This window comes from Shimia aestuarii, assembly GCF_900114635.1.
GTDB classification, from domain to species: Bacteria; Pseudomonadota; Alphaproteobacteria; order Rhodobacterales; family Rhodobacteraceae; genus Shimia; species Shimia aestuarii.
The window spans coordinates 7501-103114 of sequence record NZ_FOTQ01000010.1 but is presented as its reverse complement, the minus strand read 5'-3'; the positions used below and the strand labels follow the sequence as shown (position 1 = coordinate 103114).

Annotated in this window: 90 protein-coding genes and 1 tRNA gene (1 of these 91 cut by a window edge); 54 read left to right on the top strand and 37 right to left on the bottom strand. The window is 60.1% G+C overall.

Annotation, left to right across the window (positions count from 1 at the left end; all coding sequences use genetic code 11):
* The first annotated feature begins 15 nt into the window (after positions 1-15).
* From BMZ35_RS18305 to BMZ35_RS18295, 3 genes are read left to right on the top strand one after another with little or no spacing between them, the layout of a single operon-like run.
* Positions 16-774 carry an electron transfer flavoprotein subunit beta/FixA family protein gene (locus tag BMZ35_RS18305; protein ID WP_093096174.1) on the top strand — a complete coding sequence of 253 codons (759 nt, stop codon included), beginning with the start codon at positions 16-18 and terminating at the stop codon, positions 772-774.
* Complete coding sequence (locus BMZ35_RS18300) at positions 774-1700, top strand: electron transfer flavoprotein subunit alpha/FixB family protein (RefSeq protein ID WP_093096169.1); 927 nt, start codon at positions 774-776, stop codon at positions 1698-1700. Before BMZ35_RS18305 ends, BMZ35_RS18300 begins: the two co-directional genes overlap by 1 nt.
* Positions 1701-1707: 7 nt before the next feature.
* Positions 1708-3156, top strand: coding sequence for a Glu/Leu/Phe/Val family dehydrogenase (locus BMZ35_RS18295; protein ID WP_093096166.1), 1449 nt, complete (start codon positions 1708-1710; stop codon positions 3154-3156).
* 50 nt (positions 3157-3206) lie between these two features.
* On the opposite strand, the gene BMZ35_RS18290 is transcribed toward BMZ35_RS18295, so the two are convergent.
* Positions 3207-4160 carry an AraC-like ligand-binding domain-containing protein gene (locus BMZ35_RS18290; RefSeq protein ID WP_093096162.1) on the bottom strand — a complete coding sequence of 318 codons (954 nt, stop codon included), beginning with the start codon at positions 4158-4160 and terminating at the stop codon, positions 3207-3209.
* A 273-nt stretch (positions 4161-4433) separates the two neighbouring features.
* On the opposite strand from BMZ35_RS18290, the gene capB reads away from it, so the two are divergent.
* The 7 genes from capB to BMZ35_RS18255 are packed head-to-tail and all read left to right on the top strand — an operon-like array spanning position 4434 to position 13008.
* Positions 4434-6185: a caprolactamase subunit beta gene (gene capB, locus BMZ35_RS18285; RefSeq protein ID WP_093096159.1), complete on the top strand. Its 1752-nt coding sequence runs from the start codon at positions 4434-4436 to the stop codon at positions 6183-6185.
* 26 nt (positions 6186-6211) lie between these two features.
* Entirely contained in the window at positions 6212-8338 is a 2127-nt protein-coding gene (gene capA / locus BMZ35_RS18280; RefSeq protein ID WP_093096155.1) for a caprolactamase subunit alpha, read from the top strand.
* Between the two features lie 48 nt (positions 8339-8386).
* Entirely contained in the window at positions 8387-9091 is a 705-nt protein-coding gene (locus BMZ35_RS18275) for an ABC transporter ATP-binding protein (RefSeq protein WP_242654851.1), read from the top strand.
* Positions 9088-9837, top strand: a complete 750-nt coding sequence (locus tag BMZ35_RS18270) for an ABC transporter ATP-binding protein (protein ID WP_242654850.1) — start codon at positions 9088-9090, stop codon at positions 9835-9837. Before BMZ35_RS18275 ends, BMZ35_RS18270 begins: the two co-directional genes overlap by 4 nt.
* Positions 9834-10748, top strand: coding sequence for a branched-chain amino acid ABC transporter permease (locus BMZ35_RS18265; protein ID WP_093096148.1), 915 nt, complete (start codon positions 9834-9836; stop codon positions 10746-10748). Before BMZ35_RS18270 ends, BMZ35_RS18265 begins: the two co-directional genes overlap by 4 nt.
* 3 nt (positions 10749-10751) lie before the next feature.
* A complete protein-coding gene (locus tag BMZ35_RS18260; protein WP_093096145.1) occupies positions 10752-11810 on the top strand; it encodes a branched-chain amino acid ABC transporter permease in 1059 nt (352 codons plus the stop codon).
* 25 nt (positions 11811-11835) lie between these two features.
* Positions 11836-13008: an ABC transporter substrate-binding protein gene (locus tag BMZ35_RS18255; protein ID WP_093096141.1), complete on the top strand. Its 1173-nt coding sequence runs from the start codon at positions 11836-11838 to the stop codon at positions 13006-13008.
* Positions 13009-13101: 93 nt separating this feature from the next.
* Here BMZ35_RS18255 and BMZ35_RS18250 read toward each other — a convergent pair whose 3' ends face one another.
* Both BMZ35_RS18250 and BMZ35_RS18245 read right to left on the bottom strand, forming a co-directional pair.
* Positions 13102-13800, bottom strand: a complete 699-nt coding sequence (locus BMZ35_RS18250) for a GntR family transcriptional regulator (protein ID WP_093096137.1) — start codon at positions 13798-13800, stop codon at positions 13102-13104.
* Positions 13797-15161: a formimidoylglutamate deiminase gene (locus tag BMZ35_RS18245; RefSeq protein WP_093096133.1), complete on the bottom strand. Its 1365-nt coding sequence runs from the start codon at positions 15159-15161 to the stop codon at positions 13797-13799. Before BMZ35_RS18245 ends, BMZ35_RS18250 begins: the two co-directional genes overlap by 4 nt.
* Positions 15162-15231: 70 nt before the next feature.
* Here BMZ35_RS18245 and hutI point away from each other — a divergent pair, with 70 nt between their 5' ends.
* From hutI to hutU, 4 genes are read left to right on the top strand one after another with little or no spacing between them, the layout of a single operon-like run.
* The gene (gene hutI, locus BMZ35_RS18240; RefSeq protein WP_093096130.1) at positions 15232-16440 is read left to right on the top strand and encodes an imidazolonepropionase; all 1209 of its coding nucleotides are present in this window, start codon (positions 15232-15234) and stop codon (positions 16438-16440) included.
* The gene (hutH, locus tag BMZ35_RS18235) at positions 16437-17975 is read left to right on the top strand and encodes a histidine ammonia-lyase (protein WP_093096126.1); all 1539 of its coding nucleotides are present in this window, start codon (positions 16437-16439) and stop codon (positions 17973-17975) included. The genes hutI and hutH overlap by 4 nt, the downstream gene beginning before the upstream one ends.
* Positions 17972-18787: an N-formylglutamate deformylase gene (hutG, locus tag BMZ35_RS18230; RefSeq protein ID WP_093096122.1), complete on the top strand. Its 816-nt coding sequence runs from the start codon at positions 17972-17974 to the stop codon at positions 18785-18787. The genes hutH and hutG overlap by 4 nt, the downstream gene beginning before the upstream one ends.
* Positions 18784-20454 (top strand): urocanate hydratase, encoded by a 1671-nt coding sequence (hutU, locus tag BMZ35_RS18225; RefSeq protein ID WP_093096119.1) that lies wholly within the window; start codon positions 18784-18786, stop codon positions 20452-20454. The genes hutG and hutU overlap by 4 nt, the downstream gene beginning before the upstream one ends.
* 176 nt (positions 20455-20630) lie before the next feature.
* On the opposite strand, the gene gyrB is transcribed toward hutU, so the two are convergent.
* From gyrB to mutM, 7 genes are all read right to left on the bottom strand, one after another.
* Entirely contained in the window at positions 20631-23048 is a 2418-nt protein-coding gene (gyrB, locus tag BMZ35_RS18220; RefSeq protein ID WP_093096114.1) for a DNA topoisomerase (ATP-hydrolyzing) subunit B, read from the bottom strand.
* 94 nt (positions 23049-23142) lie between these two features.
* Positions 23143-24249 carry a DNA replication/repair protein RecF gene (gene recF / locus BMZ35_RS18215; RefSeq protein ID WP_093096110.1) on the bottom strand — a complete coding sequence of 369 codons (1107 nt, stop codon included), beginning with the start codon at positions 24247-24249 and terminating at the stop codon, positions 23143-23145.
* 52 nt (positions 24250-24301) lie between these two features.
* Entirely contained in the window at positions 24302-25420 is a 1119-nt protein-coding gene (dnaN, locus tag BMZ35_RS18210; protein ID WP_093096107.1) for a DNA polymerase III subunit beta, read from the bottom strand.
* A 237-nt stretch (positions 25421-25657) separates the two neighbouring features.
* Positions 25658-27016, bottom strand: coding sequence for a chromosomal replication initiator protein DnaA (dnaA, locus tag BMZ35_RS18205; RefSeq protein ID WP_093096104.1), 1359 nt, complete (start codon positions 27014-27016; stop codon positions 25658-25660).
* A gap of 475 nt (positions 27017-27491) precedes the next feature.
* Positions 27492-27755 (bottom strand): 30S ribosomal protein S20, encoded by a 264-nt coding sequence (gene rpsT / locus BMZ35_RS18200; protein ID WP_093096102.1) that lies wholly within the window; start codon positions 27753-27755, stop codon positions 27492-27494.
* Positions 27756-28129: 374 nt separating this feature from the next.
* Positions 28130-28906, bottom strand: coding sequence for an enoyl-CoA hydratase (locus BMZ35_RS18195; protein WP_093096097.1), 777 nt, complete (start codon positions 28904-28906; stop codon positions 28130-28132).
* A 65-nt stretch (positions 28907-28971) separates the two neighbouring features.
* Entirely contained in the window at positions 28972-29823 is an 852-nt protein-coding gene (gene mutM, locus BMZ35_RS18190; RefSeq protein ID WP_093096094.1) for a bifunctional DNA-formamidopyrimidine glycosylase/DNA-(apurinic or apyrimidinic site) lyase, read from the bottom strand.
* A gap of 235 nt (positions 29824-30058) precedes the next feature.
* Here mutM and ubiE point away from each other — a divergent pair, with 235 nt between their 5' ends.
* The 4 genes from ubiE (at position 30059) to BMZ35_RS18170 (ending at position 35500) form a co-directional block, all read left to right on the top strand.
* Positions 30059-30811, top strand: coding sequence for a bifunctional demethylmenaquinone methyltransferase/2-methoxy-6-polyprenyl-1,4-benzoquinol methylase UbiE (ubiE, locus tag BMZ35_RS18185; RefSeq protein WP_093096091.1), 753 nt, complete (start codon positions 30059-30061; stop codon positions 30809-30811).
* A complete protein-coding gene (gene ubiB, locus BMZ35_RS18180; protein WP_093096088.1) occupies positions 30808-32340 on the top strand; it encodes a 2-polyprenylphenol 6-hydroxylase in 1533 nt (510 codons plus the stop codon). The genes ubiE and ubiB overlap by 4 nt, the downstream gene beginning before the upstream one ends.
* 132 nt (positions 32341-32472) lie before the next feature.
* Positions 32473-33459, top strand: a complete 987-nt coding sequence (locus BMZ35_RS18175) for a 4Fe-4S dicluster domain-containing protein (RefSeq protein ID WP_093096086.1) — start codon at positions 32473-32475, stop codon at positions 33457-33459.
* A gap of 106 nt (positions 33460-33565) precedes the next feature.
* On the top strand, positions 33566-35500 hold the full coding sequence (locus BMZ35_RS18170; protein ID WP_093096083.1) for a DUF3604 domain-containing protein: 1935 nt from the start codon (positions 33566-33568) through the stop codon (positions 35498-35500).
* Between the two features lie 66 nt (positions 35501-35566).
* Here BMZ35_RS18170 and dapA read toward each other — a convergent pair whose 3' ends face one another.
* Positions 35567-36439, bottom strand: a complete 873-nt coding sequence (gene dapA / locus BMZ35_RS18165; RefSeq protein WP_093096081.1) for a 4-hydroxy-tetrahydrodipicolinate synthase — start codon at positions 36437-36439, stop codon at positions 35567-35569.
* Positions 36440-36602: 163 nt separating this feature from the next.
* Here dapA and BMZ35_RS18160 point away from each other — a divergent pair, with 163 nt between their 5' ends.
* Positions 36603-38555 carry a lytic transglycosylase domain-containing protein gene (locus tag BMZ35_RS18160; RefSeq protein ID WP_207503011.1) on the top strand — a complete coding sequence of 651 codons (1953 nt, stop codon included), beginning with the start codon at positions 36603-36605 and terminating at the stop codon, positions 38553-38555.
* A gap of 84 nt (positions 38556-38639) precedes the next feature.
* Entirely contained in the window at positions 38640-38933 is a 294-nt protein-coding gene (locus tag BMZ35_RS18155) for a putative quinol monooxygenase (protein WP_093096078.1), read from the top strand.
* 26 nt (positions 38934-38959) lie between these two features.
* On the opposite strand, the gene BMZ35_RS18150 is transcribed toward BMZ35_RS18155, so the two are convergent.
* Positions 38960-39835 carry a DMT family transporter gene (locus BMZ35_RS18150; RefSeq protein WP_093096074.1) on the bottom strand — a complete coding sequence of 292 codons (876 nt, stop codon included), beginning with the start codon at positions 39833-39835 and terminating at the stop codon, positions 38960-38962.
* Positions 39832-40509, bottom strand: coding sequence for a tRNA (5-methylaminomethyl-2-thiouridine)(34)-methyltransferase MnmC2 (mnmC2, locus tag BMZ35_RS18145; RefSeq protein WP_093096071.1), 678 nt, complete (start codon positions 40507-40509; stop codon positions 39832-39834). Before mnmC2 ends, BMZ35_RS18150 begins: the two co-directional genes overlap by 4 nt.
* Before the next feature lie 60 nt (positions 40510-40569).
* On the opposite strand from mnmC2, the gene BMZ35_RS18140 reads away from it, so the two are divergent.
* A complete protein-coding gene (locus BMZ35_RS18140) occupies positions 40570-41610 on the top strand; it encodes an NAD(P)/FAD-dependent oxidoreductase (RefSeq protein ID WP_093096068.1) in 1041 nt (346 codons plus the stop codon).
* Positions 41611-41614: 4 nt separating this feature from the next.
* Here the strand turns inward: BMZ35_RS18140 and BMZ35_RS18135 are convergent, their stop codons facing one another.
* On the bottom strand, positions 41615-42421 hold the full coding sequence (locus tag BMZ35_RS18135; RefSeq protein ID WP_093096065.1) for an HTD2 family dehydratase: 807 nt from the start codon (positions 42419-42421) through the stop codon (positions 41615-41617).
* 43 nt (positions 42422-42464) lie between these two features.
* Here BMZ35_RS18135 and BMZ35_RS18130 point away from each other — a divergent pair, with 43 nt between their 5' ends.
* Positions 42465-42869 carry a VOC family protein gene (locus tag BMZ35_RS18130; RefSeq protein WP_093096063.1) on the top strand — a complete coding sequence of 135 codons (405 nt, stop codon included), beginning with the start codon at positions 42465-42467 and terminating at the stop codon, positions 42867-42869.
* 114 nt (positions 42870-42983) lie between these two features.
* Here BMZ35_RS18130 and BMZ35_RS18125 read toward each other — a convergent pair whose 3' ends face one another.
* The 4 genes from BMZ35_RS18125 to BMZ35_RS18110 form a co-directional block, all read right to left on the bottom strand.
* Positions 42984-43523 (bottom strand): NADPH-dependent FMN reductase, encoded by a 540-nt coding sequence (locus BMZ35_RS18125; protein ID WP_093096061.1) that lies wholly within the window; start codon positions 43521-43523, stop codon positions 42984-42986.
* 86 nt (positions 43524-43609) lie between these two features.
* Positions 43610-44263, bottom strand: coding sequence for a YiaD family glycine zipper/OmpA-like lipoprotein (locus tag BMZ35_RS18120; RefSeq protein WP_093096059.1), 654 nt, complete (start codon positions 44261-44263; stop codon positions 43610-43612).
* A gap of 124 nt (positions 44264-44387) precedes the next feature.
* A complete protein-coding gene (locus tag BMZ35_RS18115) occupies positions 44388-45233 on the bottom strand; it encodes a bifunctional helix-turn-helix domain-containing protein/methylated-DNA--[protein]-cysteine S-methyltransferase (protein ID WP_093096056.1) in 846 nt (281 codons plus the stop codon).
* Positions 45234-45319: 86 nt separating this feature from the next.
* Complete coding sequence (locus BMZ35_RS18110; RefSeq protein ID WP_093096052.1) at positions 45320-46378, bottom strand: hypothetical protein; 1059 nt, start codon at positions 46376-46378, stop codon at positions 45320-45322.
* A 206-nt stretch (positions 46379-46584) separates the two neighbouring features.
* On the opposite strand from BMZ35_RS18110, the gene BMZ35_RS18105 reads away from it, so the two are divergent.
* From BMZ35_RS18105 to BMZ35_RS18090, 4 genes are all read left to right on the top strand, one after another.
* Positions 46585-47373: an ion transporter gene (locus BMZ35_RS18105; protein WP_093096049.1), complete on the top strand. Its 789-nt coding sequence runs from the start codon at positions 46585-46587 to the stop codon at positions 47371-47373.
* Positions 47374-47728: 355 nt separating this feature from the next.
* Positions 47729-48016 carry a hypothetical protein gene (locus tag BMZ35_RS18100; RefSeq protein WP_093096047.1) on the top strand — a complete coding sequence of 96 codons (288 nt, stop codon included), beginning with the start codon at positions 47729-47731 and terminating at the stop codon, positions 48014-48016.
* A 146-nt stretch (positions 48017-48162) separates the two neighbouring features.
* A complete protein-coding gene (nth, locus tag BMZ35_RS18095; protein WP_093096043.1) occupies positions 48163-48807 on the top strand; it encodes an endonuclease III in 645 nt (214 codons plus the stop codon).
* Positions 48804-49793, top strand: a complete 990-nt coding sequence (locus tag BMZ35_RS18090) for an adenosine kinase (RefSeq protein WP_242654848.1) — start codon at positions 48804-48806, stop codon at positions 49791-49793. Before nth ends, BMZ35_RS18090 begins: the two co-directional genes overlap by 4 nt.
* A 323-nt stretch (positions 49794-50116) precedes the next feature.
* Here BMZ35_RS18090 and BMZ35_RS18085 read toward each other — a convergent pair whose 3' ends face one another.
* Positions 50117-50737 carry a TetR/AcrR family transcriptional regulator gene (locus tag BMZ35_RS18085; RefSeq protein ID WP_093096039.1) on the bottom strand — a complete coding sequence of 207 codons (621 nt, stop codon included), beginning with the start codon at positions 50735-50737 and terminating at the stop codon, positions 50117-50119.
* Positions 50738-50895: 158 nt separating this feature from the next.
* On the opposite strand from BMZ35_RS18085, the gene BMZ35_RS18080 reads away from it, so the two are divergent.
* The 8 genes from BMZ35_RS18080 (at position 50896) to BMZ35_RS18045 (ending at position 59927) form a co-directional block, all read left to right on the top strand.
* Positions 50896-52077 carry an acyl-CoA dehydrogenase family protein gene (locus BMZ35_RS18080; RefSeq protein ID WP_093096036.1) on the top strand — a complete coding sequence of 394 codons (1182 nt, stop codon included), beginning with the start codon at positions 50896-50898 and terminating at the stop codon, positions 52075-52077.
* 9 nt (positions 52078-52086) lie between these two features.
* Entirely contained in the window at positions 52087-53202 is a 1116-nt protein-coding gene (locus BMZ35_RS18075; protein WP_093096032.1) for an acyl-CoA dehydrogenase family protein, read from the top strand.
* Positions 53203-53325: 123 nt separating this feature from the next.
* On the top strand, positions 53326-54201 hold the full coding sequence (locus BMZ35_RS18070) for a branched-chain amino acid ABC transporter permease (protein ID WP_093096029.1): 876 nt from the start codon (positions 53326-53328) through the stop codon (positions 54199-54201).
* 4 nt (positions 54202-54205) lie between these two features.
* Positions 54206-55291 carry a branched-chain amino acid ABC transporter permease gene (locus tag BMZ35_RS18065; protein WP_093096025.1) on the top strand — a complete coding sequence of 362 codons (1086 nt, stop codon included), beginning with the start codon at positions 54206-54208 and terminating at the stop codon, positions 55289-55291.
* Positions 55288-56058, top strand: coding sequence for an ABC transporter ATP-binding protein (locus BMZ35_RS18060; RefSeq protein ID WP_093096021.1), 771 nt, complete (start codon positions 55288-55290; stop codon positions 56056-56058). The genes BMZ35_RS18065 and BMZ35_RS18060 overlap by 4 nt, the downstream gene beginning before the upstream one ends.
* Positions 56058-56831: an ABC transporter ATP-binding protein gene (locus BMZ35_RS18055; RefSeq protein WP_093096017.1), complete on the top strand. Its 774-nt coding sequence runs from the start codon at positions 56058-56060 to the stop codon at positions 56829-56831. The genes BMZ35_RS18060 and BMZ35_RS18055 overlap by 1 nt, the downstream gene beginning before the upstream one ends.
* 13 nt (positions 56832-56844) lie before the next feature.
* Entirely contained in the window at positions 56845-58725 is a 1881-nt protein-coding gene (locus BMZ35_RS18050) for an AMP-dependent synthetase/ligase (protein ID WP_093095976.1), read from the top strand.
* 47 nt (positions 58726-58772) lie between these two features.
* Positions 58773-59927: an ABC transporter substrate-binding protein gene (locus tag BMZ35_RS18045; RefSeq protein ID WP_093095973.1), complete on the top strand. Its 1155-nt coding sequence runs from the start codon at positions 58773-58775 to the stop codon at positions 59925-59927.
* A gap of 110 nt (positions 59928-60037) precedes the next feature.
* On the opposite strand, the gene BMZ35_RS18040 is transcribed toward BMZ35_RS18045, so the two are convergent.
* On the bottom strand, positions 60038-60856 hold the full coding sequence (locus BMZ35_RS18040; RefSeq protein WP_093095970.1) for a sulfotransferase family protein: 819 nt from the start codon (positions 60854-60856) through the stop codon (positions 60038-60040).
* 143 nt (positions 60857-60999) lie between these two features.
* Between BMZ35_RS18040 and BMZ35_RS18035 the strand changes: the two genes are divergently transcribed.
* Positions 61000-62577 carry a DUF5928 domain-containing protein gene (locus BMZ35_RS18035; RefSeq protein ID WP_093095965.1) on the top strand — a complete coding sequence of 526 codons (1578 nt, stop codon included), beginning with the start codon at positions 61000-61002 and terminating at the stop codon, positions 62575-62577.
* Positions 62578-62666: 89 nt separating this feature from the next.
* Here BMZ35_RS18035 and BMZ35_RS18030 read toward each other — a convergent pair whose 3' ends face one another.
* Entirely contained in the window at positions 62667-63599 is a 933-nt protein-coding gene (locus BMZ35_RS18030; protein ID WP_093095962.1) for an ABC transporter ATP-binding protein, read from the bottom strand.
* A 107-nt stretch (positions 63600-63706) separates the two neighbouring features.
* On the opposite strand from BMZ35_RS18030, the gene BMZ35_RS18025 reads away from it, so the two are divergent.
* On the top strand, positions 63707-63889 hold the full coding sequence (locus BMZ35_RS18025) for a zinc-finger domain-containing protein (protein ID WP_093096187.1): 183 nt from the start codon (positions 63707-63709) through the stop codon (positions 63887-63889).
* 51 nt (positions 63890-63940) lie between these two features.
* Here the strand turns inward: BMZ35_RS18025 and BMZ35_RS18020 are convergent, their stop codons facing one another.
* Complete coding sequence (locus BMZ35_RS18020) at positions 63941-64600, bottom strand: histidine phosphatase family protein (RefSeq protein ID WP_093095959.1); 660 nt, start codon at positions 64598-64600, stop codon at positions 63941-63943.
* Between the two features lie 125 nt (positions 64601-64725).
* Here BMZ35_RS18020 and BMZ35_RS18015 point away from each other — a divergent pair, with 125 nt between their 5' ends.
* A complete protein-coding gene (locus BMZ35_RS18015) occupies positions 64726-65922 on the top strand; it encodes a Zn-dependent hydrolase (RefSeq protein WP_093095956.1) in 1197 nt (398 codons plus the stop codon).
* Here the strand turns inward: BMZ35_RS18015 and BMZ35_RS18010 are convergent.
* Positions 65919-66146 carry a WGR domain-containing protein gene (locus BMZ35_RS18010; RefSeq protein WP_093095953.1) on the bottom strand — a complete coding sequence of 76 codons (228 nt, stop codon included), beginning with the start codon at positions 66144-66146 and terminating at the stop codon, positions 65919-65921. The genes BMZ35_RS18015 and BMZ35_RS18010 overlap by 4 nt on opposite strands.
* 70 nt (positions 66147-66216) lie before the next feature.
* Complete coding sequence (locus tag BMZ35_RS18005; protein ID WP_093095950.1) at positions 66217-66498, bottom strand: DUF1330 domain-containing protein; 282 nt, start codon at positions 66496-66498, stop codon at positions 66217-66219.
* Between the two features lie 99 nt (positions 66499-66597).
* Between BMZ35_RS18005 and BMZ35_RS18000 the strand changes: the two genes are divergently transcribed.
* A complete protein-coding gene (locus tag BMZ35_RS18000) occupies positions 66598-67470 on the top strand; it encodes a LysR family transcriptional regulator (protein ID WP_093096184.1) in 873 nt (290 codons plus the stop codon).
* Positions 67471-67683: 213 nt separating this feature from the next.
* Here BMZ35_RS18000 and BMZ35_RS17995 read toward each other — a convergent pair whose 3' ends face one another.
* The 5 genes from BMZ35_RS17995 to BMZ35_RS17975 all read right to left on the bottom strand — a co-directional run bounded on the left by BMZ35_RS17995 (position 67684) and on the right by BMZ35_RS17975 (position 71806).
* Positions 67684-68178, bottom strand: coding sequence for a helix-turn-helix transcriptional regulator (locus BMZ35_RS17995; protein WP_093095946.1), 495 nt, complete (start codon positions 68176-68178; stop codon positions 67684-67686).
* Between the two features lie 18 nt (positions 68179-68196).
* Positions 68197-68721: a cytochrome b/b6 domain-containing protein gene (locus BMZ35_RS17990; RefSeq protein ID WP_093095943.1), complete on the bottom strand. Its 525-nt coding sequence runs from the start codon at positions 68719-68721 to the stop codon at positions 68197-68199.
* 55 nt (positions 68722-68776) lie between these two features.
* Positions 68777-69037 (bottom strand): PepSY domain-containing protein, encoded by a 261-nt coding sequence (locus BMZ35_RS17985; protein WP_093095939.1) that lies wholly within the window; start codon positions 69035-69037, stop codon positions 68777-68779.
* A 142-nt stretch (positions 69038-69179) separates the two neighbouring features.
* Positions 69180-69884, bottom strand: a complete 705-nt coding sequence (locus BMZ35_RS17980) for a response regulator transcription factor (RefSeq protein WP_093095937.1) — start codon at positions 69882-69884, stop codon at positions 69180-69182.
* A 5-nt stretch (positions 69885-69889) separates the two neighbouring features.
* Entirely contained in the window at positions 69890-71806 is a 1917-nt protein-coding gene (locus BMZ35_RS17975; RefSeq protein WP_242654847.1) for a PAS-domain containing protein, read from the bottom strand.
* 195 nt (positions 71807-72001) lie between these two features.
* On the opposite strand from BMZ35_RS17975, the gene BMZ35_RS17970 reads away from it, so the two are divergent.
* From BMZ35_RS17970 to BMZ35_RS17940, 7 genes are all read left to right on the top strand, one after another.
* Positions 72002-73972, top strand: a complete 1971-nt coding sequence (locus BMZ35_RS17970) for an AMP-binding protein (RefSeq protein ID WP_093095934.1) — start codon at positions 72002-72004, stop codon at positions 73970-73972.
* Positions 73969-74787 (top strand): ABC transporter ATP-binding protein, encoded by an 819-nt coding sequence (locus tag BMZ35_RS17965; RefSeq protein WP_093095930.1) that lies wholly within the window; start codon positions 73969-73971, stop codon positions 74785-74787. The genes BMZ35_RS17970 and BMZ35_RS17965 overlap by 4 nt, the downstream gene beginning before the upstream one ends.
* Before the next feature lie 41 nt (positions 74788-74828).
* Positions 74829-75833 (top strand): branched-chain amino acid ABC transporter permease, encoded by a 1005-nt coding sequence (locus tag BMZ35_RS17960; RefSeq protein WP_093095927.1) that lies wholly within the window; start codon positions 74829-74831, stop codon positions 75831-75833.
* Between the two features lie 6 nt (positions 75834-75839).
* Complete coding sequence (locus BMZ35_RS17955) at positions 75840-76094, top strand: hypothetical protein (RefSeq protein WP_093095923.1); 255 nt, start codon at positions 75840-75842, stop codon at positions 76092-76094.
* Positions 76094-77170 (top strand): branched-chain amino acid ABC transporter permease, encoded by a 1077-nt coding sequence (locus BMZ35_RS17950; protein WP_093095919.1) that lies wholly within the window; start codon positions 76094-76096, stop codon positions 77168-77170. Before BMZ35_RS17955 ends, BMZ35_RS17950 begins: the two co-directional genes overlap by 1 nt.
* An 84-nt stretch (positions 77171-77254) precedes the next feature.
* A complete protein-coding gene (locus tag BMZ35_RS17945) occupies positions 77255-78535 on the top strand; it encodes an ABC transporter substrate-binding protein (RefSeq protein WP_093095917.1) in 1281 nt (426 codons plus the stop codon).
* A gap of 71 nt (positions 78536-78606) precedes the next feature.
* The gene (locus BMZ35_RS17940; protein ID WP_093095914.1) at positions 78607-79428 is read left to right on the top strand and encodes an ABC transporter ATP-binding protein; all 822 of its coding nucleotides are present in this window, start codon (positions 78607-78609) and stop codon (positions 79426-79428) included.
* A 6-nt stretch (positions 79429-79434) separates the two neighbouring features.
* Here the strand turns inward: BMZ35_RS17940 and BMZ35_RS17935 are convergent, their stop codons facing one another.
* Entirely contained in the window at positions 79435-80292 is an 858-nt protein-coding gene (locus BMZ35_RS17935; RefSeq protein WP_093095913.1) for a hypothetical protein, read from the bottom strand.
* A 122-nt stretch (positions 80293-80414) separates the two neighbouring features.
* Between BMZ35_RS17935 and BMZ35_RS17930 the strand changes: the two genes are divergently transcribed.
* A complete protein-coding gene (locus tag BMZ35_RS17930; RefSeq protein ID WP_093095910.1) occupies positions 80415-81635 on the top strand; it encodes a phenylacetate--CoA ligase family protein in 1221 nt (406 codons plus the stop codon).
* A 123-nt stretch (positions 81636-81758) separates the two neighbouring features.
* Positions 81759-83375: a peptidoglycan-binding protein gene (locus BMZ35_RS17925; RefSeq protein WP_093095907.1), complete on the top strand. Its 1617-nt coding sequence runs from the start codon at positions 81759-81761 to the stop codon at positions 83373-83375.
* 84 nt (positions 83376-83459) lie between these two features.
* Here the strand turns inward: BMZ35_RS17925 and ykgO are convergent, their stop codons facing one another.
* Positions 83460-83585 carry a type B 50S ribosomal protein L36 gene (gene ykgO, locus BMZ35_RS17920; protein ID WP_008562923.1) on the bottom strand — a complete coding sequence of 42 codons (126 nt, stop codon included), beginning with the start codon at positions 83583-83585 and terminating at the stop codon, positions 83460-83462.
* A 78-nt stretch (positions 83586-83663) separates the two neighbouring features.
* Positions 83664-83738: transfer RNA gene (locus BMZ35_RS17915), tRNA-Val, on the bottom strand.
* Positions 83739-83887: 149 nt separating this feature from the next.
* On the opposite strand from BMZ35_RS17915, the gene BMZ35_RS17910 reads away from it, so the two are divergent.
* Positions 83888-84751, top strand: coding sequence for an N-formylglutamate amidohydrolase (locus tag BMZ35_RS17910; RefSeq protein WP_093095905.1), 864 nt, complete (start codon positions 83888-83890; stop codon positions 84749-84751).
* A gap of 3 nt (positions 84752-84754) precedes the next feature.
* Here the strand turns inward: BMZ35_RS17910 and BMZ35_RS17905 are convergent, their stop codons facing one another.
* Positions 84755-86008 carry a DNA polymerase IV gene (locus BMZ35_RS17905; protein ID WP_093095900.1) on the bottom strand — a complete coding sequence of 418 codons (1254 nt, stop codon included), beginning with the start codon at positions 86006-86008 and terminating at the stop codon, positions 84755-84757.
* 31 nt (positions 86009-86039) lie between these two features.
* Here BMZ35_RS17905 and BMZ35_RS17900 point away from each other — a divergent pair, with 31 nt between their 5' ends.
* Entirely contained in the window at positions 86040-86474 is a 435-nt protein-coding gene (locus BMZ35_RS17900) for an NUDIX hydrolase (protein ID WP_242654846.1), read from the top strand.
* A 72-nt stretch (positions 86475-86546) separates the two neighbouring features.
* Here BMZ35_RS17900 and pyrF read toward each other — a convergent pair whose 3' ends face one another.
* Together pyrF and BMZ35_RS17890 are read right to left on the bottom strand one after the other, a co-directional pair.
* The gene (gene pyrF, locus BMZ35_RS17895; protein WP_093095893.1) at positions 86547-87242 is read right to left on the bottom strand and encodes an orotidine-5'-phosphate decarboxylase; all 696 of its coding nucleotides are present in this window, start codon (positions 87240-87242) and stop codon (positions 86547-86549) included.
* A 65-nt stretch (positions 87243-87307) separates the two neighbouring features.
* Positions 87308-87568: a hypothetical protein gene (locus tag BMZ35_RS17890; protein WP_093095892.1), complete on the bottom strand. Its 261-nt coding sequence runs from the start codon at positions 87566-87568 to the stop codon at positions 87308-87310.
* A gap of 237 nt (positions 87569-87805) precedes the next feature.
* On the opposite strand from BMZ35_RS17890, the gene clpB reads away from it, so the two are divergent.
* Both clpB and BMZ35_RS17880 read left to right on the top strand, forming a co-directional pair.
* Positions 87806-90421, top strand: coding sequence for an ATP-dependent chaperone ClpB (gene clpB, locus BMZ35_RS17885; protein ID WP_093095887.1), 2616 nt, complete (start codon positions 87806-87808; stop codon positions 90419-90421).
* Positions 90422-90647: 226 nt separating this feature from the next.
* On the top strand, positions 90648-91961 hold the full coding sequence (locus BMZ35_RS17880; RefSeq protein WP_093095884.1) for an MFS transporter: 1314 nt from the start codon (positions 90648-90650) through the stop codon (positions 91959-91961).
* Positions 91962-92115: 154 nt separating this feature from the next.
* On the opposite strand, the gene BMZ35_RS17875 is transcribed toward BMZ35_RS17880, so the two are convergent.
* The gene (locus tag BMZ35_RS17875) at positions 92116-92553 is read right to left on the bottom strand and encodes a DUF302 domain-containing protein (RefSeq protein WP_093095881.1); all 438 of its coding nucleotides are present in this window, start codon (positions 92551-92553) and stop codon (positions 92116-92118) included.
* Between the two features lie 113 nt (positions 92554-92666).
* On the opposite strand from BMZ35_RS17875, the gene BMZ35_RS17870 reads away from it, so the two are divergent.
* The 3 genes from BMZ35_RS17870 to BMZ35_RS21220 all read left to right on the top strand — a co-directional run bounded on the left by BMZ35_RS17870 (position 92667) and on the right by BMZ35_RS21220 (position 95351).
* On the top strand, positions 92667-94172 hold the full coding sequence (locus tag BMZ35_RS17870; RefSeq protein WP_423227766.1) for an FMN-binding glutamate synthase family protein: 1506 nt from the start codon (positions 92667-92669) through the stop codon (positions 94170-94172).
* Between the two features lie 70 nt (positions 94173-94242).
* A complete protein-coding gene (gene msrP, locus BMZ35_RS17865) occupies positions 94243-95145 on the top strand; it encodes a protein-methionine-sulfoxide reductase catalytic subunit MsrP (protein ID WP_093096176.1) in 903 nt (300 codons plus the stop codon).
* The gene (locus tag BMZ35_RS21220; RefSeq protein ID WP_093095872.1) at positions 95142-95351 is read left to right on the top strand and encodes a GDCCVxC domain-containing (seleno)protein; all 210 of its coding nucleotides are present in this window, start codon (positions 95142-95144) and stop codon (positions 95349-95351) included. Before msrP ends, BMZ35_RS21220 begins: the two co-directional genes overlap by 4 nt.
* A 13-nt stretch (positions 95352-95364) precedes the next feature.
* Here BMZ35_RS21220 and BMZ35_RS17855 read toward each other — a convergent pair whose 3' ends face one another.
* Positions 95365-95614 carry the final stretch of a hypothetical protein gene (locus tag BMZ35_RS17855; RefSeq protein ID WP_093095869.1) on the bottom strand. 407 nt of this gene lie beyond the right edge of the window, so 250 of the gene's 657 nt are visible here — the last part of the coding sequence; its start codon lies beyond the right edge, outside the window; its stop codon occupies positions 95365-95367.

Here is a 95614-nt window from a genome sequence, read left to right as displayed (position 1 = left end):
AGGAGTCTACCGCCGATGAAGGTACTTGTGCCTGTGAAGCGCGTGATTGACTACAACGTGAAGGTTCGTGTTAAGGCGGACGGGAGCGGAGTTGATCTCGCCAACGTGAAGATGTCGATGAACCCGTTCGACGAGATTGCCGTTGAAGAGGCGATCCGCCTGAAAGAGGCCGGCAAGGCCGAAGAAGTTGTGGCCGTGTCGATCGGCGTCAAGCAGGCCCAGGAAACGCTGCGCACGGCGCTGGCGATGGGCGCGGACCGTGCGATCCTGGTGGTTGCTGCGGATGACGTGCACACCGATGTTGAGCCGCTGGCGGTTGCCAAGATCCTTGCCAAGATCGTCGAGGAAGAGGCCCCCGGTCTGGTGCTCTGCGGCAAGCAGGCGATCGACAACGACATGAACGCCACCGGCCAGATGCTGTCGGCGCTCTTGGGCTGGTCGCAAGCGACCTTTGCCTCGGACGTGGACATCGACGGCGACACCGCCGTCGTGACCCGCGAAGTGGATGGCGGTCTGCAGACCATCAAGGTGTCGACCCCGACCATCATCACCGTCGACCTGCGCCTGAACGAGCCGCGCTATGCGTCGCTGCCGAACATCATGAAGGCCAAGAAAAAGCCGCTGGATGAGAAAACCGCTGCCGATTACGGCGTCGACGTCTCCCCGCGTCTTGAAATCGTGAAAACCGAGGAACCGGCCGAGCGTGCCGCCGGGATCGTGGTGGGTTCGGTCGACGAACTGGTTGCAAAACTCAAAGAAGCGGGGGCTGTGTAATGGCTGTTCTTCTTCTCGCAGAAGTCAACAATGGCGAACTGGCGCTGGACGCCACCGCCAAGGCTGTCACCGCGTCCAAGGCGCTGGGTGACGTGACCGTTCTGGCCGCGGGCGCCTCTGCCGCAGCGGCGGGCGAAGCCGCTGCCAAGATCGACGGCGTGGCCAAGGTTCTGGTCGCCGAAGACGCCTCGCTGGGTCATCGCCTCGCGGAATCCACCGCCGCGCTGATCGTGTCGCTGGCCGGCGATTACGAGCACATCGTGGCCCCCGCCACCACCGACGCCAAGAACGTGATGCCCCGCGTGGCCGCGTTGTTGGACGTGATGGTGATCTCGGAAGCCACCGACGTGGTCGACGCCAACACCTTCGTGCGCCCGATCTATGCCGGCAACGCGATGCAGACGGTCAAGTCGAACGACGCCAAGAAGGTCATCACCTTCCGGACCTCGACCTTTGACGCGGCCGGTGAAGGCGGATCCGCTTCGGTCGAAACCGTTGGTGCGGCCGCAAATCCGGGTCTGTCGGAATGGGTCGAAGACAAGGTTGCCGAAAGCGACCGCCCCGAACTGACCTCGGCCGGCGTTGTCGTGTCGGGTGGCCGTGGCGTGGGTTCGGAAGAGGACTTTGCCCTGATCGAGAAACTGGCCGACAAGCTGGGCGCCGCCGTTGGCGCGTCGCGCGCTGCCGTGGATTCGGGCTACGCTCCGAACGACTGGCAGGTGGGTCAGACCGGCAAGGTCGTCGCCCCCGAGCTCTACATCGCCGTGGGCATCTCGGGCGCCATCCAGCACCTCGCGGGCATGAAGGATTCGAAGATCATCGTCGCGATCAACAAGGACGAAGAAGCCCCGATCTTCCAGGTCGCAGACTTCGGCCTCGTCGCAGACCTCTTCGCAGCCGTACCAGAACTCACCGACAAACTGTGAGGGTGTCATGGAACACGTACAGATTCCCGATCCGCTCGTGGAACATGGCTTCAGCGCCTCTGTCGATCACATGTTCGACAGGGCGGTCCAGTTCCTGAACCTTTCGCCGGGTCTTGAGCAGAAGATTCGCGTCTGCAACGCCACCTATACCGTGCGCTTTGGTGTCCGGCTGCGAGGCGGGATTGAAACCTTTACCGGCTACCGTTCGGTACATTCCGAACATATGGAGCCGGTGAAGGGGGGAATCCGCTATTCGCTGGATGTGAACCGGGACGAAGTCGAAGCGCTGGCGTCGCTGATGACCTACAAATGTGCGTTGGTTGAGGCGCCCTTTGGTGGCTCAAAAGGCGGCCTTTGCATCGATCCGCGTCAATACAGCGAGGAAGAGCTTGAGCGCATCACGCGCAGGTTTGCCTATGAACTCGCAAAGCGAGACCTGATCCATCCGTCACAGAATGTGCCCGCCCCCGACATGGGGACGGGTGAACGAGAAATGGCGTGGATTGCCGACCAGTATGCGCGCATGAACACGACCGACATCAACGCCCAAGCCTGTGTGACAGGAAAACCGGTTTCTGCGGGCGGAATCGAAGGCCGGGTCGAAGCGACGGGGCGTGGCGTGCAATATGGCCTGCGTGAGTTCTTCCGACATCCTGAAGACGTGGCACGCGCCGGTTTGCAAGGATCGCTCGACGGAAAACGGGTGATTGTTCAAGGGTTGGGTAACGTGGGTTATCACGCGGCCAAGTTCCTGTCCGAAGAAGATGGCGCCAAGATCATTGCCATTCTAGAGCATGATGGCGGTCTGTTCAGCGAGAGCGGGCTGGATGTCGAGGCTGTGCGTCAGTGGATCCTGCAACATGGCGGAGTGACCGGGTTTCCCGATGCCCTCTACGTCGAGAATGCTCCGGTCCTGCTTGAAGAGGACTGCGAAATCCTCATCCCGGCAGCCCTTGAAGGTGTGATCAATCAGCACAACGCAGCGCGTATCAAGGCGCCCCTGATCATCGAGGCAGCCAACGGGCCGATCACATTCCACGCCAATGAAGTTCTGCGGGCGAAAGGCACGGTGATCATTCCGGACCTCTATGCCAATGCCGGGGGTGTGACCGTCAGCTATTTTGAATGGGTCAAGAACTTGAGCCATATCAAGTTCGGACGCATGCAGAGGCGCCAGGAAGAAGCCCGACATCAGCTTGTTGTGGACGAACTGGAGCGATTGTCCAAAGCGATTGGAACGCCCTGGGAATTGTCGGCGGATTTCAAGTCGCGGTACCTGCGCGGCGCTGATGAGCTTGAGCTTGTGCGTTCCGGTCTCGATGACACGATGCGGAGCGCCTATCAATCCATCCGCGCGTTGTGGCATGTGCGGCCCGATATCGGGGACCTGAGAACGGCAGCCTATTGCGTGTCGATCGAAAGGATTGCCGACAGCTACCGCTCCAAGGGGCTTTGATACGGAGTTGAAAATGGGCCTTCGCCCTGTCCGGGGCGAAGGCCGTCGCGCTATCCGCTGATTTCGGATTTGAATGCAGACGGTGTGATCCCGAACTTGTTCTTGAACAAGCGCGAGAATTGCGCCTGATCTGAGAAACCGAAACGATAGGACACTTCCGCAATCGGTAGGCCCGGTGCCGAGGCCAGGCGATCGCGCGCCGCAATCAACCGTTGATCGCGGATTTGCTGGCTGACCGTGCCGTTCACGTCCTTGAAAAGGTCGTGCAGGTAGCGTTTCGAGATACCGCATCTTTCTGAGATCAGATCTGGCGACAGGTCTGGGTTTTTCAGGTTCTCCCGAATGAATTTCTCAACCCGCGCGATGTGTGCTGAGCGAACCGCTGAAAGGTTGCTGGTGCTGGCGTCGGCGGTTTCATCAAGCGCCAAGCCGAGCAGTTCCAAAAGCTGGCGACCCACGGTTTCGCTTGCTGCGGGTCCAAGGTCTGCGAGTCTTGAATGAGCTTGGTCCACCATCGAGGCAAACAAGCCCGCCGTGCCCGTTGTGGCGTTGAACACCTGGGCGCAAAACCGGTCGGGTTGCCGCACGCGTTCTTCAAGCGCCTTACGTCCAACCTTCAGAACAAACAGATCATTGGGCTTTTCATAAAGGAACCGGTACGGCTCGTCGCCACGTTCAAGGATGAAGCCGCCCGGATCACAACGCACCTCGCGCCCCATTTGGCGGAATTCGACCGAGGTCGCCCGGGGTAGGGTGATCAGGTATTCGCCCTCGTGCGTGTCACGAATATGCGCGCGCCGACGCTCGTAGCTCAAAGGGTCCGATGTCAGGCGGGACATTGCGACATGGCCCATGGACATGCGGCTGAGTTGGCCGTTGAAATGGATCGGATCACGAAACTGAAGCTCGAGAGGAAAGTACGAGTCATTGACCACCGCGTTCCATTTGCTGGAGCGGTGCTGCGGCTCAGTCGTGGCCGTCGAGAATGTGAGCTCGGCGGTCATATGCGTTCCTCCCGTCGGAAAGCATAGTCCAAAGGATCAATAAAACAAAGGAAATTGGCCACTCTGCGCTCAGCGGCAAACAGTTCTGCGCTGTGTGACAAATTGTTCTGCGCAAATCTGCAAACGCTCTTGCGCTGATCGTCAAGACCGCCGCGACGCGCTGAGACAAGCTGGTTGCATGTGATCGACGTGCAGGAGGAGCACGCCGGATCGGGGAAAAACAACCACACCCGTCAGGCGGCTTTTCTGCACCCATGCAGAGGACCAGAACGAATGGCTAAGAGACAAGTTGACCCCATCACACTTTCCGTGGTGCGGGGCGTATTGGAAACAACACAGCGCGAGATGACGCTGGCCCTGGAAAAGACCGCGCGCAGCTCTGTCTTCAACCTGGCGCATGATTATTCGACGGCGTTGTTCAACCACACGCCCGAAATGATCCTGCAGGGTCAGGACATTCCTATTCACCTTGGGTCGCTGATCCCAGCCATGAAATCGGTTGCGGGTTTCTTTGAGGGCGATATCCACGAAGGCGATCTCATCCTTCATAACGATCCGGCTTATGGCGGCAGCCACATCATCGACACCTGCATGTACTACCCGGTGTTTTATGAAGGCGAGCTGGTTTTCTGGACGGTCTGCAAGGGCCACCTGACGGATATCGGCGGTCCTGTGCCTGCGGGCTATAACCCCGAAGCTAAAGAGATCTTTGCCGAAGGTCTGCGGATTCCGCCGATCAAGTTGTGGGACAAGGGTGTTCCGCGCAACGACATCATGAACATGCTTCTCACCAACATGCGCGCGCGTCGCGACCAGGAAGGTGATTTCAACGCACTCATTGGGGCGTGCCAAGTGGGGGCGCGCAACCTGATCGCGCTGATGGACAAGTACGGCAAAGATACTGTTCAGGAGTGCATTGCCGAACTGCTCGACATGGCGAATGCGCACATGAACGGTCTGATCGCGCAAGTACCGGACGGGACCTATTCCGGTACGGCCGTTCTGGAAGATGCAGGTCACGGTTTTGGGGATTTCGACATCACGGCGACTGTCACCATCAAGGGCGACAGCTGCCACATCGAGATCGAAAGCCCACCGCAGGTGCCCTATTTCATCAACTCTTACGAGGGCAACTCCTATTCCGGAGTCTATCTGGGCCTGATGATGTTCGCCCAACTGCCACCGCCTTATAACGAGGGGCTTTATCGGAACGTGACTGTGGACATGGGCAAAAAGGGCACGTTGTGCAACGCCCAATCGCCCGCGCCGCATATGAACTGCACCACCACGCCGATGGAAACGCTGACTGATGCCGTGCGCCTCGCCTTTGAACAGGCCGCGCCCGACAAGGTGTCTGCCAGCTGGGGCCATGCCAATGGCTGCAACATTGCCGGGTGGGACAGCCGCCATGACGAAGAATACGTCACCATGGTGCTGGCCTCGATCATTTCGGGGGCAGGGGCCACGGCCAGCCAGGACGGCTGGCACGCCTGCGGGCCCGAGTGCTGTTTCGGAGCGCTGACCTCGGGCGACATCGAGATGCTCGAGCACAGCTATCCGATCATCATCCACGAATATGGGTTGATGGAAGACAGCGGCGGCGCAGGCAAGTTCCGTGGAGGTTCGGGCACACGCTGGGCAGTCGAGCCGCTGGACACAGACATGACGCTGGTGACCTTCGGGGAAGGCCGCCGCATTCCGGCCATGGGCGCCGCCGGGGCAAAATCCGAAATGGTGCACAAAAAGGTTGGCCGTCTTGAAATCACCCGCGACGGGGAAACCCAGATCATTACCGACAACGTGATCGAAACCATCAAACCCGGCGAGATCGCAGCCAACCTCAATCCCGGCGGCGGCGGCTTTGGCAACCCGTTTGAGCGTGACCCCCTGAAGGTGGTCGAGGATGTCCGCAATGGCCTTGTGTCGATCGAGGGCGCGCGGCTGGACTACGGCGTGGTGATTGCTGACGCCGACACGCTTTCCATCGACGAAGACGCCACTGCCAAAGCCCGCGCGGCGGCCTGAAGCTCCTGACAGAAAGGAATATTACTATGCGTACCCAATATCGTCTGGGCATCGACGCCGGCGGCACATTCACTGACTTCATCCTTGCCGACAAAAAAGGTGGAACCCGGATTTTCAAGGTGCTGTCGACCCCAACAGAACCGACCAAGGCCATCAAAAACGGCCTAGCACTGATCACCGAGGAAACCGGGTTGACGGCGCAAGAGATCGTGTCCAACTCGGACCTGTGTATCAACGGCACCACAGTCGGCCTGAACGCGCTGATCACCCATACCGGGGCCAAGACCGGCCTGATTGCCACCAAGGGGCACGAGGACTCCATCGAGATCCGCTTGGGTCACAAGGAAGACGGTTATCGCTATGACCCGGACTACCCCCCCGCGACTATGCTGGTTCCGCGTCACCTGCGTAAGGGGGTCAGCGAGCGGGTGATCTCGGACGGGTCGGTGAAGACACCGATCAACGAGGAAGATGTGCGCGACGCCTGCCGTTACTTCATCGCGGAAGGTGTTGAATCGGTTGCGATCAGCTTTGTCTGGTCGGTGCTGCACCCCGAGCATGAAAACCGCGCCGCCGAGATCGTGCGCGAAATGATGCCCGATGTGCGTTTGACCGTGGGCAGCCAACTTTATCCGCAGGTGCGCGAATACACCCGCACCTCGACCGCAATCGTGAATGCTTATCTGGCGCCGATCCTGCAGCGCTATGTCGAAGCGATTGATGCCTATTTCCGTGAATTGGGCAGCCAGCATCCTGTGCGCTACTTCCAGTCGAACGGCGGTCTGGCGCTTGGCAAGGTGGTCAGTGACCAGTCGGTTTATGCGATCAACTCGGGTCCGGCCTCGGCACCTCAGGCAGCATTGGATGTGGCGGAACCATGGGGTGACAAGAACATCATTACCTGTGACATGGGCGGGACATCGTTCGACATCACGCTGACCAAGGACGGCCAGGCCAACGTCAACAAGAACATCGACTTCCTGCGCTATCGTATCGGCATCCCGATGATCCAGGTAGAGACGCTTGGCGCGGGCGGCGGGTCGATCGGCTGGATCGACTCCATGGGCCTGATGCAGATGGGGCCGCAGTCGGCAGGGTCCGAACCCGGACCGGCCTGTTACGGACAGGGCGGTGAAAACCCGACCACGACCGACGCCAACCTTGTGCTGGGTTATCTGAATGCCGATGGTCTTGTTGGTGGGCGTCTGCCGCTGGACGTCGACAAAGCCCGCGGTGCGATCAAGACGAAACTCGCCGACCCGTTGGGTATCTCGGTCGAAAAAGCCGCGTATGGCATGTTCACCATCGTCAACAACAACATGGTCAACGCCATCCGCCGGGTGTCGGTCGAACGTGGCTATGACCCGCGCGACTTCGTGCTGATGGGTGCCGGTGGCGCGACCGGTGCGCACATAACGGCGCTGGCGCGTGAAATGGGCATTTCCAAAGTGCTGATCTCCAAGCTGGCCTCGGGTCTGTGCGCTTATGGACAGATCATTTCGGACGTCAAATACAACTACATGGCGCCTGCACCGATCCGTTTGGAAGGGGCCGAAGCAGCCAAGAAGCTGGACAACCTTTTCAACTCGCTTGAAGCGCGCGGCAAGGTCGACCTTGCAGGTGATGGATTCTCGGAAGAGCGAATTTCAATCCGCCGCTCGCTTGATATGCGTTATGTGGGCCAGGTGCACGAATGTACGGTCGAGATTGATCCGTTCGAAGTGACCGAGGCCACGATCGAGGACATCAAGGCCGCGTTCCACGCGCGTCACAAAGAGCTTTACACCTATGACGAACCGCACAACGCGGTCGAAATCGTCAACGTGGAAAGCACGATTGCGGGTCACGTGGACAAGCCGGAACGCATGAAGATTGGTGCGGGTAAAGGGGCGCATGAAACCCTGAAGGGCACGCGCCCCATGGTGTTCAACGCCGACGGCATCGCCCAGGACACGCCGGTTTATGACGGCTCGCTCATGGGGGCCGGTGACACGTTGCACGGACCCGCCGTGATCGAAGAGGTCACGACCACCATCGTGGTCGAGCCTGGCTGGACCGTCAATCTGCATGACAGCGGCGTTTATGTTCTCACCGCAGATGCGGCGACAGAGCAGGGTCAGGCCGAGTCTCGCAAAGAACTGGCCGAGGCCTGAACGATGGTGCGGCGGAAAGATAAGGGTTCCTCCCTGGCGGCGTCCGGTGTGACGGTGGCCTTCGGGGGGTTCAAGGCCCTGACGGATGTCACGATGACGATCACTCCGGGTGCCGTGCATGGGCTGATTGGTCCCAACGGTGCAGGCAAGACCACGATGGTCAACACGTTGACCGGGTTTCAGGCTCCGACGACCGGGACAGTCACGCTTGGGGACAGCAATGTAGGAACCTTGCCGCCGCACGAAATGCGCCGGGCCGGTGTGGCTCGGACCTTCCAGGCCGGACGGTTGTTCCCGGGTCTGGATGTGCTGGACAACCTCGCTGTTACAGGCGTGGGTCTGGGGCACTCCCGGTCGACCTCCGAGGCCGAAGCACTGCGGCTGCTTGACTGGATGGGCGTGCCCCATCTGGCCGAGCAGCCTGCGGCCGGGCTTCCCTATACGGATGAACGACGTGTGGGTATCGCGCGCGCGCTGATGTTTGCGCCGGACTTCCTTCTGTTGGATGAACCGGCGGCGGGCATGTCGGAAGCTGAGGCAGCCGACCTTGCTTCCCTTATCAAACGTGTGGCCGAGGAACTTGGCACCGGGGTTCTGCTGATCGAACACAATGTCGGGCTAGTCCTGTCGGTTTCCCACCATGTCTACGTGCTGGATGCCGGCCAGATCATCGAGGAAGGCGACGTCGACGCCATCCTATCGAGCCAGGCCGTACGCGATGCCTATCTCGGCTCAGATCAGGAGGCCGCATGATGTCCAAGCTTGGTGTTTTTGATGTGTCCGTACGCTATGGAAAGGTGCCGGCGCTGACCGATGTGACCCTTCATCTGGAAGAGGGGGAACGGGTATTCATCTCGGGTCCGAACGGGGCCGGAAAATCCTCTTTGCTCGGGGCCATCAGCGGTGCGGTCGCCACCACCCATGGCCGGATAGAAATGGATGGTCACCTCCTGACGGGCAGAGCACCCGAGGCCATCGCCCGGCTGGGCCTGTCGATGGTGCCCGAAGGGCGCGAGATTTTCGGCAGTCTTACCGTTTCTGAGAACCTGCGGGTTGGAACCGGCCTGCGCCGCGACCGAGGCGCGGTTGAAGGCGATATCGAAGAAATCTTCGAGGCCTTTCCGATACTTGGCGAACGTCGCCATGCCAGCGCTGGGGCCTTGTCCGGGGGGCAACAGCAGATGCTGGCCATTGGTCGCGCGCTCATGACCAACCCGAAACTGATGATGGTCGATGAACCATCCTTGGGCCTTGCCCCAAAGATCGTGGATCAAGTCTATGACACGCTCGTGCAGCTTCAGGAAGAGCGCGGTCTGACGCTCTTGATCGTGGAGCAAAGTTCCACGCGTGCCGCTCGTGTCGGCGGCCGGATGATCCTGTTGCGCGGCGGGTCTGTCGTGGGTGACGGCGATGCCGCCGCTTTTGCCGAAAAGGACCTGCTGAGCGAGGCCTACTTCGGACAATCCAAGGCACAACCCAAGAAGGAGGCCGCACAATGACCTCTCTGGCTCAACTCTTTTTCGATGCAGCGTCTCTTGGAGGCATCTATGCGATGGCCGCCCTCGGGATCGCGCTGATTTTCGGGGTGATGAACCTCGTCAATTTTGCCCATGGTGAATACATCGCCTTTTGCGTCTTTGCCCTGATCGTCCCCTCGACCGAGGCTGTCGCGGTGATGTTCCTGGGCAAGGCCCCGGCCTTCCTCTTGATCCCTGTCCTCCTGGGTTTGGGGGCCGGGGCCGCAGTTGCCAGCGAATACGTGGTGTTCCGCCATATGCGCAAAGCAACGCCTGTGGCGATGATGATTTCCTCTTTCGCACTGGGTTTCGTGATCCAGAATGCCCTGCTCGCAGTCTACGGTGGGCGGCCAAAGGCGATCAGCCTGTGGCCTGATCTGAATACCCCAGTGGGTGTTCTCGGGGCACAGGTGCCTTTGTTGCAGTTGATCGTGGTTCTGACAACGCTCCTGGTGGTTTGTGCGCTGGCGCTCTTGCTGAAGAAGACCCGGCTGGGGTTGGAAATGCGGGCGGCTGCCGAGAATTTCACCATGGCCCGGTTGTTGGGCGTGCGTGCGAACGTGGTCATTACCGGAGCGTTTGCATTGTCTGGTGCTCTTGCCGCCGCTGTGGCGTTGATCATGGCGACCCAGACCGGTGTGGCTGACGTGCGCATGGGTGGGCAAATCATGCTGGTGGCCTTCATCGCCACCGTCATTGGAGGGCTTGGCTCTTTGCCCGGTGCAGTCGCTGCCGGTTTCCTGATCGGCGGGGCATCGGTGTTGTTGCAGGCTTTCCTGCCGCTCGAGGTTCGGCCCTTCCGTGACGCCTTTCTCTACACGCTTGTCATCGCCTGCCTTCTGCTTCGTCCGCAAGGCCTGTTCGCGGCCAGCTCTGCCAAACCGAGGATTTGAAACATGATGGGTAAACACGCTCAAAACCGGATTTTAGCCTATTCCACCCCCCTGGTACTGATCGGTATCCTGCTGGTGTTCGTCGCCGCCATCACTCTGACCGGAGACAAGGCGCTTGGCCGCATGGCCGCCGAAACCCTGATCCGTGTGGTTCTGGTGGTTGGTCTCTGGATCTTCGTGGGCAACTCGGGAGTCGTAAGCTTCGGTCACGCGGGATACATGGCCATTGGAGCCTATTGCTCGGCATGGCTGACGCTCAAGCCGCAGATGAAGTCACTGTTTCTGCCGGATTTGCCGTCTTGGCTCGCACAGGCGGAATGGCCGGTGCTGCCTGCGGCTGTCGCGTCGGGTCTTCTGGCGGCTTTTGTCGCACTTGTTTCCGGTGCCACGATCCTGCGTCTTTCCGGTATCGCGGCTTCGATCGCGACCTTTGCCTTCCTGGCGATCGTCAATACCGTCTACTCCAATTGGGAAGGTGTGACCGGGGCAACGTCGTCGCTGGTCGGGCTGGCCCGGTATGTCGATCAATGGGTCGCGCTGGGCTGGGCCGCCGCCGCGATCATCGCCGCGAACCTTTATGCGAATTCCGCCAGCGGCCTTGCGCTGCGCGCCACCCGCGAAGACGAAGCCGCCGCAAGCGCATCCGGCATCAACATGTATCGTCATCGTCTGTTGTCGCTTGTAGTCAGCGGCTTTTTCACCGGCGTCTCCGGCGCGCTTCTGGGGCATTCCATCGGTGTGCTCAATCCCGACAGCTTCTATCTCGGCATCACGTTCATCTCGCTCGCCATGTTGGTTGTTGGCGGCATCGGAAGCCTGTCGGGCGCAGTTGTCGGTGTCCTCAGCCTGTCGATGATGATCGAAGCGTTGGTGCGCTTTGAACAAGGCATTTCGATTGGCGAGACCCAGCTGGCCCTGCCAAGCGGCGCACAGGAGATCCTGATCGGCATTGTCATGATCCTTGTCCTGATCCTGCGCCCGAGCGGCCTCATGGCGGGCAAGGAACTGCGTATGCCGCGCTTTGCGCCGCGCTCACCTGATTACAAAACCTCCAACAACTAACCAATCCAACTGAGGAGACCTTCCAATGAAACACACGCTTATTGCTTCTGCATTAACCCTGGCGATCGCGGCGCCCGCGTTCGCTGAGGATATCACCGTCGGTTTTGCCATCGCCAAGTCTGGCTGGATGGAAGCCTATGACACGCCTGCCGCGACCGCCGCCAAGATCCGCATTGACGAGATCAACGCCAATGGCGGCCTTCTGGGACAACAAGTGAAGTGGATCGAGGCGGACACCAAAACGGACCGCGCGCAATCTGCCAAGGCTGGCCTTCAGGTGCTTGATGATGGTGCCGACATGATGGTCGTCAGCTGCGACTACGACTTTGGGGCGCCGGCGGCGTTGGCTGCCGAGGCAGAAGGCAAGAATTCGTTCTTCCTCTGTGCCGAGGACGTAAAGGCCGGTATCCAGGGTGTCGGCCCCAACAGCTTCTCCGGTTCGGTCCTTGCGGCCGTTCAGGGTGCGACCATGGCCGAATGGTCCAAGGCCAAGCGCGACGCCAAGACCGGTTACGTGCTGCTTGATACTACTATCGAATACAACAAGGGTATCTGCACCGGCTTTGACTGGATGTTCCCCAAAGCGGGCGGAGAGATTGTCGGGCGCGACACGTTCAAGAACAATGATGCTTCGATCGCCAGCCAGATCAGCCGTATCAAGGCGCTTCCGCAGGAACCGGATGTCATCATGCTGTGTTCGTACATCCCGGGTGCCGTCGCCGCAGTGCGTCAAATCCGGGCGGCTGGTATCAATTCGCTGATCCTCAACGGCTCGGCGGTAGACGGGTCTTATTGGCTTAATGCGACGCCGAACCTGTCCGGCTTTGTGGTGCCAGTGCAGGGCTCGATCTATGGAGACGACCCACGCGCGGCAGTGGAAGCCTTCAATGTTGCTTATGAAGCAGCTGCAGGCGCGCGCCCGGCCAGCCAGTACGCCTATCCCGGTTACATCCTGATTGACCTGTGGGCCAAGGCTGTGGAACGTGCAGGAACCGTTGACGGGGCGGCTGTGACTGCAGCTTTGGAGCAGATGAATGGCGAGCCCACCGCGTTCGGTCCGCGTACGTTTACGGGCGAACTGCACCATCAAAATTCGGCGGAAATGCAAATCATCGAGATCACGGAAGGGACCCCTGCTGCCGTGGACAGCTGGACGATCAGCGAGGCCGTTCCGTTGGGCGTTTTGCTGAAAAAGTGACCTGACGCATTTTCGAATGTGAAGGACCCGAGGCGCCTCTTGTTGGAAACAAGGGGCGCCTTTTGAAACAGAGGGCGGCGACCTTGATACTCCTCAGTTGCTGGCAAGCAATTGATATCCGGGAACGGTGAAGGAACGGACTGATGTAATCGTCGCTGTGCCGATCCATGTGGTTCGATCAATCACCAATAAGGCGCTGCCGGGCTCGGTTGCCAGCATTTTGGCGATCTTTTCATCCGCGGATATTGCATAGATCCGCAGGTCAAAACGTGTGTAGGGCTTGTTGCGTACCAACCATTCATTTGCACTGTAACGCGTCAAATCAACATCAAGAATTTCCGGCGCGGTTTCCAGGCTCACCCAGCGGTCTTCAAAAATGTGTGGATTGTGGTCTGCCAGATGCAGCGCCTGTACTCGCAACATCGGGATTGGCTCAACCTGCTCAAGCTTGGCCGCGATGTCCCGAGGCATGGGCAGTTTCCGCCGATCTATCAACTGGTATCCGTAAGTAGCGCCGCTTTTTTCAACTTCCAGCCGGGTAATCGGGATGTCGAGCGTCGCCCTCGAAACCGGATCTGTGCGGACATGGGTGCCGCCCTTGCGCTTGCGTTCGATCAGTCCGGTGTCGGAAAGGTCCTGCATGGCGCGTTGCACCGTTGTGCGTGCGCAGCCGAATTGTTCGGCAATGTCCGCGTCACGCGGCAACTTGTCTCCGGGAGCGTAGGTGCGATCAAGAATTTGGTCACGAATCCGGTCCCTCACTTCTTTCCAGGACTGGCGTTCTGCATTCATATTTCCTGCTCCAGCTCTCCCATGACCTTGATGAAATCCATTGTTATACGGTCGCGGGCAACGTGACGACCGTCTTTCACGACGTGGCGCCCTGCACTCCAGATATCTGTGATGCAGTCCTGACCGTGACCGCCGAAAATCAGCGTGTCCAACGCAATGTCGTCGCGCCGGTTGACCCCCCATTCGTTATCGAGATCAAGCGCGATGATGTCCGCAAACATTCCGGGTGCAAGTTTGCCACTTTGCCGCCCGCCGGCTTGGGCGCCTCCTGCATTTGCTGCATCGAACAGCACGCGGCCGGTGGAACGAGCCGGAGTTGCCAGAGAGGCGCGGCTGCGATCCCGCAGACGCTGCGAATACTCAAGCGTCTTAAGCTCGTCGAACAAGTCAATGTGCACGTTTGAATCAGAGCCAAAGCCAATGCGCCCACCTTCGGCCAGAAACTGCGTGCCGTTGAAGATACCGTCTCCAAGGTTGGATTCCGTGATTGGGCAAAGCCCGGCAACTGCGCCGGATCTTGCCAAGCTCCGGGTCTCTGTTTCGATCATCTGGGTGGAGTGGATCAGGCACCAGCGATCATCAACATCCTGATTGTTCAAGAGCCACTCCGTCGGCCGTGCGCCCATATGGGCAACCACTTCTTCGACCTCTGCAACCTGTTCGGCCAGGTGCATGTGGATCGGACCGCCTGAGGACAAGGCGATTGACCGGGCAAGACCTTCGGCATCCACTGCGCGCAAGGAGTGGGGCGCCGCACCAATTGTGAAATCCGCAGGCCCCGCAGTCAGGGCGCGCGCGGCACTTTCGTGCAAGCGTTGAAACTGATCCGGATCATTTCCAAAACGCTTCTGGCCGCCGTGCAGTGGTCGGGCGTCACACCCGCCGTGCTGGTATAACACCGGTAGAAGGGTGAGACCGATGCCGACATCCATGGCTGCCTGCACAATGCGTTCAGACATTTCGGCAAGATTTGAATAGCTTTTCCCGCCATGATCGTGGTGCAGATAATGAAACTCGGCCACGCTGGCAAAACCGGCCTCCAGCATTTCCAGAAACACTTGCGCGGCGATTGACTGCACCTGCTTGGGCGTCAGTTGATCGAGGAACTTGTACATCAGGCGCCGCCAGCTCCAAAAGCTGTCACTCGCATTCGGCCCCCTTGCTTCGGTCAGCCCCGACATGGCACGCTGGAAAGTATGGCTGTGCAGGTTCAGGGGGGCGGGCAGCAGCAAACTTACGGTCGAATTTGCGCCCGTTGGCGTCGTCTCTATGTAAGCGATTCTTCCGTTCTCGATCCCGATCTCAACATCGTTTTGCCAGCCGGTTTCGGTAAGGGCCTGTTTTGCGATGATTTTCTTCACAGCGGGAGTCCATTGACTTAATATGTAGCGTCATATTATTTTTATGTAGCTACATAATCAAGGATAAACAATGTCCGCGCCTCTCCTGTTGACGAACCTGACCGTTGCAACCATGGCTCCTGATGCGGTTGATTACGGTTTGTTGGGTGACGCTTCGATCGTCATCGAGGATGGTCGGATCGCCTGGTCTGGGCGAGCGGAGGAGCGACCATCCGGATTTGCTGGTCTTCCACCGCAATCCCTTGCGGGGCGTTTGGTGACGCCAGCGCTGATCGACTGCCACACCCATATCGTGCACGGTGGCAACCGAGCGCGTGAGTTCGAAATGCGTCTGAAAGGCGCCTCTTATGAAGAGATTGCGCGCGCTGGAGGCGGTATTGTCTCGACTGTGACAGCCACCCGAGAGGCGTCGGAAGAGGAGCTTTTGAAGTCTGCCTTGCGATTGGCGGACAGCCTGATCGCAGAGGGAGCAACCTGCATCGAGGTCAAGTCCGGCTATGGGCTCGATCAGGATACGGAGCTGAAAATGCTGCGCACCGCGCGCAGGATCGCTGACATGCGCCCCTTGCGCGTGGTGACAACGTTCCTCGGTGCCCATGCGGTTCCGCCCGAATATTCAGGGCGAGACGGAGCCTATATTGACGAAGTGTGTATTCCAGCATTGCGTGCGGCCCATGCGGAAGGGCTGGTCGATGCCGTGGACGGGTTCTGCGAGGGGATTGCGTTTCAGCCCGACCAGATTGCACGCGTGTTCGATGTCGCCAAGGAACTTGGTCTGCCGGTCAAGTTGCATGCCGAGCAGTTGTCGAACCTTGGTGGAGCGAAACTTGCCGCCAGCTACGGGGCGCTGTCGGCGGATCACATTGAGTATCTGGACGAAGACGGAGTTGCGGCCATGGCCAATGCCGGTACCACGGCCGTTATCTTGCCCGGCGCCTACTATACATTGCGGGAAACCCAAAAGCCGCCCCTTGCGGCTCTGCGCGAAATGGGTGTCCCCATGGCGTTGGCAACTGACGCCAATCCGGGCTCGTCGCCTCTGACCTCGCTACTTCTGACAATGAACATGGGATGCACGCTCTTTCGGATGACCCCGGAAGAGGCATTGGCCGGCGTGACGCGCAATGCCGCACGCGCCCTTGGGTTGAGCGACTGTGGCACAATCGAAGTAGGCAAACGTGCGGATCTCGCTGTGTGGGATGTCGCCCATCCTTCAGAGCTGGCTTATCGCATCGGGTTCAACCCTCTTTTTAAACGCTTTTTCGGAGGACACGCATGAGCGTGCTGAATCTCACTCCCGGTGCGGCCACTTTGGCGCAGCTGGCGGATGTCTATTGGAATGAGACTTCGGTCGCCTTGGACCTATCATGCAAACCCGCCGTGGAAGAGGCAGCCTCGCGGATTGCTGCCGCCGCCGCTGGAGAGGTCGCCGTTTATGGCGTCAATACCGGTTTTGGTAAACTGGCAAGCCTGAAAATCGCCCCCGAAGACACTGAAACACTGCAACGCAACCTGATCCTGTCGCATTGCTGCGGGGTCGGGGAACCAATCGCGCGCCGCCTGGCCCGGTTGGTGATGACCTTGAAGCTGTTGAGCTTTGGGCGGGGTGCCTCGGGTGTGCGCTGGGCGCATGTCGAACTGTTGCAAAGCATGCTGGCGCGTGGCGTCACCCCCGTGATCCCGGCACAGGGGTCCGTCGGGGCATCAGGTGATCTGGCTCCCCTGGCCCACATGACGGCGGTTGTGATTGGAGAGGGCGAGGCCGAATACCAAGGAGAAGTAATGTCCGGGGCAGTAGCGTTGGAAAGGGCAGGGTTGCGCCCGATCCCGCTCGGCCCAAAGGAAGGGCTTGCGTATATCAACGGCACCCAGTTTTCCACTGCTTTTGCGTTGGCCGGATTGTTTGAAGCGTGGCGCGCTTCTCAGAATGCTCTGGTGATTTCGGCCATGTCAACTGACGCCATCATGGGGTCGACCGCACCGCTGCAAACGGAAATACACGCACTTCGCGGCCAGCCCGGCCAGATTGCGGCTGCCGCTGCGATGCGCGCTGTTCTGTCGGGAAGTGAAATCCGCGAAAGCCACCGCGAAGGCGACACCCGCGTACAGGATCCCTATTGTATCCGGTGTCAACCGCAGGTCACTGGCGCCGCGATGGACCTGTTGCGGCAGGCGTCCTTCACACTGGAAATCGAGGCAAACGCCGCCACGGACAATCCTCTGGTGCTGGCAGAAGCCGGGATGATTGTCTCTGGTGGGAATTTCCACGCCGAACCCGTGGGTTTTGCCGCGGACATGATCGCCTTGGCGGTATCGGAAATTGGCGCAATTGCGCAGCGCCGTATTGCTCTGATGGTAGACCCGACCCTGAGTCATGACCTGCCGCCATTCCTGACACCGAAACCCGGCCTTAATTCCGGGCTGATGATTGCGGAAGTCACGACTGCGGCCCTGATGAGTGAAAACAAACACTTGGCCAACCCCTGTGTAACCGACTCGACGCCGACCTCTGCCAATCAGGAGGACCATGTGTCGATGGCGGCCCACGGGGCGCGACGGTTGGGGCAGATGTGCGAAAACCTCAACCACATTCTTGGTGTCGAGATCTTGTGCGCTGCTCAGGGGATCGAATTCCGCACGCCGCTGACGACAAGCCCGATTTTGCGAAGGGCGATGAAGCGCCTGCGCGAAGAAATCCCGGCGCTTCAGGAGGATCGCTACATGGCCCCTGATCTTACAATGGCCAAGAACCTGGTCGCATCTGGGGCAATTCTAAACGCTCTGGACATTGACCTGCCGGAGCTTGGCCGGTGAACGTGTACGACGTTAGCAACGGAGATGGTCCGATTGTTTTGGGGCAGCCACATGGCGGCACCTTTGTGCCACCCGATATTGCGGATCGCCTGAATGACACCGGCAAGACGCTGGCCGATACCGACTGGCACATATCGCGACTTTTTGAGGGGTTGCTACCTGATGTCACCGTGGTGCGCTCAAATGTGCACCGTTATGTGATCGATGCCAATCGCGACCCGGCAGGCGCGTCGCTTTATCCGGGGCAGAATACAACGACGCTGGTGCCCCTGACCGATTTCGATGGTCGGTCGATCTGGAGTGCCGGGCAGGAGCCAACGGAGGATGAGATCGCCGCCCGCCGGGCGTCCTATCACACACCCTATCATGATGCATTGCGGGGGGCGATCGACCGTGTGCGGGCCAAACATGGCGTGGCGATACTATTTGACTGCCACTCGATCCGCTCCAACATACCGTTTCTATTTGAAGGCGAATTGCCTGTCTTCAATACTGGCACAAATTTGGGTGTGACCTGCGCGCCCGAAATCGAGGTCGCGGTTGACGATGCGGCGCAAGCGTCGGGCATGGATGCGGTTCTCAATGGTCGTTTCAGAGGGGGGTGGACAACGCGCCACTACGGCAAGCCGCGCTCCGGGATTCATGCTATCCAGATGGAGCTTGCGCAACGTGCCTATATGGATGAGGCCGCCCCCTGGACCTATCGCCCCGACCGGGCTGCACAACTGCGGCCCCATCTGAAAACCATGCTGCGAAAGTTGTCCGATATCGCCCGATCAGGCGTTTTGACCCGACAAGGAGACCCGAGATGACCGATCCCCGAAAGAACACCCGGGATGTCTATCCGCCAACCGGACCCGACTTGAATACCAAAAGTTGGCTGACCGAGGCCCCCCTGCGGATGCTGATGAACAACCTGCACCCGGACGTCGCGGAAAACCCGCATGAGCTGGTGGTCTATGGTGGGATAGGCCGGGCGGCCCGCACCTGGAGGGACTTCGACCTTATTGTCGAAAGCCTTAAGGAGCTGGAGGCGGACGAAACTCTCGTGGTTCAGTCGGGCAAGCCTGTTGCCATCGTGAAAACTCACAAGGACGCGCCTCGGGTTCTGATCGCGAATTCCAACCTTGTGCCGCACTGGGCCAACTGGGATCACTTTAACGAGCTCGATAAAAAGGGTCTGATGATGTACGGTCAGATGACGGCTGGGTCCTGGATCTATATCGGGTCGCAGGGCATCGTTCAGGGCACCTATGAAACATTCATGGAAGCGGGTCGTCAGCACTATGGAGGCGATCTCACCGGGCGTTGGATTCTGACCGGTGGTCTTGGTGGCATGGGAGGCGCGCAACCTCTTGCTGCAGTTATGGCTGGCGCCTGCTGCCTTGCGGTGGAATGCGACGAGAAAAGTGCCGACTTCCGCCTGCGCACCCGCTATGTCGATGAGAAGACGCATTCTCTGGATGAAGCGCTAGAGATGATCGCCCGCTGGACCAAGGCGGGCGAAGCCAAGTCAGTGGCGCTGATCGGCAATGCAGCCGACATTTTCCCGGAAATCTACAAGCGTGGAATCCGCCCTGACATCGTAACCGATCAGACCTCGGCGCATGATCCGGTGAACGGTTACTTGCCGCAGGGCTGGAGTGTGGGCGAATGGCGCGCCAAAGCCGAAACTGCGCCCAAGGAAGTTGAGAAAGCCGCCCGCGCGTCAATGCGGGTCCAGGTCGAGGCCATGGTCGCCTTCCACGAAGACGGCGTGCCCACGGTGGATTACGGCAATAACATTCGCCAGATGGCGCTGGAGGAGGGGTTGGAGAATGCCTTCGCCTTTCCGGGCTTTGTCCCGGCCTATATCCGCCCGCTGTTCTGTCGTGGGATTGGTCCATTCCGCTGGGCTGCACTGTCAGGTGATCCCGAGGACATCTACAAGACCGACCAGAAGGTCAAGGAACTGCTGCCGGATAACAAGCACCTGCACAACTGGCTGGACATGGCGCGCGAGCGGATCAGTTTTCAGGGGTTGCCCGCGCGTATCTGTTGGGTCGGCCTTGGAGATCGCCATCGCCTGGGTCTCGCATTCAACGAAATGGTGAAGAACGGCGAGCTGAAGGCCCCGGTGGTCATAGGTCGTGACCATCTGGATAGCGGCTCTGTCGCTTCGCCCAATCGGGAAACAGAAGCCATGATGGACGGATCGGACGCAGTTTCCGACTGGCCGCTACTGAATGCGCTCGTCAATACGGCGTCTGGGGCGACCTGGGTCAGCCTGCATCATGGTGGCGGCGTTGGCATGGGCTTTTCTCAGCATGCGGGCGTGGTGATTTGTGCTGACGGCACAGAGGACGCAGCCAAACGGTTGGAACGCGTGCTTTGGAATGACCCGGCGTCGGGCGTTTGGCGTCACGCGGACGCTGGCTATGAACTCGCCAAGGGCTGCGCGCGGGCGCATGGCCTGAGACTACCGGCAATTCTCGGGTAGCCATCAGGATTTGGACAAAGACGGAGGTGGATTTGGGTGCCACCATCAAGGTCCGGCTGATGCATAGGATTCCCTACGATAATGCCCTGCGTCTTTTGGCGGGGCATCTTGAATCGAAAGGGCTCACGTACGCTTTGATCGAAATCCACAGTGCTGTGGGAATCCCTACAACTCTCTCAGAAATCCAAATTCTCAACACTGAGCGCGTTTTTCTGGATGAACTCGCGGCGGGGTTCGACGACGTCGCCCATCAACTTGGTGAAAAGGTCGTCAGCTTCGGCCATGTCTTCGACCTTGACCTGCAGCAAAGTGCGGGCATCAGGGTCAAGCGTGGTTTCCCAAAGTTGATCCGGGTTCATCTCGCCCAGACCTTTGTAGCGCTGTAGGGACAACCCCTTCTCACCTTCTTTCAAGATGGCATCCAACAGGTCCAGTGGACCGTGGATGATTTGCGCTCGATCCTTGCGGTTCAGAGTCGCCGCGGTGCCATAGATTTCTTGCAGGCTCTGCGTGAAACTGCCGGTCTTGCGCGCCTCGCCCGAGCGCAGCATGGGGCCGTCCAGCGTGCGGACCTCTTCCACACCACGCAAGATGCGCGCGAGGCGAATGCCGTGGTCTTGCGTGATCCGACCCTGCCAGCCCCGTTCATATTCCAGTGCGATCAGGTCGAGCCGCGCGGCGACCTTGTCGGCCACGCCTTGCAGGTCGGCATCTACGGCACCCGGCACAAAGGCCCCGGCAATGGCTGCCTGTTCAAGGATATGGCGCGGATAATGTGTTGGGAATGCATCCAGCACACGTTTGAGTTGACGAGCCTCGCCTACAACGCGCGCCAAATCTTGCCCGATAATCTCTTCGCCAGAACCCAGACGCAGCGAGGCACCCTCGATGCCTTGTTCAATCAAGTAGTCATCCAGCGCGGCCTGATCCTTGAGATAGACCTCGGATTTGCCACGTGCCACTTTATAGAGCGGCGGCTGGGCAATGTAGAGGTGCCCTTTTTCGATCAGTTCCGGCATCTGACGATAGAAGAAGGTCAGGAGCAGGGTGCGAATATGTGCGCCGTCCACGTCGGCATCGGTCATGATGACGATCTTGTGGTAGCGCAGCTTGTCGATGTTGAACTCGTCTCGGCCAATCCCGGTGCCAAGCGCCATGACAAGGTTGCCGATCTCCTGGCTGGACAGCATGCGGTCGAACCGGGCGCGTTCCACGTTTAGGATCTTGCCGCGCAGGGGCAGAATGGCCTGGGTCATCCGGTCCCGTCCGGTCTGGGCCGATCCACCTGCCGAATCCCCCTCGACCAGAAAGACTTCGGTCTTGGAGGGGTCTTTCTCGGAACAATCCTTCAGTTTCCCTGCGAGGAAATTCACATCCATCGCTGTTTTACGACGGGTCAGTTCACGCGCCTTGCGGGCGGCTTCGCGGGCATGCGCGGCTTCGACGATCTTGGTTACGATCACCTTGGCTTCGGTGGGGTTTTCCTCGAACCATTCAGCCAGTTTCTCGTTCATCAGCCCTTCAACAGCCGGACGCACCTCGGATGAAACAAGCTTGTCCTTGGTTTGGGAGGAGAATTTCGGATCAGGCACCTTGACTGAGAGTACGCAGGTCAGGCCTTCACGAGCGTCATCACCGGTAAAGGAGACCTTCTCTTTTTTTGCGATCCCGCTTTCCTGAGCATATTTTTGCAAGGTCCGGGTCAGCGCTCCCCGGAAGCCCGCCATATGGGTGCCGCCATCCCGCTGAGGGATGTTGTTGGTAAAGGGCAAGACGGTTTCGTGGTAGCTGTCATTCCACCACATCGCGACCTCGACGCCGATTTCATCGCGTTCGCCCTTCACATAGATCGGGGCTTCCATCATAGGGGTTTTGTGGCGGTCAATATATTTGACGAATTCCTTCACGCCACCGTCATAGAAAAGCTCTGTGCGCAGCGGCTCGGCGGGACGTTCATCTTCGAGAATGATCCGCACGCCCGAGTTCAGGAAGGCCAGTTCGCGCAGGCGCTTCTCCAGCGTTTCGAACGAATACTCGAGGTTGGAGAATGTGTCAGTCGAGGCAAGGAAGCGTACCTCGGTGCCCTTGCGGCCATTGGCGTCGCCCACGACACGCAGGTGCTCAGAGGTTTCGCCGTGTTCGAATTTGGCAAAATGCTCTTTGCCATCGCGCCAGATGCGCAGCTCAAGCCAAACAGACAGAGCGTTCACAACTGAAACGCCCACACCGTGCAGACCACCTGACACTTTGTACGAGTTGCTGTCGAACTTACCACCTGCGTGCAGCTGGGTCATGATGACCTCGGCAGCGGAGACGCCTTCTTCGGCGTGGATATCAACCGGGATACCGCGCCCGTTGTCGCTCACCGAGACCGAGCTATCGGCGTGGATTTTCACGGTGACGGCGTCGGCATGACCGGCCAGCGCCTCGTCAATGCCGTTGTCCACGACCTCATACACCATATGGTGCAGGCCAGAGCCATCATCGGTATCGCCGATATACATGCCGGGCCGTTTGCGAACAGCTTCCAAGCCTTTGAGAACTTTAATGGAATCCGCGCCGTATTGCTCGGTGTTTTGCGCGTTGTCAGACATTCATGCCGCCCTTTTTCGTTTCACGAATTTATATCGGTCTTTGGGGGGGATGTCACGCAATTGACCGAAATTTCCACCAACGTTACGGCGCGTATCAGCGACTTTCCGAAACCTCTGAAATGCCTTGGGTTTCGGTCACTTCGAGATACTGTGCGCGTTCGCTCAACGCTTCGAATAGCCCCGGTTCCGTCCCTGTCATCCAAGCCTGCGCGCCCAGTGCGCAAATCTCGTCGTAGAGCGCCGCGCGCCGGTCCTGATCCAAATGCGCCGCTACCTCGTCCAGCAACAACAAGGGCGCGGCCCCTAAGTCCTGTTTCAACGCACGGGCATTAGCCAGGATCAGTGACACCAACAACGCCTTTTGCTCGCCCGTTGAACAGTCTCGCGCCGGAACGCCCTTGGCCGCAAAAACCCCGTAGAGGTCGCTTCTGTGCGGACCCACCAAAGCGCGCCCGGCGGCAATATCGCGAAAGCGGCTCTCGGACAGGGCCGCGCGCAAATCCTTTTCGGTATCCGGCATGCCGCCTTCGCTTTGGGTCAGCTCCAGTTCAGCGGTGGGAAAGGCGGTTTCAGCGGCCTCTTGCGCGCTTGAGAGGCGTGCCAACGCCTCTTGGCGGTTCCGGTGAATGCGATGCCCCGACGCCGCCATCTGACGCTCCAGCGCGGCGTACCAATGCGCGTCGCTCACCTGTTCCTTGAGCAAACGATTGCGTTCTCGCATGGCCTTTTCATAGGCGAGCGTCGCCTCGGCATGATCTGGAAAGAAACTCAGCGTCATGCGATCCAGAAACCGCCGCCGCCCATCCGCGCCCTCGATCCAGAGCCGGTCCATGGCCGGGATCAGCCAGAGCACCCGCGAAATGCGCGCCAGAGCGGTCTGAGGGGCAGCTTTGTCGTCGATCCGAACCTGCCGCGCCGTGCCGCCTTCCGAGCGGATATCGATCTCGTGGGTTTGGTCGCCGGAGTGCAAAAGGCCTGAGAGTTTCCAGCCCAACGCCTCGGGGCGGCGGGTCATGTCCTCGGCGCTGGCGCGGCGCAGGCCACGCCCCGGAGAAAACAGCGAGACTGCCTCAAGGATGTTGGTTTTGCCTGCCCCATTGGGACCAAAGATCGCAATGGGGCGCGGGTCACAGGCGATGGTCGCCTTCTTGTGCGAGCGGAAATGCGAAAGCGACAGGTGTGAGAGATGCAGAGACCCCATGCCGCCCTTTCATGTTCCCAAAATACGCGCGCTGCTGGCGTTCCGACGCGCGTCACACGCGCATCGGCATCACCACATAGACCGCGCTGGTATCATTGCCTTCCCGCATCAGGGTCGGATCACCGGCCGAGTTGAACAGGAACACGGCGTTTTCGCGATCCACCTGGCTGGCAATCTCGAGCAGGTATTTCGCGTTGAAACCAATTTCCAGACGCTCGTCGCCATAGGCAACTGCCAATTCTTCTTCGGCGGCTCCGCTATCCGGGGCGTTGACCGACAGGATAAGGCGGTCTTCGTCGAGTTGCAGTTTCACTGCGCGTGAGCGTTCGGACGACACGGTGGCGACCCGGTCGACGGCTTGAGCAAACTCCGTGGCGTCCACTTCCATCTTGCGGGTGTTTCCGGCGGGGATCACACGGGTGTAATCCGGGAAAGTGCCGTCGATTACCTTGGACGTCAGCGTGATGTCGGGAGTAGCGAAACGCACCTTGGTTTCCGACACTGAAACGGCGATCGACATGTCATCGTCGTCCAGAAGCTTACGCAATTCGCCGACGGTCTTGCGCGGCACAATCACACCGGGCATGTCCGAGGCCCCATCGGGCAGGTCCGCATCAATGCGTGCGAGGCGGTGACCGTCTGTGGCGACACAACGCAGCACTTTACCGCCGTCGGCATCGGAGACGTGCATGTATACACCGTTCAGGTAATAACGGGTCTCTTCAGTAGAAATGGCGAATTTCGACTTGTCGAACAGGCGACGCAGCACGGGTGCGGGGGCCGAAAAGTTGCTGGAATACTCCGAGCTCGCCATGACCGGGAAGTCTTCCTTGGGCAGGGTGGCCAGCGAAAAGTTGGACCGCCCTGCTTCCACGGTGAGACGCCCAGCGGCGCCGTCGTCGGTTAGCGTGACGAGCGCCCCGTCGGGAAGCTTGCGCACGATCTCATGCAGCGTGGTCGCCGCAACAGTGGTGGCGCCGGCGCGTTCGACCATGGCGGGCGCCTTGTCGACAACCTCGATATCAAGATCGGTCGCGCGGAACTGAACCGTGTTGCCTTCGGCCTCGATCAGGACGTTCGCAAGGATCGGGATGGTGTTGCGGCGTTCAACAACAGACTGCGCCTGAGAAACGGCCTTGAGCAGCACACCACGTTCGATACTGAGTTTCATATCCTCTTCCCTCATCCATGCCGGGGAGGGGCAAGGTAACGCAATCCCCCGTCGGCTCAAGCTTTTTGTTGTTTTTTCCGACGCTTTCAGGGGAGCGTCAAGACATGGAGAGAAATGCGGGTGCGTTTGGGGGCGGTTTTTCCTGCAAACCGCCAGAGTCGCGGCATTCCAGCGTCACCGGAGAGGGGCCAAGGCGTTTGAAAACGCCTTGGAAATCGGTTTTGAGTTGCTTGTCGCTCAGGCTTCGAGTGCGCGGCGCAGAAGTTCGAGGTCTTCGGCCATTTGGCCATCCTGTGCGCGCAGCTCTTCGATGCGCTTGACGCCATGCATGACCGTGGTGTGGTCGCGCCCGCCGAAACGGCGCCCGATCTCGGGCAGCGAACGCGAAGTTAACTGTTTGCAAAGATACATCGCCACCTGCCGCGGGCGGGCAAAGGTGCGTACCCGTTTTGGGCCGATCATGTCCGAAAGGCGAATGTTGTAATGCTCGGCCACCTTGCGCTGGATTTCCTCGACCGAAATCTTGCGCTCGGACGCGCGCAGAACGTCCGAAAGGCAGTCTTGCGTCAGTTCCATGGTGATCTCGCGGCCCACGAGCGAGGCGAAGGCAAAGAGACGGGTCAGAGCGCCTTCGAGAACGCGCACATTGGTAGAAATCCGATGCGCGAGGAACTCGAGAACACCATCCGCAAGCTGAAGCTCGGGGTATTGTGCGCGGTAGCTGTCGACCTTGGATTGCAGAATGCCAAGGCGCAACTCGTAGTCGGTCGGATGCAGGTCCACAACGAGGCCGCATTGCAGGCGGCTCTTGATGCGGTCTTCGAGATCCTTGATTTCGCCCGGTGCCCGGTCGGCAGAGATGATGATCTGCTTGTTCTGATCCACCAGCGCGTTGAAGGTATGGAAAAACTCTTCTTGTGTGCTGTCTTTGCCAGCGATGAACTGAACATCGTCGACCATGAGAACGTCGACCGACCGGAACATTTCCTTGAAGTCCATCATCTTGCGGTCGCGCAGAGCCTGAACGAAACGGTACATGAATTGCTCTGCCGAAAGATAGAGCACGTTCAATTCCGGGCGACGGGCCTGAAGCTCCCATGCGATGGCGTGCATCAGGTGGGTTTTGCCCAAGCCGACGCCCCCATAAAGGAACAGTGGGTTGAATGTGACCGGACCACCCTCGGCCACGCGGCGCGCGGCGGCATTGGCCAACTCGTTTGGCTTGCCGACAACGAAACTATCGAAAGTGAAGCGCGGATCAAGCGGGGCCCCAGCGATGTCATTATCACGGGTATCCTCTGCCTTCGGAGCGGCTGGCTTGGCTGCCGGCGAGGCCGCCGGACGGGTGGACAGGTTGGCGGGAACCTTGAAGTTGATGCGCTGAACGGATGCACCCGACTTGGTGAGTTGATGCAGAATCAGGTCGCCATAGTTCTGCGAGACATAGTTCCCGATGAAATTGGTTGGCACGTGGAATGTCGCAACGCCCTCCGAAACCTCGGAAAATTCGATGGGTTCAATCCACGTTTTGTAGTTGTTCTGCCCGATCGTCTTGAGAAGGTCTTGCCGCAATACGCCCCATTGTTCCTGTGTCATCTGTCCCCGTTTTCCTTCAGCCGTGCGTGACCGGGCTCTGCCCGGTTTATCCCATAGATCCCGAAACACATCATTCTGGCGGAAGGAAGTTACGGCTTCCTTGAACAAACGTTACCCCTCTCGCCCGGAGTCCCATTTCCGGCCAAGTTGTTTGTCAAATGCGCATGTGCGCAATTCCATAGGAACAGGTGCAGACCATACAAACCCGAGACCCGATCGGTCGGCGCTCTGGCAGAGTGCTCCCGAAGAGTCGCCCGGAATGGCGCAAACCATTACGTTTTGGCGTCTGTTCCCCCCAACGCGATGTGAATCGCAAGACCGAAATTAGCAAGTTGATCCGTGGCCCGGCAACCGATCTTCGAACTTGACTCGGGGTTTTGCCAAAAAGAATCTCCAAGCCCCATTTTGGTCGGGGGAAAAACAAAAAGACGCCACCAATGGTGACGTCTTTTCAATCAATAGCTTGGCGCCGGAATCAGGCCAGAGCTTTGACCCGAGCCGCGAGGCGGGACATTTTCCGCGAAGCGGTGTTCTTGTGGTAGACGCCCTTGGTGACGCCGCGCATCAGTTCGGGCTGGGCTGCGCGAAGTGCCGCGGTTGCGGCTTCCTTGTCGCCGGAGGCGATGGCTTCTTCAACGTTGCGCAGGAAGGTGCGGATGCGCGAACGGCGTGCTTTGTTGACGGCCAGACGACGCTCGTTCTGACGGGCGCGTTTCTTTGCTTGGGGCGAATTTGCCATGAATCTTAGACCCTTACTTGGTTCGGTTCGTATGTTAATGCGTGCCACGTCCCGAACGGGCCTCTCCCGGTTGGAGAGAATCGATTCAAGCCTGAGCGGGCTGCACGCGCATGTATGGGGGCGGCGTATAGCTTCTTTGGGTCGGTTTGCCAAGGCGAATCTGAGTCGGTCGGGGAGCGGCAAAAAACGGGCATCGGTATCGCGTCGGTATAACGTCGGTATTGCGTCCGTATTTCCAGAACGATTCAGGCGATCCGGTGCCCGGCGCGTGGTTCCGGCCATTCCCGAAAACATTTCGGGCCCGTCAACAAGTACGCATGAAAACGCCGCCCGGCGGGCGCGGGCGGCGTGAATTGCGGCAGGTGATCTGACGCTTACTTGTCGCGGAATTGCGGCTGGCGCTTTTCGATGAACGCGGCCATGCCTTCCTTCTGATCCTCGGTTGCAAACAGCGAATGGAACACGCGGCGTTCGAACAGCAGGCCCTCGGCCAGGGTGCTTTCGAAGCTGCGGTTCACCGCCTCTTTCGCGGTGCGTGCCGTGAGAAGCGATTTCTCGGCGATTTTCTGGGCAGCGCCCAGCGCTTCTTCCATCAGCTTCTTGGCCGGGACGACGCGGCTGACCAGTCCGGCGCGCTCGGCCTCTTCGGCGTCCATGAAACGGCCCGTCAGGTTCATGTCCATCGACTTGGCCTTGCCCACGGCGCGGGTCAGGCGCTGGGATCCGCCGATCCCGGCAATGACGCCGAGGTTGATTTCCGGCTGGCCGAACTTGGCCGTGTCGGACGCGATGATGAAGTCACAGGCCATTGCCAGCTCACAACCACCGCCCAGCGCATAGCCGGAGACCGCCGCGATCACGGGCTTGCGGATCTGCTGGATGCCGTCGCCAAGGGCGGCGAACAGGTTGGCCGTGTTCACCTCGGCAAAGCTCATCGAGGCCATTTCCTTGATGTCGGCACCAGCGGCAAAGGCTTTCTCGGAGCCGGTCAGGACGATGCAACGCACCTTGTCATTGGCATCGGCCTCTTCCAGCGCCTGCATCAGTTCGCGGGTGAGGGTCTGATTCAAGGCGTTCAGCGCATCGGGGCGGTTCAGCTTGATCAGGGCAACGTGGTCTTCGATTTCGACGATGATCGTCTCAAAAGCCATGGTTTCGTGCTTTCTCTTGTTCCGGTCAGGAGTGATTCCTTACCATTTGCGCGCCATGGATCAAGTTATCTTTGGCATTGCGCACAGTAGAAGGAGGATCTCCCGGACTGTGTGATTCGCCGGATCGTGCCATTGCACCCCGTCTTTCGGCAGCGCTCTCCTTCGCGTCCGTAGACATCGAAACTGTGCTGAAAATAGCCAAGCTCGCCATCGGCTTGGCGGAAATCCCTGAGCGACGATCCCCCGGCGGCGATGGCTTCGGAAAGCACGTCGCGGATGATGGGGACTAGCGCGTGCACGCGAGTGGAAGACAGCGCTCCGGCCTTGCGACGTGGTGTTATCCCGGCCCGGAACAGGGCCTCGCAAACATAGATATTGCCCAACCCGGCCACGATGCGCTGATCCAGAAGCGCGGATTTGATCGGGGTATTGCGCCCTTTGAGTCGCTCTACGAGGTATGTTTCGTGAAAACTGTTGCCCAAGGGCTCGGGGCCAAGCTTGGCCAGAAGCGGGTGGGTGTCGATCTCAGGCGTCGGCAAGAGATCCATCGCGCCAAAGCGTCGCGGGTCGTTGAAGGTGATGCGCGCGCCGTTGTCCATGTCAAACACGACATGATCGTGTTTTTCGGCCTTGGGGTGTTCATGCACGAACTGGCCCAAAGGATCGCCGGACACGGTCATGCGGCCCGACATGCCCAGATGAATGAGCAGGGTTTCCCCGGTCGAGAGATCGGCGAGGATGTATTTGGAACGACGGCGCAGCTGGTCGACACGCGCGCCGGTCAGTCGTTGTGCCATGTTTTCCGGGAAGGGCCAGCGCAGGTCGGGGCGGTTGACCTGCGCTGTTGCGATGACCGCGCCTTCCATGGCGGGTTGCAGGCCGCGACGGACGGTTTCGACTTCGGGGAGTTCGGGCATGGGCGGCCTCGGAGATTGTTGCGCCGTTCCTGTTTTGCATAAAGCACGCCACAGAGGGAGTCGGTTTCTGCGGTAGTGGTAGGCGCGTGAAGCATGTGTATCCGTGGCCGGGACCACGGCGCTTTCGCTGCGCGCGGACAGGCGCTGGCCAGTATTTCAGTCAAAGAAATCGCCGCATTGTATGCCCTCCAAAGCCTCTATATGAAGTGCGGGACGTATCAAGACGGTCGGGGCCATGAGCGACAAAGATCAGACCACCACACATTTCGGGTTCACCACTGTCCCCGAAGCGGAAAAAGCCGGCAAGGTGCAGGGGGTCTTCAACTCTGTCGCCAGCAAATACGACATTATGAACGACGTGATGTCGATGGGCATTCACCGGGTCTGGAAGGACGCGATGATGGACTGGCTTGCGCCGCGCCCGGGTCAACGTCTGCTGGATGTGGCCGGGGGCACCGGGGACATCTCGTTCCGGTTCCTGAAGCGCGCCGGGCACGGGCATGCCACGGTGCTTGACCTGACGGAGCCGATGCTGGTCGAGGGACGCAAGCGCGCCGAGGCCGACCAGATGGCCGACAGCCTGAACTGGGTGGTGGGCGATGCGATGGCATTGCCGTTCGAGGACAACACGTTCGACGTTTACACGATCAGTTTCGGCATTCGGAACGTGACCCGCCCGCAAGAGGCGTTGAACGAAGCCTACCGGGTTTTGAAACCTGGCGGGCGTCTGATGGTGCTGGAGTTCAGCCAGATCCCGAATGATATGATGCAGAAGGTCTATGACCTGTATTCCTTCAACATCATCCCGCGTATGGGGCAGGCAATTGCCAATGATCGCGACAGTTATCAGTACCTCGTGGAATCGATCCGCAAATTCCCGGATCAGGAGACCTTTCTCGATATGGTAAAAACCGCCGGGTTTGGTAATGCCAAGTATCGTAACCTGACGCTGGGTATTGCCGCGCTGCATTCGGGCTGGAAGCTGTGAGAGGGCCGCATAACATCCTGCGCCTGATCCGTACGGGCGCAACGCTTGAGCGGACGGGCGCCATGAAAGTGGTGCTGGATGCCTTTGAAGCGCCCCGGCTGATCCGGATTGCGGCGCGCGGGCTGGTCTGGCCGTTTCAATGGCTTGGCTACAAGGGTGACCCGGCGATGCCGCCGGTGCCGCGCGCGCTGACAGCGCTGGGCCCGGCCTATATCAAGTTCGGCCAAGTGCTTTCGACGCGCCCGGACGTGGTGGGCGAAAGCATGGCGACCGAGCTGCGCGTGTTGCAGGACAAGTTGCCGCCGTTTTCCATAAAGTTGGCGAAACAGGCGGTACAGGTCGAGCTGGACCGCTCGGTGGACGAGGTGTTTTCGGAGTTTTCCGAGCCGGTCGCGGCAGCGTCAATTGCGCAAGTGCACCGCGCCCGGCTGAGCGAGACCGGCGAAGAGGTGGCGGTCAAGGTGTTGCGTCCGGGGATCGAGCGGGCGTTTCGCAAGGATATCGACGCCTTCTATTTCGCCGCCGACACGATCGAGTTCCTGTCCCCCGCGTCGCGCCGATTGCGTCCGCGCGACGTGATCGAGCATTTCGACGGGGTGGTGACGGGTGAATTGGATCTGCGGCTGGAGGCGTCTTCGGCGAGCGAGTTTGCCGCCAACACCAAGGATGACGCCGGGTTCCAGGTGCCCGAGGTCAAGTGGGAGTTCTCGGGGCGCCGGGTGATGACGCTGGGCTGGGCCGAGGGGGCGCCGCTGGGCGACAATGCGGCGCTGGACGCGGCGGGGCATGACCGGCATGCGCTGGGCAGCCGGGTGCTGGAGCTGTTCCTGAGCCATGCGCTCAGGGATGGGTATTTTCACGCGGACATGCATCAGGGCAACCTGAAGGTGGCCGCGAACGGGGACATCATCGCCTACGATTTCGGCATCATGGGCCATATCGATGAATATACGCGGCGGGTTTATGCAGAGATCCTCTATGGCTTTATCCAGCGCGATTACATGCGGGTGGCCGAAGTGCATTTCGAGGCCGGATACGTGCCGGCGGACCGGGATGTGGATGAGTTTGCGCGGGCGCTGCGGGCCGTGGGTGAGCCGATCTTTGGCATGGACGCGACGCGGATCTCGATGGGGCGGTTGCTGAACTATCTCTTTGAGGTGACCGAGCGGTTCGGGATGGAAACCCGGACCGAGCTGATCCTGTTGCAGCGCACGATGGTCGTGGTCGAAGGTGTGGCGCGCTCGCTTGATCCGGGGGTGAACATCTGGGACGTCGCCAAGCCGGTGGTGGCTGGTTATATCAAGGACAGCATCGGGCCGCGCGCCTTTGGGCGGGATTTACTCAAGACTGCGCGCGTGCTGGCGCGGTTCGGGCCGCGGTTGCCGGGGCTGGTGGAAGAAGCGCTGATCCGGCAGGCGACACCGGTGGAGCAGGTCAAGCCGCGCTTGTGGCCCGTGGCCCTGATGGGTGGGGTCGGCGGAGCAGTCTTCGGCGCCGGGGTGCTGGCGCTGGTGATGGCGGTGGTTTAGGGGGCGTTGCCCCCGTCACAGCGCGGCTGTGACTCCCCCAGGGTATTTTCGGAAAAAGAAAGTGTCGGCGTCGGTGTGATCCGGCTGGATCATGACTCTTGTCAGACAGGGCGGGGTCGTTAGGCTGGAGCTATGCCGCGTGTTTCTGATCTTCGACCTTTTGCGCCTGATCCCGAGCAAGTGAAGCTTGTGCCGGATGTGTCGGGCAATGTGATCAACGGGTTGGGCGAGACAGAGCCGCGCGCGGCGCGCATGGTGTATTGGGCACCGGATCCGAGCGAAATCCCCCATGGCGATCTTCAGGCGTATTTCTATCGTCAGTCGGCCAAGGAGCCTGCTTTTGCAGACGCGCGGGCCGCGCGGCAGGTGGTGCTGGACGCGCCCCTGCCAGCATTGGCCGAACAGAGGGTTGAGCGGGATGACTGGACCGAGGCGCTTGCGGCGTTTGTGACAGCAGGGGAGTGTGAATTGACCGGCGTGGCCGAGATGCGCCCGGAATGGGTGATGCAAGGCCATCAGATCACGCGGTCACGTGTGATCATGTTGGGGGTTCAACACGATTACTCCGAGATTTCGCAATCCCCGGACCTGGCCGCAGGGCTTGAAGTGATGGCGCAATACGGGCGGGCCGCTGCGGTCGCCAAGATGGTTGCGGGCTGGTTGCGGGAGCAGGGCTGGGAGGCCGAACCGGTCACGGGGCCGATGACCGGGGCGTTGCTGATGATCCCGCCCGCGCTGGCCTGTGGATTCGGAGAGCTGGGCAAACACGGTTCGATCATCAACCCCGAGGTGGGATCATCCTTTCGCCTCTCGGCGGTGCTCACCGATGCGCCTTTTGCGCCGACGCCTGCAGTTGAGACCGGAATAGATGGTTTTTGCGCCAATTGTCGGATCTGCGAGGATGCCTGTCCACCCGAGGCGATTTTTGCGGAAAAGCAGACCGTACGCGGTGAGTCCAAGTGGTATGTCGACTTTGACAAATGCCTGCCGTTCTTCAACCAGACCCATGGATGTGCGATCTGTATTTCGGTCTGTCCGTGGTCGCGTCCGGGAGTTGGACCCAGCCTCGCGGCCAAACTGGCGCGGCGCGCGGCGCGCAAGCCAACTGATGCGGGATGAGCCTTTGATTGCAAAATTTGTGATTTTGTCGAGTGTTTTGCGCTAAGCTGAGTCTACCGGAGCGCGAAGATCATTATTTCAGTTTTCTTTCAAGGGGGTGTGCATCATGAAAAATGCAGTTTTGGCGACGGCTTTGTCCGTGCTGACAGTGGGCGCGGTGCCCGCAATGGCACAAGAATATCAAGGAAGTGCAGAACAATTGGAGGGCGTCTTCCCGGCGGGCAAACCCTACTCTCCATATGCCGAGCGAAAGTTCCCGGAGCGTCCGCTTTGGGGAGACAATCACCTTCATACCGCATTGAGCATGGACGCGGGGGGATTCGGTAACCGGCTGGGTCTTGATGAAGCGTACCGGTTTGCGCGCGGCGAACAGGTGATGTCGTCGACCGGGTTGCCCGTGCGCCTGTCGCGGCCGCTGGACTGGTTGGCGGTGACCGACCATTCCGATGGCATGGGCATGATCATAGATGCACTGTCTGCCTCGCCCAACGTGACAAGATACGAGCAGGGTGCGCGATGGTCCAAAGGGTTCCGAGCGGGCGGCCAGGAAGCCGTGAACACGGCGCTGGACCTGATTACCACCTTCTCGCAGGGTAAAGTAGACCCCGAGATGTTTGCGCAATACTCGCCGGGCGCGCGGGTCTATGCCAACATCTGGGGACAGGTGATTGACGCGGCAGAGCGCTATAACGAACCGGGCGAGTTCACTGCCTTCATCGGCTTTGAATGGACCTCGCTGGTCAATGGCGGCAACATGCACCGCAACGTGATCTTCCGCGATGGCAGAGAGCGGGCAGGGCTGGTGGTGCCATATACCACGCAGGCCCCGATTGGCAGCACCGACCCGCTGGACCTCTACAAGTACCTTGAGGTCTACGAGGAAAAAACAAACGGCGCGGCAATGGCGTTTGCCCATAACGGCAACCTGTCCAACGGCATCATGTTCCCGGTGGATGCCCAGTATAGTGGGCGTGCGATTGACGAGACCTATGTCCGGCAGCGCGCCAAGTGGGAGCGCATGTACGAGGTCACGCAAATCAAGGGCGATGGCGAGGCACATCCGTTCCTGTCGCCGGATGATGAGTTTGCGGATTATTACAACTGGGATGTGGGCAACCTTGATCTGAGTGAAGCCAAGACGGAAGACATGCTGCAATACGAGTATGCCCGCGAAGCGCTCAAGAACGGTCTGGTTCTGGAAGAGAAGCTTGGCACCAACCCGTATAAGTTCGGGATGATCGCGGCGACCGATTCCCATACATCGCTGGCCACGGCCGAAGAAGAGAACTTCTGGGGCAAGCATGCGGGGTACGAGCCGTCGGCGGAACGCATGACCCACCCGTTCATGAAAACCGAAAATGGCGAACTGTTTGCGTGGCAGATGCTGTCGTCTGGGCTGACGGCGGTTTGGGCACATGAAAACACGCGGGAGTCGCTGTTTGACGCGATGGATCGCAAAGAGGTTTATGGCACCACGGGGCCGCGTATGAGCGTGCGGTTCTTTGGCGGGTATGACTTTGCCCAATCCGATCTGCAAACCCGCGAGGTGTCTGCCGTGGGGTATCTCAAGGGTGTTCCCATGGGTGGCGATCTGGTTGCCGCGCCCGAGGGCAAGGCGCCCACGTTCCTTGTGGCGGCGTTGCGTGATCCGATCGGGGCCAATCTGGATCGCATCCAGATTGTCAAAGGCTGGGTGAATGCAGATGGCACGACCGGAGAGAAGGTCTATGACGTGGCCTGGTCGGGTGATCGCGTGCCGGGAGAGAACGGCAAGGTGCCCGCGGTGGGGAGCACGGTGGATGTCGCCACCGCCACATGGAGCAACTCGATCGGGGCGCCCGAGCTGGTGGCGGTCTGGGAAGACCCGGATTTCGATGCTGGCCAGCGGGCGTTCTACTACGTGCGGGTGCTCGAGATCCCAACCCCGCCCTGGTACGTCTACGACGTGGTGCGGCTTGGGGCGGAGATGCCGGAAGGGGCGCCGACGGAACAACAGGAACGCGCCTATACAACGCCGATCTGGTACACGCCCCAAGGATAGGGTTACGGCGACAAAAAAAGCCCCGGTCACGCGACCGGGGCTTTTGTTTTCGGGGATACCTTGCGCTCAGAGCAGGCCGGCGTGCCGCATCGCGGCGTCGATCTGGGCCTTGGTTTCATCGGTCAGGCCGGTCAGGGGCAGGCGCACTTCGTCGCTGCACAGACCAAGGCGGGACATGGCATATTTTGCGCCCACGAGGCCCGGTTCGACAAAGATGGCCTCGTGCAGGGGCATCAGCCTGTCCTGGTATTCCAGCGCCTTGGCATAATCGCCCGCCAGCGTCGCAGCCTGGAACTCGGCGCAGAGCTTGGGCGCGACGTTGGCCGTGACCGAGATGCAACCGACGCCGCCGTGAGCATTGAACCCCAAGGCGGTGGCGTCCTCGCCCGAGAGCTGGATGAAATCGGGCCCACAGGCGCCGCGCTGCTGGCTGACGCGCGCCAGGTCGCCGGTCGCATCCTTGACGCCCGCGATGCGGGGCAGTTTGGCCAGTTCGCCCATGGTCTCCGGGGTCATGTCGACAACCGAGCGGCCGGGGATGTTGTAGATGATGATCGGCAGTTCACAGCAATCATGCACGGCGGTGAAATGCGCGATCAGGCCGCGCTGGGTCGGCTTGTTGTAGTAGGGCGTGACGACGAGGATCGCGTCGGCCCCGACCTTTTCGGCATGCTGGGCAAGGCGGATCGCTTCGAGCGTGTTGTTGGACCCGGCACCGGCGATGACGGGCACGCGGCCTGCGGTGGCGCGCACGACCTCTTCGACCACGGATTCGTGTTCGGCATGGGTCAGGGTCGGGCTTTCGCCGGTGGTGCCGACGGGAACAAAGCCGTTTGTGCCTTCACCGATATGCCATTCGACCAGCTTCTTGAGCGTTTCCAGATCCAGCTCGCCGTTCGTGAACGGCGTGACGAGTGCGGGGAAGGACCCTTTGAACATGGCACGCTCCTTTTTTTGCGCAGCTGGGCGGAAATCGCCCGGATTGAAATCGCGCGGACACTAGCGATAAGTCGCCGCCTTGCCAAGATTGTGAGTTGAAGGCAGGCTGGACCGCGATTTATTGTTCAGGCTCTATCCGTTTTTGCATTGGAAATTGCAAGCCATGTTGCGTCTCCTCCTGGCACTGTTTGTGTTGGTTTCCTTGGTTATCCCGGTTTCGGCGCAGGACAATGCGCAGCTCAAGGCGGCTTTGCAGGCCGTGCGTGCCAAGGACTGGGCAGAGGCCACAGAAGCGGTGCGTCCGATTGGCCCGGTGGCCCGCGATATCGTGGAGTGGCACAGGCTGCGTGCGGGTGAAGGTTCTCCCGACGAGGTTCTGGCGTTTCTCGAACGGCGGGGCGACTGGCCGGGGCTGGATTATTTGCGCAAGCAGTCGGAAGAGGCCTTCGAAGACGCTTCGACCCGGCAAAGATTGTCATTCTATGTGCATGGCCCCGCCCAGACGGCAATTGGTGCGCTGAGTCATGCGGACGTGTTGCGGGCAGAGGGCGAACAGGGTGCGGCGGAAGCCGGGATCGTGGTTGCCTGGCGCACGATGGCGATGGACGCGGGCACGCAGGCGCAATTCGTCGAACGCTATGGCAAACTGCTTGCACCGCATCACACGGCGCGGCTTGACGCGATGCTGTGGAAGGGCTGGGAAACCAACGCGGAACGCATGTATCCATTGGTGCCCGAGGGCTGGGTTCTGCTGGCCAAGGCGCGGCTGGGTCTACGCGATCAGGTCAAGGGGGTGGATACGCTGATTGCCGCGGTTCCGCAGGCGTTGCAGGACGATCCGGGGTTGGCCTATGAGCGTTTTGTCTGGCGGCATCGCAAGGGGCGTGACGAGGCGGCGATTGAAATCCTGCTGGAGCGGAGCCGGGCCAAGACTCTGGGTGAACCTGCGGAATGGGCGCCGCGCCGCCGCTCCCTCGTGCGCAGCGAGATGCGCGCCGGGAACTATCAGACGGCTTATGACATCGCTGCAGTGCACGGGATGGCCCCGGACATCGGCTATGGGTTTTCCGATTGCGAGTGGCTGGCCGGCTATATCGCGCTGCGGTTCCTTAACCAGCCAGAGCTGGCGGCGGCGCATTTCGTGCGCTTTGCGCAATCGGTGGAAACGCCAATATCGCTTGGGCGTGCGGGGTATTGGATGGGCAGGGCCTATGAGGCGATGGGCGATGCGGAAACCGCACAGAAGGCCTATGCCGCTGGTGGTGCCCATCAAACAAGTTTTTACGGGTTGCTGGCGGCGGAAAAGGCCGGGATGGGCTGGGACGAGTCGCTGCGGGGGGACGAGGTGTTCCCGGACTGGCGGCAGGCCGCGTGGACAACATCCAGTGTGCACGAGGCCGCGCGCCTGTTTCTCGATGCGGGGGAGTTGAGCCTTGCCGAAAGGTTCTGGGTGCATCTGAGCGAGAGTCAGGACCGTGTCGGGCTGGGCCAGATGGGGACAATGGCGCAGGAACTCGGGGCGCCGCATGTGGCAGTTATGCTGGGCAAGAATATGGTGCGGCGCGGGATCACCCTGCCGGGGCCGTATTATGCGCTGCATTCGCTCAAGAACATGGATTTGCCCGTGCCGACAGAGTTGTCGCTGGCGATTGCCCGGCGTGAGAGCGAGTTTGACCCGGTGGTGGTGAGCCATGCCGGCGCGCGCGGGCTGATGCAGTTGATGCCAAACACCGCGCGTCAGGTGGCGGCGGCGACGGGCGAGGTCTATTCCCACGCGTGGCTGACCGCCGATCCGGATTACAATGCGCGGCTTGGAAGTGCCTACCTTGCCGGGCTTGGGGATCAGTTTGACGGCAACATCATCATGGTGTCCGCCGGGTATAACGCGGGACCGGGGCGGCCCGTGCAGTGGATGGAGCGCAACGGCGATCCGCGCGGCAAGAGCGCCGAAGAGATGGTCGACTGGATCGAGATGATCCCGTTCAACGAAACCCGCAATTACGTGATGCGCGTGTCCGAGAGCCTGCCGGTGTACCGCGCCCGGCTTGGCAAAGACCCGCACCCGGTGCCGTTTGGACAGGAGATCGCGGGCGGGACAGTGAAGCCGACAAGGTGAGCATTCGGTAGTGATCAGAGCCAACTTCTGATAGGATGTGAGCATTGAGCAGGTCGATGCGGGCGCTCCAAAAGGGAGGCTCCCATGATCATGCGCATTTTCCAGGTTCGCACCCGTCCTCATCAAGAAGAGGCTTTTGCCCGGTTCTTTCACGAAACCGCCATTCCCCTGATGCATGGGACAGAAGGTATTGTTCAGGTGCTGCCGGGTGCGCCGCATGACGATCCGCGCATGTTCAGCTTTGTCATGATCTGGCGCGATCTGGCGGCGCTGCAGGACTTTGTCGGCGACGATTACCGCACGCCGCATATCGACCCGATCGAAGAGGAACTGGTCGAGTCCCGGATGATCCATCACTATGAACTGGTCGAGGGGTAGACCGCGTTTCGGACGTTGTCCTGCGCCTATGCCGCCTGGCGCTCTCGCCAGAGGGTGAACAGACCTGCGGCCACCACGATCACCGCGCCGACGGCCACGTTGACCCTCAGGGTTTCGCCAAAGGCGATCATGCCAAGCGCCGCGGCAAAGGGCAGTTGCAGGTAGGCAAAGGGCTGAACCGCGCTGGCTTCAGCCGCCTCGTAGGTCTTGATCAAAAGCCAATGGCCAAGGGCGCCGGTGCAGCAGAGCGTTCCCATCCATGCCCAATCCTTGGCGGCGATCGGCTCCCAGTAGAAAAGGCCGATCCCGGTCATCACCACGCAGCCTACGGTGCCGGTGTAAAAGAAGCTGACCTGCGAGCTGTCACGACGAGAGACATAGCGCGTGACCAGCCCGTAAACGGCGAACATTACCGCCCCCAGCAGCGGGATGGCGGCCACGGGCGAAAACACGCCGGTTCCCGGTTGCAGGATGATCATAACCCCGAGCGTTCCGGTGCCGATGGCGGCCCAGCGGCGCCAGCCGACCTTCTCACCAAGCACCGGGCCGGAAAGTGCAGCGATCATCAAGGGGTAGCAGATGAATATGGCGTGGGTTTCTGTCAGGCCCAGCAAAGTAAAGGCGATCACGGTCACACAGATTTCCAACGCCAGAAGCGCGCCGCGAAAGACCTGTAGCCACGGGTGTTGTGTGGCGATGGCGCGCTTTAACCCGCCACTGCGCCGCGCGGAGATTGCGATCACGAAAAGGGCAAAGAACCAGTAGCGGATCATCACCACGAGATAGGTGTTGTACTCTGCCGCAAGGAGACGGGAAATGCCGTCCTGCATGGCAAAGACAAAGGTCGTCAGGCACATCAGGAGGATGCCAAGTCGATTGTTGTCCTGACGGATAACGGTCATGGCGCGGGCTTTCGGGCGATGGTCATGTGGCGTTTGCGGCCAAAGCCGGGGATGCGGGTCACGTCAAAGCCGGCATCTGTGAGGTTGCGGCGCACGAAACCGGCCGCCGTATAGGTGGCCGCCGTGCCGCCGGGTTTTGTGTGATGGGCGACCTGTGTCATCAGGTTGGCGTCCCAGAGTTCAGGGTTCTTGGCCGGGGAAAACCCGTCGAGGAACCAAGCATCGGCTTGGAAATCCTGCTGGGCGAGTGTGTCGCGTGCGTCGCCGATGATCACCTGCGCGTCGATGTTGTCGAGGCTGCGCAGGGTTTGATCCTCGCGCCAGGCCGTGACCAGACGGTCGCGGTACTCTCCCTGCTCGGGAAAGGCGGCAAGCGCGCGGGCCATTTCATCCGCCGACATCGGGAAAGCCTCAAAACTGGTGAACCGCAGAGGGGCTTCCTGACCCGAGGCGTCCCATGCCATCCACGCGGTCAGCAGGTTGAGCCCGGTGCCAAACCCAAGCTCTGCGATGTGAAAGCCGGGCGCAAAGCGATTGGGCAGGTCATTGCCGTCCAGAAACACGTGACGGGTTTCTGCCAGCCCGTTGTCGAGGCTGAAATAGGGGTCGTCGAACCGGGTTGAGACAGGAATGGCCCCATCGCGCCAGTCCAGATCTGCGTGCTGGTCGCTCATGCGTGGATACCTTATGGAAGGTCAGAACAGCAGGATTGGACCAGCGGGGGTGATTTGGCAATGGTGGATGTCACGGTTGTTGGAGCCGGGATTTACGGGCTTGCCACCGGATGGGCCTGTGCACGGCGCGGGGCACGGGTGCGGGTGATTGACCGGACCGGGATTGCCGCCGGTTGTTCCGGCGGGATCGTTGGTATGCTGTCGCCCCACGCGCCCGAACGATGGAATGCCATCAAGGAGTTCCAGTTCCAGAGTCTGATCGGGGCAGAAGCTTTCTGGCGCGAAGTCGAAGTGATCTCGGGCCTGCCCACCGGTTTTGGCCGGGTTGGGCGGTTGCAGCCGATCAACACCGAGCGTGCATTGATCTTGGCCGAAGAGCGGTCGGTCAACGCCGCCACATTCTGGCAGGGTAAGGCGGTGTGGGAGGTGATCGACGCCGCCGATGCGGGGGATTGGTGCCCGGCAAGCACCTCGGGCAAGGTGATCCGCGAAACCCTGAGCGCGCGGGTGCATCCGCGCCGCGCCTGCCATGCGCTTGCCGGGGCGATCCGCGCACGGGGTGGCGTGGTGGAAACCGGCGAGGCGGAGAATCTCGTTGGCAAGGTGGTCTGGGCCACCGGGGTCGCCGGGTTGCAGGGGTTGAACGACGCGCTGGGACGGCAGGTGGGCAACGGGGTCAAGGGGCAGGCCGCGCTGTTCGGGCTGGATGCGCGCGGCGCGCCGCTTTCGTCGGCGGATGGGGTGCTGGTGGTGCCACATGCGGATGGCACACTGGCCGTGGGTTCGACCAGTGAGCGGGAGTATGCGTCTCCCGATGCCACGGATGGGTTGCTGGAAGAGCTGATCGCGCAGGCATGTGATGTGTTCCCGCTCTTGGCGGGCGCGCCTGTGATCGAGCGCTGGGCCGGGGTGCGCCCGCGCGCCAAGAGCCGCGCGCCGATGTTGGGCAATCACCCGTTACGAGATGGGGAATTCATTGCCAATGGCGGGTTCAAGATCGGCTTTGGCATGGCACCGGGCGTGAGCGAGGTGATGGCCGACCTCGTGTTGGAGGGAAAGGACCAGATACCGGAAGGATTCCGCGCAGAAGCCTCTCTCTAAGGCTTCAGGCGCCAGCCTCGGCAATCATGCATTGCCGCCCGTCCGGTCCCCGCACCCAACAGGTGCCGTCGCCGCCCCAACAGAAGGCCGCTTCTTCGAAATGCATCAGGGGCGCGGTGGCGCGGAAGGAAAACCTGCGCAATTGCCCGAGCTTTTCCTCGGCCATCAACATGAGCAGTTGGGCCAGCAGAGGCCCATGCACCACAAGCCCGTCATAACCTTCGACTTCACGGGCATAGTCGAGATCGTAATGGATGCGGTGCCCGTTGAAGGTCAGCGCCGAGTAACGGAACAACAAGGTGCTGTCGAAGCCGCGCGTATAGGCGAAATCCTCGTCGGTCCGGGCCTGTGGAGGCGTAGGCTTGGCAACGTCAGGCGCGGGATCCTCACGATAAACAAGGTCCTGATACTCGCGCAGTACCATCGCGCCGTCCTGTTCGATCTCGTGACAGAGCGTGACAAAGCCCAAAGGCCCCGAGCGCCCCTCTTTGTGTTCGGCCTTGGCGACAGTGGTTGTCTTGGACGCGGCAATGCCTGCACGCAAGGGTGTGAGGAATTCCAGCCGCCCACCGGCCCACATGCGCCGGGGCAGGCCCATGTCGGGAATGATCCCGCCCACCTTGGGATGACCATCCCGGCCCAATGCGCCCGGTGGCATCGCCTGCCAGAAATAAAGGTGATGGAAAAACGGTGGCAGGGGAGTGCCAACATCGATTTCGGAGGGGTGATCAAGAGCGATCAGGCAGGCCGAGGCGCGGGCCGGGTCGATGGGATCGCTTTGACGATGGGTTGTGGAAAGGTCATTCTGCATGGGGCCACGCTAGGCCCGTGCATACACAAGGACAAGGGGTGCCATGCCCACACTGACATCACTGGATCACCTCGTTCTCACGGTGGCCGATATGGACCGCACCGTCACCTTTTATCGCGAGGTACTGGGTATGGAGGCGGGCCGCTTCACGCCCGCAGACGGGAGCACGCGCTGGGCACTCAAATTTGGGCAGCAAAAGATCAACCTGCATCTCGCCGGTCAGGAGTTTGACCCCAAAGCGGCGCACCCGACACCGGGGTCTGCTGATCTCTGTTTTCTGAGCGACACCGCGCTGGACGTCTGGCAGGCCCATTTCGAGCGATTGGGCATCACGGTCGAGGAAGGCCCGATTGCGCGCACCGGGGCAACGGGGCCAATCCTGTCGCTCTATATTCGCGACCCGGATAATAACCTTCTCGAGGTCAGCACGGCGCGTGATCAGGCGTAAACCGCCGCTCCTTCATCTTGGCAAAAATACTCAAAAAACAGGCTCAGCTTTGCTGAGCCACGCCCAACCTCTGGCAGGGGCCGCTAAACCACGAAGAGGGCGGGCGCGCCGCGCCTAGCCGTCGACCTCGGCGCGCAGCGTGTCCATGAGGGTTTGTACACTGGCCGCGTAACGATCGCTGATCAGCTTGCCGTCCGCATCAAAGGCGTTGCCGCTGTCGGCGATGCCAACTTCGGACGCCAGCGCGATGCGGGGGCGGAACGGGACGAGACAGGTGCGCAGCATGGTTTGTCCGCGCACGCCGCCGGCGCGGCCCGCGGCAGCGCTCATCACGGCGACGGGTTTGCCGACCAGCGGTTTTTCGGAATGGCGGCTGATCCAGTCGAGCGCGTTTTTCAGAACGCCAGTGATGCCGCCATTATATTCGGGCGTCGCGATCAGAACCGCGTCGGCCTCGGACAATTGGCGGATCAAGAGGTTCACAGCCTCGGGAATACCGTCCCGGTCTTCGTCATCCCCATCATAGAGCGGCAGGTCGAGATCGGCCTCGATATAGCTGTCCGCCCCATAAAGCCGGGCTGCTTCGCGCAGCAGTTTGCGGTTGGTCGAGCCGGTGCGCAAGGCGCCGGAAAGGCCGAGGAGGGTATGGGGCATGTGCGCACCTGTTTTTGAAAACGGTCCGCTTTATGTAAGGCGCGTGGCCACCGCTGCAACCGGTGGCCAAGCAATTGACCGTCAGATCAGGTCGCGTTGGGCAGGATCACGATTTCCACCCGGCGGTTCTGGCGGCGGCCTTCCTCGTTCAGGTTCGAGGCAAGGGGTTGATCCTCGCCGCGCCCAATCGCCTGGATCCGGCCAAAGGGCACGCCGCCCTCCATCAGCACATCTGCAACCGCATTGGCGCGGCGTTCCGAAAGCGCCTGGTTGTGGGTGGCCGACCCGGTGTTGTCGGTGTGGCCCAGAACCTGCACGGTGGTGCCGGGATACTTGTTGAGGCTGTTGGCAACCTTCAGAAGGTCGTCACGCAGACTCGCGCTGACCACGTCGCTGTCGATATTGAACAGAATGTCCTGCGGCATGGTCAGGATCAGGCGGTCGCCCGTGTTTTCGATGCGCACATCGTCGTCCAGAGAGGCGCGTAATTCCTTTTCCTGGCGATCGAGGTCGGCCCCGATGAGCGCTCCGACCCCGGCACCAATCGCGGCCCCCACGACCGGGTTTCCATCAACCGCCACGGCGGCCCCCGCCCCAAGGATGCCGCCAAGTATGGCCCCCGTCTGGGTGTTGCGTTTCTCGCTGCGCTCTTCGTAGCTGCCGGTCACATAGCCGGGATCGGTACAGGCCGATACGGCCAATACGGACACAGCGCACAGGGTCAGGGGAAGTCTTGTCATCTCGTTGCCTCAGATCTTGCGCCGCTTTTGGCGCGGCTTTCGGCGCAATATAGCCGATCACTTGCCACATCCCAAGCCTGCTTGATCAAATGTCGGCGGTTCGGTGCCGATATCAGCCCCGAAATCAGGCCTCGGCGCGGGCCGATTCATAGGCGAGCAGGGCGCGTTTGACCGGCAGGCCCCAGTGATACCCCCCAAGCCCGCCGGATTTGCGCATCGCGCGATGGCAGGGGATCAGCCAGCTGACCGGGTTGCGGCCCACGGCTGTTCCCACGGCGCGCACCGCCTGCGGGTTGCCGATCACGCGCGCGATCTCGGAATAGGTCGAGACCTGCCCCGAGGGGATACGCATCAGCGCTTCCCAGACCTTGATCTGCAAGGCCGACCCGATCATGTAGACCGGCACCTTGTCGAGGTCCCCGCTCTGGGCGTTATAGGCTGCAAGAACCCAAGGGCGCAGAAACATCGGGTCTTCGACAAAACGGGCCTTGGGCCAGCGCGACAGCAGGTCCTGCATGGTCGACTCTTCGCCGGTTTCGGCGGCAAAGCCGATGCCGCAGATGCCTTTTTCGGTACCCATCACCAACGACAGGCCGAACGGGCTGTCAAACCAACCCCAATAGATCGTCAGCCCGTCGCCGCGCTTGGCGAACTCGCCGGGGCTCATCGCCTCCCAGCGCAGGAACAGGTCGTGCAGCCGTCCCGAACCGGATAGGCCCACGGCATTTGAGGTTTCCAGGGTTGTGAAGTGATCGTGCAGCAAAGCCTTGGCGTGGCCGAGGGTCAGGTATTGCTGAAACCGTTTCGGCGATACGCCCGCCCATTTGGTAAACAGGCGCTGGAAATGCGCCGGGCTCATGTCCATGGCCTGCGCCAGTTCTTCAAGCGTCATGGACTCGCCGCCCGCGTCGATCAGCTCGATGGCGCGGCGCATGACGTTGAAGTGATAGCCTTGTTCCATGTCGCTCATGGCATGTCTCCTGCTCTGTCACGAGACAACAGAATAGGGAGGCCGCCCGCAACAGGCGACCCGTTTCTTGAGCAAAGCTCAGAGGTTCAGAACGTGTATTTCACCGCTGCCGTCACACGGTCGGCATCGAAGGATGTGCCGTTGCCCTGTTTGCGCGTGCCGGTGAAATATTCCAAGCCCAGTTGCAGGTTCTTGGTGGCATTGTAATAGGCCGACAGGTGCACGGTCGTCAGTTTCTTGGTGTCGGTCCCGGCGGCGGTGTCCAGATCTGTCATGCCCAGCGTGGCGGCGACGGTGAGTTTTTCGGAAATCTGTTGTTTCAGGCTGACTGAAACCGCGTTGACCCCCACTGTCTTGCCGCCAGATACCAGCGCGTTGCCTGACAGACCGAAGGCGAGAATGTCCGAAATGCCTTCGCCGGTGGTGTAAATCCCCGCCAGGGTGCCCCCCTGCCAGACATCATAGGTTGCCCCGAGGCTCAGACCCCAGCCTTCCACGGGCGTGCCGCCAATCGTGGTGTCGCGATACAGTCCGGCAAGGCGTACCATGCCGCCGTCAAAACCGCGCCGAGCTGCAAGGGTGAAATGGGGATCGTCATTGTTGCCCACATCTTCCTCGACAGAGGCCGAGAAGGTCCAATCGGGGGTGGGCGCATAAGTGTAGCGGGCCTGCAGTAAGCGGGCAAAGGGAACACCGGCCGGTCCCTGGAAGTCGACAGTGGGGCCAAGGTTTTCCAGTGACATGAAGTTGGACCAGTCCTGACCGACGCGGACCCCGAAGAAATCGACATAGGCCAGTCGTGTGCGCAGGCCATCCGCTCCAAAAAAGTCGCCTTCCAGTTTGATCAGCAGATCCGGCGCCGTGTAGGTCAGGCCAATCCGGGTTTCCTTGAGATGCGTGCGTTCATGTTCTCCGGCAGGCGATCCACCGGGCAGCCCGATCGTCGCCAAGCCCTTGGTGGTGTCGCCCAGATCGAAATCATAGTCCTTGATATAGGTGCCTTTGATGTAGCCGTAAAATGTCAGGTTGTTCCCGGCGCCCAAGTCAAAACTCAGCGGGTTGTTGTCCTCTGCATGGGCGGCCTGCGTGCAAAATGCCGTGGCGAGCGCAAGGGTAGTTCCAAGAAGTTTCTGTCGATGCTGCATGGTCGTCTCCTGCGATATGTTTTCGGCTCGCGTTGCGGTGGTGCGTCGCAACCAGATTGCCACCAAAGAGGCGCTCGACCAAGATGGCTTGAGTACAGAAAGGGAAACTGTTGTCGACAAACCCGCATGTCCGGGTTGTCACCGTGGGCGGATGGCCCATATGAAACCGCACAGAGATACAATTTGCTGACAACTGGATCCCTTTCATGACGCTCCGAGACCGTATTGGCGCATTCATCGACACGCAGGCGTTTCGCAATACCATTCTGGGTGTGATCCTGTTCAATGCGATCATTCTCGGGCTGGAGACCTCGCAGACGGCGATAGAGGTGGCCGGACCGTTGCTGGTGACGCTGGATGGTGTGTGTCTTGCGATTTTTGTGGTCGAGATATTGGCCAAGCTATTCGTGCAGCGGGCACAGTTTTTCCGAAACGGGTGGAACCTGTTTGATTTCGTGATTGTCGGCATCGCGCTTGTTCCGGCGGCGCAGGGTCTTGCGGTTTTGCGGGCGCTGCGCATCCTGCGGCTTTTGCGGGTGGTGTCAGTGGCACCGTCGCTGCGCCGTGTGATCGAGGGGCTAATCAATGCGTTGCCGGGGATGGGGTCGGTCTTTCTCTTGATGACGCTCATCTTTTACATCGGCGCGGTCATGGCGACGAAACTGTTTGGGGCGGCCTTTCCTGATTGGTTCGGAACGCTGGGGCGGTCGGCCTATTCCCTGTTCCAGATCATGACGCTGGAGAGTTGGTCGATGGGGATCGTGCGTCCTGTGATGGCAACCTATACCTATGCGTGGCTGTTCTTTGTGCCCTTCATCCTGCTGACGACCTTTATCGTGCTGAACCTTGTTGTGGGTCTGGTGGTGAACTCGATGCAGGATGCGCATCATGTCGAGGCCGACCAGCGCACGGATGACTACCGGGATGAGGTTCTGGCGCGTCTCAACGACATCGAGAAGCTCCTCAAGGATACCCCGCGCGGCAAATCCGGCTGAGACCTGTTTCGGTGCGTTCCGAAGCAATTTTCTGCGGTCCTGAAATCCAAAAATTCCGGCCTGAAATAACATCCGTTTCAAGGGCAGGCTGGCTATATCTGCTATGAAGACGATGGGGCACGCGGCTGATCCAGCCAGGGCCTCGGGTTTTCAATTCATGCAAGACTTCAGGCCGGGACAAAAGCCCGGCCTTCTTTTTTGTGCGGAGCCCAGATAGTGGAAAGTCTAAGAATATTTCCCGTATTCCAATCAAAACGTCTCAAAAACCAACGCAATATCCGCACATGCCCTCAACTTTTGATGTGTAAGGCAACATAGCCAACAAGATCACACTCCAGAGAAGAGAGGTCTCACCATGTTCGCACAAGTCGCAATAACCGTCACCGCCGCCGCCGCAGTTTCGCTCGCCGTGGTTTCCTTCACCGCCCCCAGCGTTTCGGCGTCGGAAGCAAGCTTTGTACCCTTCGAAGTGGCCCAGACCGCCGGCATGCAGCGCCGTCAGGATCGTCGTTCAGACCGGATGGACGACCGTCAGGATCGCCGCGGTGATCGTCAGGACTGCCGCGCGAGCGAAGGACTTGTCGGTGCTGACAAGCGTGACTGGAAACAGGATGAACGCCAACAGCGCAATCTGAACGGCTGAGCACCGCGCCTTGCACCCAATTCATGCAGGATTTCCGGGCCGGACAATTGTTCCGGCCTTCTTTTTATATCCTACCCCCCGAACACGGCCCGCTCTGGTCCGGCCAAGGGTTGCCAGTATGGGTGTTCCCGTGCATACCGCCGCCCATGGCCAAGCAACTCGATTATCACACGATCCGAGAGATCTTTTCCCGCTTTCATGAGGCGGACGCGGCGCCCAAGGGCGAGCTGGATCACGTCAACGCCTATACGCTGGTGGTGGCCGTGGCCCTGTCGGCGCAGGCGACGGATGTCGGTGTAAATCGCGCCACCGCTGAACTGTTCAAGATCGCGGATACGCCGCAGAAAATGCTGGATCTCGGAGAAGAAGCGCTGATCGAGCACATCAAGACGATCGGGCTTTATCGCAACAAGGCCAAGAACGTCATGAAGCTGTCGCGCATTCTGGTCGACGACTACGGCGGCGAGGTGCCCAATTCTCGTGCCGCCCTGGAAAGCCTGCCGGGGGTGGGGCGCAAGACCGCCAACGTTGTGCTGAACATGTGGTGGCGTTATCCGGCGCAGGCGGTGGATACGCATATCTTTCGCTTCGGCAACCGATCGGGCGTGTGCCCGGGCAAGGACGTGGTCGCGGTTGAACGCGCCATCGAAGACAATATACCCGTGGATTTCCAACTCCACGCTCATCACTGGATGATCCTGCACGGACGTTATGTCTGCAAGGCGCGCAAGCCGATGTGCGGCAATTGCCTGATCCGGGATCTCTGCATGTTCGAGGAAAAACAACTGTGAGCCAGAAATACCAGGTTGTCGGCATCGGCAACGCCATCGTGGACGTGATTTCGCAATCCGATGACAGCTTTCTTGACCTGATGGGGATCGAGAAGGGCATCATGCAGCTGGTCGAACGCGAGCGCGGCGAGATGCTCTATGCCGCCATGACCAACCGCACGCAGGCGCCGGGCGGGTCGGTGGCGAATACGGTCGCTGGCTTGGGGTCGTTGGGTCTCTCGACTGGTTTTATCGGGCGCGTGCACGATGATGCGCTGGGCCGGTTTTATGCCTCTTCGATGCAGGCCGAAGGCACGAATTTCGTGAATGCGCCGGTTGCGGGCGGCGAGCTGCCCACGTCGCGCTCGATGATCTTCGTATCGCCTGACGGCGAGCGGTCGATGAACACCTATTTGGGGATTTCCTCGGAGCTGGGGCCGGAAGATGTGTCAGACGATGTCGCGGGGCAGGCGCAGCTCTTGTTCCTCGAAGGGTATCTCTACGACAAGGACAAGGGCAAGGAGGCCTTCGAGCGCGCCGCCAAGCTGTGCCGTGACGGCGGCGGCAAGGCCGGTATCGCGCTCAGCGATCCGTTCTGTGTCGATCGCCACCGTGACGACTTCCGCCGCCTCGTGCGCGATCTGGATTTCGTGATCGGCAACCAGCACGAATGGGAATCGCTTTATCAGACCGACCTTTCGTCGGCGCTCGAGCAGGCGGCGGCGGAAAGCGGTCTGATTGTTTGCACGCGTTCGGGACATGATGTGGTTCTGGTGCAGGGCGATGAAGAGGCCGTGGTGCCCGTGAACGAAATCGTCCCCGTGGATGCCACGGGCGCGGGTGACCAGTTCGCCGCCGGGTTCCTTTATGGTGTCGCGACCGGCCAGAGCCTTGAGGTTTCGGGCCGTATGGGCTGTATCGCTGCCGCCGAGGTCATCAGCCACTACGGCGCCCGCCCCGAGGCGGATGTGAAGGCGCTTTTCCAGAAAGAAGGCCTCATCGGCTGAACCAACAAAGCCGCAGCGCTGGAGGAAATTTCGGGAGCCTCCGGCGGGGGTATTTTGGGAAAAAGAAAGTGTGAATGGGTGCGCCCTGTTCGCCACGCCGGTCGACTTTGCGCGATGCTTACGCCTTGAACAGGGCGACTTTCCATTTCGCGGTCATCGGCTCCCCAGCCTGTACCGCGACTTAAGGAAAGCGCGATTCTGGTTAATCTCGTCCTAATGGACTTTCTTTTTCCAGAAGTACCCCGGGGGTGAAGCTGGAAAATGCCCGCATTTTCCTGCGAGGGGGCTGGCCCCCTTGCCTGCCCGCCGCAGGCGCCGGGGCTTCAGGAAAGGGCGCGCACCGCCATGTCGGCGGTCTGACGGGCGATTTCCAGCGCAAAGCCTTCGGGCTCGTCAGCGCGGGGCGTGTACCAGATCACGGGCGCGTTCACCAAAAGCAGCATGCCGTGAAGGGCGATGGTTTCGTTTTGCTGACGGAAAATGCCATCGGTCATGCCGCGGCGCAGTTCTGCGCGGAACAGGCCTTCATAACGATCACGTTCGGCGTGGATGCGCTGGTGCAGGTCGCGTTCGACCTGCGTGGTCGATTTCTGATTGATGCCCGGGTAGGTCTGTCGAATGACCTTGTGATAGGGCAGGGTGCGCAACACTTCGGGCACATGCGCCAGGATCATGTTGCGCAGGTTTTTGTCGGGGGCGGCGTCCGGGTCGATCACCAGGGCGACTTTCCGATAGGTGAAATCGGCGGCGCGCAGGCAGACTTCGGACAGCAGAACGCCCTTGGATGCGAAGTGGTGATAGATCCGGCCCTTGGTCGACCCGAGGTGGCGTGCGATGTCGTCGATCGACGCGACATCCACGCCCAGATCCATGAAAACAACCGCCGCCGCGTCCAGAATTTCGGACTTCGAAGCGCTCATTACAGGGGCCATCTGGTCTTTCATGTCTGCTCCAGTCGTCACCGCGCGCGGAGATAGCAGGTTCTGACGCCGCGTCAATCGCGGAGCGTTCAATTGACAACATACTGAGTAGTATGTCTTGCTTGATCCTGCAATGCCTCGTTTTCCGGAAGAGAAAGCCGGGGTGCAGGGAGGATCAGATCATGTCGAACCTGGAAGCGTTCCGGGAAGAGACGCGGGACTGGCTGGAGGCGAACTGCCCGGTCGAGATGCGTCAGCCAATGGGCGAAGACGACATTTGCTGGGGAGGGCGCAACTTCACGTACCGCTCACCGGCGCAAAAACAATGGATGCAGGTTATGGCAGAGCGCGGATGGACCGTGCCGGCATGGCCGAAGGCATATGGTGGCGGCGGACTTTCAGGGCCGGAGCAAAAGGTGCTGGCCGAGGAAATGCGCCGCATCAATGCACGCCCCCCGCTTCAGAGCTTTGGCATCTGGATGCTGGGGCCGGCGCTTTTGGCCTTTGGCAGCGAGGACCAGAAACGCCATTACCTGCCGCAGATTGCGCGTGGTGAAATCCGCTGGTGCCAGGGCTATTCAGAGCCGGGGGCTGGGTCGGACCTTGCTTCATTGCAGACCAAGGGCGTGGACAAGGGCGACTATTTTGAGGTGACAGGTCAGAAGATCTGGACGTCCTATGCGGACAAGGCGGACTGGATATTCTGTCTTGTGCGGACAGAGCCGGACGAAAGCAAGCACACCGGTATTTCCTTCCTTCTATTCGACATGGAAAGCGAAGGAGTCAGCACAAAGCCCATCAAGCTGATCTCCGGAGCATCGCCATTTTGCGAGACCTTCTTTGATGCTGTGAAAGTGCCAAAGGATCAGATCGTCGGAGAGCGCGGGCAGGGCTGGACCATTGCCAAATACCTCCTGACCCACGAGCGCGAGATGATTGGCGGATCGGACGTGGCGCTTTTTGCCAAGTCGGATCTGCTGAGCGATGCGGTTACCTGTATTGGCTTGGACGAGAGCGGTCGGCTGGACGATCCGATGCTGCGCGCCGATCTGGGTCGGTTCCTTGTCGATGAGATGGCGTTTGATGCGCATATGGGCATGGCGCGGGACATGATGCGCAAGGGCGAGGAGCTTGGCGCGCGCTCGGCCGAGCTCAAATATCTTGGCACAGAGTTGAACAAGCGGCGCCAGAGTCTTCGGGTGGCTGCGGGCGGGTCGGATGACCTTGTCTGGGAAGGGACGTCCAACGATGCCGGGCAGGCGGCGCGCGATTGGTTGCGCTCCAAGGCCAACAGCATCGAGGGTGGCACCTCGGAAGTCATGCTTGGCATTCTGGCCAAGGCTGTTCTGAAACTGCCGGGCTGAGGGGAAGAGATGGAAATTCTGAGCGAAGATCACAGGATGGTGGCCGAAGCGGCAGACGGGTTTCTGGCGCAGTCGCACTCCATCAGCGCCTTTCGTGCGTTGCGCGATTCCGGTGCGCCGCTGGGCTATGACCCGGCGATCCTGTCGGACATGGCCGAGCTTGGCTGGATGGGAATCGTCTTGCCCGAAGAGATGGGCGGCGCGGATTTTGGTTTCCGCGCGGCGGGGCTGATTGCCGAGTCGATGGGGCGCAACCTGACCGCGGCGCCGTTCCTGTCGACCGCGATCCTGTCGGCCACGATCCTGCGGCAGGTCGGCGGACCTGTGGCGGCGCAGTGGGGGCCAAAGATTGCGGCGGGTGAGGCCGTGATTGCGCTGGCCTTGGAGGAAGGCGCGAAACATCGCCCCGAGCGAATTGCGACAGGCGCGACCCGGACAGGCGACGGATTTGTTCTTGGTGGTCGCAAGAGCTTTGTCGTGGATGGGTTCGGGGCGGATCGGCTGATCGTTGTTGCGCTTTTGGATGGGGCGCCCGCCCTGTTCTGGGTGGATCCGACACAGGATGGCGTGACAGTCGCAGCGCAGATCTTGCTGGACCATCGCAATGCGGCAAGTGTGATGCTTGAGGATGTGCAGCTGGATGCCTCTGCGCTTTTGGCAGAGGGAGAGGCGGCCGCGAATGCGCTCTCTTCTGCCTTGGCAGCGGGGCGTGCGGTGACGGCGGCAGAACAGCTTGGCGTGGCGCGTGTTGCGGCAGAGACAACCAATGAGTACCTGCGCACGCGCAAACAGTTCGGTACGTTGATCGGGCGGTTTCAGGCTTTGCAACATCGCGCGGCTGATCTTTATTGCGAGATCGAGCAGACCGCGTCGTTGGTTTCCGCTGCTCTGAACGCTTTGGACGCTGGCGCGGAAAATGCCGAAGCGCTCAGCCGTGCAGCCAAAGCCAAGACGGCCACGACCGGACGGCAGGCCACGGAAGAAGGTGTGCAGATGCATGGCGGTATCGGCATGACCGACGAGTTGGACCTTGGGCTTTTCATGAAACGGGACCGCGCGCTGACCGAGTTTCTCGGGGATGCGGGGCACCATACCAACTGGCTTTTGCGGCAGCGCGGGCTGTAAGGAACGCGACGTGTGACGTTACGGCGGATCGGCACCATACCCGTCTGTATGCTTGACGGGGCGCGGGGCCAGCGACGAGACTGAATCCAAGGAAAGCCGGAACAACCGGCACGGGGAGGATAAATGGAAGTTTTGCAACTGCTCGTCAGCGGGCTTGCGAATGGCTGTGTTTACGGCCTTATCGCACTTGGGTTCGTTCTGATCTACAAGGCCACCGAAGCTGTGAACTTCGCCCAGGGCGATTTCATGATGCTGGGGGCCTTTGTCACGTTGGGCCTGACCAATGCGCATTACATGGGGCTGCCCTTCTGGGTGGCGGCACCAATGGCCATCGCGATCATGGCAGTACTCGGTTATCTGCTCGACTTCTTCGTGCTGCGGCATCTTTTTGGACAGAGCCAGACGGCGGTTGTGATCCTGACCATCGCACTGGGTTTTGTGATCCGGTTTATTGCCGGGGCGATCTGGGGGCACGAGCCGCAAACGCTTGAAAGCCCGCTCGCGCTTGGGGACATAAGGCTGGGAGGTGTGGTACTAGGTATGGCTGATGTGGCGGTCATTGTCGTCACGGTTCTGCTCACCATCTTCCTCTACCAGTTCTTCCAGCGCACCAAGCTCGGCCTTGCCATGCAGGCGGCGTCTCAGAACCAGATGGCGGCGTATTTCATGGGGGTTCCGGTCAAGCGGGTGCAGGGCATGATCTGGGGCCTCTCGGGGGCCGTGGCCGCCGTGGCCGGCATTCTTTTTGCCTCGAAAGGCGCGATTGATCCAAACGCAGGCCTTCTCGGGATCAAGGCGTTTGCGGCGGCGGTGATCGGCGGGTTTGGCTCGTTGCCCGGTGCCTTGGCAGGTGGTCTCATCGTGGGTGTGATCGAACCCTTTGCATCGCGCTACCTTGCTGCTGGCTACAGTCAGATCGCTCCTTATGCGCTCTTGCTGTTTGTCTTGGTGTTCCGTCCTCACGGCCTGTTCAGCCAGGTCCGCACGAAGAAGGTCTGATCCCATGCGCATACATTTCAAGACCTCTTACGAACACGACATTCGCCTGTTTCCCGATTGGTGGACGTTCTTTGTCTATGCCACGCTGATCGTGGTGGCGGTGTTGCTGCCGTGGATCATGGACGATTTTTATCTGGGTGAAGTGACCAACGTTCTGATCTGGGCGATTGCCGGGCTGGGGCTGATGCTTTTGACCGGGCAGACCGGGCAGGCAAGCCTCGGTCATGCTGCGTTTTTGGCGGTGGGCTGTTATTCCTGCGTGATCTTCATGGAGCAGGGGTTGCCGTTTCTCATCGCGTTTCCGGCGGCGGGTATCCTGACCGGGATCGTGGGCACGATTATTGCCATCCCGGCAGTGCGCCTGCACGGGATCTACCTTGCGATTGCAACGATTGCCCTGTCGATCCTGACCGATGACCTGATCGTTCTGATGGAGCCGATCACCGACGGCGTTTCGGGCAAGTTTGCCCCGATGATCACCATCTTCGGCATCGAGATCGAACGCTGGACGACACCGGATCGGTTTTATTGGCTGGTGCTGGCAATCACGATTATCTGCACGCTGATCTATCGCAATCTGCTGCGCTCGCCGCTGGGGCGGGCCTTTGCCGCCGTGCGCGATAGCGAAGTATCCGCCACGGCCATGGGCGTGCATATCGCGCGGACCAAGGCGGCGTCGTTCGGGATTTCCTGCGGGATCACCGGGCTTGCGGGTGCGCTGATGGGGTTCTACGCAGGGGCGTTCAACAACGAGACCTTCTCCATCGTAATCTCGATCACCCTGCTGATGATGATCGTCATCGGCGGTCTTGGGTCGATCCACGGTGCGTTCTTCGGCGCTGTGGTCGTTGCCTACCTGCCGCAATTCCTGTCCATCGCGAAGGACGCCATTGGTGGGGGGGGCGTGGCCATTCCGGGGCTGGAGACGGGCGTGTTCGGGGCGATCCTGATCCTGTTTATCCTGTTCGAGCCGATGGGCATCTACGGACGGTGGATGAAGATACGCATTTGGTTCGAGCTGTTCCCGTTTGCGCGCAAGGACATGTTCAAGCGCCAGAAATCCTACCTCAAGACGGAGCGCCTGAGATGAGCAGTTTGCTGGAAATCAAGAATGCGACGCTCAAGTTCGGGGGCGTGGTGGCTGTCAACGATCTGAGCTTTACCGTGGAAGAGGGCGAGGTCTATGCCATCGTCGGGCCGAACGGGGCGGGGAAATCCACCGTGTTCAACCTGATCTCGCGGTTTTACGATCCCTATTCCGGGTCGATCACCTTTGACGGCAAGAACCTGTTGGATCGTAACGCCGATCAGGTTGCCGATCTGGGCATCGCGCGGACTTTTCAGAACATCGAGCTGTTCGATCACGCGACTGTTCTGCAGAACCTGCTGGTTGGACGGCATCGGCATCGGCGCACGACCATGCTTGAGGAAATGCTGTTCACGCCGCGTGTGCGGCGCGAGGAAAAGCGCCATCGCGAGGCGGTGGAAGAGGTCATCGACTTCCTTGATCTGCAACCTTATCGCAACAAGATGATCGCCGGGCTGCCTTACGGTGTGCGCAAGGTGGTCGAGGTGGGCCGGGCGCTGGCCACCGGGCCGCGTCTGTTGCTGCTCGATGAACCGGCCTCGGGTCTGTCGGTCGAGGAAACGCAGGACATGCGTTGGTGGATCGACGATATCCGCAAACAGATGGGGATCACCGTTCTGATGGTGGAACATGACATGGGGCTTGTGTCCGGCGTGTCCGATAGGGTTCTGGCGCTGGCCGATGGCGCGAAGCTGGCCGAGGGAACGCCTGCAGAGGTGCAGAGCGATCCGGCCGTGATTGAAGCCTATCTTGGTGCGGGGGCCGCGTGATGAGTGAAACCGTGCTTGAAGTGAAGAACCTTGAAAGCTTTTACGGCCCGATCATGGCGATCCGGGGCGCAAGCCTGAAGGTGGAAAAAGGGCAGGTCGTGACCGTGCTAGGTGCCAATGGCGCGGGCAAGTCAACCCTTTTGAAGACCATCTCGGGGATCATGGACCCGGAAAAAGGGCAGGTGATTTTCGAGGGAGAGGAAATCCAGGGAAAGGAACCGCATTCCATCGTGCGCCGGGGCATTGTGCATGTGCCCGAAGGGCGCGAGGTGTTTCCGCTTTTGACCGTGGACGAGAACCTGTCGCTGGGGGCCTATACCCGCAATGACAAAGCCGAGATCGAGAAGGACCGGGAAATGGTCTTCGACTATTTTCCCATTCTGAAAGAGCGGCGCGGTCAGGAGGCGGGTACGCTTTCTGGGGGGCAACAGCAGATGCTGGCGATTGGCCGGGGTTTGATGCTGCGGCCCAAGATCATGCTGTTGGACGAGCCGTCCCTCGGCCTGTCGCCGCTGCTGGTGCAGGAGATTTTCGCGATCCTGAAGCGTCTTAACGAAGATGAAGGCGTGACCATGATGCTGGTGGAACAGAACGCCAAGGTCGCTCTGGAACTGGCCGATATGGGCTATGTGATGGAGATCGGGCGCATCGTGATGGATGGCAGCGCCGATCGGCTGATGGAGAGCGAAGACATCAAGGCGTTCTACCTGGGTCACCAGGAAGAAGGTGCGCGCGGCGAGCGGCGCTGGAAACGCAAGAAGACGTGGCGCTGAGGGAGGGGTTGGCATGAACATTCAAACGACCGACCAGATCGAGATCAACGGCGTGATCGTGACCGCCAATCCGGGCCAGCGCCCGGCGCTTGTGGACAGTTGCGATACGGTGCCCAAGCTGTTTGCCAAGCGGTGTGAACAATTGGGGGACAAGACCGCGCACCGCGAGAAAGACCTTGGCATCTGGCGCGCCTATTCGTGGAAAGATTACTGGAACCACGCCAAGTGGATCGGCCTTGGCCTGCGCGCCCTCGGGCTTGAACGCGGCGAGGTGGTGTCGATCCTGTCCGAGGACCGCAAGGAATGGCTTTACGCCGACATGGGTATTCAGGCGGTCGGCGGGATCGCGTCGGGGGTCTATACCACCGACTCGGCCAGCCAGCTGGAATACCTTTTGCGCGACAGCGACAGCCGGTTCCTGTTCGTGGAAAACGACGAGCAGCTCGACAAGTTTCTGGAGATCGAGGATCAGGCCCCGCAGGTCGTCAAGGTTATCATCTTTGAAAAAGAGGGCCTGCACGATCTGCGTCACGAGAAATGCGTGTTCATCGACGATCTCTATGACACGGGCCGTGCGTTTGACGCGGAAAACCACGGGTATTTCGAGGCGGAGATCGAAAAGTCGCAACCGGGCGACACCGGGCTTCTGATCTATACCTCGGGCACCACCGGTATGCCCAAGGGCGCGATGCTCAGCCAGGAGAACGTGATTGGCGCGATGGTGTCGGGCGCACATGCGCTGCCGACGATGCCGGGGGATGAACAGCTTTGTTTCCTGCCGCTCTGTCACATCCTTGAACGGGACGTGTCGGTGTATTTCCCGCTGGCGGGCAAGGCGATCGTGAATTTCGCGGAAAGCCCCGAGACGGTGTTCGACAACCTGCAGGAAGTCTCGCCCAGCCACTTCACGGCGGTGCCGCGGGTTTGGGAAAAGGTCTATTCGCGGGTTCTGGTGTTGGCGCAGGAAGCCACGCCCATTGGCCGGCTGGCCTTCAAGCTTGCGGTCAAGGCAGGGTTGAAACGGGCCGATTACCTTCTGGCGCGCAAGCCCGTGCCAGCGATGGTGGCGCTCAACTTCCTGATCTGGGACTTCCTCGTGCTGCGAAACTTGCGGCGAATGCTGGGCATGGACCGGATGCGGCGCGGCGGCACCGGGGCGGCGCCGATCTCACCCGAGTTGATCAAGTGGTACTGGGCAATTGGCGTGCAGCTTCTGGAAGGTTATGGCATGACCGAGAACACCGGGCTCGCCACAATCAACCTGCCGGATGACAACAAGCCTGGCACGGTGGGCAAGGCGGTTCCCGGTTTTCAGGTGCGGATTGCCGAGGATGGCGAGATTCAGACCTATGGCCTCAACAATTTCCAGGGCTATTGGCGCAACAATGAAAAGACGGCCGAAACTTTTACCGACGATGGCTGGCTGCGCACCGGGGATGTGGGCAAGGTGGACGATGACGGATTCCTGACGATCACCGGGCGCCTGAAAGACATCATCATCACGGCTGGGGGCAAGAATATCACGCCTGCCGAAATCGAGAGCCGGTTGAAGTTCAGCCACTATATCTCGGATGCGGTGGTGATCGGCGATGCGCGCAAATACCTGACCTGTCTGATCATGATCGATCAGGAAAACGTCGAGAAATTCGCGCAGGACCGCAAGGTGCCGTTCTCGGACTTTGCCTCGCTCTGTGCCGCGCAGGAGGTTGTCGACCTGATCCGCAAGGAAGTGGAGGAGGTCAACAAGGACTTTGCACGGGTCGAACAGATCAAGGATTTCCGCCTGATCAACGTGCTTCTGACCGCGGAAGATGAGGAGCTTACCGCGACCATGAAGCTCAAGCGCGGCTTTGTTGAAAAGAAACATTCCGCACTGATCGAGGAAATGTACTAGACTAGAAATCATGTGGCTGGAGACCACGTAACCAACGGGAGGAAAACATGAAAAAACTGATGACCGCATTTGCGGCGGGCGCGGTGGCGCTGGCATCGCAGGGCCTGGCCGAAACCCAGGGCGTGAGCGATGACGAGGTGGTGATCGGCTCGGTCAACGACCTCAGCGGCGTCTTTGCCGCGGTGGGTGTTCCGGCTGTGAACGGCGCTAACATGAAATTCGACGAAGTGAACGCGGCGGGCGGTGTGCATGGCCGCAAGATTCGCTTCGTTGTCGAGGATAACGGCTACCAGATCCCGCGCGCGATGCAGGGCTACAACAAGCTTCTGAACAAGGACAAGGCGTTTGCCATGCTCCTGTCGCTGGGCACGCCGATGAACATTGCGGGCTTCAAGCTGATGGATCCCAAGGGTATTCCGAATGTCGGCCCGCTTTCGGCGGCACGTGAGATGCTGGCAGAGCCGATGGACAACAAGTTCACCGGGTTCTCGAGCTATTGGGACCAGGTGCAGGTCGGTGTGAAATACCTTGCAGGTGAGTTTGGCGCACAGGAAGTCTGCACCATGTATATCCCGTCGGATTTCGGCAAGGAGATCGCCGATTCGACCAAGGATGTGACCGCCGCGCTTGGTCTGACAATGGCAGGCGAAACCACGCACAAGCCGGACGAGCTCGACTTTGTCGGCTCGCTGACCAAGCTGAAATCGGCAGGTTGTGACGTTGTCACCATGGCGCTGGGTGTCCGTCAGGGCATCACCGTCGTGGGGACGGCCAAGAAGCTGGGCTGGACCGACGTGAAGTTCATGAACACCTCGGCAGGCTTCCTTGAGCCGGTTGCCATGGTGCCGGGCGGTGTGACCGATGGCCTTTATGCGGCTGCCGGTTGGGTGGACCTTTACTCGCGTGCTGCAGATGCGGTGCCTGGCAAGTTCATCGCGGATTACAAGGCCAAGTATGACCAGCCCGCCAGCGGCTTTGCCATGCTGGGGTATTCCGCAGCCGAGACGCTGGTACGCGCGCTTGAGGCGGCTGGTCCCGACCTGACCCATGAAGCCTTTATCAAAGGCATGGAATCGCTCGATTACTTTGACGAACTGACCGATGCGCAGATTACTTATGGCCCGGGCGACCACCGCGGTGCGGACGAAGTGACCATCTCGGTTGTCGAAGGTGGCGGCTGGAAGCTGGTATCGCGCCAGTAAAGCAGGCCGGAGAAGCACGAAAGGGCGGGGATATCCCCGCCCTTTCTTATTGTCGGTGCAAAGTGGTTTTGAAACCGCTTGGGTAAGGCTCTTCCAAGAGCCTTGGTCGCTCAGTCACCCAGCTTGGCGTGCACCTCATCAAGGTCGATTTCCCCGATGGGCATCTTGTTGCCCGGGTTTTCGAAATCGTATTTGAAGAGCTGGAAATCCTTTTTGTAGATTTCATAGACCAGATGCATGGACAGGTCGTCGAAATAGTCTTCGACCGGATGCGCGCGTTTGGGGCCGTGGCCTTCGGATTCGTTGAAACGCGGGATCGCGGCAAGGTCGACCGCATGTGGCGTTTCGATCGCGTCGAGCACCTGTTGCATGCCGTCGTTGAAAGCTTCGGTCCAGAAAATATTGTCGTATTGGCCACCATTCACGATGAATGTCGAGATATGTCCTGACATGGCGGACCAGTGAATGTCGGGGTCCATCGGGCGCCGCCAGCGGATCGTGTCACGGGCAAACAGAAGAAAGCGGCGGAAGCTCTTGATCTGGTCGAACTCTTCCTTGCCGTCTTCGCCGCCGACCTCGATCCCGTATTTCTGGATCAGCATCGGCACGAGGTTTCCGCGATACCGCTTGCCGTTGCGCTGAATGCCGCAGATCTTGTCGAAGAACGACGACAGGATACGCGTGTAAGGATTGCGCACACAGGTAAAGGCGTAGGACGTGTGCTCGCGCACATTGTTCATGATCGGCTGATGGCTTTCTTCGATCGCCCATTTGTGCATACCGCTTGTGGCGTCGTGGATATCACCGTCAAAGAATTCGCCGTGGTCCGAAAAATACATGATCTGCCCGATGGTCGAACAGGCACATTTCGGGACCACCCGATAGACGACGCTTTCGCTTTCGGTCATCCAGGTGCCGGGAAAGCCCATGTGTTTGCCTCCGTCAAATGCCCCGACTTGCAGGTCAGGTGCCTCAATTCCACGAAAAAACCAAATAAAGTCTGTTTATTCAACGTGTCTTCATCATTAAATGGGTAAACAATCAACGGGCAAGCAGGGTTACGGTTTCGGGAATGGCACAAATTGCGTATATCTTGCTGTGCCACAAGGACCCCGAGGCCATTATCAAACAGGCCGAACGCCTGACAGCGACGGGCGATTACATCTCGATCCATTTCGACGCCAGCGCCAAGGCCGAGCATTTCCAGATGATCCAGAGCGCGCTGGCCAGCAATCCGAACGTGGCCTTTGCCCACAAGCGGATCAAATGCGGATGGGGCGAATGGTCATTGGTGCAGGCAACGCTTTACGCGGTAGAAACCGCCGTCTCCAGCTTTCCCCGCGCCACGCATTTCTACATGGTGTCGGGCGATTGCATGGTGATCAAGTCGTCCGAGTACATCCATGATTTCCTCGACGACAATGATGTGGACTTCATCGAAAGCTTCGATTTCTTTGAAAGCGACTGGATCAAGACCGGGATGAAGGGCGAGCGGCTGATCTATCGCCACTGGTTCAACGAGCGAACGCAGAAATGGCGGTTCTATACCTCGTTCAACCTGCAGCGCCGGTTTGGTCTGACGCGTGAGATTCCGTCGGACATACAGGTCATGATCGGCAGCCAGTGGTGGTGCTTGCGGCGCCAGACAATCGAGGCGGTGTTGCATTTCACGCAGCAGCGGCGCGACGTCATGCGGTTCTTCCGATCTACATGGATTCCCGACGAGACTTTTTTTCAGACCATCGTGCGCCATCTCGTGCCAGCCAAGGACATCCGGACCCGGACGCTCACATTCCTGATGTTCACCGACTACGGGATGCCGCTCACGTTTTACAACGACCATTACGACCTGCTTCTGAGCCAGGATTACCTGTTTGCCCGCAAGATCAGCCCTGAGGCGCTGGAGTTGAAAGAACGGTTGGGGCGGCTATATGCCGAGGAAGGGGCGCAGTTCCAGATTTCCGCCGAGGGGCCGAGCCTGTTCAAGTTCCTGACCAGCCGCGGGCGCGTCGGCAAACGTTTTGCCAGTCGCTTCTGGGAAACGGAATCCACGCTGGGCAGGGATCGGGAACTGATGATTCTTGTCTGCAAGAAATGGCACGTCGCCAAGCGGATGCTGACCAGCATTCAGCAGGAAACCGGTATTCCGGCCATTGCCTATCTCTTCAATGAGGAAAGCACGCCGCTGCCTGATCTTGGTGGGATTCAGGCGACTTTGGAAAAACGGACGCGGCATCGACGCGCGCTGATGCGGATGTTGTTCGACTATTACGATACGAACCGGCTGGTGATCTGTCTCGATCCATCCAACATGGACCTGATGCAGGATTTCTTTGATGACCGTTCGGTCACGCGGATGCTCGAGGTGCAGTGCGAGTTCACCGACGATTACCTGACTGGCCACGCGACCCGTATCGGATTGGCTGGCGATCAGACGCCGCGTGAAACGCTTGAGCGCTTGTTGCCCACTATCCGGCGCGACATTCTGAATGAAAGTGACCGGATTCGTGATGCGGGTTTCGAGAATGTGCGGTGGATGCGTGAAAGCGAAGACACCGCCGATCAGGTAAGCGCGCTGATGGCGTTCCTGTCTGTCTCCGAGGATGTCGCGACACGGATCGCCAAAACCGACCACCTGTTTGCGGATTGAGGCAGCGGCTCCCGCCATCTTCGCCGCCGTTCGGCGGCTGGCAGTTGTTGGTCGAGGCTCAGCGGAGCTGAGCCTCGACAGACGCAGGGTCAGTGGCCCCTTGTCAGGGTCAGGAAGACATCCTCGAGATCGGCCTGTTCGGTTTTCACGTCGCGAATGGCGATGCCTGCATCGCGCACGGCGCGCAGCACGTCTTCGGCGGTGGTCTGGCTGGCGTGATAAGCCAGCGCGAGCGTGCCATCCGGGCGTTGCGTGACCTCGACCCCGTCCGCAGCGGGCAGTTGCGCGGGGGGGGTGACCGGATCAATCACCATGCATTTGGCATCCATCTTGCCCAGGAGGTTGGCCGTGCTGTCCCGTGCAACCAATTCACCATGGTTGATGATGGCGATCTCGTCGCACATTTCCTCGGCTTCTTCGAGGTAATGCGTGGTGAGGATGATGGTCATCCCCTGTTCCTTGTTGAGCTTGCGGATATTGGTCCAGAGCATCTGGCGAAGTTCGATGTCCACGCCGGCGGTCGGTTCGTCGAGGACCAGAACACGCGGGCTGTGCACCAGCGCCTTGCCCAGAAGCAGGCGACGGCGCATGCCGCCCGAAAGGGTGCGGGCATAGGCGTTGGCCTTGTCGCTCAGGCCCACCATGGCGAGGATTTCATCGCTGCGCCGCTGGGATTTGGGGACGCCATAAAGCCCGGCCTGCACTTCGAGCGCGCCGTGAGGCGAGAAGAACGGGTCAAGGTTCAGCTCCTGGGGCATGACCCCGATCGCGGCGCGGGACTGGCGCGGGTTTTCGTCCTGATCAAAACCCCAGATACGTACCGTGCCCGAGGTTTTGGTGACAAGACCGGCCATGATGTTGATCATCGTGGATTTACCCGCGCCGTTGGGGCCGAGCAGACCAAAGATCGACCCGGCGGGGATGTCGAGATTGATCCCCTTGAGCGCGTGTTTTTCCGGCTCGCCCTTGCTGCCGCGATAGGTCTTTTTCAGGTCGCGGATCTCGATGGCGTTCTGCGTCATGGCTGCACTTGCTCCCGGCTGCGCATTCAATCATATTCGGGCCTAAAGAAACCGGACCGGAACAACAACCGGGTATGTCGGCGATTCAATCAGAGGACTTGCCAGAAATGACCATCCAACCGCCTGAAACCAAGATTGTAGACAGCTATCGCGTGGCCTGTGACGGCGGCGAAGGTGCGCTTGGGCATCCGCGTGTCTGGTTGCAGATCCCGAACGAGCACGGCTGGGTCGAATGCCCCTATTGCGATTGCAAATACGTGCACAAGGATCACGCCGACAAGGCGGCCTGATCTCCTGCCATCATTGTTTGTTTGAAACACTGAAAGGGCGCGCGCGCCCTTTCAAAGATGGGTCTGTGCGTGGTGGCGTGCGGGGTCCTCAAGATGCGCGACGCTGTTGAATTGCGTGAGCAGCGGTCGGCCTAGCACCATCTGCCAGCGGTGGACGGACGTGTTCATGATCGCAAGGCACATTTGCGCCCAGCCAGAGACGTCCAGCGCCAGAGTCTGCCGCAGAACGGTGCCGATCAATCCGCCAGACGTGACCACCAAGGCGCGGCCCTGACCTGCGGCAATTTCTTCCATGACCTCACGAATGCGCTGCGCGAAATCCGCATAGCTTTCCGGGGCGCCTTCGATTTCGCCCCGCTCCCATGCGCCAAGCACCGTCGGCAGGTGGCTGACAAAGCCCTCGCGTTCCGTTGGGATGGTCAGGCCGTGCTGCTCTTCCATCAGCTGCGACAGGGTGAAATATGCAAATTCGTTGAGGCGCGGGTCCTGCACAAGCGCGGCATGTTCGGGGGCGCCCATGCTGGTCGCGGTTTCCACGTGGCGGCGCATGGTGCCGGAATACACGCGCTGAAACCGGTCGCCTGTGTCCTGCATGTAGCCCCCAAGCCAGCGTGCCTGTTGATGGCCCAGTGGAGAGAGCTTGTCATAGCTTTCTTCGTCGCGGGCGTCTGTGTTGGCCTGACCGTGGCGGACGAGCGTGATGTGGGGCATTGGGAACCTCGCTGGTAAGCCTTGTGTGTAAGACAGGAGCCCGTCGGGGAAAAGAGGGGAAACGGGACGATTGCCGTGGGCGCGGGTTTGAGTATTTTTGGCAAGATGAAGATGGAGCGTTTCACATGATCAACCCGGATCGATTCCTTGCAGATTTGCACAAGTTGCGCAGCTTTGGTGCCTCGGGCGTGGGCAAGGGCGTGGTGCGCCCGGCGTATTCAGAGGCCGATATCGCGGCGCGCGAATGGCTGATGGCGCAGATGGCTGATGCCGGGTTGAAGGTTCACGTTGATCCGGTGGGGTCGGTCTGGGGTTTGGCCGAGGGGCCGTCACTGTTGTTGGGGTCGCATTCTGACAGCCAGCCCGAGGGGGGCTGGCTGGATGGCGCGCTGGGCGTGATTGCGGCGCTCGAAATTGCGCGCGCGGCGCAGGAGGCGGGTGGCCCTGCCGTTTCGGTTGTGTCCTTTCAGGATGAAGAGGGGCGTTTTGGCGTGACCACGGGCAGCACGGTCTGGTCGGGGGCGGTGTCGCTCGAGGTGGCGGAGGGGTTCACCGACCGGGATGGCGTCACCTTTGCCGAGGCGCGGGCGAAGATGGCGCATCTGGCGGGAACATGGGTGGACCCTGCCCAGTTCACCGGCTTTATCGAGATGCATATCGAGCAGGGACCGTGGCTTGATCAGGCGGGCGAGTCGGTGGGGGTCGTGACCGATATTGTCGGCATTCGCGACATGCGGATCACCCTGACCGGAGAACAGAACCACGCCGGAACCACGCCGATGCACCTTCGCAAGGATGCCTTTCAGGCGCTGTCCGAGTTCAACACACGGCTGAATGCAGCGTTCGAGGAGGTGGTGACACCGTCCACGGTCTGGACGATTGGACATGTGAACCTGCACCCCAATGCCAGCTCGATCGTGCCGGGGCAGGTCACTTTCTCAATGCAGTGGCGCGACAGTTCAACAACGCGCTTGGCCGAAATGGAGGCGATCATCCGCGAGACGGTTGCGACCGTGGCGGATACGCGGGGTCTTGAGCTGGCCTATGGCGATCTTCTGGGGTTGGAACCGGTCAGGATGGATGCGCGTCTGCGCGGGGCGCTGGCCGAGAGTGCTGAGGCGCAGGCACCCGGCGCGTGGCGGGAGATGCCTTCGGGGGCGCTTCATGATGCCACGAACGTGTCCAAATACATGCCGGTGGCGATGCTGTTCGTGCCGTCGATTGGCGGGATCAGTCACGCCTTCGACGAAGACACGAATGAGGCCGATCTGGTCAAGGGGCTGGACGTGCTGGCTGGGGCGGTGGCGCGGTTGACGAACTAGGTGCGCTCGTAGCCACGTTTCAGGGCGCGGTTGCGAAAGCTGTCGGCGGCGTTCGATGCCTCGCGCAGGTTGCCGAAGATGTTGACCATCATGCGCCCTTTGCCGCCCGAAACGCCCCATTCGCGCATCACCGAAACCTCTTCGAAAAGGTTCATCGCGATCTCGACCCGGTAGAAACGCGGCCGGGTTTTAAGTGATGGCTTGTAAAGAATGCAGATGGCCATGATCCAAGCCTATTGCACCCCGAATCGGCGCGCAATAGGCTTTTGACTCAGCACTGAATTCGAGACTATTTCAGCCCAAAAGCACGATATCGGATGCACCCGCGCTGCGGCGCAGGGCGTGTACATCCGCAAGGTCGGGATCGTTGATCCAGCCTTCGGCGCTGGCGCGATCGGGAAAGGACAGGATGGCGGCGACGTCGGGCAGATCCGGTGCGCCATCCAGAACCAGCGCCTCGGCGCTGCCCTGTTCGACCTTGCCGCCGTGGCGGGCCAGAGCCGGACCGGCCTGTTCACGATACGCGGCCAGCGCCTCGGGGTTGGTGACGGTCAGTTTGGCATAGGCATAAATCATTTCACATCTCCAGTTGCGTGGTTGTGGCGTCAGTTTATGTGGCGGAGGAGGGTGCGAAAACGCGTGAGTTTGCATTCTGCTTGTGCAAAAATGCTTGTCATGAATGCAGACTGGGACGATCTCAAAACGGTGCTTTACCTGGTACGCGAGGCGTCACTTGCCGGGGCCGGAACGGCGTTGGGGATAAATTATACCACGGTGGCGCGGCGTGTAGCGCGTGCGGAACAAGCGCTTGATACGATCCTGTTCGAGCGGCTCGCTGACGGGTATCGCGCGACCGAGGCCGGACGGCGTGTGGCGGAGTATGCCGCCGAGATGGAGGCACGGGAGCTGTCGTTGATGCGCGTCCTTCAGGGCGGGGATAAACGATTGTCCGGGGCATTGGTGGTAACGGCGCCGCAGCTCTTGATCGGGCCTTACGTAGCGCCAGTTATGGCGCGGTTCAACGCGACGCATCCCGAGGTGAATCTTCACATCAAGGCATCCAATGAACTGGTGGACCTGACGCGGCGCGAAGCCGATCTGGCCGTGCGTATTTCGCGCGATCCGGGGGATGCGCTCATGGGCGTGCGGGTTTCAGAGCAGCAGACCGCGAGTTTTGCCGCCCCCGCCTGGGCCACGCGGTTGGCCGGAGGGGCGGAGACGGTTGTCGACTGGATCGTTTACGAACGGTTCCAGGATGTCCCAAAGGCCGCGCTTGCGCGGTTTCCGAAATCCCGTGTCGTAATGACCTGTGACGACATGGCCGCCATGGTCGGGGCGGCGGTGGCCGGGCTGGGGCTGGTGCGAATGCCGATGTTTTTGGGGAGGGTCACGCCGGGGCTGGTGCAGGTGCCCGCGCTGGATCCGGCGCCTTACGCGGATATCTGGGTGGTAGGGCATCGCGATGTCTGGCCGTCGGCGCGGGTCGCCGCGTTTCGCGACATGCTGGTCCCGCATTTTCGGGCGCATCGCGCAGATTTTGTCGCCTGAGGGCGCACAAAAATTCCCCGCAGCCGATGATCAGGTCTGCGGGGAGTCGGGAGTGTTCCGTGTGTGTCGCTTGTTCTTGTCCTGCGGACTCCCCAGCTGCTCGAAAAGGCAATTGCCTGCAGGAGTGGTAGTAGTGCATGTCGGACACTCTACCTCATTTTGTGGTAGAAATCTATATATGGGAAGGAGTCGGCAGATTCTTGCTATATAGAGCTAATCAGGCTGCATTACGCTGTCGAGGATCAGGGCCAGCAATTCGCCTCGGTTGCCGGTGCCCGATTTGCGGTAAATGGCGTTGAGATGGGACTTGACGGTGCCTTCGGCGCTGCCGCGCAGGGTGGCGATTTCCGCGATGGCCATGCCCTTGACGAGGAAAGTCGCAATATCGCGTTCCGTTGGGGTCAACTTCCACCCGTCGAAATGTGCTTCGATAACGTCATGCATGGCCTGTTGAGCGACCGACAGGTTGTGTTCCAGAGCGGCCTTGCGGCGCAACAGGTCCAGTACCACACGGATTTCAAAGATAATCGCGGCACAGAGTAGAAGCGCGGCGGACATCTCGACCAGGAGGTAGAAACTGGTGAAGGCGTCCAGCCCGAAGGCGCGCAGGTCCTCAAGCGCGTCCGCGAGGAAAAAGACGGCGCAGATGATCTGCGCCGCAATCAACAACAGCAATCCGACAGGGGGTTTCGGCTTGGGCGACAGCATTTGAACGAAACTCTCGTATTAGCGGGATCTGATCGTCTTGTAGCCCGTGATCATGGCGCGGGGAAGGTTCACGCCGGTCCTGCGGCTTTCAAAGAGCACTGCCCCGACATGGATGACGATCGAGATTTCCGCCCACGTGACGGCGAATTCATGAAGCTCTTCGGGGCCTTCCGTGCCCCAGAACATGTCCGTGGTCATCAAGTGGCCGCTTGCCACGATGACCAGCAACGCCACCAGAAGGTTGTAGATCATCCACGCCCCGAGCGGCGAATGGCCAAGGTGGCGCTGATGCCGTCCCCTTGCGATATCGCTCAGCTGTGAAGCGGCTGCGGCCAGGCTGGGTGGAAAGCTGGTGAAACGGGCATATTGGGAGCTGACGACACCCCAGAGCAGGCGGGCAATCACCAGCGCACCAAGGGCATAACCTATCCATTCATGCGTGGTGCTTTCGTCATCCGTGAACAGGGCGTTGGCAGTAAACAGGGCTACGGCGGCCCAATGAAATATCCGGATGAACGGATCCCAGACCTTGAGTTTCTGCATGGTGTCGTCCTTGAAAGAGGGCGCGGCGGAGAGGTGTCCCCGCCGCTTGGCAGGGTCAATCGTCCAACTCGATCTTCACGATGTTCATATCGGCATCGAGGTAGATCTCATGGCGCTTGCCATCTTTCATGGCATAAGCTTCGAAAAGGCCATCCTCGTCATCAATCTTGCGCACGTCGTAACCCTGAGCGCTCAGGGTGGTCCGGATCTGGGCTTCGGTTTCTTGCGTCAGACCGGGCTTGGCATAGTCCGATGCCCAGACGGCGACGGGCAGCAGGGTGACAAGGGCGGCAACGCGCAGTGTGTTGAATGTCATTTTGGGGTCTCCTGTCTTGGGTCGGGCACGAGCGCCGCGACAGGAGAGAAGTTGGCGCAATCCGCGATCAAGACCAGTCAACCGGGGTTGCAAATGGTAGTTTTGTGCCCGTGGATCAAGCGTCTACAACCGGGGTTGGGGGTCATCCCCAGCGCACATCGCCAAGGAAAATATACCCGGCGCCATAGATGGTCTTGATCAACCGGGGGTTCTTCGGGTCTTCCCGAAGCTTGGTGCGCAGGCGCGAAATGCGCACGTCCATGGCGCGGTCAAAGCTTTCGCCTGCCGCGCCGCCAAGCGTTTCCTGCATGTGCGCGCGGCTGATGAGCCGTTTGGGACTTTCAAGAAAAAGGCGCAGCACCTCGCCCTCGGCATGGCTGAAGGTGGTTTCAGTGCCCTCTTCATCTTCCAGAACGTAGCGATCGAAATAGGCGGTCCAACCATTGAACCGCGCTGTATTGCTCGAGGTGGGTGCAGCGGGTCTGTCCTTGCGCAGGCGCGCCCGCACGCGAGCCACCACCTCGGCCGGGTCAAAGGGTTTGATGATATAGTCATCAGCGCCCAGTTCGAGCCCCGTAACCCGATCCTGAACCTGCGCACGCCCCGAAATGATGATCACCGCCGAGCCCAGCTCAAGCGCCAGCCGATGCACCAGCGTTAACCCGTCCTTGTCCGGCAACCCGAGGTCGACAAGACAGACGTCAGGCGTTGTGGATTTGAGCGTGGCTTCGAACTCGGTTGCGCGGGAAAACCCCATGGTGCGAAACCCGGCGTCTTCGAGCGCGTCTGCAAGGATCGAGCGGATTTCGGGTTCGTCGTCGAGAATGGTGACAAGCGGGGCAGTCATGGCATTCACCTTGGGTGCAGGAATTGATCGAGCTGCTCGGTCGTAAACGGTTTGGGCAGCACCGGCGCGCGTGCGGCGCCTTCGATATAGAGTGGATGGGATTGGGGCAAGGAAGTCATCAGGAACGACGGCACCTTGTCTGTGGGCAGTTCACGAATCAGGTCGACGCCCGTCAGGTCGCCTTCGAGCATGATGTCGGACAGAACCAGCCTGATTTCGGGCAGTTCCATAAGAAGCGTACGCGCCTCATCGACGCTGGCGGCCTCGATGACGGTGTGTTTCATCGTGGTCAGCATGTCGCGGATCATGGTCCGCAGGTCCGGATTGTCTTCGACCAAAAGGGCAAGCCCCGGCTTGACGTCCTTGGGGGCCCGGCGCAGGGGAAGACGCACCGTGACCTGTCCGCCGCCGCCCTCCATGTTGGCGATGCGCACATCCCCTCCAGCCAGCTTGGTCATGTCATAGACCATGGCCAGCCCAAGCCCCGAACCTTCCGATCCCTTGGTGGTGAAAAACGGGTCCAGGGCACGTTTCAGGGCCTCGTCCGAGAACCCCGGCCCCGTGTCGCGTACGGTGAACTGAACCCAGGTTTCCTGCACCAGTTCGGCAATCAACAGGATACTGCCGCCCGCGCCACAGGCATCTCGGGCATTGAGCAGCAGGTTGACCAGCGTGTCCTGCAGCATCGCCGGGTCCAGCATCAGCGGATCCTCGGGAATGCTGTTTTCGATGGTCAGCCGCGCCTTGCCTTCGACCGTGGGCGTGGCCAGTGTTTCGACATCCGACAGGAAGGCTCTCATGTCGGTCGGGGCCAGTTTCGGGGCGCGGTGCCCGGTCACGTCGGCCAGTCGGTTGAGCAGTGCCCCCCCGCGCCGCGCCGCGCCCAGGGTTGCGTCGATCAAAGCCTGTGCATCACCGGGAAGGTCCATCTTCTGCAACTTGCTTTGCGTGCCAAGAATGATGGTCAGCAAGTTGGAGAAATCATGTGCCAGCCCGCTGGTCATCTGGGCTGCAATCTCGCGGCGGCGGGTCTGTTGCAGGGCGACGCGGGTCTGGGTTTCCTCGGTGATGTCCATCGACAGGATGTAGACGCCACGGTTTTCCGGCCCGTTGCCATCCGGGGTAAATGCCGTGCGGATGCGCCGGGTGCTCGGGTGTTCGTTGAATTCGAACACCGACGGCTTGCCCTTGAACGCTGCATCAAGATGCGGGCGAATGGCGCGAAAGGCGCTCTCTCCGAGGGCCTCGCTGATATGCATGCCCACGATATTGCTTGGCCGTCCGGGGATCACAGAAGAAAGCCGCCGGTTGGAATAGGTGTAAAGCCTGTCTGGCCCGACATGGGCGATGTGGGCCGGCATCATTTCGGCCGTAAGACGCATCCGAGCTTCGGATGCGGTCAGCTGGCGCCGCACTTCTTCAAGGGCGCTCACCGTGGCTTCGAGTTCGCGGTTGGTGGCGGACAGTTCCTCGGCATATTGCAGAAGCTGATCCGACAGCTCTTCGGAGCGCGCCCGCAACAGGCCTTCCTGCCGCTTGGCCGAGGTGATGTCCGTATAAACCGCCACCCATCCCCCCTCGGGCAGGGGGGATCCCTCGACACTGATCCAGCGCCCATCGGCGCGCTGGCGTTCGAAATAATGCGGCTCGAAATCAAGCGCCCGTTCGACCCGTTCCGCGACAAAGGCGTCCTGCTCGTCGGGGGGGACATGTCCGTATTCACCGTGGTCGATCAGGAAGCGAATGGTTTCGCCGAAATCTGCGCCAGGCTGGGTCAGGTGATCCGGGATGGAAAACATCTCGCGAAACCGCTCGTTTGAGACCACCAGCTTCAGATCGCTGTCATAGATCGACAACGCCTGTTTGATCAGGTTCAGCCCGGCGACGGTCATCGCCTGGGTACTGCCGGATATCCGCTCCATTCTGGTCTCCCTTTCCCTAGGGCTAGCACCGGGAATGGGGCGCGCAAAGCCTGAAATGTTTGCTGTTACAATTCGTAAGGATTGAGAAATGTTCAGGAAAAAGTTGACCCGCAGATTGAAACCCGCACCTTAGGAGGTGGAGAATCGCTTTGGCGGTTCCGACCCGTGGAGGCGGGACCAAGGGAGGAAGATATATTGGCACAGTCGTCACAGGCGACCGGTGGGCTCGAGTCCATTCCGGCGCTTTTGCAGCGTAACGCCACCCTTTATGCGAACAAGGACGCGTATCGGGAGAAAGAGTTCGGCATTTGGCAGCGCTGGACCTGGGCGGACACCGAAAAAGAAATCGAGGCTTTGGCGCTGGGGTTGATCAACCTTGGTGTGAGCGAAGGCGATTTCGTCGCGATCATCGGGCGCAACCGCCCGTATTTCTATTGGTCGATGGTTGCGATCCAATCCGTCGGCGCAGTGCCAGTTCCTGTATATCAGGACAGCGCGGCCGAGGAGATGGAGTATATCCTGAGCCATTGTGGCGCTCAGTATGCCATCGTCGAAGATCAGGAGCAGGTCGACAAGGTCATCGACATTCAGGAGCACCTGCACCAGTTCAAGCACATGATCTATATCGATCAGCGTGGTCTGCGGAAATACGATCACCACGCGCTGCACCGTTTTGTCGACATTCAGGAACAGGGCCGCGCGGCCTATTACGAATGGATCGACGATCTCAAGGCGCGCCGCGAGAAGCTGAACTATGACAGCACTTGCGTGATGCTCTACACCTCGGGCACCACGGGCAAACCCAAGGGCGTGGTTCTGTCGAACCGCAACGTGATCGAAAGCGCCAAGAACAGCTCGGATTTCGACAACCTGAACGCGGGTGACGAAATTCTTGCCTACCTGCCGATGGCTTGGGTCGGGGATTTCATCTTCTCGGTGGGTCAGGCGTACTGGACCGGGTTCTGCGTGAACTGTCCGGAAAGCGCGGACACCATGATGACCGACCTGCGCGAGATCGGGCCGACCTATTACTTTGCCCCGCCGCGCGTGTTTGAAACCCAGCTGACCAGCGTTATGATCCGCATGGAAGACGCAGGGAAATTCAAGCGCAAGATGTTCCATCACTACATGGCGCACGCCAAGAAGGTGGGCGGCGACATTCTTGACGGCAAGCCTGTCGGTTTCATGGACCGCCTGAAGTACAAGATTGGGGACTTTCTTGTGTATGGGCCGCTCAAGGACACACTGGGCTTTGGCCGGGTGCGTGTGGGCTATACTGCCGGTGAGGCGATCGGGCCGGAAATTTTCGAATTCTACCGTTCGCTGGGAATCAACCTGAAACAGCTTTACGGCCAGACTGAAGCCACCGTTTTCATCACCGTACAGCCTGATGGCGAAGTGCGGGCCGACACGGTTGGTGTTCCTGCGCCGGACGTGGAAATCAAGATCGCGGACAATGGCGAGATTTTCTATCGCTCGCCGGGTGTGTTCGTCGAATATTACAACAACCCGGAATCGACGGCGTCGACCAAAGATGCCGAGGGCTGGGTTGCCACGGGCGATGCAGGCTTCTTCGAAGAGAAATCGGGGCATCTGCGCATCATCGACCGCGCCAAGGACGTTGGCAAAATGGCCGATGGCAGCATGTTCGCGCCGAAATATGTCGAGAACAAACTCAAGTTCTATCCCGACATCCTCGAAGCAGTACTGTTCGGCAACGGCAAGGATCGTTGCGTGGCCTTCATCAACATCGACCTGTCGGCGGTGGGCAACTGGGCCGAACGTAACAACATCGCCTATGCATCTTATCAGGAACTTGCAGGGCACCCGAAGGTGCTTGAATCGATCCAGGAGCATGTCGAAGCGGTCAACAAGTCTGTGGCCGAAGACCCCATGCTGGCGGGATGTCAGATCCACCGCTTCCTCGTCCTGCACAAGGAACTGGATGCGGATGACGGCGAAATGACCCGGACCCGCAAGGTGCGCCGCGTGATCGTGGCCGAAAAGTTCAAGGATCTGATCGATGCGCTTTATGACGGTTCGACCACGATCTCGACCACAACCGAAGTGACCTATGAAGACGGTCGCAAGGGCAGCATCAGCGCGACCCTTGAGCTCCGTGACGCCAAGGTTGTTCCCGTGGCCAGCAAGGTAGCAGCAGAATGAACGCACAAGCAGAAAGCTACGTCACGGACGACGGCCGCACCATTGGCCCGACCGTGATGGAAATGAAGAACATCACGCTGCGCTTTGGTGGCGTGAAGGCAATCACCGACATCTCCTTCGACATCCGCGAGGGCGAAATTCGCGCGATCATCGGCCCCAACGGTGCCGGAAAATCGTCGATGCTGAACGTGATCTCGGGCTTCTACGTCCCGCAGGAAGGCGAGGTCTGGTACAAGGGCAAGAAGCGCCCGCCGATGAAACCGTACCAGGTCGCACAGCAGGGCATTGCCCGCACCTTCCAGAACATCGCACTTTTCGAGGGCATGACCGTGCTCGACAACGTGATGACGGGCCGGATCCGCCAGATGCAGTCGGGGCTGTTCAGCCAAGCGCTCTGGAAGGGCAAGGCCGAGAAGGAAGAGGTTGCCAACCGCGAGCAGGTCGAAAAAATCATCGACTTCCTCGAAATCCAGCACATCCGCAAAACGCCGGTGGGGCGTCTGCCGTACGGTCTGAAAAAGCGGGTCGAGCTGGCGCGCGCGCTGGCCGCGGAGCCGTCGATCCTGCTTCTCGACGAACCGATGGCCGGGATGAACGTCGAAGAGAAAGAGGACATGTCCCGCTTCATCCTCGACGTGAACGACGAATTCGGTACCACGATCGCCCTGATCGAACACGACATGGGCGTTGTGATGGACCTTTCGGATCGTGTCGTCGTGATGGACTACGGCAAGAAGATCGGGGATGGCACCCCGGACGAAGTGCGCAACAACCAGGACGTCATCGACGCCTATCTGGGGGTGGCACATGACTAATCAACATACTGATTTCAATCTGAAAACCGGAGGCGCAAGCGATGCCTGAACAACTCGTATTCGCGATGGAGGTCTTCCTCAACGGCCTCATGGCGGGTGTTCTCTATGCGCTCGTCGCGCTGGGGTTCGTCCTGATCTACAAGGCCTCCGGGATCTTCAACTTTGCACAGGGCGTGATGGCGCTGTTTGCGGCGATGACCCTTGTGGGCATCCAGAACGGTCAGGTGCCGTTTTCACACCTGATCAACGCAATGTTCGGTGCCCATGTCACGCATTTTGGATGGAATATCCCTTCGGTTGTCTCGCTGTTGCTGACGGTCGGTGTGATGATCCTTCTGGCGTGGTGTATCCAGCGTTTCGTGTTCCGGCATCTGGTCGGACAGGAACCGATCATCCTGTTCATGGCAACCATCGGTCTGGCCTATTTCCTCGAAGGTTTTGCCGACCTGATGTGGGGTTCGGAAATCAAGACGCTTGATTTCTGCCTCGCGGGAAGCGCTTGTCTGCCGCAGGGCATCAATGTTGCCATCGACGAAGCCACCTACAACCTGTTTGGCTACGGTTTCTTCATCGACAATCTCGACATCACCGCAACCGTGGTGGCGATCCTGCTCGTGATCGCGCTGGTTGCCTTCAGCCAGTATACCAAGCATGGCCGTGCGATGCGCGCCGTGGCGGACGATCACCAGGCCGCGCTGTCGGTTGGCATTTCGCTCAACTTCATCTGGGTACTAGTGTGGTCGGTCGCGGGCTTCGTGGCACTGGTCGCGGGTATCATGTGGGGCGCGAAGTCGGGTGTGCAGTTCTCGCTGTCGCTGATCGCGCTCAAGGCTCTGCCGGTTCTGATGCTGGGCGGCTTTACATCGATCCCGGGTGCCATCGTCGGCGGTTTGATCATCGGTGTGGGTGAGAAACTGTTCGAATTCTGGGTTGGCCCGCTTGTCGGCGGCGCGACCGAGAACTGGTTCGCTTATGTTCTGGCGCTGGTCTTCCTCGTCTTCCGTCCGCAGGGGCTGTTCGGCGAAAAGATCATCGAGAGGGTGTAACGGATCATGACGAAACTGATCGCCATTCTCAACGTGGTGGCCTGGTCCGGCTTCTGGGCCTTCGGCTACCTCGCCCTCGGGGCGGAGAGGTCATCGGGCCAGATGACCACCGCCGCGATCCTGGCCGCGCTGGGCGCCGCCATCGGGATCTGGGCCTACTTCCAGCTTGTGCGCCATTCCGAGCGCACCGGCTATGCAAAGAAACCGAACCGGGCGGACCGGTCACATCTTGAACATGAATTCAATGGGGGGAGCGCCTGATGCTGTATCGTGAGGCCGGTGACTTTAAGACCACCTATGCCAAGGACAACCAGACCTTCCCGATCAAGTTTGACCGGATGGGTTATTACACCGCGTTGGTCGTCGCCTTTCTGGTGATCCCCTTCGTGATCAACGACTACTGGGCCAACGCGATCCTTCTGCCCTTCCTGATCTACGCAATTGCCGCGCTGGGGCTGAACATCCTCGTCGGATACTGTGGTCAGGTCTCACTGGGGACCGGGGGCTTCATGGCCGTGGGTGCCTATGCCTGCTACAAGCTGATGACATCGATGCCGGAAGTGAACATCTTCTTCCACATCATCATTTCCGGGGGGATCACCGCCTTTGTCTGCGTACTGTTCGGCCTGCCATCCTTGCGGATCAAGGGCTTCTACCTGGCAGTTGCAACGCTGGCGGCGCAGTTCTTCCTCGTGTGGCTCTTCAACCGGGTGCCGTGGTTCTACAACTACTCCGCTTCGGGTCAGATCAACGCACCGGAACGTACCGTGTTCGGCATCGAGATCACCGGGCCCAACACCGAAGCCTGGGCAACCTACCTGTTTTGCCTGGTCTTCCTGGTGGCCAGCGCCCTGATCGCACGTAACCTGACCCGTGGCATGGCCGGTCGTAAGTGGATGGCAATCCGTGACATGGACATCGCCGCCGAAATCATCGGGGTGAACCCGCTCAAGGCAAAAATGACGGCTTTTGCGGCTTCTGGCTTCTTTGTCGGCATCTCGGGCGCGCTGTTCTTTTCGGTTTACCTCGGCGCAGTCGAAGTTGGCGAAGCATTCGGCATCAACAAATCGTTCCTTGTGCTCTTCATGATCATCATCGGCGGTCTGGGTTCGATCTTTGGCTCCTTCGCTGGCGCGGCCTTCCTTGTGTTGCTGCCGGTTGTGCTCAAGATCGTCGGCGTGGACTGGCTGGGCTGGCCCACCGACATGGTTGCGCACCTGCAGCTCGTGATCGTGGGTGGTCTGATCATCCTCTTCCTGATCCTCGAACCTCATGGGCTCGCGCAGCTCTGGCGCGTGACCAAGCAAAAACTCCGGCTGTGGCCCTTCCCGCACTAAGGCGGGGCCATGACCAAACCATACCGGGGGCGGGAGGAGCTCCCGGCCAAAACATCGGACAAAACCAAGGGAGGAATTTACCCGATGAAAAAAGTTCTCGTAACCGCAGTTGCAGGCCTGATGGCCGCAGCCCCAGCGATGGCAGACCTCGTGTTCCCGTCGCTCAGCTATCGCACCGGCCCGTATGCCGCAGGTGGCATCCCCTTCGCCGACGGCTATGCCGACTATTTCACCCTGCTCAACGAGCGTGACGGTGGCATCGGCGGCGTTCCGACCAAACTGCTGGAATGCGAAACCGGCTATAATACCGAAAAAGGTGTGGAATGCTACGAATCGACCAAGGGCGAAGGCGCTCTGGTGTATCAGCCGCTCTCGACCGGCATCACCTACCAGCTGATCCCCAAAACCACGGCTGATGGCATTCCGATGCACACCATGGGTTATGGCCGTACCTCTGCCGCAAACGGCAAGGTCTTCAGCCACACCTTCAACTATCCGGGCACCTACTGGAACGGTGCATCGGGTGCGATCAACTACCTGCTGGAAGAAAACGGCGGCGACCTGAAGGGTCACAAGATTGCGCTGGTCTACCACAACTCGGCCTACGGCAAAGAACCGATCCGCACACTGGAAGAGCTGCAGAAGAAGCACGGTTTCGAACTGAGCCTGCTGCCCGTCGACCACCCCGGTCAGGAGCAGAAGTCGCAGTGGCTGCAAATCCGTCGTGAAAAGCCTGACACAGTTCTGATGTGGGGCTGGGGCGTGATGAACCAGGTTGCCGTTCAGGAAGCTGCAAACATCCGCTTCCCGATGGAAAACTTCATCGGTATCTGGTGGTCGGGCGCAGAGCATGACGTTCTGTCCGCGGGCGACAAGGCCAACGGCTATAAGGCGCTGACCTTCCACAACGTTGGCCGTGACTTCCCGGTCTTTGACGACATCCAGAAATATGTTGTCGACACCGGCAAAGCTGCTGGCGCTGGCGACCAGATCGGTAACGTCCTTTACAACCGTGGTATGTACGCTGCGATGCTCGCCGCTGAAGCTGCTAAAATTGCTCAGGAAATCCACGGCACCAAGGACATCACCGCAGCCATGATGCGCGACGGTATGGAAGCTCTGGAAATCACCGAAGAGAAAATGACCGCGCTCGGCATGCCGAACTTTGGTCCGGCCTTCTCGGTAAGCTGTGAAAACCACGGCGGCACCGGTCTGGTTGGTGTGACCCAGTGGGATGCATCGAGCAAAACCTGGTCGCTGATCTCGGACTTCAAACCGACAGACATGGAAGTGATCGGCAAGCTGATCGCCGAAGATTCGGGTTCCTATGCATCCGAAAACAACATCGAAGAGCGCTGCAACTAAGCCTCTGAACCCTGTTCCGGCCGGGTCCACCGGCCGGAACACCGCCACATTCGACAAGAAAGACAACGCACATGCTTGACGCTGGTCGCACCCAAGAGACCCTTCTGGAGGTCAACAACATCGAGGTGATCTACAACCACGTGATCCTCGTGCTCAAAGGGGTCAGCCTGAGTGTTCCCAAGGGCGGTATCACCGCGCTTCTCGGGGGCAACGGGGCAGGCAAGACCACCACGCTCAAGGCCATTTCCAACCTGCTGCATTCGGAGCGGGGCGAAGTGACCAAGGGCAGCATCAACTATCGCGGTGAACGCGTGCAGGATCTCGATCCTGCGGCACTCGTGAAAAAGGGCGTGATCCAGGTGATGGAAGGGCGTCACTGCTTTGAGCACCTGACCGTCGAGGAAAACCTGCTGACCGGGGCCTATACCCGGAACAGCGCGGCGGAAACCGCGCAGGATCTGGAGATGGTGTACAACTATTTCCCGCGCCTCAAGGAACGCCGCAGAAGCCAGGCCGGATATACGTCGGGCGGGGAACAACAGATGGTCGCCATTGGCCGCGCGCTGATGAGCCGTCCTGAATGTATCCTTCTGGACGAACCCAGCATGGGCCTTGCTCCGCAGCTGGTGGAACAGATCTTCAGCATCGTCAAATCGCTGAACGAAGAGCAGGGATATACCTTCCTTCTAGCCGAACAGAACACCAACGTCGCGCTGCGCTTTGCGCATTACGGCTACATCCTGGAATCTGGACGTGTGGTGATGGACGGTCCAGCCGCCGAACTGCGCGAGAACCCGGACGTCAAGGAATTCTATCTCGGCATGTCCGACGAAGGGCGCAAGTCCTTCCGTGACGTGCGCTCCTATCGCCGGCGCAAGCGCTGGCTCAGCTGAGGGCGATCACCCGTGCTGCGCGAGAAGTTCCGTCCGTATCTCCTCGATCCGCTCCAATGCCTCTTCGCGGGTGTTGCGGATGTTAGGGCGGAAACCCTGGGACTCTGCGCGCAGCCGGATATCGGCCTCGGTCTCCGATCCTGCGGCATACCGCACCGACCCCAGTGACGCGGCGACGTTCAGTCGCTTGCCGCGATAGGCATAGCGTACCCACGCCTCAGGCATGATCTGGCAGTCGTTGTAGTTGATCAGGAAGAACCACTTGCGATCGGTTTCTTTGATCCGGTCCTCGATGAAATCATAGAAATCGTCCACATCTCGGGCGTGGTGAAAGATGAAGTGAGAGAAATCGACGTCCATAACGACCGTGTCATGGTCAAAGCGCAGGCGCCGCGAAAAATCATGTTCCGTGTAGTTCGGGTCATGGCTGATGCGGGTGCGGCGCTGGCTCGGAAGTTCGGCGCTTCTCTGCATGGCCGAGGCGCGGTCGGCGAACAGGTTGGCGTCAAAGCTCTCGGTATTGGCGCTGCGTTCGATCTGGCGGCGCGTCGCTTCGCTGGCTTCAAATCGCACCGTGCCCTGGCTGTGCGCCATGTTGAGCGCGCGGCCCCGGCGGGAATGGGCCAGCCACGCGGGCTGGTCGATCTTGCAGCCGGAATAGTTGATCAAAAAGAACCACTTGGGCTCGCCGGTCTGGGCGATCCTCTCCTCGATCCGGTCGTAGACATTGTTCACGGTCGCGCTGGTGTCGAGGTGAAAGCCGGAAAAATCGACCTCCATACATTGCTCCGCTTCGTGAAAGATGATGCGCGGATCAAAGGCGTTGGTCGCCTCTTGCGTCTGGATGCCGGTCGATTCGGCCATAGGGGCACTCCTCTATTACCCAAGGGTCACACACTCACTCCCGCGTGCAGCTATGCCGCTGTGCCCGGCCCTCTTCAATTCCGCATTACGTCGCGGCAAGAACACAGGAAAAGGATGGCCACATGAGCCGGTATTTTGATGCCCTGGAAACCCGCTCCGAGGATCAGCGCGCGGCTGATCTCGCGGCGGCGCTGCCCCAGCAGATCGCGAATGCAAAGGCGTTGCCGGGTTATGGCGGCGCGCTGGCCGATGTCGATCCGGCCTCGATCACCGACATGGCCGCGCTGGCCACCCTGCCGGTGTTGCGCAAATCCGAAATCGGCAAGGCACAGGCGGCGCATGCGCCGCTGGGGGGCTATGCGGACCTGTCGCGTCCCGGCATCACCCATGTGTTCCAATCGCCGGGTCCGATCTATGAACCGGGCAGCAATGGCAATGACTGGTTCCGCTTTGGCCGTGTGTTGCACGCGGTCGGGATTGGCGCGGACGACATCGTTCAGAACTGCTTCTCTTACCACCTGACCCCGGCTGGGATCATGTTTGAAAGTGGTGCGCACGCGGTCGGCGCCAAGGTTCTGCCTGCAGGCATCGGCCAGACCGAGCTTCAGGTGCGTGCGGCCGCCGATATCGGCACGACCGCCTATGCCGGGACGCCGGACTATCTCAAGATCATCCTCGATAAGGCCGACGAGATGGGCGAAAAGCTTCGCATCACCAAGGCCACCGTCGGTGGCGGCGCCCTGTTCCCGTCGCTGCGCCAGGAATATGCCGATCGCGGTGTGACTTGCCTGCAGGGCTATGGCACCGCCGATCTCGGTTCGGTTGCTTACGAATCCGAGGCCATGGAAGGCATGATCATCGACGAAGGCGTGATCGTCGAAATCGTCACCCCCGGCACCGGCAACCCGGTCGCACCGGGCGAGGTGGGCGAAGTTGTTGTGACGTCGCTCAACCCGGATTACCCCCTTATTCGCTTTGCCACCGGCGACCTCTCCGCCGTCCTCCCCGGGCAAAGCCCTTGCGGGCGGACCAACATGCGGATCAAGGGCTGGATGGGTCGTGCCGACCAGACCGCCAAGATCAAGGGCATGTTCGTCCGTCCGGAACAGGTTGCGGCCCTCGTGGCCAAGCACGCCGAAGTGGCCAAGGCCCGCGTCATCGCCACCCGCGAAGGCGAAATGGACGTCATGACCGTGCGCATCGAGGCCGAAGGCGGTGATGCAGGCGCTTATGGAAAATCGGTGGCCGAAACGCTCAAGCTCAAGGGGGCGGTGGAAATCGTCGCGCCTGGAAGCCTGCCCAACGATGGGATCGTGATTGAGGATCAGCGTAAATACGACTGATTATCAGTCCTTTATATGGATACCTGGCGAAGGGGAGCGATATCGGATTGCTCCCCTTTGTTATTGAATATCAACCCTTAGACTTCCATCCTGTAGCCAGACACGCAACTGCAGGAGGGCGCCATGCGCACCACATCAACATGGATTATCACGGGGCTGGCCCTAAGTGTCTCAATGGGTGCGCAGGCTTCGGTTCTGACACCTTCTGTGCCCATTCAGGGGGCGCCGGCGGCATCGCTGCATTGGGATGCACAGGTTGGCGCGACCCAGCACCGCACACCCGAAGCCCGCGCGCGCGACGAAGAGGCGGAACTGGGACTCAGCTATTCCGACCGCCGGCAGATACAATCTGACCTCAAGGTGCTGGGCTATGACCCGGGTCCGGTTGACGGATCTTTCGGGCGTCTGACGCGTCGCGCCATCTGGGATTGGCAGTTTTCCATGGACCACTGGCCAAGCGGCTACCTGACACGCGATCAGGTTCGTCAGATGCGCGCTGCAGCTCGCGACAAGCGGCCCGAGCAGCGCTATAGCGAGGTCGAGGATCGGCGGTATTGGGAAACCACGGGGGCAAAATGGGGTAGCCGCGACGGCATGCGCGCCTATCTCAAGCGATACCCGAACGGGGTTTATGCGTCTTATGCCCGGGACCAGCTGGGGCAAGGTGATCGCGACGGCCGCAGGCGCGATGATGCGGCGTGGCGCGAGGCCAGCGATCAGAATACGGTGCGCGCCTACCGTGATTATCTCGAACGGTTCCCTGACGGTCGGTACGTCGATCAGGCGCGCGTTCGAATCCGCGATTTGACGGTTGGTCGCGACGAGATCGCGTGGCGTGAAGCGGGAAGTCAGAACACGGTGAGTGCCTATCGCGCCTATCTGGATCGCTTTCCGAATGGGCGCTATGCGTCGGATGCCCGGATGCGCATTCGGGAAATGACGGTAGGACAGGAAGCCGCCGCATGGCGCGATGCCAGCAATAGGGATACACCGCACGCCTACCGTGCTTATCTCGACCGCTATCCCAATGGCCGCTACGCCACACAAGCGCGGGCGCGAATCCGAGAGCTGACCTCTGGCCGGGAAGAGGCCGCGTGGGACGAGGCAAGAAACCTGAACACGGTGAACGCGTACTGGTCTTATCTTGATCGTTTCCCCCAAGGTCGATACGCCTCTGAGGCGAAGTCCCGCATTCGGCAGTTGACCTCGGATCAGGAAGAAACCAGATGGCGCGCCGCGCGCCGTCAGGACACCATCGAAGCCTATCGTGATTTCCTGCAACGCTATCCCCAAAGTCGCATGGCGCCGGAGGCGCGCAACCGGATCGCGGAACTGCGTGGGAGCAACGAAGACAGGCAGCAGGCCGAGCACCGCGCTTGGCTTGCCGCCAAGCAGGAAAACACCATCTCCGGATACCGCAACTATCTGCGTCAGTATCCAAACGGTCGCTTTTCCCAGAAAGCAAAGGCAAACATCAAGGTGCTAGAAAGACAAAAACCAGAACCTACCCCCGGCGACGCTCAGGCGCTTGAGCGCAGCATCATCAAAACGGACCGCGACATGTACAACCTTTTGGAAGGGTTGCGCCGGCTTGGCTATCTCAAGAGCAAAGCCACGACGATCACACCGGAGGTCCGAGAGGCAATCCGGCGGATGCAGCGGAAAATCAAACGTCCGACGACAGGGTATGTCGATGAACATGTCTGGAGCGTGATCGCGACGGTGATCAACAACCGCTAGGTTTGGATAGAGCTTTGCTACAAAAGAGAAAGCCGCCCCGAAGGGCGGCTTTTTCAGTTCTGTCGGATCGTCAGACCGGGCGAATTAGCCCTGGCGTGCTTTGAAGCGACGCTGGGTCTTGTTGATCACGTAAACGCGGCCCTTGCGGCGCACAACACGGCAGTCGCGGTGCCGGTTCTTGAGCGAGCGGAGCGAGTTCTTGACCTTCATGGGCCTTCTCCTCATTTCGCGGCGCGGCGTGCGCCTGTGGTTGCGGGCACCCCACGTTGTTGTGGGGCAGTGAATTCATGGTGGGCGATACTGGGATCGAACCAGTGACCCCTTCGATGTCAACGAAGTGCTCTACCGCTGAGCTAATCGCCCATGAACCGGCTTGATTGCCATGTCCCCTAACAAAAGGGGGCGCGGAAAACCGCGCCGGTGGCGGCTTCTATAAAAGGAGTCGTCGGGGGGATCAAGGGCTTTTGATACATTAGTTTTTGCGGCAATATTTTATTGGAACAGGAGTCGCAATGTCGCAAGAAGCTTATCGTATCCTTGAACCTGAAACCCGCAACTCTGCTGTGGTTTTTGCCTCTCCGCACAGTGGATGCGACTATCCGGAGTGGTTTGTACGGCGTTCCTTGCTCAATGCGCATTCGATCCGGTCTTCCGAAGACGCTTTCGTCGACATGCTATTTGATTCGGCCCCCGAAGTGGGTGCGCCTTTTCTGGTGGCCAGAGCCCCGCGCGCGTTGCTGGATTTGAATCGGTCTGCGGACGAACTTGATCCGGCGCTGATTCACGGGGTTCGCAAAGTGGGTCACAATCCGCGAATCGCGTCCGGGCTCGGGGTTATTCCCCGCGTGGTGGCAAATGGGCGTCCGATCTATCACGGCAAGATGGCGCTGGACGAGGCGAACCGGCGAATCGATACCTACTGGCGGCCCTATCATGCCGCCCTAGCAGAGCTTTTGGGCGGCGCGCATGAGATGTTTGGCCGTGCGATTCTGATTGATTGTCACTCGATGCCGCGCGAAGCCGTCGAGAACGCGTCGCGGACCAGCGGACGGCGACCCGAGATCGTGCTTGGTGATCGCTTCGGGGCAGCGGCCCACCCCGAGGTCGTCGACGAGATCGAGGCAGCTTTTGTGGAGGCGGGCTTTGCGGTCTCGCGCAATCTCCCTTTCGCAGGCGCCTTTGTGACGCAGCACTACGGACGTCCGTCACGCCGCCAACACGCGATACAGGTGGAAATAGACCGGTCGCTCTACATGGATGAAACGCGGATTGAACCGCATTCCGATTTCGAGACCTTCCGCGCCCGGCTGCGCGGTGTGATCGCCCGGATTGCAGAGATCGGTCGCCCCGAAGAGCGGCCGCTTGCGGCGGAATAGCCCCTAACGCATCGCGCGCCCTTTCAGGATCGCATCCGACCCGAAGCGTTTGCGTATCTCGTCCGTGGCGCGTTCGGCGCGGGCGCGCTGTGCCGCCTGCGGATCCAGAAGGTCGCCCGAAAGATCCGCCTGGTCTGCTGGCACAAGATCGGCCAGCCCCACCCCCAAAAGGCGATAAGGCCCCTGATCGCCCACCTGATCGAACAACCCGCGCGCCGTGCGATAAAGCGTGTCCGCCATCTGGGTCGGGTCGCGTAGACTCAGGCGGCGCGAAATCAGGCTGTGATTGGCGCGCTTGAGCTTGAGCGTGACCACCCGCCCGGCCTTGTCCTTGGCCTTGGCCCTGTCTGACACCTTTTCGGCCATGCGCCACAGGTGCCCATCCAGAATCTCCGCATCCCCGGTGTCTTCGAAAAAGGTGGTTTCGTTGCTGATGCTCTTGATCGGCGCATGTGCCGACACCTTGCGCCGATCCTGCCCACGCGCGAGATGCCACAGGCGATAGCCCATCGACCCGAACCGCGCCGTCAGGTCCTCCTGCTCCCAACGCAAGAGATCGTTGAACGTCCGTATTCCGGCCCGTTCCAGGCTGTCCTGTGCCGCAGGTCCGATTCCCCAGATCAACCGCACCGGCTTGTCACGCAGGAAGGCATCCGTTTCCGCCTTGCCAATCACTGAAAAGCCACGCGGCTTGTCGAGATCGGACGCGACCTTTGCGAGGAACTTGTTGTGACTGAGTCCAATCGAGCCGGTCACGCCCAGTTCGTCCTTCATCCGCTTCGTCAATCGCGCCAGCATCACGGCAGGCGGCGCGCCGTGCAGCTTGGCCGTCCCGCCAAGGTCCATGAAGGCTTCGTCCAGAGACAGCGGTTCAATATCCGGGGTCAATTCGTCCATCATCTTGCGAATTTCGCGGCTGACTTCGGCATAAACCGACATGCGCGGGCGGATTACCACCGCCTCGGGGCAAAGCCTGAGCGCCTGGAACATCGGCATCGCCGACCGAACCCCGCGAATCCGTGCCACGTAACAGGCGGTCGATACGACTCCACGCCGGCCACCGCCAATGATCACCGGCTTGTCCGCCAATTCCGGGTTGTCGCGCTTTTCCACGCTGGCATAAAAGGCGTCACAATCCATATGGGCGATGGTCAGGTCGAACAGTTCGTCATGCCGAACGATGCGCATGCTGCCACAGGACGGGCAGCGCCGTTCCTGATGTAGGGCGCTCAGGCAATCGCGGCAAAGAGCGGGCATGACAAGGGTCTCGAGGCAAGGAGTGGGTGACGTGAGTGTATCATTTGACGGGGACGAGGACACGGTCTTTCACGGGGCCAAGCTGGCGCTGTTCATCGGCGCCAACCTGATCACGATCCTGCGCGATGACAAGCCGGATATTCCCTGGCCTGCACATTGGGACCTGCCCGGTGGCGGGCGTGAGGGAGACGAAACCGGAGCACAGTGCGTGCTGCGCGAAACGCGTGAGGAACTTGGTTTGATCCTGCCCGAAGCTGCACTGAGTTGGGGCCGGCTCTACTGGCGCAAGGGGCGGGCCTTCTGGTTCTTTGCCGCGCAGATGCCCGCAGAAACACTGCCCCAGATTCGCTTTGGGTCAGAGGGGCAACGGTGGGAGGCGATCTCGCCGCGCGAATACCTCACGCGAGAATTGGCGATCCCGCAGTTTCAATCCCGGCTAGCGGATTACCTGGCCGAACGGGGGTAGGGGGGCGCTGCCCCCCGCCGCGCCTGGCGCGTCTCCCCCAGGGGTATTTTTGGAAAAAGAAAGAGGGCGCGCTCAGAGTGCTGCCAGTTCATCGACGATGGCCTGCGCGGCGGCGCGCGGGTCTTCTGCCTGCCAGACCGGGCGGCCCACCACGATGTGATCAGCCCCATCCGCGATGGCGCTGGACGGCGTGGCGACCCGCTTCTGGTCGCCAAGCGCAGCCCCCGTGGGGCGTACGCCGGGGGTGACGATCAGGCGGCCTGCGGCCTCGGGCAGGGCACGGATCAGCGCCGCTTCCTGGGGCGAGGCAATCACCCCGTCCGCCCCGGCTTCAAACGCCTTGGCCGCGCGTTCCTGAACCAGGTCCTGCACGTCGCCCGGTTTGATCAGGCTGGCGTCAAGGTCGCTGCGATCCAGAGAGGTCAGGATGGTCACGCCAAGGATCTTGAGATCCTTGCCTGCGGCGCCTTCCTTGGCGGCACGCACCACATGCGGGTCGCCATGTACGGTCAGGAAATCGAGATCGAACTGCGCCAACCCGCGCACAGCCGCTTCGACCGTGGCGCCGATATCGAACAGTTTCATGTCGAGGAAGATGCGCTTGCCGTGATCCTGCTTCAGCTCATTGGCGAGCGCCAGCCCGCCGCCCGTCAGCATGCCAAGGCCGATCTTGTAGAAAGACACGGCATCGCCGATGGTTTGGGCAAGCTCAAGCCCTTGAAGTGCGTTGGGCACGTCAAGGGCCACGATCAAACGGTCGTCGGACATGGGGGCGCTCCTGAATATGGGGTCGCGCCCTTTTTGCCGCCCTCGCGCGCGGCGTCAAGTCCTGCTCAGACTTCTACCGGGCAGACGCCGGGGGCAAAGGACAGCTCTTCGCGCCCGGTGCGCATCTCGGGCATGCGGCGGATCTGGCGCAAAGCCTCGCGGATCAGGTCCAACCGACCTTCGGTTTCTTTCTTCTCCGGCGCGCTGGGAACCGCGCACAACAGGTTCACGTCACGCGCGTCTGCGTGAAGCGACACCACGGCACTCAGCTCTCCCAGGGACTGGCGATAGGTCGGGTTGGAAATCTGGATATCGGTGACGTACATGGCGCCCTCACTTGTTTGCTGCTCGTTTGGCAAGGGTGGCGCGAAAATGCGGCGAAATTGGTCTGCAAGCGGGGAAATATGGGCGCTTTTCCGGGGCGACGGCCTGCGGCAAAAACACTGTCACGATCTCTTGAACATGACGCCATCGCGCACCAAATTGAACCTGAGGCCCGAAACGGGGCGTGCCGCTAAGCGGGCGCCAAACAGACCCGGGCGCTTATGAGAAGGAGAAGAACGATGGACTTGAGCAAGTTCACGGAGCGGTCGCGCGGCTTTATTCAGGCAGCTCAAACGATCGCCATGCGGGAAAACCACCAGCGTCTGGTGCCCGAACATCTTTTGAAAGCATTGATGGATGATGATCAGGGGCTCGCCGCCAACCTGATTAAACGTGCCGGTGGCGCGCCCGAGCGCGTACGCGAAGCGGTTGAGGCCGCGATGGCCAAGATTCCGCAGGTGAGCGGCGATACCGGCCAGCCTTATCTCGACAACACGACGGCCAAAGTGCTGAGCGAAGCGGAAGCGATTGCCAAGAAGGCGGGCGATAGCTTTGTACCGGTCGAGCGCATTCTGATGGCGCTGGTCATGGTGAAATCCAAGGCCCGCGAGGCGCTGGAGGCAGGCGCGGTCAATGCGCAGGCGCTGAATGCCGCGATAAATGATATCCGCAAGGGGCGCACCGCCGACAGCGCGTCGGCGGAAGAGGGCTATGACGCGCTCAAGAAATACGCGCGTGACCTGACCGATGCGGCCGCCGAGGGCAAGATCGACCCGATCATTGGCCGCGACGATGAGATTCGCCGCGCGATGCAGGTCTTGAGCCGCCGGACCAAGAACAACCCGGTTCTCATCGGGGAACCCGGCGTGGGTAAGACCGCGATTGCCGAGGGTATGGCGTTGCGTATCGTCAATGGCGACGTGCCGGAATCCTTGCGCAACAAGAAGCTTCTGGCGCTCGACATGGGTGCGCTGATTGCCGGTGCGAAATACCGCGGTGAATTCGAAGAACGCCTCAAGGCGGTTCTGACCGAAGTGACCGAGGCTGCGGGCGAAATCATCCTCTTTATCGACGAGATGCACACGCTTGTGGGCGCGGGCAAAACCGATGGCGCGATGGATGCGGCCAACCTCATCAAACCGGCGCTGGCGCGGGGTGAGTTGCATTGTATCGGTGCGACCACGCTGGATGAGTACCGCAAATACGTGGAAAAGGACGCAGCCCTTGCCCGTCGTTTCCAGCCGGTGATGATCGAGGAACCGACCGTCGAGGACACGATCTCGATCCTGCGTGGTATTAAGGAGAAATACGAACTGCACCACGGTGTCCGCATCTCGGACAGCGCGCTGGTGGCGGCGTCGACCCTCTCCAACCGCTACATCACCGACCGGTTCCTGCCGGACAAGGCGATCGACCTCGTGGACGAGGCCGCAAGCCGTCTGCGCATGGAAGTGGACAGCAAACCCGAAGAACTCGACGCGCTCGACCGCCAGATCCTGCAATTGCAGATCGAGGAAGAGGCGCTCAAGCTTGAGGATGATGCGGCGTCCAAGGACCGGCTCGAAACCCTGCAAAAGGATCTTGCTGATCTTCAGGACAAATCCGCCGAGATGACTGCCCAATGGCAGGCGGGCCGTGACAAGCTGGCGTCGGCGCGAGACCTCAAGGAGCAGCTCGACCAGGCGCGGGCCGATCTGGATATCGCCAAGCGCGAAGGCAATCTCGCCAAGGCGGGTGAGCTGTCTTATGGCGTGATCCCGAACCTTGAAAAGCAGCTTTCCGAGGCCGAAGAAGCCGAGGGCGACATGATGGTCGAAGAGGCCGTGCGCCCCGAGCAGATCGCGCAGGTGGTCGAGCGTTGGACGGGTATTCCCACCTCGAAAATGCTCGAAGGCGAACGCGAAAAGCTTCTCCGCATGGAAGACGATCTGCATCGTCGCGTCATCGGTCAGAACAGCGCGGTCACTGCCGTTGCAAACGCCGTGCGCCGCGCGCGCGCGGGCCTGAACGACGAAAATCGTCCGCTGGGGTCGTTCCTGTTCCTTGGCCCGACGGGTGTGGGTAAGACCGAACTGACCAAGGCCGTGGCCGAGTTCCTGTTCGATGATGACAGCGCCATGGTGCGGATCGATATGTCCGAGTTCATGGAGAAGCATTCGGTTGCCCGCCTGATCGGTGCGCCTCCGGGCTATGTCGGCTATGACGAAGGCGGTGTGTTGACCGAGGCCGTGCGGCGGCGCCCCTATCAGGTGGTGCTGTTTGACGAGGTCGAAAAGGCACACCCGGATGTGTTCAACGTGCTGTTGCAGGTGCTTGATGACGGCGTTCTGACCGATGGTCAGGGCCGCACCGTGGACTTCAAGCAGACGCTGATCATCCTGACGTCCAATCTTGGTGCGCAGGCGCTGAGCCAATTGCCGGACGGGGCGGATGCCTCGGATGCCAAGCGGGACGTGATGGATGCCGTGCGCGCCCATTTCCGCCCCGAGTTCCTCAACCGTCTGGATGAGACCATCATCTTTGATCGTCTGGCCCGTGCGGACATGGATGGCATCGTCGACATTCAGCTTGGCCTGCTCAAGAAACGCCTCGCCGGTCGCAAGATCGAAATCGTGCTGGATGAGGCGGCCAAGACCTGGCTGGCGGACGAAGGCTATGACCCTGTATTCGGCGCACGTCCTCTGAAGCGCGTGATCCAGCGTGCCCTGCAAAACCCTCTGGCCGAGGCGATTCTGGCTGGCGATATTCGCGATGGCGACACCGTCCCGGTGAGCGCCGGCGTAGAAGGGCTGATCATCGGCGACCGGGTTGGCACAACAGATCGGCCCAAGCCGGACGATGCCGTGGTGCACTGATCTGGCTCAGGTAAGACATGAATAAGCCCCGGGTTTTTGCCCGGGGCTTTTTCGCGCGCCAAAACCCGCCAATGGGACCAGGCGGCGCAACGCAAAAGCAATGGGATGTCTTGTTTCCCAATTTGAACTTGCCCAGCGACAAGATGAAAACGACATCGGGTCGCGTGTGGGAAAGAAGCATCTCGAAATCCGTGCTGGCTGATTGTGAACAACGTGAGCAATCCCGATGCATGAACGCCGAATACCCGAATGGCTTCGCCATGCGCCCGCGCCAAGTGTGCGTGGATTTGCCATTCTGGCAGGAACGGAAGCAATCGCCAGAGGGATGCTGGTATCGGTCATGCCGCTCGTCATGTACGGCGCGCTCAGCGATGCGCGTACCGTGTCAAAAGTCTACTTCATCATAGGCGCGATCTCTCTCCTGATCGGTCTGCTCATTCCCTACCTGATCCGTTTTATCCCACGGCGGTGGGTGTACGTGCTGGGGGCGCTGATGTTCATGTCTGGTGCCGGGATCGCGACCTTGGCAACGCCCGCCACGGCCATTGCCGGGCTTGCACTTACGACTTTCGCGGTTGTGACAACGTTTGTGTGTTTCAATGCCTATGTTCTCGACCACGTCGCCAAGATCGAACTCAGCAAATTCGAAACATCACGTCTTTTCTATAGTGCGCTTGGTTGGACTGTCGGGCCTGCGCTCGGTGCGTTTCTCTATGACTGGTGGCGACCCGCACCTTTTCTGATCGCGGCTGCTGCATCGGGTGCCATGTTGCTCATCTTTCTTGTGATGCGCCTCGGAAACGGCAAGTTGATCGCCAAGAGCCGACGTGCTCCCACCAATCCCTTCGCCTATTTCGGGCGGTTCGTCGCTCAACCACGATTGGTCGCCGGGTGGATTTTTGCTGTTGTGCGGTCCTGCGGCTGGTGGGTCTATGTGGTCTATCTGCCGATCTACGCGGTCCAGAACGGGCTCGGCAGTCAACTTGGGGGCATTGCCTTGTCGATGTCCAACGCCGCATTGTTCTTTACGCCGCTGATGCTGCGGTTCATGCAGCGCAGATCGGTGCGCGCCGCAGTCAGAATTGGATTTCTGATGTCGGGGGCGCTGTTCTTTCTGGCTGGTATGCCATTTGGCGTCCCCGAGATAGCGATTATCCTGCTGATGATGGGGTCCATCTTCCTAATTCTGCTCGATGTGTCCGCGGGCCTGCCTTTCCTTCTTGCGGTCAAGCCATCCGAACGCACGGAAATGTCTGCCATCTATTCCAGTTTTCGCGATGTATCAGGCATCCTAACCCCCGGTGCCGCGTGGGTCGTGCTTCTTTTTTCTCCTTTGGCCGGGGTATTCACCGCAGGTGGAGCGGGGCTGCTTCTCACTTGGGTCCTTGCCCGCAAATTGCATCCGCGGCTCGGTCAGGCGCGCATTTCCGTTGAAAGCGGACCCATCGAACAGGTCGAAGAGGTTCAGGCGGCGTTTGGCCTGCCTGAGATGCGCGAGAGCCAAGCCAAACCCCATCACTTGGCGCCGGATCAATCCTAGCGACGTGTCGTGAACGCATGTCGCGACAACAGGAGTTGTCGGATCAGGGCGGCCATTCAAGGTGAGGGCGCGCTTGGAGCAGCGCGAACCCAGGAGGCCAACCCTGAACCTGACTCGAGTTCAAGAGAGTCTGGAGTCTCAAGAACGGAGAACCCTACTCCCCAATCGCCTCTTTGACGATCTCGTCCAGCATCATCTGCACTTCCTTCATCGGCCCATCGGGCATTGCGCGATAGCCGATGGTGGTCTGCGCGTCGCCCGGTTTCTGCATCACGAAGATGCCATAGGGGCAGAACTGGAGGTTCATAGGATCCGCTTCCATTACCTTGCGCGACAGGGCGGCGGAGCAAAAACTATAGACCTCGGCGCGGGTGAAGATGGTAACGTCCGAGCCGACATCTTCCTTGGTGCGCTCAAGCATGGCGCCGACGTGGCTCACTGCATCAATTACCAGTCCCCGGTCAGTGATCGCGCTTTCAAGGCCAAATGTGACGTCGTCATAATCCTGGTCAACGGTGTAGGTAACTGCGGTTTCAGCCAAGCCAACCGTGGCGGTCAACGCCAGTCCGGCGGCCAACAAGAACGATTTCATGGTTATTCCTCCCCATTTCTGTGTGAACGTGTCTTGCGACAAATTCTTCATCACGACACTCTATCAACACGTCCCGGATCGACTTTGACGCATATCAAAAAGGAATAACAGATATGAATGTTTCAATGGAAAGCGCCTTTGATATCGTCGAGTTTCTCGGGCTCATGTTTGTTCTGCTTTTTGGCCTTGTGCTGGTGATTGCGGCGGTGATGTTCGTGATCGACCGTCATCAGACCGAGGACGCGATCCGGCGTAACTACCCGGTTATCGGGCGGTTCCGGCACCTGTTCACGGAACTGGGCGAGTTTTTCCGGCAGTATTTCTTTGCCATGGACCGCGAGGAACTGCCCTTCAACCGGGCGCAGCGCGAATGGGTGGCGCGCGCGGGCAGCGGCTCCAGCAACACCGTTGCTTTCGGGTCGACCCGCAGCCTCGACGTCCCCGGCACCCCAATCTTCGTGAACGCACCCTTTCCGCCGTTGGATGATCAATATGCCAAGACCGAACCGCTTCTGATCGGCCCAACCGCGCGCAAGCCGTTCCTTGCACCCTCGATCTTCAACATCTCGGGCATGAGCTATGGCGCGATTTCCAAACCGGCGGTACAGGCGCTCAGCCGGGGCGCCAAGGAGGCTGGGATCTGGCTCAACACGGGCGAGGGTGGCGTGTCGCCGTTTCACCTCGAAGGCGGTTGTGACCTCGTGTTCCAGATAGGGACGGCAAAATATGGGGTGCGTGACAAGGATGGCGGGCTGAGCGACGAAAAGCTGCGCGCCGTCGCCGCGCATGACACGATCCGCATGTTCGAAATCAAGATGGCGCAGGGGGCCAAACCCGGCAAGGGCGGCATCCTGCCGGGCGAAAAGGTCAACGAAGAGATCGCTCAGATCCGCGGGCTCGAAGTGGGGCAGGACGGTATCTCACCCAACCGCCATCGCGAGATCGACAATTACGACCACCTGCTCGACATGATTGTCCGCATTCGCGAGGTCACCGGCAAACCCGTGGGCATCAAGACCGTTGTCGGGGCCGAAGACACTTTCCGCGAGCTGTTTGAAACCATCGCCCGACGCGGGTCGGACGCGGCGCCGGATTTCATCACCATAGACGGCGGCGAAGGCGGCACGGGCGCCGCGCCCATGCCGCTGATCGACCTTGTCGGCATGCCCGTGCGCGAGGCGCTGCCGCTGATCACCAACCTGCGTGACGAATTTCACCTCAAGGACCGCATTCGCCTGATTGCCAGCGGCAAGCTGGTCAATCCCGGCGACGTGGCCTGGGCGCTGGCGGCTGGCGCGGATTTTGTCACCTCGGCGCGCGGCTTCATGTTCGCGCTGGGCTGTATCCAGGCGCTCAAATGCAACAAGAATACCTGCCCGACCGGGATCACCACCCATGATCCCCGTTTCCAGAAGGGGCTGGTGGTCGAACGCAAATACAAACGGGTCGCGCTTTATGCCAAGGGCATCATTCACGAGGTTGAAACCATCGCGCATTCCGTGGGTGTGTCCGAGCCGCGCTTGCTGCGTCGCCGGCATGTACGTCTGGTCCAGCCCAACGGCCGCTCGATCCCGATGAACAAGATCTATCCAAGTTACAACATGACCACGCCATCGTGAGACGACGTGTTTGGCCCCGCGCCGCCAAACTGCGCTAGGACCAGACAAGACCAAAGACCAAGAGGACAAGATGGCAAAGCGTTGGACAAATGATCTGGCCCCGGGGGATGTGACGCCGGAATCCCATTATCTGAACCGTCGACAGATCATGGCGGGGATCGCCGGGCTGGGACTGGCTGGGCTGGCCGCACCTGCACGGGCTGCCGGCGCACTTGAGCCGTCGCCTTGGGACGTGATCACCCAGTACAACAACTTCTATGAATTCGGCACGGGCAAGGACGACCCGGCGAAATACGCCCACGCGCTGACAACCGACCCTTGGTCGATCCGGATAGACGGCATGGTGCACAATCCGGGCGACTATGCGCTGGGCGAAATCCTGTCGAAGATGACCATGGAAGAACGCATCTATCGCTTCCGCTGTGTCGAGGCTTGGTCGATGGTGGTGCCGTGGAACGGGTTCGAGCTTAAGGATCTGCTGGATCTGGCCGGTGTGAAACCCGAAGCAAAATACGTGGCGATGGAAACACTCTATCGTCCCGAGGAAATGCGCGGACAACGCACGCCGTTCATCGAATGGCCCTATGTCGAAGGGCTGCGACTTGACGAGGCGATGCATCCGCTGACCCTGATGGCGACCGGGATATATGGCAAACCTCTGCCCAATCAGAACGGCGCACCGCTGCGCCTCGTGGTGCCGTGGAAATATGGATTCAAGTCGATCAAGTCGATCGTGCGCATCACCCTCACCGACAAAGAGCCGCCAACCAGCTGGAACCGCGCGATCCCGAACGAATACAAGTTCTATAGCAATGTGAACCCGACCGTGGATCACCCGCGCTGGAGTCAGGCCACCGAACGTCCGATCGGCGGCGGCCTGTTTGCCAAGCGTCAGCCAACCCTGATGTTCAATGGCTACGAGAAAGAGGTCGCTTCACTTTACCAGGGCATGGACCTGAGGGTGCATTTTTGACACCGACACTGACATCCGAACTGACATGCCCTGAATGCAGGTATGTCGAGCGATTCACGATGCCCGAGGATGCATGCCAGTGGTTTCTGGAATGCCCGGCCTGTCATGTGGTCCTGCGACCCAAGGCCGGGGATTGCTGTGTCTTCTGTTCTTATGGAACAGAACCCTGCCCACCGGTTCAAAAAGGCGAGGGGTGCTGCGGATGAATGCGCGTTCGGGTCACATGCTCTTTTGTGCGCGAAGAAGCGTCCACGGAACGATTGCACCGTTGTTGGCATTGTCGTGCGCAATCTCCTGCATGTCCTGAAGAAAGCGGGTGCGATGGGCGAGGTATTTGGGAATGCAGAGCGGTGCCTGATCCTCAAAGCTCATAACGAGAACCGGTTTGCTTGCCTGCGGTTTGATGTCGGTCAGCCCTTCAAGGCGACGGCATTGCCACGTCAGGTTAAGCCCATATGCGGTGATATAC

Excerpts from the sequence above, each read along its gene's own strand:
- BMZ35_RS18305 (WP_093096174.1), top strand. The coding sequence starts at position 16 with ATGAAGGTACTTGTGCCTGTGAAGCGCGTGATTGACTACAACGTGAAG.
- BMZ35_RS18300 (WP_093096169.1), top strand. The coding sequence starts at position 774 with ATGGCTGTTCTTCTTCTCGCAGAAGTCAACAATGGCGAACTGGCGCTG.
- BMZ35_RS18295 (WP_093096166.1), top strand. The coding sequence starts at position 1,708 with ATGGAACACGTACAGATTCCCGATCCGCTCGTGGAACATGGCTTCAGC.
- BMZ35_RS18290 (WP_093096162.1), bottom strand. The coding sequence starts at position 4,160 with ATGACCGCCGAGCTCACATTCTCGACGGCCACGACTGAGCCGCAGCAC.
- capB (WP_093096159.1), top strand. The coding sequence starts at position 4,434 with ATGGCTAAGAGACAAGTTGACCCCATCACACTTTCCGTGGTGCGGGGC.
- capA (WP_093096155.1), top strand. The coding sequence starts at position 6,212 with ATGCGTACCCAATATCGTCTGGGCATCGACGCCGGCGGCACATTCACT.
- BMZ35_RS18270 (WP_242654850.1), top strand. The coding sequence starts at position 9,088 with ATGATGTCCAAGCTTGGTGTTTTTGATGTGTCCGTACGCTATGGAAAG.
- BMZ35_RS18265 (WP_093096148.1), top strand. The coding sequence starts at position 9,834 with ATGACCTCTCTGGCTCAACTCTTTTTCGATGCAGCGTCTCTTGGAGGC.
- BMZ35_RS18260 (WP_093096145.1), top strand. The coding sequence starts at position 10,752 with ATGATGGGTAAACACGCTCAAAACCGGATTTTAGCCTATTCCACCCCC.
- BMZ35_RS18255 (WP_093096141.1), top strand. The coding sequence starts at position 11,836 with ATGAAACACACGCTTATTGCTTCTGCATTAACCCTGGCGATCGCGGCG.
- BMZ35_RS18250 (WP_093096137.1), bottom strand. The coding sequence starts at position 13,800 with ATGAATGCAGAACGCCAGTCCTGGAAAGAAGTGAGGGACCGGATTCGT.
- hutI (WP_093096130.1), top strand. The coding sequence starts at position 15,232 with ATGTCCGCGCCTCTCCTGTTGACGAACCTGACCGTTGCAACCATGGCT.
- hutH (WP_093096126.1), top strand. The coding sequence starts at position 16,437 with ATGAGCGTGCTGAATCTCACTCCCGGTGCGGCCACTTTGGCGCAGCTG.
- hutU (WP_093096119.1), top strand. The coding sequence starts at position 18,784 with ATGACCGATCCCCGAAAGAACACCCGGGATGTCTATCCGCCAACCGGA.
- gyrB (WP_093096114.1), bottom strand. The coding sequence starts at position 23,048 with ATGTCTGACAACGCGCAAAACACCGAGCAATACGGCGCGGATTCCATT.
- recF (WP_093096110.1), bottom strand. The coding sequence starts at position 24,249 with ATGGGGTCTCTGCATCTCTCACACCTGTCGCTTTCGCATTTCCGCTCG.
- dnaN (WP_093096107.1), bottom strand. The coding sequence starts at position 25,420 with ATGAAACTCAGTATCGAACGTGGTGTGCTGCTCAAGGCCGTTTCTCAG.
- dnaA (WP_093096104.1), bottom strand. The coding sequence starts at position 27,016 with ATGACACAGGAACAATGGGGCGTATTGCGGCAAGACCTTCTCAAGACG.
- rpsT (WP_093096102.1), bottom strand. The coding sequence starts at position 27,755 with ATGGCAAATTCGCCCCAAGCAAAGAAACGCGCCCGTCAGAACGAGCGT.
- BMZ35_RS18195 (WP_093096097.1), bottom strand. The coding sequence starts at position 28,906 with ATGGCTTTTGAGACGATCATCGTCGAAATCGAAGACCACGTTGCCCTG.
- mutM (WP_093096094.1), bottom strand. The coding sequence starts at position 29,823 with ATGCCCGAACTCCCCGAAGTCGAAACCGTCCGTCGCGGCCTGCAACCC.
- ubiE (WP_093096091.1), top strand. The coding sequence starts at position 30,059 with ATGAGCGACAAAGATCAGACCACCACACATTTCGGGTTCACCACTGTC.
- BMZ35_RS18175 (WP_093096086.1), top strand. The coding sequence starts at position 32,473 with ATGCCGCGTGTTTCTGATCTTCGACCTTTTGCGCCTGATCCCGAGCAA.
- BMZ35_RS18170 (WP_093096083.1), top strand. The coding sequence starts at position 33,566 with ATGAAAAATGCAGTTTTGGCGACGGCTTTGTCCGTGCTGACAGTGGGC.
- dapA (WP_093096081.1), bottom strand. The coding sequence starts at position 36,439 with ATGTTCAAAGGGTCCTTCCCCGCACTCGTCACGCCGTTCACGAACGGC.
- BMZ35_RS18160 (WP_207503011.1), top strand. The coding sequence starts at position 36,603 with ATGTTGCGTCTCCTCCTGGCACTGTTTGTGTTGGTTTCCTTGGTTATC.
- BMZ35_RS18155 (WP_093096078.1), top strand. The coding sequence starts at position 38,640 with ATGATCATGCGCATTTTCCAGGTTCGCACCCGTCCTCATCAAGAAGAG.
- BMZ35_RS18150 (WP_093096074.1), bottom strand. The coding sequence starts at position 39,835 with ATGACCGTTATCCGTCAGGACAACAATCGACTTGGCATCCTCCTGATG.
- mnmC2 (WP_093096071.1), bottom strand. The coding sequence starts at position 40,509 with ATGAGCGACCAGCACGCAGATCTGGACTGGCGCGATGGGGCCATTCCT.
- BMZ35_RS18140 (WP_093096068.1), top strand. The coding sequence starts at position 40,570 with ATGGTGGATGTCACGGTTGTTGGAGCCGGGATTTACGGGCTTGCCACC.
- BMZ35_RS18135 (WP_093096065.1), bottom strand. The coding sequence starts at position 42,421 with ATGCAGAATGACCTTTCCACAACCCATCGTCAAAGCGATCCCATCGAC.
- BMZ35_RS18130 (WP_093096063.1), top strand. The coding sequence starts at position 42,465 with ATGCCCACACTGACATCACTGGATCACCTCGTTCTCACGGTGGCCGAT.
- BMZ35_RS18125 (WP_093096061.1), bottom strand. The coding sequence starts at position 43,523 with ATGCCCCATACCCTCCTCGGCCTTTCCGGCGCCTTGCGCACCGGCTCG.
- BMZ35_RS18120 (WP_093096059.1), bottom strand. The coding sequence starts at position 44,263 with ATGACAAGACTTCCCCTGACCCTGTGCGCTGTGTCCGTATTGGCCGTA.
- BMZ35_RS18115 (WP_093096056.1), bottom strand. The coding sequence starts at position 45,233 with ATGAGCGACATGGAACAAGGCTATCACTTCAACGTCATGCGCCGCGCC.
- BMZ35_RS18110 (WP_093096052.1), bottom strand. The coding sequence starts at position 46,378 with ATGCAGCATCGACAGAAACTTCTTGGAACTACCCTTGCGCTCGCCACG.
- BMZ35_RS18105 (WP_093096049.1), top strand. The coding sequence starts at position 46,585 with ATGACGCTCCGAGACCGTATTGGCGCATTCATCGACACGCAGGCGTTT.
- BMZ35_RS18100 (WP_093096047.1), top strand. The coding sequence starts at position 47,729 with ATGTTCGCACAAGTCGCAATAACCGTCACCGCCGCCGCCGCAGTTTCG.
- nth (WP_093096043.1), top strand. The coding sequence starts at position 48,163 with ATGGCCAAGCAACTCGATTATCACACGATCCGAGAGATCTTTTCCCGC.
- BMZ35_RS18085 (WP_093096039.1), bottom strand. The coding sequence starts at position 50,737 with ATGAAAGACCAGATGGCCCCTGTAATGAGCGCTTCGAAGTCCGAAATT.
- BMZ35_RS18080 (WP_093096036.1), top strand. The coding sequence starts at position 50,896 with ATGTCGAACCTGGAAGCGTTCCGGGAAGAGACGCGGGACTGGCTGGAG.
- BMZ35_RS18075 (WP_093096032.1), top strand. The coding sequence starts at position 52,087 with ATGGAAATTCTGAGCGAAGATCACAGGATGGTGGCCGAAGCGGCAGAC.
- BMZ35_RS18070 (WP_093096029.1), top strand. The coding sequence starts at position 53,326 with ATGGAAGTTTTGCAACTGCTCGTCAGCGGGCTTGCGAATGGCTGTGTT.
- BMZ35_RS18065 (WP_093096025.1), top strand. The coding sequence starts at position 54,206 with ATGCGCATACATTTCAAGACCTCTTACGAACACGACATTCGCCTGTTT.
- BMZ35_RS18060 (WP_093096021.1), top strand. The coding sequence starts at position 55,288 with ATGAGCAGTTTGCTGGAAATCAAGAATGCGACGCTCAAGTTCGGGGGC.
- BMZ35_RS18055 (WP_093096017.1), top strand. The coding sequence starts at position 56,058 with ATGAGTGAAACCGTGCTTGAAGTGAAGAACCTTGAAAGCTTTTACGGC.
- BMZ35_RS18050 (WP_093095976.1), top strand. The coding sequence starts at position 56,845 with ATGAACATTCAAACGACCGACCAGATCGAGATCAACGGCGTGATCGTG.
- BMZ35_RS18045 (WP_093095973.1), top strand. The coding sequence starts at position 58,773 with ATGAAAAAACTGATGACCGCATTTGCGGCGGGCGCGGTGGCGCTGGCA.
- BMZ35_RS18040 (WP_093095970.1), bottom strand. The coding sequence starts at position 60,856 with ATGGGCTTTCCCGGCACCTGGATGACCGAAAGCGAAAGCGTCGTCTAT.
- BMZ35_RS18035 (WP_093095965.1), top strand. The coding sequence starts at position 61,000 with ATGGCACAAATTGCGTATATCTTGCTGTGCCACAAGGACCCCGAGGCC.
- BMZ35_RS18030 (WP_093095962.1), bottom strand. The coding sequence starts at position 63,599 with ATGACGCAGAACGCCATCGAGATCCGCGACCTGAAAAAGACCTATCGC.
- BMZ35_RS18025 (WP_093096187.1), top strand. The coding sequence starts at position 63,707 with ATGACCATCCAACCGCCTGAAACCAAGATTGTAGACAGCTATCGCGTG.
- BMZ35_RS18020 (WP_093095959.1), bottom strand. The coding sequence starts at position 64,600 with ATGCCCCACATCACGCTCGTCCGCCACGGTCAGGCCAACACAGACGCC.
- BMZ35_RS18015 (WP_093095956.1), top strand. The coding sequence starts at position 64,726 with ATGATCAACCCGGATCGATTCCTTGCAGATTTGCACAAGTTGCGCAGC.
- BMZ35_RS18010 (WP_093095953.1), bottom strand. The coding sequence starts at position 66,146 with ATGGCCATCTGCATTCTTTACAAGCCATCACTTAAAACCCGGCCGCGT.
- BMZ35_RS18005 (WP_093095950.1), bottom strand. The coding sequence starts at position 66,498 with ATGATTTATGCCTATGCCAAACTGACCGTCACCAACCCCGAGGCGCTG.
- BMZ35_RS18000 (WP_093096184.1), top strand. The coding sequence starts at position 66,598 with ATGAATGCAGACTGGGACGATCTCAAAACGGTGCTTTACCTGGTACGC.
- BMZ35_RS17995 (WP_093095946.1), bottom strand. The coding sequence starts at position 68,178 with ATGCTGTCGCCCAAGCCGAAACCCCCTGTCGGATTGCTGTTGTTGATT.
- BMZ35_RS17990 (WP_093095943.1), bottom strand. The coding sequence starts at position 68,721 with ATGCAGAAACTCAAGGTCTGGGATCCGTTCATCCGGATATTTCATTGG.
- BMZ35_RS17985 (WP_093095939.1), bottom strand. The coding sequence starts at position 69,037 with ATGACATTCAACACACTGCGCGTTGCCGCCCTTGTCACCCTGCTGCCC.
- BMZ35_RS17980 (WP_093095937.1), bottom strand. The coding sequence starts at position 69,884 with ATGACTGCCCCGCTTGTCACCATTCTCGACGACGAACCCGAAATCCGC.
- BMZ35_RS17975 (WP_242654847.1), bottom strand. The coding sequence starts at position 71,806 with ATGGAGCGGATATCCGGCAGTACCCAGGCGATGACCGTCGCCGGGCTG.
- BMZ35_RS17965 (WP_093095930.1), top strand. The coding sequence starts at position 73,969 with ATGAACGCACAAGCAGAAAGCTACGTCACGGACGACGGCCGCACCATT.
- BMZ35_RS17960 (WP_093095927.1), top strand. The coding sequence starts at position 74,829 with ATGCCTGAACAACTCGTATTCGCGATGGAGGTCTTCCTCAACGGCCTC.
- BMZ35_RS17955 (WP_093095923.1), top strand. The coding sequence starts at position 75,840 with ATGACGAAACTGATCGCCATTCTCAACGTGGTGGCCTGGTCCGGCTTC.
- BMZ35_RS17950 (WP_093095919.1), top strand. The coding sequence starts at position 76,094 with ATGCTGTATCGTGAGGCCGGTGACTTTAAGACCACCTATGCCAAGGAC.
- BMZ35_RS17945 (WP_093095917.1), top strand. The coding sequence starts at position 77,255 with ATGAAAAAAGTTCTCGTAACCGCAGTTGCAGGCCTGATGGCCGCAGCC.
- BMZ35_RS17940 (WP_093095914.1), top strand. The coding sequence starts at position 78,607 with ATGCTTGACGCTGGTCGCACCCAAGAGACCCTTCTGGAGGTCAACAAC.
- BMZ35_RS17935 (WP_093095913.1), bottom strand. The coding sequence starts at position 80,292 with ATGGCCGAATCGACCGGCATCCAGACGCAAGAGGCGACCAACGCCTTT.
- BMZ35_RS17930 (WP_093095910.1), top strand. The coding sequence starts at position 80,415 with ATGAGCCGGTATTTTGATGCCCTGGAAACCCGCTCCGAGGATCAGCGC.
- BMZ35_RS17925 (WP_093095907.1), top strand. The coding sequence starts at position 81,759 with ATGCGCACCACATCAACATGGATTATCACGGGGCTGGCCCTAAGTGTC.
- ykgO (WP_008562923.1), bottom strand. The coding sequence starts at position 83,585 with ATGAAGGTCAAGAACTCGCTCCGCTCGCTCAAGAACCGGCACCGCGAC.
- BMZ35_RS17910 (WP_093095905.1), top strand. The coding sequence starts at position 83,888 with ATGTCGCAAGAAGCTTATCGTATCCTTGAACCTGAAACCCGCAACTCT.
- BMZ35_RS17905 (WP_093095900.1), bottom strand. The coding sequence starts at position 86,008 with ATGCCCGCTCTTTGCCGCGATTGCCTGAGCGCCCTACATCAGGAACGG.
- pyrF (WP_093095893.1), bottom strand. The coding sequence starts at position 87,242 with ATGTCCGACGACCGTTTGATCGTGGCCCTTGACGTGCCCAACGCACTT.
- BMZ35_RS17890 (WP_093095892.1), bottom strand. The coding sequence starts at position 87,568 with ATGTACGTCACCGATATCCAGATTTCCAACCCGACCTATCGCCAGTCC.
- clpB (WP_093095887.1), top strand. The coding sequence starts at position 87,806 with ATGGACTTGAGCAAGTTCACGGAGCGGTCGCGCGGCTTTATTCAGGCA.
- BMZ35_RS17880 (WP_093095884.1), top strand. The coding sequence starts at position 90,648 with ATGCATGAACGCCGAATACCCGAATGGCTTCGCCATGCGCCCGCGCCA.
- BMZ35_RS17875 (WP_093095881.1), bottom strand. The coding sequence starts at position 92,553 with ATGAAATCGTTCTTGTTGGCCGCCGGACTGGCGTTGACCGCCACGGTT.
- BMZ35_RS17870 (WP_423227766.1), top strand. The coding sequence starts at position 92,667 with ATGAATGTTTCAATGGAAAGCGCCTTTGATATCGTCGAGTTTCTCGGG.
- msrP (WP_093096176.1), top strand. The coding sequence starts at position 94,243 with ATGGCAAAGCGTTGGACAAATGATCTGGCCCCGGGGGATGTGACGCCG.